Source organism: Clavibacter rahimiani (assembly GCF_052654495.1).
In genome coordinates this window covers 3037652-3145284 of the sequence record NZ_CP199790.1, presented here as the reverse complement: position 1 = coordinate 3145284, position 107633 = coordinate 3037652, and the positions used below count along the sequence as shown (strand labels likewise).

General features: G+C 73.6%; 120 protein-coding genes and 1 tRNA gene (2 of these 121 running past the window's edge). 62 read left to right on the top strand and 59 right to left on the bottom strand.

Annotated elements, in window-relative coordinates:
- The 13 genes from ACT7CP_RS15085 to ACT7CP_RS15025 all read left to right on the top strand — a co-directional run.
- Positions 1-200, top strand: partial view of a pyridoxal phosphate-dependent aminotransferase gene (locus ACT7CP_RS15085; RefSeq protein ID WP_413961803.1) — the end only. It extends 916 nt beyond the left edge of the window; the window shows 200 of its 1116 coding nt (coding positions 917-1116); the start codon falls outside the window, past its left edge; the stop codon is at positions 198-200.
- Between the two features lie 9 nt (positions 201-209).
- Positions 210-1322: a thiamine pyrophosphate-dependent dehydrogenase E1 component subunit alpha gene (locus ACT7CP_RS15080; protein WP_445442825.1), complete on the top strand. Its 1113-nt coding sequence runs from the start codon at positions 210-212 to the stop codon at positions 1320-1322.
- A gap of 83 nt (positions 1323-1405) precedes the next feature.
- On the top strand, positions 1406-2371 hold the full coding sequence (locus ACT7CP_RS15075; protein WP_413962582.1) for an alpha-ketoacid dehydrogenase subunit beta: 966 nt from the start codon (positions 1406-1408) through the stop codon (positions 2369-2371).
- Positions 2372-2414: 43 nt separating this feature from the next.
- Positions 2415-3824 (top strand): dihydrolipoamide acetyltransferase family protein, encoded by a 1410-nt coding sequence (locus tag ACT7CP_RS15070; RefSeq protein ID WP_445442824.1) that lies wholly within the window; start codon positions 2415-2417, stop codon positions 3822-3824.
- A 75-nt stretch (positions 3825-3899) separates the two neighbouring features.
- Positions 3900-4847 carry a metal ABC transporter substrate-binding protein gene (locus tag ACT7CP_RS15065; protein WP_445442823.1) on the top strand — a complete coding sequence of 316 codons (948 nt, stop codon included), beginning with the start codon at positions 3900-3902 and terminating at the stop codon, positions 4845-4847.
- Entirely contained in the window at positions 4844-5731 is an 888-nt protein-coding gene (locus ACT7CP_RS15060; protein ID WP_445442822.1) for a metal ABC transporter ATP-binding protein, read from the top strand. The genes ACT7CP_RS15065 and ACT7CP_RS15060 overlap by 4 nt, the downstream gene beginning before the upstream one ends.
- A complete protein-coding gene (locus tag ACT7CP_RS15055) occupies positions 5728-6654 on the top strand; it encodes a metal ABC transporter permease (RefSeq protein WP_445442821.1) in 927 nt (308 codons plus the stop codon). The genes ACT7CP_RS15060 and ACT7CP_RS15055 overlap by 4 nt, the downstream gene beginning before the upstream one ends.
- Positions 6651-7097 carry a Fur family transcriptional regulator gene (locus tag ACT7CP_RS15050; RefSeq protein ID WP_445442820.1) on the top strand — a complete coding sequence of 149 codons (447 nt, stop codon included), beginning with the start codon at positions 6651-6653 and terminating at the stop codon, positions 7095-7097. Before ACT7CP_RS15055 ends, ACT7CP_RS15050 begins: the two co-directional genes overlap by 4 nt.
- Positions 7098-7271: 174 nt before the next feature.
- Entirely contained in the window at positions 7272-7508 is a 237-nt protein-coding gene (gene rpmB, locus ACT7CP_RS15045; RefSeq protein ID WP_012039624.1) for a 50S ribosomal protein L28, read from the top strand.
- Positions 7508-7675: a 50S ribosomal protein L33 gene (gene rpmG, locus ACT7CP_RS15040; RefSeq protein WP_011187086.1), complete on the top strand. Its 168-nt coding sequence runs from the start codon at positions 7508-7510 to the stop codon at positions 7673-7675. The genes rpmB and rpmG overlap by 1 nt, the downstream gene beginning before the upstream one ends.
- A 2-nt stretch (positions 7676-7677) precedes the next feature.
- Positions 7678-7983, top strand: a complete 306-nt coding sequence (rpsN, locus tag ACT7CP_RS15035; protein ID WP_015491493.1) for a 30S ribosomal protein S14 — start codon at positions 7678-7680, stop codon at positions 7981-7983.
- A gap of 131 nt (positions 7984-8114) precedes the next feature.
- Entirely contained in the window at positions 8115-8402 is a 288-nt protein-coding gene (locus ACT7CP_RS15030) for an HU family DNA-binding protein (RefSeq protein ID WP_012039622.1), read from the top strand.
- Between the two features lie 133 nt (positions 8403-8535).
- On the top strand, positions 8536-10515 hold the full coding sequence (locus ACT7CP_RS15025) for a bifunctional copper resistance protein CopD/cytochrome c oxidase assembly protein (RefSeq protein ID WP_445442819.1): 1980 nt from the start codon (positions 8536-8538) through the stop codon (positions 10513-10515).
- A 9-nt stretch (positions 10516-10524) separates the two neighbouring features.
- Here ACT7CP_RS15025 and ACT7CP_RS15020 read toward each other — a convergent pair whose 3' ends face one another.
- A complete protein-coding gene (locus ACT7CP_RS15020) occupies positions 10525-11193 on the bottom strand; it encodes a DUF998 domain-containing protein (RefSeq protein ID WP_445442818.1) in 669 nt (222 codons plus the stop codon).
- Complete coding sequence (locus ACT7CP_RS15015) at positions 11178-11780, bottom strand: hypothetical protein (protein WP_445442817.1); 603 nt, start codon at positions 11778-11780, stop codon at positions 11178-11180. The genes ACT7CP_RS15020 and ACT7CP_RS15015 overlap by 16 nt, the downstream gene beginning before the upstream one ends.
- A gap of 173 nt (positions 11781-11953) precedes the next feature.
- Here ACT7CP_RS15015 and ACT7CP_RS15010 point away from each other — a divergent pair, with 173 nt between their 5' ends.
- Positions 11954-12637 (top strand): hypothetical protein, encoded by a 684-nt coding sequence (locus ACT7CP_RS15010; protein WP_445442816.1) that lies wholly within the window; start codon positions 11954-11956, stop codon positions 12635-12637.
- Positions 12630-12920: a transcriptional regulator gene (locus ACT7CP_RS15005; protein WP_445442815.1), complete on the top strand. Its 291-nt coding sequence runs from the start codon at positions 12630-12632 to the stop codon at positions 12918-12920. The genes ACT7CP_RS15010 and ACT7CP_RS15005 overlap by 8 nt, the downstream gene beginning before the upstream one ends.
- 63 nt (positions 12921-12983) lie before the next feature.
- On the opposite strand, the gene ACT7CP_RS15000 is transcribed toward ACT7CP_RS15005, so the two are convergent.
- Entirely contained in the window at positions 12984-14003 is a 1020-nt protein-coding gene (locus ACT7CP_RS15000) for an iron-siderophore ABC transporter substrate-binding protein (RefSeq protein ID WP_445442814.1), read from the bottom strand.
- Between the two features lie 93 nt (positions 14004-14096).
- Between ACT7CP_RS15000 and ACT7CP_RS14995 the strand changes: the two genes are divergently transcribed.
- Genes ACT7CP_RS14995 through ACT7CP_RS14985 form a run of 3 tightly spaced genes read left to right on the top strand, consistent with a single transcriptional unit; the run spans position 14097 to position 17105 of the window.
- Positions 14097-15155: a FecCD family ABC transporter permease gene (locus tag ACT7CP_RS14995; RefSeq protein ID WP_413961790.1), complete on the top strand. Its 1059-nt coding sequence runs from the start codon at positions 14097-14099 to the stop codon at positions 15153-15155.
- Positions 15152-16225: a FecCD family ABC transporter permease gene (locus ACT7CP_RS14990; protein ID WP_413961789.1), complete on the top strand. Its 1074-nt coding sequence runs from the start codon at positions 15152-15154 to the stop codon at positions 16223-16225. The genes ACT7CP_RS14995 and ACT7CP_RS14990 overlap by 4 nt, the downstream gene beginning before the upstream one ends.
- Before the next feature lie 19 nt (positions 16226-16244).
- The gene (locus ACT7CP_RS14985; protein WP_445443999.1) at positions 16245-17105 is read left to right on the top strand and encodes an ABC transporter ATP-binding protein; all 861 of its coding nucleotides are present in this window, start codon (positions 16245-16247) and stop codon (positions 17103-17105) included.
- A gap of 7 nt (positions 17106-17112) precedes the next feature.
- Here ACT7CP_RS14985 and ACT7CP_RS14980 read toward each other — a convergent pair whose 3' ends face one another.
- On the bottom strand, positions 17113-17535 hold the full coding sequence (locus tag ACT7CP_RS14980; RefSeq protein ID WP_413961788.1) for a VOC family protein: 423 nt from the start codon (positions 17533-17535) through the stop codon (positions 17113-17115).
- A gap of 115 nt (positions 17536-17650) precedes the next feature.
- Positions 17651-18670: a hypothetical protein gene (locus ACT7CP_RS14975; protein ID WP_445442813.1), complete on the bottom strand. Its 1020-nt coding sequence runs from the start codon at positions 18668-18670 to the stop codon at positions 17651-17653.
- A gap of 134 nt (positions 18671-18804) precedes the next feature.
- On the opposite strand from ACT7CP_RS14975, the gene ACT7CP_RS14970 reads away from it, so the two are divergent.
- A complete protein-coding gene (locus ACT7CP_RS14970) occupies positions 18805-20106 on the top strand; it encodes an ATP-dependent DNA helicase (RefSeq protein ID WP_307505527.1) in 1302 nt (433 codons plus the stop codon).
- An 87-nt stretch (positions 20107-20193) separates the two neighbouring features.
- Here ACT7CP_RS14970 and ACT7CP_RS14965 read toward each other — a convergent pair whose 3' ends face one another.
- The 3 genes from ACT7CP_RS14965 to ACT7CP_RS14955 all read right to left on the bottom strand — a co-directional run bounded on the left by ACT7CP_RS14965 (position 20194) and on the right by ACT7CP_RS14955 (position 22162).
- A complete protein-coding gene (locus ACT7CP_RS14965; RefSeq protein ID WP_445442812.1) occupies positions 20194-20868 on the bottom strand; it encodes a hypothetical protein in 675 nt (224 codons plus the stop codon).
- Between the two features lie 123 nt (positions 20869-20991).
- The gene (locus tag ACT7CP_RS14960; RefSeq protein ID WP_307505533.1) at positions 20992-21411 is read right to left on the bottom strand and encodes a DUF4383 domain-containing protein; all 420 of its coding nucleotides are present in this window, start codon (positions 21409-21411) and stop codon (positions 20992-20994) included.
- A 100-nt stretch (positions 21412-21511) separates the two neighbouring features.
- Complete coding sequence (locus tag ACT7CP_RS14955) at positions 21512-22162, bottom strand: dienelactone hydrolase family protein (protein WP_445442811.1); 651 nt, start codon at positions 22160-22162, stop codon at positions 21512-21514.
- Between the two features lie 55 nt (positions 22163-22217).
- Between ACT7CP_RS14955 and ACT7CP_RS14950 the strand changes: the two genes are divergently transcribed.
- Complete coding sequence (locus tag ACT7CP_RS14950) at positions 22218-22997, top strand: DUF305 domain-containing protein (RefSeq protein ID WP_445442810.1); 780 nt, start codon at positions 22218-22220, stop codon at positions 22995-22997.
- Positions 22998-23092: 95 nt separating this feature from the next.
- On the opposite strand, the gene ACT7CP_RS14945 is transcribed toward ACT7CP_RS14950, so the two are convergent.
- Both ACT7CP_RS14945 and deoC read right to left on the bottom strand, forming a co-directional pair.
- Positions 23093-24388 carry a M18 family aminopeptidase gene (locus ACT7CP_RS14945; protein ID WP_445442809.1) on the bottom strand — a complete coding sequence of 432 codons (1296 nt, stop codon included), beginning with the start codon at positions 24386-24388 and terminating at the stop codon, positions 23093-23095.
- The gene (gene deoC / locus ACT7CP_RS14940) at positions 24388-25110 is read right to left on the bottom strand and encodes a deoxyribose-phosphate aldolase (protein ID WP_413961782.1); all 723 of its coding nucleotides are present in this window, start codon (positions 25108-25110) and stop codon (positions 24388-24390) included. The genes ACT7CP_RS14945 and deoC overlap by 1 nt, the downstream gene beginning before the upstream one ends.
- A 109-nt stretch (positions 25111-25219) precedes the next feature.
- On the opposite strand from deoC, the gene ACT7CP_RS14935 reads away from it, so the two are divergent.
- On the top strand, positions 25220-25435 hold the full coding sequence (locus tag ACT7CP_RS14935) for a hypothetical protein (protein WP_445442808.1): 216 nt from the start codon (positions 25220-25222) through the stop codon (positions 25433-25435).
- Positions 25436-25465: 30 nt separating this feature from the next.
- Here the strand turns inward: ACT7CP_RS14935 and ACT7CP_RS14930 are convergent, their stop codons facing one another.
- The 5 genes from ACT7CP_RS14930 to ACT7CP_RS14910 form a co-directional block, all read right to left on the bottom strand.
- On the bottom strand, positions 25466-25669 hold the full coding sequence (locus ACT7CP_RS14930; protein ID WP_413961780.1) for a hypothetical protein: 204 nt from the start codon (positions 25667-25669) through the stop codon (positions 25466-25468).
- Between the two features lie 96 nt (positions 25670-25765).
- Positions 25766-26659, bottom strand: a complete 894-nt coding sequence (locus tag ACT7CP_RS14925; protein ID WP_445442807.1) for an NAD(P)H-hydrate dehydratase — start codon at positions 26657-26659, stop codon at positions 25766-25768.
- Positions 26643-27380: a histidine phosphatase family protein gene (locus tag ACT7CP_RS14920; RefSeq protein WP_445442806.1), complete on the bottom strand. Its 738-nt coding sequence runs from the start codon at positions 27378-27380 to the stop codon at positions 26643-26645. The genes ACT7CP_RS14925 and ACT7CP_RS14920 overlap by 17 nt, the downstream gene beginning before the upstream one ends.
- Entirely contained in the window at positions 27377-28156 is a 780-nt protein-coding gene (locus tag ACT7CP_RS14915; protein WP_445442805.1) for an MBL fold metallo-hydrolase, read from the bottom strand. The genes ACT7CP_RS14920 and ACT7CP_RS14915 overlap by 4 nt, the downstream gene beginning before the upstream one ends.
- A gap of 90 nt (positions 28157-28246) precedes the next feature.
- The gene (locus ACT7CP_RS14910) at positions 28247-29131 is read right to left on the bottom strand and encodes a manganese catalase (RefSeq protein WP_445442804.1); all 885 of its coding nucleotides are present in this window, start codon (positions 29129-29131) and stop codon (positions 28247-28249) included.
- Positions 29132-29475: 344 nt separating this feature from the next.
- Here ACT7CP_RS14910 and ACT7CP_RS14905 point away from each other — a divergent pair, with 344 nt between their 5' ends.
- The 3 genes from ACT7CP_RS14905 (at position 29476) to ACT7CP_RS14895 (ending at position 31831) form a co-directional block, all read left to right on the top strand.
- Entirely contained in the window at positions 29476-29799 is a 324-nt protein-coding gene (locus ACT7CP_RS14905) for a DUF7882 family protein (RefSeq protein WP_012039605.1), read from the top strand.
- Positions 29800-29954: 155 nt separating this feature from the next.
- Positions 29955-30281: a hypothetical protein gene (locus tag ACT7CP_RS14900; protein WP_445442803.1), complete on the top strand. Its 327-nt coding sequence runs from the start codon at positions 29955-29957 to the stop codon at positions 30279-30281.
- A gap of 374 nt (positions 30282-30655) precedes the next feature.
- The gene (locus tag ACT7CP_RS14895) at positions 30656-31831 is read left to right on the top strand and encodes a zinc-dependent alcohol dehydrogenase (protein ID WP_445442802.1); all 1176 of its coding nucleotides are present in this window, start codon (positions 30656-30658) and stop codon (positions 31829-31831) included.
- Positions 31832-31947: 116 nt separating this feature from the next.
- Here ACT7CP_RS14895 and ACT7CP_RS14890 read toward each other — a convergent pair whose 3' ends face one another.
- Positions 31948-33336, bottom strand: a complete 1389-nt coding sequence (locus ACT7CP_RS14890; protein ID WP_445442801.1) for an FRG domain-containing protein — start codon at positions 33334-33336, stop codon at positions 31948-31950.
- Between the two features lie 65 nt (positions 33337-33401).
- Entirely contained in the window at positions 33402-34412 is a 1011-nt protein-coding gene (locus ACT7CP_RS14885) for a Gfo/Idh/MocA family protein (RefSeq protein WP_445442800.1), read from the bottom strand.
- 152 nt (positions 34413-34564) lie between these two features.
- Here ACT7CP_RS14885 and ACT7CP_RS14880 point away from each other — a divergent pair, with 152 nt between their 5' ends.
- From ACT7CP_RS14880 to ACT7CP_RS14865, 4 genes are all read left to right on the top strand, one after another.
- Positions 34565-35884: an ABC transporter substrate-binding protein gene (locus tag ACT7CP_RS14880; protein ID WP_445442799.1), complete on the top strand. Its 1320-nt coding sequence runs from the start codon at positions 34565-34567 to the stop codon at positions 35882-35884.
- Between the two features lie 90 nt (positions 35885-35974).
- Complete coding sequence (locus ACT7CP_RS14875; protein ID WP_445442798.1) at positions 35975-37108, top strand: carbohydrate ABC transporter permease; 1134 nt, start codon at positions 35975-35977, stop codon at positions 37106-37108.
- Complete coding sequence (locus ACT7CP_RS14870; protein ID WP_445442797.1) at positions 37105-38016, top strand: carbohydrate ABC transporter permease; 912 nt, start codon at positions 37105-37107, stop codon at positions 38014-38016. Before ACT7CP_RS14875 ends, ACT7CP_RS14870 begins: the two co-directional genes overlap by 4 nt.
- A gap of 87 nt (positions 38017-38103) precedes the next feature.
- Positions 38104-39081 carry a LacI family DNA-binding transcriptional regulator gene (locus tag ACT7CP_RS14865; protein WP_445443998.1) on the top strand — a complete coding sequence of 326 codons (978 nt, stop codon included), beginning with the start codon at positions 38104-38106 and terminating at the stop codon, positions 39079-39081.
- Positions 39082-39124: 43 nt separating this feature from the next.
- Here the strand turns inward: ACT7CP_RS14865 and ACT7CP_RS14860 are convergent, their stop codons facing one another.
- Positions 39125-39886: an SDR family oxidoreductase gene (locus ACT7CP_RS14860; protein ID WP_445442796.1), complete on the bottom strand. Its 762-nt coding sequence runs from the start codon at positions 39884-39886 to the stop codon at positions 39125-39127.
- Positions 39887-40092: 206 nt separating this feature from the next.
- Here ACT7CP_RS14860 and ACT7CP_RS14855 point away from each other — a divergent pair, with 206 nt between their 5' ends.
- On the top strand, positions 40093-41217 hold the full coding sequence (locus ACT7CP_RS14855; RefSeq protein WP_445442795.1) for a hypothetical protein: 1125 nt from the start codon (positions 40093-40095) through the stop codon (positions 41215-41217).
- A 33-nt stretch (positions 41218-41250) separates the two neighbouring features.
- The gene (locus tag ACT7CP_RS14850; RefSeq protein ID WP_445442794.1) at positions 41251-42084 is read left to right on the top strand and encodes a DNA-formamidopyrimidine glycosylase family protein; all 834 of its coding nucleotides are present in this window, start codon (positions 41251-41253) and stop codon (positions 42082-42084) included.
- Here the strand turns inward: ACT7CP_RS14850 and ACT7CP_RS14845 are convergent.
- The gene (locus ACT7CP_RS14845) at positions 42045-42980 is read right to left on the bottom strand and encodes a restriction endonuclease (protein ID WP_445442793.1); all 936 of its coding nucleotides are present in this window, start codon (positions 42978-42980) and stop codon (positions 42045-42047) included. The genes ACT7CP_RS14850 and ACT7CP_RS14845 overlap by 40 nt on opposite strands.
- 117 nt (positions 42981-43097) lie before the next feature.
- Here ACT7CP_RS14845 and ACT7CP_RS14840 point away from each other — a divergent pair, with 117 nt between their 5' ends.
- Positions 43098-43301, top strand: coding sequence for a DUF7336 domain-containing protein (locus ACT7CP_RS14840; RefSeq protein WP_413961765.1), 204 nt, complete (start codon positions 43098-43100; stop codon positions 43299-43301).
- A gap of 86 nt (positions 43302-43387) precedes the next feature.
- On the opposite strand, the gene ACT7CP_RS14835 is transcribed toward ACT7CP_RS14840, so the two are convergent.
- Together ACT7CP_RS14835 and ACT7CP_RS14830 are read right to left on the bottom strand one after the other, a co-directional pair.
- Entirely contained in the window at positions 43388-44788 is a 1401-nt protein-coding gene (locus ACT7CP_RS14835; protein ID WP_445442792.1) for a GntP family permease, read from the bottom strand.
- A gap of 78 nt (positions 44789-44866) precedes the next feature.
- Positions 44867-45421 (bottom strand): gluconokinase, encoded by a 555-nt coding sequence (locus ACT7CP_RS14830; protein WP_445442791.1) that lies wholly within the window; start codon positions 45419-45421, stop codon positions 44867-44869.
- Positions 45422-45579: 158 nt separating this feature from the next.
- On the opposite strand from ACT7CP_RS14830, the gene ACT7CP_RS14825 reads away from it, so the two are divergent.
- The 3 genes from ACT7CP_RS14825 (at position 45580) to ACT7CP_RS14815 (ending at position 48874) form a co-directional block, all read left to right on the top strand.
- Positions 45580-46323: a FadR/GntR family transcriptional regulator gene (locus ACT7CP_RS14825; RefSeq protein WP_445442790.1), complete on the top strand. Its 744-nt coding sequence runs from the start codon at positions 45580-45582 to the stop codon at positions 46321-46323.
- Between the two features lie 134 nt (positions 46324-46457).
- Positions 46458-46934 (top strand): NYN domain-containing protein, encoded by a 477-nt coding sequence (locus tag ACT7CP_RS14820; protein WP_445442789.1) that lies wholly within the window; start codon positions 46458-46460, stop codon positions 46932-46934.
- The gene (locus tag ACT7CP_RS14815; RefSeq protein ID WP_445442788.1) at positions 46931-48874 is read left to right on the top strand and encodes an N-6 DNA methylase; all 1944 of its coding nucleotides are present in this window, start codon (positions 46931-46933) and stop codon (positions 48872-48874) included. The genes ACT7CP_RS14820 and ACT7CP_RS14815 overlap by 4 nt, the downstream gene beginning before the upstream one ends.
- A 255-nt stretch (positions 48875-49129) precedes the next feature.
- Here the strand turns inward: ACT7CP_RS14815 and ACT7CP_RS14810 are convergent.
- Positions 49130-49203, bottom strand: a tRNA-Gly gene (locus ACT7CP_RS14810).
- A gap of 81 nt (positions 49204-49284) precedes the next feature.
- Here ACT7CP_RS14810 and dcd point away from each other — a divergent pair.
- Positions 49285-49890, top strand: a complete 606-nt coding sequence (gene dcd / locus ACT7CP_RS14805) for a dCTP deaminase (protein ID WP_445442787.1) — start codon at positions 49285-49287, stop codon at positions 49888-49890.
- An 18-nt stretch (positions 49891-49908) separates the two neighbouring features.
- On the opposite strand, the gene ACT7CP_RS14800 is transcribed toward dcd, so the two are convergent.
- Together ACT7CP_RS14800 and ACT7CP_RS14795 are read right to left on the bottom strand one after the other, a co-directional pair.
- The gene (locus tag ACT7CP_RS14800; RefSeq protein WP_445442786.1) at positions 49909-50391 is read right to left on the bottom strand and encodes an SRPBCC domain-containing protein; all 483 of its coding nucleotides are present in this window, start codon (positions 50389-50391) and stop codon (positions 49909-49911) included.
- A gap of 40 nt (positions 50392-50431) precedes the next feature.
- Positions 50432-50926: an Lrp/AsnC family transcriptional regulator gene (locus ACT7CP_RS14795; RefSeq protein ID WP_445442785.1), complete on the bottom strand. Its 495-nt coding sequence runs from the start codon at positions 50924-50926 to the stop codon at positions 50432-50434.
- Positions 50927-51090: 164 nt separating this feature from the next.
- Here ACT7CP_RS14795 and ald point away from each other — a divergent pair, with 164 nt between their 5' ends.
- Together ald and ACT7CP_RS14785 are read left to right on the top strand one after the other, a co-directional pair.
- Positions 51091-52209, top strand: a complete 1119-nt coding sequence (ald, locus tag ACT7CP_RS14790; RefSeq protein ID WP_445442784.1) for an alanine dehydrogenase — start codon at positions 51091-51093, stop codon at positions 52207-52209.
- Between the two features lie 99 nt (positions 52210-52308).
- The gene (locus ACT7CP_RS14785) at positions 52309-53001 is read left to right on the top strand and encodes an MmpS family transport accessory protein (RefSeq protein WP_445442783.1); all 693 of its coding nucleotides are present in this window, start codon (positions 52309-52311) and stop codon (positions 52999-53001) included.
- Between the two features lie 3 nt (positions 53002-53004).
- Here ACT7CP_RS14785 and ACT7CP_RS14780 read toward each other — a convergent pair whose 3' ends face one another.
- A complete protein-coding gene (locus tag ACT7CP_RS14780) occupies positions 53005-53640 on the bottom strand; it encodes an isochorismatase family protein (protein ID WP_445442782.1) in 636 nt (211 codons plus the stop codon).
- A gap of 113 nt (positions 53641-53753) precedes the next feature.
- Here ACT7CP_RS14780 and ACT7CP_RS14775 point away from each other — a divergent pair, with 113 nt between their 5' ends.
- Entirely contained in the window at positions 53754-54722 is a 969-nt protein-coding gene (locus tag ACT7CP_RS14775; protein ID WP_445442781.1) for a GlxA family transcriptional regulator, read from the top strand.
- Between the two features lie 12 nt (positions 54723-54734).
- Here ACT7CP_RS14775 and ACT7CP_RS14770 read toward each other — a convergent pair whose 3' ends face one another.
- On the bottom strand, positions 54735-55097 hold the full coding sequence (locus tag ACT7CP_RS14770) for a winged helix-turn-helix transcriptional regulator (protein WP_445442780.1): 363 nt from the start codon (positions 55095-55097) through the stop codon (positions 54735-54737).
- 65 nt (positions 55098-55162) lie between these two features.
- Here ACT7CP_RS14770 and ACT7CP_RS14765 point away from each other — a divergent pair, with 65 nt between their 5' ends.
- Positions 55163-56011 (top strand): NmrA family NAD(P)-binding protein, encoded by an 849-nt coding sequence (locus tag ACT7CP_RS14765; protein ID WP_445442779.1) that lies wholly within the window; start codon positions 55163-55165, stop codon positions 56009-56011.
- 278 nt (positions 56012-56289) lie between these two features.
- On the opposite strand, the gene ACT7CP_RS14760 is transcribed toward ACT7CP_RS14765, so the two are convergent.
- Positions 56290-56781, bottom strand: coding sequence for a DIP1984 family protein (locus ACT7CP_RS14760; RefSeq protein WP_445442778.1), 492 nt, complete (start codon positions 56779-56781; stop codon positions 56290-56292).
- 39 nt (positions 56782-56820) lie between these two features.
- Here ACT7CP_RS14760 and ACT7CP_RS14755 point away from each other — a divergent pair, with 39 nt between their 5' ends.
- Positions 56821-57471 (top strand): TetR family transcriptional regulator, encoded by a 651-nt coding sequence (locus ACT7CP_RS14755; RefSeq protein ID WP_445442777.1) that lies wholly within the window; start codon positions 56821-56823, stop codon positions 57469-57471.
- On the opposite strand, the gene ACT7CP_RS14750 is transcribed toward ACT7CP_RS14755, so the two are convergent.
- Entirely contained in the window at positions 57468-58220 is a 753-nt protein-coding gene (locus ACT7CP_RS14750) for an SDR family NAD(P)-dependent oxidoreductase (RefSeq protein WP_445442776.1), read from the bottom strand. The genes ACT7CP_RS14755 and ACT7CP_RS14750 overlap by 4 nt on opposite strands.
- An 86-nt stretch (positions 58221-58306) precedes the next feature.
- On the bottom strand, positions 58307-60409 hold the full coding sequence (locus tag ACT7CP_RS14745) for an MMPL family transporter (RefSeq protein ID WP_445442775.1): 2103 nt from the start codon (positions 60407-60409) through the stop codon (positions 58307-58309).
- A 77-nt stretch (positions 60410-60486) separates the two neighbouring features.
- Here ACT7CP_RS14745 and ACT7CP_RS14740 point away from each other — a divergent pair, with 77 nt between their 5' ends.
- Together ACT7CP_RS14740 and ACT7CP_RS14735 are read left to right on the top strand one after the other, a co-directional pair.
- A complete protein-coding gene (locus ACT7CP_RS14740) occupies positions 60487-61068 on the top strand; it encodes a MarR family transcriptional regulator (RefSeq protein ID WP_445442774.1) in 582 nt (193 codons plus the stop codon).
- A 127-nt stretch (positions 61069-61195) separates the two neighbouring features.
- Positions 61196-62074, top strand: coding sequence for a patatin-like phospholipase family protein (locus ACT7CP_RS14735; RefSeq protein ID WP_445442773.1), 879 nt, complete (start codon positions 61196-61198; stop codon positions 62072-62074).
- A 70-nt stretch (positions 62075-62144) separates the two neighbouring features.
- Here ACT7CP_RS14735 and idi read toward each other — a convergent pair whose 3' ends face one another.
- On the bottom strand, positions 62145-62711 hold the full coding sequence (idi, locus tag ACT7CP_RS14730; RefSeq protein ID WP_413961745.1) for an isopentenyl-diphosphate Delta-isomerase: 567 nt from the start codon (positions 62709-62711) through the stop codon (positions 62145-62147).
- Positions 62712-62755: 44 nt separating this feature from the next.
- On the opposite strand from idi, the gene ACT7CP_RS14725 reads away from it, so the two are divergent.
- Genes ACT7CP_RS14725 through ACT7CP_RS14705 form a run of 5 tightly spaced genes read left to right on the top strand, consistent with a single transcriptional unit; the run spans position 62756 to position 68051 of the window.
- Complete coding sequence (locus ACT7CP_RS14725; protein WP_445442772.1) at positions 62756-63826, top strand: polyprenyl synthetase family protein; 1071 nt, start codon at positions 62756-62758, stop codon at positions 63824-63826.
- The gene (gene crtI, locus ACT7CP_RS14720) at positions 63823-66453 is read left to right on the top strand and encodes a phytoene desaturase family protein (protein ID WP_445442771.1); all 2631 of its coding nucleotides are present in this window, start codon (positions 63823-63825) and stop codon (positions 66451-66453) included. The genes ACT7CP_RS14725 and crtI overlap by 4 nt, the downstream gene beginning before the upstream one ends.
- Complete coding sequence (locus tag ACT7CP_RS14715) at positions 66453-66797, top strand: lycopene cyclase domain-containing protein (protein ID WP_413961742.1); 345 nt, start codon at positions 66453-66455, stop codon at positions 66795-66797. The genes crtI and ACT7CP_RS14715 overlap by 1 nt, the downstream gene beginning before the upstream one ends.
- Positions 66794-67162, top strand: a complete 369-nt coding sequence (locus ACT7CP_RS14710; protein WP_413961741.1) for a lycopene cyclase domain-containing protein — start codon at positions 66794-66796, stop codon at positions 67160-67162. Before ACT7CP_RS14715 ends, ACT7CP_RS14710 begins: the two co-directional genes overlap by 4 nt.
- Positions 67155-68051, top strand: a complete 897-nt coding sequence (locus ACT7CP_RS14705) for a prenyltransferase (RefSeq protein WP_445442770.1) — start codon at positions 67155-67157, stop codon at positions 68049-68051. The genes ACT7CP_RS14710 and ACT7CP_RS14705 overlap by 8 nt, the downstream gene beginning before the upstream one ends.
- A gap of 24 nt (positions 68052-68075) precedes the next feature.
- Here the strand turns inward: ACT7CP_RS14705 and ACT7CP_RS14700 are convergent, their stop codons facing one another.
- Positions 68076-68525: a hypothetical protein gene (locus ACT7CP_RS14700; protein ID WP_445442769.1), complete on the bottom strand. Its 450-nt coding sequence runs from the start codon at positions 68523-68525 to the stop codon at positions 68076-68078.
- Here ACT7CP_RS14700 and ACT7CP_RS14695 point away from each other — a divergent pair.
- A complete protein-coding gene (locus ACT7CP_RS14695) occupies positions 68524-69255 on the top strand; it encodes an SGNH/GDSL hydrolase family protein (protein ID WP_445442768.1) in 732 nt (243 codons plus the stop codon). The genes ACT7CP_RS14700 and ACT7CP_RS14695 overlap by 2 nt on opposite strands.
- A gap of 21 nt (positions 69256-69276) precedes the next feature.
- Here ACT7CP_RS14695 and ACT7CP_RS14690 read toward each other — a convergent pair whose 3' ends face one another.
- Entirely contained in the window at positions 69277-70314 is a 1038-nt protein-coding gene (locus ACT7CP_RS14690) for a LysR substrate-binding domain-containing protein (protein WP_445442767.1), read from the bottom strand.
- 102 nt (positions 70315-70416) lie between these two features.
- Here ACT7CP_RS14690 and ACT7CP_RS14685 point away from each other — a divergent pair, with 102 nt between their 5' ends.
- Complete coding sequence (locus ACT7CP_RS14685) at positions 70417-70848, top strand: DUF5997 family protein (protein WP_307505669.1); 432 nt, start codon at positions 70417-70419, stop codon at positions 70846-70848.
- A 108-nt stretch (positions 70849-70956) separates the two neighbouring features.
- Positions 70957-72420: a DUF2079 domain-containing protein gene (locus ACT7CP_RS14680; protein WP_445442766.1), complete on the top strand. Its 1464-nt coding sequence runs from the start codon at positions 70957-70959 to the stop codon at positions 72418-72420.
- A gap of 155 nt (positions 72421-72575) precedes the next feature.
- On the opposite strand, the gene ACT7CP_RS14675 is transcribed toward ACT7CP_RS14680, so the two are convergent.
- A complete protein-coding gene (locus ACT7CP_RS14675; protein WP_445443997.1) occupies positions 72576-74003 on the bottom strand; it encodes a CitMHS family transporter in 1428 nt (475 codons plus the stop codon).
- 159 nt (positions 74004-74162) lie between these two features.
- Between ACT7CP_RS14675 and ACT7CP_RS14670 the strand changes: the two genes are divergently transcribed.
- From ACT7CP_RS14670 to ACT7CP_RS14660, 3 genes are read left to right on the top strand one after another with little or no spacing between them, the layout of a single operon-like run.
- Entirely contained in the window at positions 74163-76019 is a 1857-nt protein-coding gene (locus ACT7CP_RS14670; RefSeq protein ID WP_445442765.1) for a sensor histidine kinase, read from the top strand.
- Positions 76016-76678 carry a response regulator transcription factor gene (locus tag ACT7CP_RS14665; RefSeq protein WP_445442764.1) on the top strand — a complete coding sequence of 221 codons (663 nt, stop codon included), beginning with the start codon at positions 76016-76018 and terminating at the stop codon, positions 76676-76678. Before ACT7CP_RS14670 ends, ACT7CP_RS14665 begins: the two co-directional genes overlap by 4 nt.
- Before the next feature lie 41 nt (positions 76679-76719).
- On the top strand, positions 76720-77187 hold the full coding sequence (locus ACT7CP_RS14660; RefSeq protein ID WP_445442763.1) for a YybH family protein: 468 nt from the start codon (positions 76720-76722) through the stop codon (positions 77185-77187).
- Positions 77188-77281: 94 nt separating this feature from the next.
- Here ACT7CP_RS14660 and ectB read toward each other — a convergent pair whose 3' ends face one another.
- On the bottom strand, positions 77282-78592 hold the full coding sequence (ectB, locus tag ACT7CP_RS14655) for a diaminobutyrate--2-oxoglutarate transaminase (RefSeq protein WP_445442762.1): 1311 nt from the start codon (positions 78590-78592) through the stop codon (positions 77282-77284).
- A 172-nt stretch (positions 78593-78764) separates the two neighbouring features.
- Here ectB and ACT7CP_RS14650 point away from each other — a divergent pair, with 172 nt between their 5' ends.
- On the top strand, positions 78765-79661 hold the full coding sequence (locus ACT7CP_RS14650; protein WP_445442761.1) for an alpha/beta fold hydrolase: 897 nt from the start codon (positions 78765-78767) through the stop codon (positions 79659-79661).
- On the opposite strand, the gene ACT7CP_RS14645 is transcribed toward ACT7CP_RS14650, so the two are convergent.
- The 7 genes from ACT7CP_RS14645 to ACT7CP_RS14615 form a co-directional block, all read right to left on the bottom strand.
- Entirely contained in the window at positions 79658-80329 is a 672-nt protein-coding gene (locus ACT7CP_RS14645) for a HEAT repeat domain-containing protein (RefSeq protein ID WP_445442760.1), read from the bottom strand. The two genes, ACT7CP_RS14650 and ACT7CP_RS14645, sit on opposite strands and share 4 nt — an antisense overlap.
- A 62-nt stretch (positions 80330-80391) precedes the next feature.
- The gene (locus tag ACT7CP_RS14640; RefSeq protein WP_445442759.1) at positions 80392-81501 is read right to left on the bottom strand and encodes a VIT1/CCC1 transporter family protein; all 1110 of its coding nucleotides are present in this window, start codon (positions 81499-81501) and stop codon (positions 80392-80394) included.
- Between the two features lie 244 nt (positions 81502-81745).
- Positions 81746-82603 carry a M56 family metallopeptidase gene (locus ACT7CP_RS14635; RefSeq protein WP_445442758.1) on the bottom strand — a complete coding sequence of 286 codons (858 nt, stop codon included), beginning with the start codon at positions 82601-82603 and terminating at the stop codon, positions 81746-81748.
- A gap of 84 nt (positions 82604-82687) precedes the next feature.
- Positions 82688-83149 (bottom strand): MarR family winged helix-turn-helix transcriptional regulator, encoded by a 462-nt coding sequence (locus tag ACT7CP_RS14630; protein ID WP_307505700.1) that lies wholly within the window; start codon positions 83147-83149, stop codon positions 82688-82690.
- Positions 83150-83262: 113 nt separating this feature from the next.
- Positions 83263-83982, bottom strand: coding sequence for an HAD family hydrolase (locus tag ACT7CP_RS14625; protein WP_445442757.1), 720 nt, complete (start codon positions 83980-83982; stop codon positions 83263-83265).
- Between the two features lie 58 nt (positions 83983-84040).
- Positions 84041-84736: an endonuclease NucS gene (gene nucS / locus ACT7CP_RS14620; RefSeq protein ID WP_307505706.1), complete on the bottom strand. Its 696-nt coding sequence runs from the start codon at positions 84734-84736 to the stop codon at positions 84041-84043.
- 9 nt (positions 84737-84745) lie between these two features.
- A complete protein-coding gene (locus ACT7CP_RS14615; RefSeq protein ID WP_445443996.1) occupies positions 84746-85693 on the bottom strand; it encodes a DMT family transporter in 948 nt (315 codons plus the stop codon).
- Positions 85694-85866: 173 nt separating this feature from the next.
- Here ACT7CP_RS14615 and ACT7CP_RS14610 point away from each other — a divergent pair, with 173 nt between their 5' ends.
- Positions 85867-86385 (top strand): GNAT family N-acetyltransferase, encoded by a 519-nt coding sequence (locus ACT7CP_RS14610; protein WP_445442756.1) that lies wholly within the window; start codon positions 85867-85869, stop codon positions 86383-86385.
- Here ACT7CP_RS14610 and ACT7CP_RS14605 read toward each other — a convergent pair.
- Positions 86382-86954 carry a GNAT family N-acetyltransferase gene (locus tag ACT7CP_RS14605; RefSeq protein WP_445442755.1) on the bottom strand — a complete coding sequence of 191 codons (573 nt, stop codon included), beginning with the start codon at positions 86952-86954 and terminating at the stop codon, positions 86382-86384. The two genes, ACT7CP_RS14610 and ACT7CP_RS14605, sit on opposite strands and share 4 nt — an antisense overlap.
- A gap of 65 nt (positions 86955-87019) precedes the next feature.
- A complete protein-coding gene (locus tag ACT7CP_RS14600; RefSeq protein WP_445442754.1) occupies positions 87020-87583 on the bottom strand; it encodes a hypothetical protein in 564 nt (187 codons plus the stop codon).
- A gap of 71 nt (positions 87584-87654) precedes the next feature.
- Here ACT7CP_RS14600 and ACT7CP_RS14595 point away from each other — a divergent pair, with 71 nt between their 5' ends.
- The 3 genes from ACT7CP_RS14595 to ACT7CP_RS14585 all read left to right on the top strand — a co-directional run bounded on the left by ACT7CP_RS14595 (position 87655) and on the right by ACT7CP_RS14585 (position 90064).
- Entirely contained in the window at positions 87655-88170 is a 516-nt protein-coding gene (locus ACT7CP_RS14595) for an ASCH domain-containing protein (protein ID WP_445442753.1), read from the top strand.
- Positions 88167-89129, top strand: coding sequence for a methyltransferase family protein (locus ACT7CP_RS14590; protein ID WP_445442752.1), 963 nt, complete (start codon positions 88167-88169; stop codon positions 89127-89129). The genes ACT7CP_RS14595 and ACT7CP_RS14590 overlap by 4 nt, the downstream gene beginning before the upstream one ends.
- A gap of 74 nt (positions 89130-89203) precedes the next feature.
- A complete protein-coding gene (locus ACT7CP_RS14585) occupies positions 89204-90064 on the top strand; it encodes an aldo/keto reductase (RefSeq protein WP_445442751.1) in 861 nt (286 codons plus the stop codon).
- A gap of 19 nt (positions 90065-90083) precedes the next feature.
- Here ACT7CP_RS14585 and ACT7CP_RS14580 read toward each other — a convergent pair whose 3' ends face one another.
- On the bottom strand, positions 90084-91418 hold the full coding sequence (locus tag ACT7CP_RS14580; RefSeq protein ID WP_445443995.1) for an MATE family efflux transporter: 1335 nt from the start codon (positions 91416-91418) through the stop codon (positions 90084-90086).
- 107 nt (positions 91419-91525) lie between these two features.
- A complete protein-coding gene (locus ACT7CP_RS14575; RefSeq protein WP_445442750.1) occupies positions 91526-93361 on the bottom strand; it encodes a MinD/ParA family ATP-binding protein in 1836 nt (611 codons plus the stop codon).
- A 169-nt stretch (positions 93362-93530) separates the two neighbouring features.
- On the opposite strand from ACT7CP_RS14575, the gene ACT7CP_RS14570 reads away from it, so the two are divergent.
- Positions 93531-94025 carry a MarR family winged helix-turn-helix transcriptional regulator gene (locus ACT7CP_RS14570; protein ID WP_413961715.1) on the top strand — a complete coding sequence of 165 codons (495 nt, stop codon included), beginning with the start codon at positions 93531-93533 and terminating at the stop codon, positions 94023-94025.
- Between the two features lie 57 nt (positions 94026-94082).
- Here ACT7CP_RS14570 and ACT7CP_RS14565 read toward each other — a convergent pair whose 3' ends face one another.
- The 7 genes from ACT7CP_RS14565 to ACT7CP_RS14535 form a co-directional block, all read right to left on the bottom strand.
- Positions 94083-94838 carry a ZIP family metal transporter gene (locus tag ACT7CP_RS14565; protein ID WP_445442749.1) on the bottom strand — a complete coding sequence of 252 codons (756 nt, stop codon included), beginning with the start codon at positions 94836-94838 and terminating at the stop codon, positions 94083-94085.
- An 84-nt stretch (positions 94839-94922) separates the two neighbouring features.
- Positions 94923-95528: a hypothetical protein gene (locus tag ACT7CP_RS14560; RefSeq protein ID WP_445442748.1), complete on the bottom strand. Its 606-nt coding sequence runs from the start codon at positions 95526-95528 to the stop codon at positions 94923-94925.
- Positions 95529-95566: 38 nt separating this feature from the next.
- Positions 95567-95944 carry a biopolymer transporter Tol gene (locus tag ACT7CP_RS14555; protein WP_445442747.1) on the bottom strand — a complete coding sequence of 126 codons (378 nt, stop codon included), beginning with the start codon at positions 95942-95944 and terminating at the stop codon, positions 95567-95569.
- A 120-nt stretch (positions 95945-96064) separates the two neighbouring features.
- The gene (locus tag ACT7CP_RS14550) at positions 96065-98140 is read right to left on the bottom strand and encodes a PhoX family protein (protein ID WP_445442746.1); all 2076 of its coding nucleotides are present in this window, start codon (positions 98138-98140) and stop codon (positions 96065-96067) included.
- A 186-nt stretch (positions 98141-98326) separates the two neighbouring features.
- Positions 98327-98689: a DUF202 domain-containing protein gene (locus ACT7CP_RS14545; RefSeq protein ID WP_445442745.1), complete on the bottom strand. Its 363-nt coding sequence runs from the start codon at positions 98687-98689 to the stop codon at positions 98327-98329.
- Positions 98686-99054, bottom strand: a complete 369-nt coding sequence (locus ACT7CP_RS14540; RefSeq protein ID WP_445442744.1) for a YidH family protein — start codon at positions 99052-99054, stop codon at positions 98686-98688. The genes ACT7CP_RS14545 and ACT7CP_RS14540 overlap by 4 nt, the downstream gene beginning before the upstream one ends.
- Positions 99051-100028 (bottom strand): DMT family transporter, encoded by a 978-nt coding sequence (locus tag ACT7CP_RS14535; protein ID WP_445442743.1) that lies wholly within the window; start codon positions 100026-100028, stop codon positions 99051-99053. The genes ACT7CP_RS14540 and ACT7CP_RS14535 overlap by 4 nt, the downstream gene beginning before the upstream one ends.
- An 89-nt stretch (positions 100029-100117) precedes the next feature.
- Between ACT7CP_RS14535 and ACT7CP_RS14530 the strand changes: the two genes are divergently transcribed.
- Entirely contained in the window at positions 100118-101041 is a 924-nt protein-coding gene (locus tag ACT7CP_RS14530; protein ID WP_445442742.1) for a LysR family transcriptional regulator, read from the top strand.
- A gap of 7 nt (positions 101042-101048) precedes the next feature.
- Here the strand turns inward: ACT7CP_RS14530 and ACT7CP_RS14525 are convergent, their stop codons facing one another.
- The 3 genes from ACT7CP_RS14525 to ACT7CP_RS14515 form a co-directional block, all read right to left on the bottom strand.
- Positions 101049-101915 (bottom strand): aldo/keto reductase family oxidoreductase, encoded by an 867-nt coding sequence (locus ACT7CP_RS14525; protein ID WP_445442741.1) that lies wholly within the window; start codon positions 101913-101915, stop codon positions 101049-101051.
- Between the two features lie 126 nt (positions 101916-102041).
- Positions 102042-102272, bottom strand: coding sequence for an Atu4866 domain-containing protein (locus tag ACT7CP_RS14520; RefSeq protein ID WP_191147623.1), 231 nt, complete (start codon positions 102270-102272; stop codon positions 102042-102044).
- Positions 102269-103006: an SDR family oxidoreductase gene (locus ACT7CP_RS14515; protein ID WP_445442740.1), complete on the bottom strand. Its 738-nt coding sequence runs from the start codon at positions 103004-103006 to the stop codon at positions 102269-102271. The genes ACT7CP_RS14520 and ACT7CP_RS14515 overlap by 4 nt, the downstream gene beginning before the upstream one ends.
- A gap of 101 nt (positions 103007-103107) precedes the next feature.
- Here ACT7CP_RS14515 and ACT7CP_RS14510 point away from each other — a divergent pair, with 101 nt between their 5' ends.
- Positions 103108-103938 (top strand): helix-turn-helix transcriptional regulator, encoded by an 831-nt coding sequence (locus ACT7CP_RS14510; protein WP_445442739.1) that lies wholly within the window; start codon positions 103108-103110, stop codon positions 103936-103938.
- A gap of 24 nt (positions 103939-103962) precedes the next feature.
- Here ACT7CP_RS14510 and ACT7CP_RS14505 read toward each other — a convergent pair whose 3' ends face one another.
- Together ACT7CP_RS14505 and ACT7CP_RS14500 are read right to left on the bottom strand one after the other, a co-directional pair.
- The gene (locus tag ACT7CP_RS14505) at positions 103963-105258 is read right to left on the bottom strand and encodes an MFS transporter (protein ID WP_445442738.1); all 1296 of its coding nucleotides are present in this window, start codon (positions 105256-105258) and stop codon (positions 103963-103965) included.
- A 49-nt stretch (positions 105259-105307) separates the two neighbouring features.
- Positions 105308-105739 carry a winged helix-turn-helix transcriptional regulator gene (locus tag ACT7CP_RS14500; protein WP_445443994.1) on the bottom strand — a complete coding sequence of 144 codons (432 nt, stop codon included), beginning with the start codon at positions 105737-105739 and terminating at the stop codon, positions 105308-105310.
- 113 nt (positions 105740-105852) lie between these two features.
- Between ACT7CP_RS14500 and ACT7CP_RS14495 the strand changes: the two genes are divergently transcribed.
- On the top strand, positions 105853-106716 hold the full coding sequence (locus ACT7CP_RS14495; protein WP_445442737.1) for an NAD(P)H-binding protein: 864 nt from the start codon (positions 105853-105855) through the stop codon (positions 106714-106716).
- A gap of 93 nt (positions 106717-106809) precedes the next feature.
- Here the strand turns inward: ACT7CP_RS14495 and ACT7CP_RS14490 are convergent, their stop codons facing one another.
- Together ACT7CP_RS14490 and mmuM are read right to left on the bottom strand one after the other, a co-directional pair.
- Complete coding sequence (locus ACT7CP_RS14490; RefSeq protein ID WP_445442736.1) at positions 106810-107331, bottom strand: hypothetical protein; 522 nt, start codon at positions 107329-107331, stop codon at positions 106810-106812.
- A gap of 242 nt (positions 107332-107573) precedes the next feature.
- Positions 107574-107633, bottom strand: partial view of a homocysteine S-methyltransferase gene (mmuM, locus tag ACT7CP_RS14485; RefSeq protein ID WP_445442735.1) — the final stretch only. It continues 843 nt past the right edge of the window; the window shows 60 of its 903 coding nt (coding positions 844-903); its start codon lies beyond the right edge, outside the window — the gene reads right to left on this strand; its stop codon occupies positions 107574-107576.

Genomic DNA, 107633 nt, shown 5'->3' with positions numbered 1-107633 from the left:
GCAACTTCGTCTGGCTGGCCACGGGTGCCGAGACGGCCGAGGTCGAGGCGCAGCTGGCCGCCGCGGGTCTCGTGGTCCGCGCGTTCGGATCCGAGGGGATCCGCGTCACCGTCGGCGAGCCCGCCTCTGTCCGGAAGCTACTGAACGCGTCGGCGGAGATTGTCCGGGGGCTGCCGGAGGGCCACCCGGCACGCCGGTAGGTTGGGACGATGCCGGAAAGCGATGTGACGGTCCAGCTCCTGACCCCCGCGGGCGAGCTCGCACCGAGCGACTCCGCCGAGGAGTTCCTCCCGTACTTCGAGCGACTCACGGAGGACGACCACAGCGGCTTCCTCCGCGACATGCGCCTCACGCGGGCGTTCGACCTCGAGGCCACGAACCTCCAGCGCCAGGGCCACCTCGGCCTCTGGGCGCCGAGCACCGGCCAGGAGGCGGCGCAGGTCGGATCCGGCCGGGCCACGCGAGCCCAGGACCACGTGTTCCCCGCGTACCGCGAGCACGGCGTCGCGCTGATCCGCGGCATCGACCCCGTCGACATCGTGCGCCTCATGCGCGGCGTCACCCACGGCGGCTGGGACCCCGCGGTCGGCAACTTCCACCTCTACACGCTGGTCATCGGCTCGCAGGCGCTGCACGCCACGGGCTACGCGATGGGCGTCGCCTTCGACGGCGACGTGGCGACGGGCGACCCCGACCGCGACACGGCCGTCATCGCCTACTACGGCGACGGCGCCACCAGCCAGGGCGACGTCAGCGAGGCGTTCGTCTTCGCCGCGAGCTTCCAGACCCCGCAGGTCTTCTTCCTCCAGAACAACCACTGGGCGATCTCGGTCCCCGTCTCCACGCAGTCGCGGACGCCCCTCTACCTCCGCTCCCGCGGCTTCGGCGTGCCCAGCACGCAGGTCGACGGCAACGACGTCTTCGCGAGCTACGCCGTGACGGCCAAGCACCTCGACGACGCGCGGAACGGCCGCGGCCCCTCCTTCATCGAGGCGCTCACGTACCGCGTCGGCGCGCACACCTCGAGCGACGACCCGACGAAGTACCGCACCGACGACGAGCTGCAGGGCTGGGTCGCCAAGGACCCGATCGCCCGCCTCGAGGCGTACCTGCGGGCCCAGGGCGCGCCGCAGTCCCTGTTCGACGGCATCGACGAGGAGGCGCGGGACCTCGCGTCCGACGTCCGCCGCCGCACCATCGAGCTCACCGGCCCGCCGCTGTCGGGCATCTTCGACCACGTCTACTCGGATCCGCACAGCGTCACCGCGGAGCAGCGCGAGTGGCTCGAGCGCTACGAGGCCTCGCTGGGAGGGACCCGATGACCGACACCATCGACCGCGCCGAGGCCGCCCGGCCCGGCGCCGGGACCGGCGCCGCGGACGGCGCCCCCGCGGGCATCGAGAGCATGCCCATGGCGAAGGCCCTCAACGCGGGCCTGCGCCGCGCGCTCGAGGAGGACGACAAGGTCCTGCTCATGGGCGAGGACATCGGCCCGCTCGGCGGCGTCTTCCGCATCACCGAGCACCTGCAGCGCGACTTCGGCGACCGCCGCGTCATCGACACCCCGCTCGCCGAGTCCGGCATCGTCGGCACCGCCATCGGCCTGGCCATGCGCGGCTACCGGCCCGTGTGCGAGATCCAGTTCGACGGCTTCATCTACCCGGCGTTCGACCAGATCACGAGCCAGCTCGCCAAGATCACGAACCGGCACGAGGGCGCCCTCCGCATGCCCGTCGTGATCCGCGTGCCCTACGGCGGCCACATCGGCGCCATCGAGCACCACCAGGAGAGCCCCGAGGCGTACTTCGCGCACACCCCCGGCCTCCGGGTGGTCAGCCCGAGCACCCCGCACGACGCCTACTGGATGATCCAGGAGGCCATCCGGTCGGACGACCCGGTCATGTTCTTCGAGCCCAAGGCCCGCTACCGGCCGAAGGGCGAGGTCGACTTCTCCGCGCCCGGCATCGGCCTGCACGAGAGCCGCGTCGTCCGCTCCGGCACCGACGTCACGCTCGTCGGCCACGGCGCCATGGTCGCGATGCTGCTGCAGGCCGCCGAGCTCGCGGCCGAGGAGGGCACGAGCGTCGAGGTCGTGGACCTGCGCTCGCTCTCGCCCGTCGACTACGGGCCGATCCTCGAGTCCGTCCAGCGCACCGGCCGCCTCGTCGTCGCGCAGGAGGCGCCGGGACACGTGTCCGTCGGCTCCGAGATCGCGGCCACCGTCACCGAGCGCGCGTTCTACTCGCTCGAGGCGCCGGTGATCCGCGTCTCCGGCTTCGACGCCCCGTTCCCGCCCGCGAAGCTCGAGACGCTGTACCTCCCGGATGCCGACCGCATCCTCGAGGCCGTCGACCGCTCGCTCGCCTACTAGACGCCGCCCGCCGCCCGCGCGGCACTAAGAAGAGGACCGCACGATGGCTGATTCCGAGTTCACCCTGCCCGACGTGGGCGAGGGCCTCATCGACGCCGAGATCGTCTCGTGGCGCGTGCAGCCGGGCGACCAGGTGGCGCTCAACCAGGTGATCGTCGAGATCGAGACGGCGAAGTCGCTCGTCGAGCTGCCGAGCCCGTTCGCGGGCACGGTCTCCGGGCTGCTCGTGCAGGAGGGCCAGACCGTCGAGGTGGGCACTCCGATCATCGCGATCGCGCAGGGGACCCCGGGCCTGTCCGGCCCGGCCGAGACGCCCGCGCAGATGGCGCTGCCGAACGAGACGGTGATCGAGGACGACACGGCCATCGAGAGCCGCGAGCCCGTCGCGCCGCCCGCGCCCGCCGCCGAGGAGACCTCGGGCGCCGTGCTCGTGGGCTACGGCACGGTCGGCAAGGTCGCGAGCCGTCGGCGCCGCGCCGAGCAGGGCGATGCGGCCCCCGCCGCCGCGCGACCCGCGACCCGCCCCGGCGCGTCGGCCGGCGCCCCCGCCGCACGGGCCCCGCGCCCCGCGTCGGTGCCCGCCGCGTCGGCCTCGCCGATCATCGCGAAGCCCCCCATCCGCAAGCTCGCGAAGGACCTCGAGGTCGACCTCGCCGAGGTGGAGGCCACGGGCCTCGTCGGCGAGATCACGCGCGAGGACGTCATCCGCACCGCCCAGCAGGCGAGCGTGTTCAAGAACATCGAGACGCCCGAGTGGCCGGACGCGCGCGAGGACCGGATCCCCGTCAAGGGCGTCCGCAAGGTGATCGCCGCCGCCATGGTGCAGAGCGCGTTCCAGGCGCCGCACGTCAGCCTCTTCGTGGACGTCGACGCGACCCGCACGATGGAATTCGTCAAGCGCCTCAAGTCCTCCACCGACTTCGCGGGCGTCAAGGTCTCGCCGCTGCTCATCATGGCGAAGGCGATGATCTGGGCCGTGCGCCGGAACCCCACGGTCAACTCCTCGTGGACCGACCAGGAGATCATCGTCCGCCACTACGTGAACCTGGGGGTCGCCGCCGCGACGCCGCGCGGCCTCGTGGTGCCGAACGTCAAGGAGGCGCAGGCCATGTCGCTCCTCGAGCTCGCCCGCGCGCTGGAGCAGCTCACGCTCACGGCCCGCGACGGGAGGACGAGCCCGGCCGACATGAGCCAGGGCACGATCACGATCACGAACATCGGCGTCTTCGGCATGGACACGGGCACGCCGATCCTCAACCCGGGCGAGGTCGCCATCGTCGCCCTCGGCACCATCAAGCAGAAGCCCTGGGTCGTCGACGGCGAGGTCCGCCCGCGCTTCGTCACGACCATCGGCGCGAGCTTCGACCACCGCGTGGTCGACGGCGACGTGGCGAGCCGCTTCCTGGCGGACGTGGCGAGCATCATCGAGGAGCCGGCGCTGCTGCTGGAGTGACGCGGGCCGGCGACTCATCCCCAGCCGTGCCCTATTGGTACTGACAACCGTTCTCAGTACCGTATCGTCGGATCCATGAACCGTCGCCCCCTCACCGCCCTGCTCGCCGTCTCGCTCCTCGCCGTCCCCCTCGCGGGCTGCGCCTCCGGATCCGCCGCCCCGTCCGACGGCGCATCGGCATCCGCCGACGGCACGGTCGAGGTCGTCGCCTCGACCGACGTCTACGGCGACATCGCGAAGCAGATCGGCGGCGACGACGTGAAGGTGACGTCGATCATCGACAGCCCGGACAAGGACCCGCACGAGTACCAGGCCACCTCGCGCGACCAGCTGGCGCTCTCCACCGCCGACGTCGTGATCCAGAACGGCGGCGGCTACGACGACTTCATCGACACGATGGTGAAGGCCCTGCCGGACGCGGGGAGCCACGTCCTCCTCAACGCCTCGGACATCTCGGGCTACGACCAGGAGCCCGCCGAGGGCGAGTTCAACGAGCACATGTGGTACGACGTGCCCACGATGAAGAAGCTGGCCGCGGAGATCGCGCAGGCGCTCGCGAAGGCCGACTCCGCGGGCTCCTCGACCTTCGAGGCCAACGAGGAGGCGTTCACCGCGAAGCTCGACGGCATCGCGTCCGCCGAGGTCGACGCCAAGGCGGCCGGCACCGGCAAGGGCGTCGCCATCACCGAGCCCGTGCCGCTGTACCTCACGGACGCGATGGGCCTCGAGAACCGCACGCCGGACGAGTTCAGCGAGGCCATCGAGGAGGGCACCGACGTGCCCGCCGACGTGCTCGCCGAGACCCTCGCCCTGTTCTCAGAGAAGCAGGTCGCCGCGCTCGTCTACAACGCGCAGACCACGGGCACCACGACCGACCAGGTCGTCGACGCCGCGAAGGCCGCCGGCATCCCGGTGGTCCCCGTCACCGAGACGCTCCCCGCCGACCTGCCCGCGGGCAGCGGGTACGTTGAGTGGATGACCGAGAACGTCGACGCCGTGGCCTCCGCGATCCGGGGATCGTGACCGGCGCACCCGTCCTGAGCCTCCGGGACGCGACGCTCTCGTTCGGCGCGCGCACCCTCTGGAGCGGACTCGACCTCGACGTGGCGCCCGGCGAGTTCGTCGCGGTCCTCGGCCCGAACGGATCCGGCAAGACCAGCTTCCTGAAGTCCGTCCTCGGCGCCCAGCGCCTCACGTCGGGGGACATGCGCTTCCTCGGCGAGCCGGTGCGCCGCGGTGCGCGGCGCATCGGCTACATCCCGCAGCAGAAGCTGATCACCGCGTCCACGCCCGTGCGCGCCCGCGACCTCGTCGGCTTCGGCGTCACCGGCCACCGCTGGGGGCTGCCCGTCGGCCGCCGGGCGGAGCGAGCGCGGGTCGACGAGCTGCTCGACGCGGTCGGCGCGACGGCCTACGCCGACGCGCCCGTCGCGACCCTCTCCGGCGGCGAGCAGCAGCGGTTGCGGGTGGCCCAGGCCCTCGCGTCGGATCCGCGGCTCCTCCTCTGCGACGAGCCCCTGCTCAGCCTCGACCTCGGCCACCAGCGCGTGGTCAGCGAGCTCATCGACCGCCACCGCCGCGAGACCGACGCCGCCGTGGTCTTCGTGACCCACGACGTCAACCCGGTGCTCGACATGGTCGACCGCGTCCTCTACCTCGTGGGCGGGCGGTTCCGCATCGGCACGCCCGACGAGGTGCTCGACTCCGAGGTCCTCAGCTCGCTCTACGGCACGCCCGTCGACGTGGTGCGCGTCCGCGGCCGCGTGGTCGTCGTGGGCGCCACCGACGACCCGCACGGCCACCACTCGCACGACGACGAGGACCACGACGCGCACGGCGACCACGGGCCGCACGGCGTGCACGCGGTCGCCCCGCGCGCCGGCTCCACCGACGGGAGGGCCGCGTGATCCACCTGCTCGCGGACGCGGGCGACGTCTGGTCGCGCCTGTTCGACTTCTCCGACTACGGCGCGCTCGTCGCGCTGCTGCGGAACAGCATCATCGCGGGCGCCGTGCTCGGCATCGTGGGCGGCCTCATCGGCGTGTTCGTGATGACGCGCGACCTCGCCTTCGCGGTCCACGGCGTGAGCGAGCTCTCGTTCGCGGGTGCGGCGGCGGCCCTGCTGCTCGGCGTGAACGTCGTCGGCGGATCCCTCGTCGGGTCGCTCATCGCGGCCATCGCCATCGGCGTGCTCGGCACCCGGGCGAAGGACCGCAACTCGATCATCGCCGTGATCATGCCGTTCGGCCTGGGCCTCGGGATCCTCTTCCTCGCCCTGTACGACGGGCGCGCCAGCAACAAGTTCGGCCTGCTCACGGGGCAGATCGTGTCGGTCGACAACCCGCAGCTCGGCTACCTCGTCGCCATCGGGGCCGTGGTCATCCTCGGCCTCGCCCTCGTCTGGCGGCCGCTCATGTTCGCGAGCGTCGACCCCGACGTGGCGGCCGCGCGCGGCGTCCCCGTGCGCCTGCTCTCGATCGTGTTCATGGTCCTGCTCGGGCTCGGCACGGCGGTCTCCATCCAGATCGTCGGCGCGCTGCTGGTGCTCTCGATCCTCGTGACCCCGGCCGCGGCGGCCATGCGCGTCTCGTCGACGCCGCGGGTGGTCGTCTCCCTCAGCGTGCTGTTCGCGCTGGCGAGCATCGTCGGCGGGATCATGCTCGCGCTCGGCAGCAGCATCCCCATCAGCCCGTACGTCACCACCATCTCGTTCACCATCTACCTGGTGTGCCGCGGCATCGACGCCCTCCGGGCGCGCAGCGGCACGTCGGGCGGGACGCGTACCCTGTCGGGGCGGGGAGGATCGCCCGCCGGGAGGGCACGGGCATGAAGCGGAACACGTGGCAGCGGGAGGCCGTCCGGCAGGCGCTGGACGCATCGGCCGACTTCGTGAGCGCGCAGCGGCTGCACGCGCGGCTGCACGACGCCGGATCCCCCATCGGCCTGGCCACGGTCTACCGCGCGCTCGGCGACCTCGCGGCGGAGGGTGACGCCGACTCGCTCCAGTCGCCCGACGGCGAAGCGCTCTACCGCACCTGCGACACGGGCGGCCACCACCACCACCTCATCTGCCGCGTCTGCGGCAAGACGGTGGAGATCGCGGCCGACGAGGTCGAGTCGTGGGCGCACGACGTCGCCGCGCGCAACGGCTTCACGGCGCCGACCCACGTGGTCGACGTCTTCGGCCTCTGCGCCGAGTGCACGCGCCGGGCGGCCGACGCGGCGTCCGAGAGCGCATCCGCGAGCCCGTCCGGGTCGCCCGCATCCGCATGATCCCGGGCCTCCGGCTTGCGCCCGGGCGTGTCGTCGCGTAGCCTCGATCCCTGGCCGAGCGGCTCATCCGCTCGCATGTGCGCCCGACCCCCTCTCTCGAGATCCGGGGACGGGCGTGCCGACAAGAAATCTTGGGTAGGGCGGTCTCGCCCTACGGTACCTACGGAGGAAACCATGGCAGCAACCTGCCAGGTGACCGGCGCCGTCCCCGGCTTCGGACACAACATCTCGCACTCGCACCGGCGCACCAAGCGCCGCTTCGACCCGAACGTGCAGAAGAAGACGTACTACGTCCCCTCGCTGCGTCGCAACGTCAAGCTCACGCTCTCCGCGAAGGGCATCAAGGTCATCGACGCCCGCGGCATCGAGTCCGTCGTCAAGGACATCCTCGCTCGTGGGGTGAAGATCTAATGGCCAAGCAGCAGGACGTCCGTCCGATCATCAAGCTCCGCTCGACGGCCGGCACCGGGTACACGTACGTGACCCGCAAGAACCGCCGCAACAACCCCGACCGCCTCGTGCTGAAGAAGTACGACCCGGTCGTCCGCAAGCACGTCGACTTCCGCGAGGAGCGCTAACCATGGCCAAGAAGAGCAAGATCGCCCGCAACGAGCAGCGCAAGGTCATCGTCGAGCGGTACGCCGCGAAGCGCCTCGAGCTGAAGAAGGCCCTCGTGGACCCGAACGGCACCGACGAGAGCCGCGAGGCGGCCCGCGCCGGCATCCAGCGCCTCCCGCGCGACGCCTCGCCCGTCCGCGTCCGCCAGCGCGACGGCATCGACGGTCGCCCCCGCGGCAACCTGTCGAAGTTCGGCATCTCCCGCGTCCGCTTCCGGGACATGGCCCACCGCGGCGAGCTTCCGGGCATCACGAAGTCGAGCTGGTAGGTTCCAAGCGGCCGTACGGCCGTACGGACCGCTGATGGCCCCGTCGGGCCGCGCGGTCAGCTGACGTAGACAGAACCCATCCACCACACGGCCGCTCGAGAAGAACGGCACCAGGTCCGAGGAGGACACCCATGGCTGACAAGTCACTCAACCGCACCGAGCTCGTTGCCGCCGTCGCCGCGGAGTCGGGACAGAGCCAGGCCGCCGTCAACGGCGTCCTCGACGCTCTCTTCTCGACCGTCGCGACCAACGTCGCCGACGGCGTCAAGGTCACGATCCCGGGCTGGGTCGCGTTCGAGCAGACGGCTCGCGCCGCGCGCACGGGCCGCAACCCGCAGACGGGCGAGCCCCTCGAGATCAAGGCGTCCAAGGGCGTCAAGGTCTCCGCCGGCAGCAAGCTCAAGGCCGCCGTCAAGTAGTCCTCCTCACCTCACGCCCAGCGGGGGCGCCGACTCCGGTCGGCGCCCCCGCTGTCGCGTTCCCGGGCTCCGTCTCCTGCGCGCCGGGGCGGCCAGCCGCCCGTCAGCAGGCGCGAGTTACGCTGGATCCCTCATGCCCAGACTCCTCCGCGTCGCGGGGCCCGCCGCCCTCCTCATCGTCGCGTTCCTCTCCCTGCTGGCCGCGCTCGCCATCGGCGGAGGCGCCGCCCCGCAGCTCCTCGAGGACGCCGGCCCGGTGGTCCGCTACGGGCTGCCCGCCGCGAAGATGATGGTGAACATCACGGCGGCCACGGCCATCGGCGCGCTGCTGCTCGCGGCCTTCGCGCTGTCCCGGAAGCGCGCCGAGTACGGGCGGGCGCTCGACATCGCCGCCGGCGGGGCCGCCCTCTGGACGGTCGCCTCGGCGATCACCGCCTTCTTCACCTTCCTCAGCGTCTCGGGCACGCCCTTCTCCTTCAGCTCCGAGTTCGGCACGAGCCTCGGGCTGGTGCTCACGCAGATCTCCGTGGGCCAGGCGTGGCTCGCGACCACGCTCATCGCGGCGACCGTCACCGTGCTGTGCTTCGCGGTGCGGAACCACACGGCCATCGCCTTCGTCCTCGTCCTCGCCGTCGGCGGGCTCGTCCCCATGGCCCAGCAGGGGCACGCGGGCGGCACGGAGGGTCACGACGCCGCCGTCAACGCGCTCGGACTGCACCTCGTCTTCGCGGCCGTGTGGCTGGGCGGCCTCCTCACCATGGTGCTGCTGCGCTCGAAGCTCGACGGCGACCGGCTCGTGCCCGTCCTCCGCCGGTACTCCGCGGTGGCGCTCGTGTGCTTCGTGGTCGTCGCGGCGTCCGGGTACGTGAGCGCGGAGATCCGCGTCGGCTCGCTCGACCGCCTGCTCACCCCGTACGGCCTGCTCGTGCTCGTGAAGGTCGCCGCGTTGCTCGCGCTCGGGCTCTTCGGCGCCGCGTACCGCCGCGTGCTCATCGGGCGGCTCGAGGAGCGCGGCTCGACGGCGCGCGGCCCGTTCTGGTGGCTCGTCACCGCGGAGCTCGCGTTCATGGGCGTGGCCTCCGGCGTGGCCGCCGCCCTCGCGCGCACCGCGCCGCCCGTGAGCCAGGTCGTGGCCACGCAGCTGCCGGATCCGAGTCCCGCGCAGATCCTCACGGGCGAGCCGCTGCCGCCCGAGCTGTCGCCCATCCGGTACCTCACGGAGTGGCGCTTCGACCTGCTGTGGATCCTGCTGTGCGCGTTCGGCATCTTCTTCTACCTGGCCGGCGTGCACCGCCTCCGGAAGCGCGGCGACGCCTGGCCGGTGCACCGGTCGATCCTCTGGGTCGCCGGCATGGTGGGGCTCTTCTACATCACCAACGGCGGCGTGAACGTCTACCAGAAGTACCTCTTCAGCTCGCACATGCTGGCGCACATGGTGCTCGCGATGGTCATCCCGCTGCTGCTCGTGCCGGGTGCGCCCGTGACGCTCGCGATGCGCGCCATCCGCAAGCGCCAGGACGGCAGCCGCGGCGGCCGCGAGTGGATCCTCATGGCCGTGCACTCCAGGTTCGCCGGCTTCGTGGGCCACCCGATCGTCGCGGCCGTGCTCTTCGCCGGATCGCTCGTGGTCTTCTACTACTCGCCGCTGTTCAGCTGGGCCACGACCGACCACATCGGGCACCAGTGGATGATCGTGCACTTCCTCATCGTCGGGTACCTCTTCACGCAGAACCTCATCGGCGTCGACCCGATGCCCGTGCGCCTCGGCTACCCGATGCGCCTGCTGCTCCTGCTCGCGACCATGGCGTTCCACGCGTTCTTCGGGCTGTCGCTCATGACCGGCACGGGCCTCCTGCTCGCGGACTGGTTCGGGGCCATGGGCAGGCCGTGGGGCGAGTCGGCGCTGGCGGACCAGCAGGCCGGCGGCGGCATCGCGTGGAGCATCGGGGAGATCCCGACGGTGGTGCTCGCGATCGTCACGGCCATCATGTGGAGCAAGAGCGACAAGCGGGACTCCATCCGGTACGACCGGAAGGCCGATCGCGACGGCGACGCCGAGCTCGAGGCGTACAACCGCAACCTCGAGGCGCTGCAGGCGGCCGAGCGGCGCTGATCCGCGGGGTCAGTCCGCGCGGATCGCGGACCGGGCACGGCGGGCGGCCGCGAGCACGGTCACGCCGGTCGTCAGCTCCCAGGCCGTGACCGTGTAGACGGATCCGCGCTCCCAGATCCCGTCGATCGTCGAGCCACCGAGGGTCTGCAGCAGGGCGAGCGCGAGGAGGCCGACGACGCCGAGGGCGACGCTCGCGACGCGGAACGCGCGCGGTGCGCCGAGTCGCCGGGAGCCGAGGCCCGCGACGATCGAGGCGACGTTGCCCGAGATGATCGCGAGGCCGGCGCCGACGACGTGCAACCCGCCGATCCCGTTCGCGTCGCTCGCAGCGCTGCCGTGGATGAGGCCGACCACGATGATCCCGACCGCGTGCAGGGCCGCGAGGGCGAGGAAGGCGCGGCGCGGGCCGGCGCGGAGGGCGCGCATGGCGATCGCGGCGGCGACGAGGTAGAGGACGCCCTGCAGGACGAAGCCCGCGTTCATCACGGCGGAGAGCGGCGAGTCGATCGAGCGGCCCTGGAACTCGGCGACCTCGGGCACGCCGAGATCGCTGATGTAGTTGGCGGAGTAGCTGTAACCGGGGAAGGCGGACGCGGCGATCGCCTCGGTGCCGACGTAGACGACGGCAGCGACGATCCAGGCGATGCCGGCGGCCGCGGGGATCAGCGGGCGCGCCACGTGATCTCCGCCTCGGCGACCGTGGGGAAGATGCAGCCGGGCGGGGTCGGCGGTCGCGACGCGCCGGAGCCCCAGGTGGCGGCGTCCATCATCATCGCGTGCGGGAACTCGGCCGGGTTCCCCATCCGGTCGCCGTGGCGGTCGACGTGCGCGACGTGCGCGCCCTGCCCGTCCGGGACGAGGTCGGGCTGCCAGGAGCTCATGTGGAAGACGTCGGGCAGGCAGCCGGGCTTCGGCTGGAACTCGTCGAGCAGCACCAGGCGGATGCCGCCGGTGATCTGCTCGAGCCCGGTGAGGCGGATGTCGGTGCCGCCCGGCCCGAGGTCCGTGAAGGTGAGGCGACCGCCCTCGGGGCCCGCGGACGCGATGGGGACGACCTCGCCGACGCCGATCTCCACGGGATCGGACGCGGGGAGGAGGCGCGGAGCGGACCCCGCCGGACCGTCGGTGTCCACGGGCGTCGGACGGGCTGCGGGCGCGGACGTGGGCGCGCCCTCCGGCTCCGGCGCGGTGCAGCCGCCCAGCGCGAGCAGGACGGCGGCGGCGATCCCGGCGGCGGGGAGCACGGGTCGCGATGGGGTGCGCATGGGGCTCCTCGTCGGTCGGTGCGTCGGGGGTGCCACGACGTCCTCCGATCATCGCGGAGGCCGGGGCCGCGCGCGTCATCCGGAAGCCGCCATTGACACGGCAAAGCACTTTGCGCTACAAAGTAGCGAGGGCGGGAGCCCGGCGGGCGAGGGTCGTCCGCGGAGAGGCCGGGATGGACACCACGATGCACACCGACGAGGTCGACGACGACGGGCCCGCGCCCGACCCGCGCGCCATGCACGCGCTCATGGAGGACCAGCGGCGGGTCGCGGTGGACGCGCAGACCTCGTTCGTCTGGATCATGGAGATCAGCTGGGGCGTCGCGTGGATCCTCGGCTACACGGCCCTCTGGCTCATCGACGGCTCGGACGCGGTGAGGCTCCCACTGCCGGTGGCCGTCGGGATCTTCGCGGGCCTCATCCTCGCGGCCAGCGTCGTGAGCATCGTCCTCGGCGTCCGCGGTTCCACGGGCCTGGCGACGACGGGCGAGGCGCGCTGGCAGGGGCGCGTGTACGGGATCAGCTGGTCGGTGGCCATGACGTCGGTCTACGTGCTCGGGATGGGGCTGTCGTTCAACGGCGCCCCGAGCGAGATGCTGTCGATCTTCTACCCGTCGGGCTTCTCGTTCGTCGCCGGGCTGATGCTGCTGTCGACCGCGGCGCTCTTCCACTCGCGGTCGTCGCTGCTGCTCGGCTCGATCCTCGTCGTCGCCGCGCTCGCGGCGCCCTTCGCCGGCTATCCCGGCAACTACCTCGTGATGGCCGTCGTCGGCGGCGGCGCCTACCTCGTGACGGGCGTGGCCGTCGCCCTGATGGGCGCCCGCGCCCGCCGCTCGCTGCGAGCCCGCCTTGGCTGACCTCGACCCCGTGATCCACGCGCAGGCCCGCTTGCGGATCGTGGCCGCGCTCGCGACGCTGGAGACCGGGGAGTCGATCTCCTTCCCCCGGCTGCAGGACATCCTCGACATGACGGCCGGCAACCTGTCGACGCACCTGCGGAAGCTCGAGGATCCCGGCTACGTCGAGGTGCGGAAGACGCACGAGGGGCGGCAGCCCGTGACCTACCTCGCGCTCACGACGGTGGGACGGCGGGCGTTCGAGGACTACCGCCGGGCGCTCACGGCGATGCTCGACACGTGACCGCCGGGACGACGAGGCCCGCCGCGCGATGCGAGCGGCGGGCCTCGGTCGATCGGAGCCGGATCAGGACGTGGCGGTCTCCAGCAGCGGCACGAGCTGGTCGAGCGCGTAGCCGGTGGAGAGCGTGGTGCCGATCGAGTAGGCCGACGACAGGTCGCCGTCGATGACGACCGCGTGGCCGGCCGCGACCGCGGGGACCGCCTGCCACAGCGGGTCGTCGGTGATGACGGCCTTGTCGATGAAGATCGGGAACGCCACGATCAGGTCGGCGTCGAGCAGGTCGAGCTGCTCGGAGGAGATGTCGGCCGTGAAGCCGGTCGCGCTCTTCGGGAGGCCCGCGATGGTCGGGCTCTGCTCGAAGCCGAGCTCCTCGAGGAACGCGACGCGCTCGCTGCCCTCGATGTAGGCGCCCCAGCCCTCGCTGGTCTTGGTGGCCGCCGTGACGGTCTTGCCCTTCCAGTCGGGGTGCGCGGACTCGACCTCGTCGAAGCGCGCGTCGACCGCGGCGAGGAGGGCGTCGCCCTGGTCCTCGCGGCCGAGGGCCTCGGCGATCATGTCGACCTGGTCGTCCATGTCGGTGAGGTAGCTGTCGGCGCCCTCGGGGATCCCGACGGTGGGCGCGATCTGCGACAGGCGGTCGTAGCGGGCCTGGTCGCCCGAGCCCTTGGTGTCGAGGATGAGGTCGGGCTCGAGCGCCGCGATCGTCTCGAAGGACGGCTCGAGCGTCTCGATGAGCTCCGGCGACTCCGTGTAGAGGCCCTGCGCCCAGGGGCCCACGCCGTCGGCGTCGGCGCCGAAGGCGAGCCAGTCGGACGCGCCCACGGGCTGCACGCCGAGCGCGAGCGCGGTCTCCGCGTCGCCCCAGCCGAGGGCGACGACGCGCTTCGGCTCGCTCGGGACGGTGACCTCGCCGAACTTCGTGTCGACGGTCGCGGGGAAGGCGCCGTCGGCGGACCCGGACCCGGAGCCGGATCCGGGGGCGGGGGAGTCGGCGTCGGCGTCGCCGGAGGCGGAGCATCCGGTCAGGGCGAGCGTCGCGACGGTGAGCGCGACGAGCGCGGAGCCGGTGGTGGGGAACCTCATGGTGCGGGGCCTCTCGGGGTCATGTGACGGGCCGGTGCGGATCCCATCAGGCAAGGGCAGCCTAACCTAAGCGCACGGTAGGCTGGCGGGGCCATGTCGCTCCGGGTCCTCGCGCGCGCCTCCGCCACCGACGCCCCCGCGGGCCGGGCGCGGAGCGGCCTCTCGCGCTCGGCGGGCCTCCTGCTCGCGCTCGGCGCCCTCGTCCTCGCGTGCCTCGCGAGCATCGCCATCGGCTCCCGCGACATCCCGCTCGGCGCCGTCGTCGACGCGCTCGCCGGCCGGCCGCGCGATGCCGCCGAGCTCGTCGTGATCCTCGACCTCCGCGTCCCGCGCACCCTCGTCGGCCTCGCCGCGGGCCTCGCGCTGGGCGTCGCCGGCGCGCTGATCCAGGCCGTCACGCGGAACCCGCTGGCCGACCCCGGGATCCTCGGCGTCACCGCCGGATCGGCCTTCGCGGTCGCCATCGCGACGGGCGTCCTCGGTGTGACCGCCGTGAGCGGTTACCTCTGGTTCTCCTTCGCCGGGGCGTTCCTGGCCGCCGTCGTGGTCTACGTCGTGGGATCCGCGGGGCGCGGCGGCGGGGACCCGGTGCGCCTCACGCTGGCCGGCGTCGCCCTCGGCGCGGTGCTCGCCGGCATCACCTCGGGCCTCCTGCTCGCCGACCCGCAGGGCTTCAGCGCGATGCGCGCCTGGGAGTCGGGCTCTCTGCAGGACCGCGGCTGGGACGCGCTGCTGCCGGTCGCACCGTTCCTCGGCGCGGGCGTGCTCCTCGCCGCGCTCATCGCCCGGAGCCTCGACGCGGTCGCGCTCGGCGACGACCTCGCGCGGTCCCTCGGGGCGAACGTCGTGGTGGTCCGGACGGTCGCGGTCGTCGCCGTGACCCTGCTCGCGGGCGGGGCGACGGCCATGGCCGGCCCGATCGCGTTCGTGGGCCTGATGATCCCGCACATCGCCCGCTGGATCGTCGGGCCCGACCAGCGCTGGATCCTCGCGTACACGATCGTGCTCGCGCCCGTGCTGCTGCTCGCCGCCGACGTCGTGGGCCGGATCGTGCTGCGTCCTGCCGAGCTGCCCGCCGGCATCGTGACGGCGGTGCTCGGGGCGCCCGTGCTGATCCTGCTCGTGCGCCGACAGAGGGCGTCGGGGCTGTGAGCGCGCCCGCCCGCGCAGGCCGCCGTCCCGCGACAGCGCCCGTGAGGATCCCCGGCACCGTGCGCCTCCCCGTCATCGGCACGCGGCTGCGGCGCCGCGAGGTGCTCGTGGGCGCGGCGCTCGCCGTCGCCATCACGGCCCTCGCGCTCGTGGCGCTCGGCACGGGCGACTACCCGCTCACGGTGCCCGAGGTGATCCGCGCGATCGCCCTGCCCGACGGCTCGTTCGCCACCACGATCGTCACGGAGTGGCGCCTCCCGCGCGTGCTCGCGGCCATCGCGTTCGGCGCGGCGCTCGGGGTCGCGGGCGCCGTCTTCCAGTCCCTCACGCGCAACCCGCTCGGGTCGCCCGACGTCATCGGCTTCTCGACCGGCTCCTACACGGGTGCCCTCCTCGTCACCACGGTGGCGGGCGCGTCCTTCCTCCCCACCGCGGTCGGCGCGCTCGCGGGCGGCCTCGGCACCGCGCTCGTCGTGTACCTGCTCGCGTACCGCGGCGGCGTGCAGGGGTTCCGGCTGATCATCACGGGCATCGCGGTCACGGCCGTCCTGCACGGGGTGAACACGTTCCTGCTGCTGCGGGCCGGCACGGAGGTGGCGATGGCGGCGTCGATCTGGGGCGCCGGATCCCTCGCCCTCGTCGGCTGGGACCAGGCCCTCCCCGCGTTCGTCGCGCTCCTCGTGCTCGCGCCCGCGATCCTGCTGCTCTCGGCGCCGCTCCGCCAGCTCGAGCTCGGCGACGACGCGGCCCGCGCCCACGGCGTGCGGGCCGAGCCGACGCGGCTGGCGCTGCTGATCCTCGGGGTCGCCCTCACCGCCGTCGTGACGGCCGCCGCCGGGCCGATCGCGTTCGTCGCGCTCGCGGCCCCGCAGATCGCCCGCCGCCTCACCCGCAGCGCCGGCCTGCCGCTCGTGCCGGCCGCGCTCACGGGCGGCCTGCTGCTCCTCGCCGCCGACTCCGTCGCCCAGCACGCGCTGCCGGGGACGGTGCCCGTGGGGATCGTCACGGTCGTGGTGGGCGGCGTCTACCTGATCGCGCTGCTGATCCGCGAGGCGGGCCGCCGTGCCTGACGCCGCCGCCCCCGACCCGATGGGAGGTCCCCCCGTGGACGACACCGCATCCGCCGCGCCCGCGGTGCCCGCCCCGCCCGCCACGAGCGGCCCGCCCGCCCGGCTCCGCGCCGAGGGCGTCACGCTCTCCTACGACCGCCGGGTGATCTCCGAGGGCCTCGACGTCGCCGTGCCCGACCGCTCGTTCACCGTCATCGTCGGCCCGAACGCGTGCGGCAAGTCGACCCTGCTCCGCGCGCTGTCGCGCCTCCTCGCGCCGACCGCGGGCGGCGTGCTCCTCGACGACCGGCCCCTCGCGTCCTACCGGGCGAAGGAGGCCGCGCGCATCGTGGGCCTCCTCCCGCAGAGCGCCATCGCGCCCGAGGGGATCACGGTGGCCGACCTCGTGGCGCGCGGCCGGTTCCCGCACCAGAACCTCATCCGCCAGTGGACGTCGACCGACGAGGACGCCGTGCAGGAGGCGATGGCCGCGACGGGCGTCGCCGACCTCGCCGCCCGCCACGTCGACGAGCTCTCCGGCGGCCAGCGCCAGCGGGTGTGGGTCGCGATGGCGCTCGCCCAGCAGACGCCCGTGCTGCTGCTCGACGAGCCGACGACGTTCCTCGACATCGCGCACCAGATCGAGCTGCTCGACCTCCTGGCCGACCTGCACCGGGACGGCAGCACCATCGTCGCCGTGCTGCACGACCTGAACCACGCGGCCCGCTACGCCGACCACCTCATCGTGATGAAGGAGGGCCGCGTGGTCGCCTCGGGCGCCCCGGGCGCCATCGTCACCGCGGAGCTCGTCGAGGAGGTCTTCGGCCTCCCGTGCCTCGTGATCGACGACCCCGTCTCGCACACGCCGCTCATCGTGCCGCGCGGCGGCCGCTGGGCCTGAGCGCGGGTCAGGCGTCGGCGGGCGCCGGGCTGATCGCGACCATCCAGTCGATGCCGTAGCGGTCCGTGCACATGCCGAAGCGGTCGCCCCAGGGCGCCACGTCGAGCGGCAGCACGACCGTCCCGTCGGCCGTCAGCGCGTCCCACCAGCTCCGCAGCACGGCCTCGTCGTCGCCCGACAGGGAGAGGGTGACGGCGGATCCGCTCGGCACGCCCATGGACGCCGGGGTGTCCGACGCCATGAGCGTGAAGCCCGCGGACGACGTGAGCTGCCCGTGCATGACCTTGTCGGCCTCGGCGGGATCCTGGCTCATCCCGCCCTCGCCGAAGGTCGTCGTCTCGACCTCGCCGCCGAAGACGTCCTGGTAGAAGCGGAGGGCCTCGGCGGCCTGGTCGCGGAAGGACAGGTACGGGTTCATGGTGGCGGACATGCGGGCGCTCCTCGGGTGACGGATCCCCGCGGTCGCAGCGACCCTCTTGCGTCCCGATCCTGGCCCGGTCCCCGCCGCTCCGCACCCTGACACCGGGTGAGGGTGCCGGGAGCGGCTAGAGGCCCTGGATCCGCACGCCCGCCGTGTCGCCGACGCTCACGCGCCAGCTCACGCTGAACGGCACGTCCTCGTCGAGCTCCGTGACGCTCCCGTCGTAGAGGGAGCGGACGGGGACGCGGATGTGCGCCGTGCCCACGGTGGACGGCACCACCCAGTCGAGGTCGGCCGGGTCGTCGCTCGCCGGCGTCAGCGAGATCCGCGGCATCGCGGTCATGCTCCACGTGGGCGGCGCGGTGATCCGGTCGCGGATCGTCTTCCCGAACGGGCAGCCCGACGGGTACAGCACCGACTGCGTCGTGCACGCGGTGAGGTACGCCTCGACCTCCGACTGCACCGACGCGACGAGCTCGTCCGTGGGCACCGCGTCCACGCGCGCGGGCACGACGCTCCCCGGCTCCGTGACCTGGACCTCGACGTCCTCCGCCTGCAGGTGCTCGGACGCGTGGTCGAGCGCGAGCGCCGAGGGCGCGAGCACGAGGTACGTGGATCCAGCGCCCTCGGCGGCCGCGCCCCCGGGCGTCGCCTGGACCGCCAGCCCGTTCGCGGTGAAGGCGGACGCGTGCCGCAGCTCGAGGTCGACCGCCGCGACGGGGCTCGTCGCGAACTCCCACCGCGCGAACAGGCCGAGCGCGGCCGGCCGCTCGCGCACGCGGAAGGCGGTGGATCCGGGCCCCGACGGCAGCGTGTACGCGTACGTGACCGTGCGCTCGCCGCCGCCCGCGGGCTCGTCGGAGACCAGCTCCACGTCCGCGAGGCCGGGCAGGGCTCGGGCGTCGAGGAGCGCGCGGCTGCCCGCGTCCGGCAGCACGACGCCGGGCGTCGCGAGCGCGTCGCGGCTGTCCTCGCGGGCGAGCGCGTCGAGGTAGGAGCGCACGAAGCCGTGGGCGCTGAAGGTGCCCTGGTTGAGCGACGCGACGGTGCCGAGGAACGCCCCGAGGAGGAGCGCCGCGAGCAGGGACCACACGACGACCGCCCGACGCAGCTCGCCGCGCACGTCGACGGCGGGGCTCGGCATGCGGATCATCCTACGGGCGGGGCATCGGGGCCCTCGCGGGCCGGACGCCGGGGTAGATTCGAGTGCGCATCCGCGCGGTGCCCCGCGCCGCCGATCCGCGCATCCTCCCGTCCCCGACCCGCCAGGAGCCCCGCGTGAGCACGGTCCCCCTCTCCCCGGAGCAGGCCGCCGTCTTCCAGGCCATCGAGGGCACGCGCGACCACATCTTCGTCACCGGCCGCGCCGGCACCGGCAAGTCGACCCTCCTCACTCACCTGTCGTGGAACACCGAGAAGCAGATCGTCATCTGCGCGCCCACGGGCGTCGCCGCGCTGAACGTCGGCGGCCAGACCATCCACTCGCTGTTCAAGCTGCCCATCGGGGTCATCGCGGACGAGGAGATCGAGCAGACGGGCGAGCTGCGGAAGCTCCTCAACACCATCGACACGCTCGTGATCGACGAGGTGTCCATGGTCAACGCCGACCTCGTGGACGCCATCGACCGCAGCCTGCGCCAGGCCCGCCACAAGAAGGACGTGCCGTTCGGCGGCGTGCAGGTCGTGCTGTTCGGGGATCCGTACCAGCTGGCCCCCGTCCCCGGCGACGGCGACGAGCGCGCCTACTTCGCCGACCGCTACCGCTCCATGTGGTTCTTCGACGCCAAGGTGTGGGAGGAGGCGCAGCTGCGGATCTACGAGCTCACCGAGATCCACCGGCAGCACGAGGAGGCGTTCAAGGAGATGCTGAACGCCGTGCGCCACGGGCGGGTCACGGCCGAGATCGCGGGCGTCCTCAACGCCGCGGGCGCGCGCCCGGCGCCCACCGACGGCGCCATCACGCTGGCCACGCGCAACGACACCGTCAACCGGATCAACGCGGAGGCCCTGAAGCGCCTGCCCGGTCGCTCGCTCACCGCCACCGCCGACGTCACGGGCGACTTCGGCGGCCGCACCTACCCGGCCGACGAGAAGCTCGACCTCAAGATCGGCGCGCAGGTCATGTTCCTCCGCAACGACGTCGACCAGCGCTGGGTGAACGGATCCGTCGGCGTCGTCACCCGCATCGACACGAACGTGTACGTGGAGCTCGACGGCGTCGTGCACGAGGTCGAGCCGGTCACGTGGGAGAAGCACAAGTACTCGTACTCGCCCACGACGAAGCAGCTGCGGCGCGACGTCGTGGCGGACTTCACGCAGTTCCCGCTGCGGCTGGCGTGGGCGGTCACCATCCACAAGTCGCAGGGCAAGACCTACGAGCGGGCCATCGTCGACCTCGGCGCGCGCGTGTTCAGCCCGGGTCAGACGTACGTGGCGCTCAGCCGGATCACCGACATCGGCGGCTTGTACCTCACCCGGCCGCTGCGTCCGGGCGACATCATCGTCGACGAGAACGTGCGGCGCTTCATGAGCGAGGCGACGCGGATCCGCGTGACGCCGGCGGTCGCGCCCGCGGGCTGACCTGTCGGTCGTCGCTGCGGGCTTACCCGGAGGTCGTCACCGCGCGGCGCTAGAGGGCGGCCCGGCTCGGGCCCGAGGGCGCCCGGATCAGTGCCCGGAGTGCTCGCCCTGGATGCCGTCGAGGTCGACGGAGCTGTGCTGGCCGTGCGGCACGGCGAACTCGCCGGCGCGTGTGAGGGAGAGGGCGGGGGTGACGAGGCCGGCGACGACGAACGCGCCGACGAGCACGCCCGCGAGGTAGCGGCCGCCCGTGGCCTCCGGCTCGGGGGCGGCGGGGCGGGCGACGGCCACGACGGCGGGAGCGGCGGCGGTCGCGGCGGCCGGACGCGCGGCGCCGGATCCGAGGAGCGCGGCCTCGGCCGGGAGGTCGGCCTCGACGGCGGTGCACACGGCCTCAGCCTCGACCTCGGCGCGGGAGCGGAGGTGACGGCCGACGACCGCGGCGACCGCGAGGTCGAGCAGGGTCGCGGCGAGCATGGGGATCGCGGGCAGGTCGCTCGTGATCCCGGGGGCGGACATGACGACCGCGGCGGTGACGAGGAGCGCCCAGCCGGCGACCGGGACGAGCGCGCCCACGACGGCCCACGCGGGGACGGGGAGGCGGTCGGAGCGGAGGACCGCGACGGCCCACGCGCCCTCGGCGAGGCCGATGACGAGGAGGGCCACCATGGCCGCGGGCGGGGATCCCGCGCCGACGGCCAGGTGGATGAGCGCGGCGCCCAGGGCGGCGAGGGCCAGCCAGTGGCGGATGAGCAGTGACACGTGCTGGTCCCTTCGTCGTCCCGGGCGCCGCGGTGGTGCGGTGCTGCGTGCTGGTGGTGCTGACGTGCGGTGATGCGGAGACGCGCCCGGTGCAGCGGCGCGACGGGTGGTGCCGGGTGTCGCCTAGGCGGCGCGGGTGGCGCGGTTGCGCACGCCCTTCTCGGCGCCTAGGCCCACGATCAGCAGCACGACGGCGGAGCCGAGGTGCAGGAAGTGGTCCGCGGTGTTGAGCGCGAGGATGTTGAAGTCGGTGTTCACGAGGAAGAAGCCGACGATGCCGAGCGCGAGGTACGCGAACCCGACGACCGAGTTCACGGCCTTGGCCGCGGCGACGCTCGAGAGGCCGCCGATGAGGAGCGCGGCGCCGATGAGCAGGTGGGCCACGTTGTGGAACGGGTTCACCATGAAGATGCCGAGCAGCAGGCCGCCGTCGGAGGAGAAGAATCCCCCGCTCTGCGGCGGGAACAGGAAGCCGAGAAGGCCGACGAGGACATAGACGGCGCCGAAGACGGTGCCGAGCAGGCGGTTCGGGGACGAGCTCATGGTGGTGCCTCCACAGGTAGGGAAGAGCCGGGGAGTTCCCAGGCTCCTTACATTCGTACCGCTTACGGGTGCGGTTTGGTGCGGATCGGGTGATGGATGGTCACGCGTTTCCCAGGTGCTCGGCGAGGAAGGCCTCCGTGCGCCGGTAGGCGAGGGCCGCGGCGTCGGGATCCAGCCGGTCGCGGAGGCTCGCGTTGGGGAACACGGGGAGCGTGCCGGGGTAGGTGTGGGCGGTCACCGGGGTGCCGTGCTCGCGCAGCCGGCCGATGAAGGCCTCGGGGCGCTGGTCGTCGATCCACTCGTCGTGCTCGGCGAGGTGGAGGAGCACCGCGCACGGGATGACGCCGTGCTCCTGCGGGCCGAGGCTCGCGCAGTAGGCGACCACGGCGTCCGCGCCGCCGTCCTGCGCCTCGAGGAGCGCGAGCCAGCCGCCGGGCGCGAAGCCCACGAGGCCCACGCGCTCGGATCCGCGTGCGCGGGCCGAGTCGATGCCGTCGCGGATCGTGCCGAGGGCGAATCCGACGTCGAGCTGCGCGGCGAGGCCCGCCGCGAGGCCGTCGTCGAGGGTGGCGCGGCCGTCGTAGAGGTCCGGGACGAGCACGTGGAAGCCGGCGCGCGCGAGGGCGAGCGCGTACTGGTCGAGCCAGGGGAGGCGGCCGTGGTCGTCGTGCACGACGACGACCACGGGGTGGCCGGGCTCGCCGAACTCGAGGGTCACGCCGGGATGCGGCAGGTCGACGATCTCGGGCATGGGGAGAACCTATCGTCGGGCTGTCACGTGCCGCGCCGTGGAGGAGGATCGAGGCATGGGATACCGCTACCGGCTCGCCGCCGCCACGACCGCCATCGTCCTCGCCGCCGGGCTCGCCGGGTGCTCGACGCCGCCCCGCACGCCCGAGGACGCCGCCCGCGCGAGCGCCGACGCGGCCGCGCCCGCGGAGACGGAGTCCCAGGGCTGGAACCGCGCCGACCTGTCCTTCGCCGAGGAGATGGGCGACCAGGCGGCCGGATCCGTGGAGCTGGCCGAGGCCGCCCTCCAGGTGCAGGACCTGCCGCAGGAGGCGGAGGAGCTCGCCGTGCAGATCCGCGACGAGCAGGGACCGCAGGCGCGCGCGCTCGCGGAGCTCGCCGAGGGGTGGGCCGCCGAGGAGGGCGGATCCGGCGCGAACGGCACCGAGGACCGCGAGGAGGCGGGCGGCGTCAGCGCCGGCAGCGGCGAGGAGGGCGGCAGCGGGGCCGCCGGTGAGGGCGGCACCGGCGCCGCGTCGGGCGCCGACAGCGGCACCGGCAGCGACGACGGGACCGGGGTCGAGGGCGGATCCGGATCCCGCGCCGATACCGAGGAGATGAGCGACGCCGCCTTCGACTCCGAGCTGGCCGCACTGCGCGCCGCCACGGGCGCGGACGCCGCCCGGCTCTTCCTGCAGGGCATGATCGCGAGGCACCAGGCTGCGATCGAGATGGCCGACGGGGAGTCCCAGCTCGGCACGTCCACCGAGGCGATCGAGCTCGCCGAAGCCATGTCGTCATCGCAGGGCACGCAGCTCACCGGGATGCGCGCGCTGCTGGCGTCGTACGGGGGCTGATCCCGAGCGTGACGGAGGGCCCGGCGCGGATCGCGTCGGGCCCTCCGTCGTGCGGGGACCGCGGTGGGTCGGGGTCGGTCCGGCCCGCCGGGCGGTCAGCCGGCCGGGCGGAGGAACGCGGCGGCCGCGGCGGCGAGGTGCCCCGGGTCGTCGGCGCCGCACAGCTCGCGCGCCGAGTGCATCGAGAGCAGCGGGATGCCGACGTCGACCGTGCGGATCCCGAGGCGCGTGGCCGTGATGGGCCCGATGGTCGAGCCGCACGGCACCACGTTGCTGGAGACGAACTCCTGGTACGGGACGCCGGCGCGCTCGCAGGCCAGCGCCCACTCGCGCGCGCCGAGGCCGTCGGTGGCGTAGCGCTGGTTCGCGTTGATCTTGAGGAGCGGCCCGCCGTTCGGCACCGGCCGGTTGGCCGGGTCGTGGCGGTCCCCGTAGTTCGGGTGGACGGCGTGGCCGGCGTCCGCGGAGAGGCACCAGGACGCGGCGAACGCGCGGCGGCGCTCCTCCGACGAGGCGCCGAGGCCGGCGGAGACGCGGCCGAGGACGTCCTCGAGGATCGGACCGGCGGCGCCCGAGGCGGTCGCGGATCCGACCTCCTCGTGGTCGAAGGCGGCGAGCACCGCGACGGGCGCGTCGGGGTGGTCCTCGACCGCCTCCGCCAGCTCGAGCAGGGCGGCGAGGCCCGCGTGCACGGAGCTCAGGTTGTCCATGCGGCCGGCGGCGAACAGCTCGCCGTCGAGGCCGAGGGATCCGGGGGCCTGCGTGTCGGCGACGCCCACGTCGTAGCCGAGCACGTCGTCGGCCGTCACGCCCGCGAGGCCGGCCAGGTGCCCGAGCACGTCGGCGTCCGCGGGGGAGCCGACGCCGAGGACCGGCGACATGTGCCGCTGCGGATCCAGCCGGAGGCCCTCCGTGTTCACCCCGCGGTCGAGGTGCACGGCGAGCTGCGGGAAGCGCAGCAGCGGACCCGTGCGGACGAGGTGGCGGCGGCCGTCGCGCGTGACGAGGCGGCCGGCGAGCTCGAGGTCGCGGTCGAGCCAGGAGTTGAGGAGCGGGCCTCCGTAGACCTCCACGCCGGCCTGCACCCAGCCGTCGGATCCGATGGTGGGCTTCGGCTTGAGCTTGAAGCCCGGGGAGTCGGTGTGGCCGCCGAGCACGCGGAAGGGCGTGGTGGCGTGGGCGCCGGCGGGCTGGATCCACGCGAGGAGCGCGCCGTCGCGCACGATGAGGCGGCGGCCCGGGCCGGTGGGCCAGGCGTCGCGCTCGTCGAGCCGGGTGAAGCCGGCGGCCTCGAGCCGGCGCGCGCCCTCCTCGGCGGCGTGGAACGAGGAGGGGGAGGCCTGGATGAAGCGGCCGAGGTCCGCGAGGTGCGCGCGACGGTCCGCCGGCATCAGTAGCCGCTCGATCCGAGCGCGCCGTTCTCCGGCGTCTGCACGGGGCCCGCGAGCACGACGGCGCTGCCCGAGACGCCGAGGCGGGTGGCGCCGGCCTCGATCATCTGCACCGCGGTCTCGTACGTGCGGATGCCGCCGGACGCCTTGACGCCGGCCCGGCCGTCCACGGTGCGGCTCATCAGCTCGACCGCGTGGACGGTGGCGCCGCCCGTGGGGTGGAAGCCCGTGGAGGTCTTCACGAAGTCGGCGCCGGCGGCGACGGCGGCGCGGCAGACGGCGACGATCTGGTCGTCGTCGAGGGCGGCGGACTCGATGATCACCTTGAGCACGCCCGGCGCCGGCACGGCCTCGCGCACGGCGCGGATGTCAGCCTCGACGTCGTCGAAGCGGCCCTCGCGGGCGGCGCCCACGTCGATGACCATGTCGACCTCGTCGGCGCCCTGGCGCATGGAGAGCGCGGCCTCGGCGGCCTTGACCTCGCTCTGGTGCTTCCCGCTGGGGAAGCCGCAGACGACGGCGACCTTCAGGTCGGCGCCCGCGGGCAGCTCGAGCGGCAGCATCGACGGGGAGACGCACACCGAGTAGGTGCCGAGCTCCACGGCCTCCGCGACGAGCGCGGCGACCTCGTCGCGCGTGGCCTCGGGCTTCAGGAGCGTGTGGTCGATGATGCGGGCGATCGCGGCGGTGTCGGTCGCGGGCGTGGACGGGCTGGTGCTCATGCGGGATTCCTCACGTCGTGCGGGACCTCGATCCTACGGCGGGGGCGCGGATCGGCCCGGCCGGACGGGGGGCAGCCGCCGGGATCGCGTGGGTAGCGTTCGGCGTGTGATGTCCGACGGCACGACCACCGCGCTCCTGCACGTGGCCCTCGCGGCCCTGGCCGTGGGGCTCGTGCTCCAGGTGATCGGCGCGGTGAAGGGACTGCGCGCCCACGGCGCCGGGAAGGTCGGGCTCTTCCACCCGACCATCCGGCCGTGGACGCTGGCGTCGCTCGGCGCGATCTCGGTCAGCGTGCTCTGCTGCCTGCCCATCGTCTGGAGCTGACGGCGCGGGTCGCGGGGCGACCTCCGCGGATCAGGAGTAGTCGGCGCCCGGGATGCCGACGGGACGGTAGACGTAGCCGTCGGCGTCGGGGTCGATCTCCCAGACCAGCTCCTCCTCGCTCAGCGAGGTGGCGCGCGTGAAGCTCTTCACGGGCTGGCCGTTGAGGAACTCGACCTCGGTCTCCTCCGTGCCGTCGGGGCCGACCAGCTGTGCGGTGTACGTGGAATCAGTCATGCTCCGACCCTACGACCGTCGGGGCGCGGCGACCGGGCCCGGCCGGGATCCCCAGCGGATGCCCGAGCGCGACCGCCTGGGGAGGGGGCGCCTGGCCTACGCCTCGAGCTCCACGAGCACGCGCGGCAGCTCCAGGAGCAGCTCGCTCGCGAGGTAGCCGAGCGGGCCGACCTGCACGGCCAGGCGGTCGCCCGCGGCCGCGTGGGCGTGCGTCGCCCAGACCGCGGCCTGGGCGGGATCCGCGCCCCGGGCGCAGAGGCCGGCCACCGCACCGCCGAGGACGTCCCCGGATCCGGACGTGCCGAGACCGCTGCCGCCCGCGCCGATGGTCCACGCCCGGCCGTCGGGCGCGGCCACCACGCCGCCCATCGACACCACCGCCGCGTACCCGCGGGCGATCTCCCGGGCGTCGGCCACGGCGTCGTCGCCCGCCTCGCGCCCGAGCAGCCTCTCCGCCTCCGAGGAGTTCGGGGTGAGCACGAGCCGCCCGGCCAGGTGCCCGGCGGACTCCCGGCACGCCGGCAGCACGCCGAGCGCGAAGGCGTCGAGGACCACGACGGCGTCGTCGGGCACCAGCGTCGCGAGCAGGCGCACCATGCGCTCGGCCTCGTCCGCGTCGTCGAGCCCGGGGCCGACGAGGACGGCGTCGGCGGAGGCGATGTCGTCCCCGGCCGCGCGGATCCCCGCCCCGCGCACGTGCCCGCCGTCCGTCTCCTCGAGCGGCACGACGCCGCTCTCCGGCACGGCGACGGCGACCTGCGTGGCGACGGACGCGCCGACCGCGAGCGTCAGCCGGCCGGCCCCGACCCGCAGCGCCGCGAGCCCGGAGATCATGGCCGCGCCGGGGGAGCGGAGGGCCCCGCCGACGACCACGACCTGGCCGCGACCGTACTTGGACCCCGTCGCCGCGGGCAGCGCCCAGTCGCGGAGCGCCGCCGGCGTCACGACCTCGGGGGGCGCGTCGGCCGGGTTCTCAGCGGCCTCGGTCATCGGGTTCTCCTCCGTGCTCGGTGACGGGCGCGCCCTGCCCGTCGAGGTGATCCGTGGCCGAGAAGGTCCGGAGGGTCCACGGGCCGCGCGGGGCGGACCGCTCGAGGATCGTGACGGACGCGTTCGCCACGGTGTGCTGCGTCTGGAAGGCCAGCAGCTCCGCCTCGGTGAGCCCGAGGCCGACGTAGAGGAAGAGCATCACGACGGCGTCGTGGGTGACGATCAGGGCGCGGCCGTCGGCGGATCCGACCTCGGGGTCCTGCAGGAAGGAGCGGATGCGCAGCGCGACGTCCGCCCACGACTCCCCGCCCGGGGGCCGGTACGAGAGCTTCCCGAGCCAGCGGCGTCGGTCGTCCTCGTCGGGGTGGCGCGCGGCGACGCCGCGGGAGGTGAGGAGGTCGAGGATCCCGAGCTCGCGGTCGCGCAGGCGCTCGTCCGCCCGGATCTCCGCGGCGATGCCCGCCTCGGCCAGGGCGACCGCCGCCGTGCTCCGCGCCCGCAGGTAGTGCGACGACCACACGGCCGTCGGCACGTCCGACCGGCTCGCGAACCAGCGGCCGAGCGCGCGCGCCTGGGTCTTCCCGGTGTCGGACAGCGGCACGTCCGGATCCCGGTGGTCGACGTGGATGACCTCCGCGCCCTCGCGGTCGGCCCGGCTCGCGGCCACGTTCGCCGTGCTCTCGCCGTGCCGCACGAGCCAGAGCTCGGTGAGGCCGGTCACGAGGCGCCGGCCGAGCGCGCGGCGGACACGGCCGCGCGGATCCCGTTCCGCCAGGGCGCGCCGTGCCCCGGCAGGACGATGCGCGCGTCCGTCTCCTCGAGCGCGGCCAGCGAGCGGAGCGCCCGGCCGCTGTCGGCGGTGGCGGCGCCCGCGACGATGCGGCAGCCGGTCCGTCCCGTGTAGGGGTCGAGCGTCACGAGCGCGTCGCCGGTGATGAGCGCGTCGCGGTCGGGGAGGTGGAGCGCGACGTGGCCGTCGGTGTGGCCGGGGGTGGGGATCGCGACGGGCCGGCCGGGCACGTCGAGCGGACCGGCGACGATGTCGGTCACGGCCTCGACGCCCTCGACGCGCAGCGCGCCGGCGGCCGCCATCGCGGCGACCACGGGGATCGCCTTCCCGTAGCGGAGCGGGTAGACGAAGGGCGTGCGCTCGCGGCGGTACGAGTAGGGGTGGCGGGCGATCGGCGCGTCGTCCGGGTGCACGTGCACCGGGACGCCGAGCTCGCGGGCGGCGCGCGCGGCGGATCCGACGTGGTCGAAGTGCCCGTGCGTGAGCACCACGGCGCGCACGTCGTCCGGCGTGCGGCCGATGGCCCGGAGCGCGCGGAGCAGGTGCGGCCACGTGTCGGGGAACGCCGTGTCGACGAGGGTGACGCCGTCGTCGCCCTCGATCAGGTACAGGTTCACGTAGGCGTGCGCGAGCAGGTGGACGCCCGGGGCCACGTCGCGCGTGAGCACGGGGGAGGCGGGGTGGGGTGGGGTGCCGGTGCGGATCATGCGGTCCTCTCGCTCGGGGGCCCGGGTCCGTGCGGACGCGGGTCGGCGGCCGGCCCCGTGAGGGCCGGCCGCCGGGTCATGCGACGGGGATCACTCGGGGGTGACGGCGTCCTTCACGGCGCCGGCCGCCTTCTTCAGGATGCCCGGCTCCTTGGGCGGGATGGTGCCGTGGAGCAGCGGGTTGCCGACGGGGGGCGGCGGCATCGGCACGGTGGTGGTGGGGCCGTCGTGGTACGTGAACGTGCCCTTGCCGTCCGGCGTCGGGCCCGACGCCCAGGACCCCTCGGCGGCCGCGGGGCCGTTCGAGAAGTTGAGGTACTGGTACGAGACCTCGCGGTCCTCCAGCTCGATCGGGAAGTCGCTCGGGACCGGCAGGTCCTCCGTGCCCTCCGCGCGGAGCTCGGCGATGGCCGCGGTCCACTGGTTCTGATGCATGGTGTCGCGCGCGAGGAGGAAGGAGAGGAGGTCCTTCACGCCGTGGTCGTCGGTCATGTGGTACAGCCGGGCCACCTGGAGGCGCCCCTGCATCTCGGCGTTGGCGTTGGCGGTGAAGTCGGCCAGCAGGTTGCCGCTGCAGGTGACGTAGGAGCCCTGCCACGGGTTGCCGTTGCTGTCGACGGGGCGCGCGCCGGCGCCCGCGACGATGGCGTGCTGGATGTCCATGCCGCCGATGACCGCCGCGAGGGTCGGGTCCTTCATCGCGTCCTCGGTCGCCTCGACGGGCGCGGTCTCGAGCAGCTTCGCGATCATGATGGCGAGCATCTCGACGTGGCCGAACTCCTCGGCGCCGATGCCGTAGAGCATGTCGCGGTACTTGCCCGGGAGCTTCGAGTTCCAGGACTGGAAGCCGTACTGCATGGCCACGGAGATCTCGCCGTACTGGCCGCCGAGCACCTCCTGGAGGTGGCGGGCGTAGATGGGGTCGGGCTTGTCGGGGGATGCGTTGTGCTGCAGCTCCTGCTTGTGGAAGAACATCCAGTACCTCTCATCGTCGACGCGGTCCGGAGCGACCGCGGCTCTCCGTCGAGCGTTCGCCGTGGCCCCGAGGACCGCCTACCCCCTTGACAGACGGCCGCGGATCGTCCCGGGCGCGTCGACGGCGGCCCGTCCGTGGCCGTCTTGACCGCCTGTCGAGGCCCCGCGTCGCGTCCTCCCCCGCCGCATCCACTACCACATGCGGATCCGCCTTCCGGACGACGCGCTCCCGGGCGGCAACGCTGGCATAGTGGGTGGGCACGGCCGAAGCTCAGCGCCGCTCTCTGGCCCCCTCTCCGTCGGCGCGGGGCCCGAGAGCTCACGAGGGGGACACGGGATCGATCATGGGCACGTTCAAGTACGACTCGACGCTGACGGCGGAGTTCGACGACCGTCTGCTGGCGCACCTCCAACTCGTCATCGGCGCCAAGCTCCGGCGCGGGGAGAACTTCTACTTCTCCTGGCGCGACGACGTGGAGGTCGGCGACGGGCGCACCACCATCTGGATGCACAACTCGCTGCCGCTGGTGTTCAAGTACCACGGCAGCCGCGTGCCGCCCATCAACCGCAAGTGGGTGGACGCCCTCATGACCACGGCGAACAGCCCCGGCGGCCTCCTCATCATGCGCGAGCCCCCCGAGGACGAGCCCCGCGACGACGCGCGCTGACGCACCTCCGCGGAGCGCCGAACAGGTCCCCCATCGGGGGCTAGACCCACCAGCCTTACGCTGTCAACCCCCGGCAGGGCATTGGAGCGCAGCGGTCGCTGCTGTCATCGTGGTCCCGGGTCACGCGGGGTGCGGCGCCCGGGGAGAAGGACGCGATGCAGGACACCGACGCCGACGGCATGGGCGATCTGGTCCAGTCATCCGCGAGCGAGGAGCTCCCCGCGTGCGAGCGGGCCCACGTCCGCAGCGCCACCGAGCAGGCGCGGTTCGTGGCCGGCTACTTCGGCTGGTCGATCACCGGCGACGCGATCCGCGGCCACGAGGACGCGGTCGCCCTATACATCGAGGACCTCGCCGCCGCCCTCGGCGAGCTCGGCTGGATCTCCCCCGGGGCCATCCACTGGGACCGCCTGCCCTTCGGCGAGGACGAGGCCGCCGAGGCCCTCCGCGTCGTGCAGCGCGCCCACGGCTGGGACGTCTGACCGCTTCGCCGTGCATCCGCCGGGAGCGGCGTCAACCCCCTGGGCATTTCCCCACCCGTGGACGACACTCTGAGCACGAGGCCGTGGCGGGCTCGGGCGCTTGAGGGTTGTCGAGAGTCCTCCTATGCAGTCAGGACCGCCGGTGAAGGCCCCCAGATCCGCCCCGCGCGGTCGTGTCGTGGACGACCGACGATCGGGGCGGATCGTCTGCGCGGGCCCCGTGCCTCCGTCGCCGCCGGCCGCGCTCGCCGCGCCCGGGAGTCGCCGCTGGCTGGACGGCGCCTGTCCTCCGCTTGGCGGACAGCGCCGGAGGGCGTTGTCTGGATGAGCGCCAGCCCCACGAGGGCGCGGCGCCCCCGAGACGAAGGAGCAGCATGAAGGCACTCACCTGGCAGGGCATCCACGACGTGGAGGTCAAGGACGTCGAGGACCCCCGCATCGAGCACGACACCGACGCCGTGATCCGCATCACGTCCACCGCGATCTGCGGATCCGACCTCCACCTCTACGAGGTCTTCGGCCCGTTCCTCGACAAGGACGACGTGCTCGGCCACGAGAACATGGGTGTCGTCGAGGAGGTCGGCAGCGCCGTCACGAAGCTCAAGGTCGGCGACCGCGTCGTCGTCCCGTTCGTCATCGCCTGCCACGACTGCTTCATGTGCGACCGCGGCCTGTTCACCCAGTGCGAGACCACGCAGGTGCGCTCGATGGGCAGCGGTGCCGCGCTCTACGGCTTCAGCCAGCTGTACGGATCCATCCCCGGCGGCCAGGCCGAGCGCCTCCGCATGCCGCTGGCCGACGCCAACGCTATCGTCGTCGACGGCGAGCTGCCGGACGAGCGCTACCTCTTCCTCAGCGACATCCTGCCCACCGCGTGGCAGGGCGTGCAGTACGCGAACGTGCCCGAGGGCGGCACGCTCGGCGTCATGGGCCTCGGCCCGGTCGGCCAGTTCGCGGCCCGCATCGGCAAGCACCTGGGCTACCGCGTCATCGCGGTCGACCCCGTGCCCGAGCGTCGCGAGATGGCGAAGCGCCACGGCATCGAGACCCTCGACCTCACCGACGACGTGGCCGACCGGCTCCGCGCGCTCACCGACGGCCGCGGACCCGACGCCATGGTCGAGGCCGTCGGCATGGAGGCGCACGGCAGCCCCGCCGCCTCGTTCGCGCAGAAGGCTGCCGGCCTTCTGCCCGACGCCATCGCCCAGAAGGTCATGGACACCGCGAGCGTCGACCGCCTGGCCGCGCTGCACACGGCGTTCGACGCGGTCCGCCGCGGCGGCACCGTCTCCATCAGCGGTGTCTACGGCGGCGAGGCCGACCCGATGCCGATGAAGTCGCTCTTCGACAAGCAGATCGCGATCCGCATGGGCCAGTGCAACGTGCAGCACTGGATCCAGGACCTGCTGCCCCTCGTCGAGGACCCGGCCGACCCGCTCGGCGTCATGGACCTCGTCACGCACACCGTGCCCCTCAGCGAGGCCGCGCACATGTACGAGATCTTCCAGAAGAAGGAGGACGGCTGCATCAAGGTGGTGCTCAAGCCGTAGCCTCCCGGCTCGCCTGATGACGGCCGCGTCCCCTCGGGGGCGCGGCCGTCGTCGTCTGGACGGATAGGTGCCTTTCGATTTTAGTATCACGATCAAATTGGAAGGCGTTTTTTAAGCTAGGCAAGGGGCGGGAGTTTCATGCCGGAAACATATTGCGCCAGGGCAGTCATGTCTGGATATAGAGACGCCCGCGAATAGCCGAAAGTTGACTCTAGGTGCCTGCGAATTTTTGGCTTTGCGCGAGCAGTGATGCGGAATGGGAACGTTGGCGCCATGTTCTGCTTGTTGTAGCGTGGCTTTTGCTGAGGCGGAACAGTTCTCATGAGTATCGAACCAGCCGCCAGAAGATCGGCGCGTTTGAAGTACTTACTACGGCCTCCCCGGACGTGGAAATACGGAGCGGTTTTCGACGAAGTGATGGGTATGCCATCCAGTAGGAACGCTGCGTTTTGGGCCGCAATCCTAGGGTCGTAAGCGGGCGGCACCCAGAGCCTTCTTCGAGACCCGGTCCCCCAGTCAATTCCCTGACGCTCCTTAGACGTTTGAAATGTGTGCCAAAATGGCTGTCGTCCGCCCCACACAAGATCTAAGTCAATACGAGATGATGGCGAACTGGGCATGCCCTCCTTGGACAGGGGTGCCGTGGCGAAGGCCACGAGCCGACCGTCCCGATTGTCATGGATTTCGTGTTCTTCTGTGGCAAACCAGGCGGCAATATACGGATTAAACGTCACGTCAAGAAGGCGAGTCAGGCCGCCCGCATGTTGAATGCGAGCAAACGTCTCTAGAGCGGAAGTGCCGTCGAAACGCCATTGTGACCGCGCGGCATCAAGTATGAGTTCCTCTGCTGCAACCATCTGATCTTCAGAAGGAAAGGGCTGATCTCCTTCTGGTGAGTCCTCCGGCGCGAGGACACCGTTTTGATTTCGTAGCGCTCGAAACAGAGAGCTGTGAATACCCCACTCCACGCTTTGCTGACCTCGCCAAACTAGCTGCAAACTGGGGCTATTGGTAACCACATTCGCGATAAAACGATTCAGATCCGTCACGGAATCGATTATTCCTTCGTATCCCGTGAAGAAGTCCGATACCTTTTTCATATACGGGGAATAAGGACTCTGCGGCGGCTCTGGCTCAGAAAATAGTGCGGGGTTGGACAGGGGCACCAGGGTCGGCCAAGAATCGGCTAGCGCCGCAGCGAGCATCGATCCCTGTGACTCAAATACCTTTGCCATAAAGGCGCCAACGTCCAGCTTGGTCTGGGCGGACATTTGCTTCATTAGGTCACCCACCGGTGCTCCAGCATGCAAGTCAGCTACACGGGCACCCAGAGCCTTTATTTGCTCGACACTCGACACCGTCGATGCATCAGCGGGCAGTGCGATATCTCGAATCGGCGCTTTTGTCGGCGGAGTGACGGGCTCAGGCTTGCTAGGCGGATGCGGATGCGGAGAGTCAGGGTCCACGTCGGCGGTGTCATCGGCGGGCGTAGTTTGGTCCTTCATGCGATTTTGACCATTTCTGAATCCTCAAGTTCATAGCAGAACACGAGCGGTTCGGGATCGACGATCTAGCGGGCGCCGATCCGCGTGAGGATCCCGTCCATCAGCTCGGCGAGGGCGATCGACTCCGCGTGCGGCATCTCGGCGCACTCGACGGCGCCGGCGCGGATCGCGTCGCGGGCGGCGCGGAACATGGGCACGTAGCCGCGGCCCTCGATCGCGTGCTCCCGGCGCTCGGGATCCCCGTCGGCGGGCACGATCGCGAGGCCGGGGGAGGCGAGGAACAGCGGATCCACCTCGATGCGGCCGGCCGTGCCGCTGACGGTCGCGCCGAGGGGCAGCGCGGCGACGAGCGAGCAGGCGAGCGTCGCGTGGCGCCCGTCCGGCCAGCCCAGCAGGATCGCGACCTCGGTGTCGACGCCGCCCTCGATGACCGTGCCGACCGCGGCGACCGAGGAGGGCGGGCCGAACAGGCCGTGCGCGAACGCGAGCGGGTAGACCCCCATGTCGAGCAGCGTGCCGCCGCCGACCTCCGGGTCCCAGAGGCGCCCCTTCCCCTCCTCGGTCACGAAGCCGAAGGCGACGGAGATGGCCCGCGGATCCCCGATGCGGCCCTCCGCGATCGCCTCCCGCACCGCGAGGTACCCGGGCGAGAACGCCATCCACAGCGCCTCGAGGAACAGCAGTCCCTCGGCGCGGGCGATCTCGACGAGCGCGCGGGTGTCGGCGGCCGTGGTGGTGGCGGGCTTCTCGCAGACGACGTGCTTGCCGGCCCGGAGCGCGGCCTCGGCTTGCGCGCGGTGGAGCGTGTGCGGGGTGGCGACGTAGACGGCGTCCACCTCGGGGTCGGCGAGGAGCGCCTCGAGGCTGTCGTGGATCCGCGGGATGCCGCACGCCGACGCCAGCTCCTCGGAGCTCGACCGGGAGCGCGAGTGGACGGCGACGACGTCGACGCCGGGGACCCGCTGCAGGTCGGGGACGACCGAGGTCGCGATGCCCGCGGCCCCGATCACGCCGAAGCGGAGGGGGGCGGCGTCCGGGTCCTCGTGGGCGGCGGCGGGCGGCGTCATCGTCGACATGCGGCGAGCCTACGTCGTGAGAGCGCTTCCACGGAAGTGCGGCGCAGGGTTGACACGACCGAAAAGCGCCGCATATGGTCTGCCGGACGGCGTGAGAGCGCTCTTACAGCGGGAGCACCGACGCTCGACCAGGCACAAGGGAGTGACCTTCGATGAACACAGCACGAACGCGCACGGCGGCCGGCATCGCCGGAGCCGCGGTGATCGCCCTCCTCGCGACCGGATGCAGCGGCGGCTCCTCCGGCTCCGGATCCGAGGGCGAGGACATCACGCTCACCGTCACCACGTTCAACGCCATGGGGTTCGACGACCTCTACGCCGAGTACGAGAAGACGCACCCGGGCATCACCATCAAGGCCACCAACATCGACACGGGCGGCAACGCCCTCATCGACTGGCAGACCAAGCAGGCGTCCGGGGCGGGGCTCCCCGACGTGCAGGCGGTCGAGGAGGGCTGGCTGAGCAAGGTCATGCAGGTCTCCGACTCCTTCACCGACCTCCGCGACCACGGCATCGAGGACGTGAAGGACCGCTGGGTGCCCTGGAAGTACCAGCAGGCGACGGATCCCGAGGGCCGCGTCATCGGCTACGGCACCGACATCGGGCCGGAGGGCCTCTGCTACAACGCGAAGCTGTTCGGCGAGGCGGGGCTCCCCACCGAGCGCACCGAGGTCGCCGCGCTGTTCGGCGGCGAGGACGCCACCTGGGACCAGTACTTCGAGGTCGGGAAGCAATACCACGAGAAGACCGGCAAGGCCTTCTACGACCAGTCCGGCTTCATCTGGAACGCCATGGTCAACCAGCAGCCCGAGGGCTACTACACGAAGGACGGGAAGCTCAACGTCGAGGGCAACGCCGACCTCGAGGCCCTCTGGGGCAAGGTCGCCGACGGCGCCGAGGCCGGCCTCTCCGACGCGCAGACCGCGTGGGACTGGGGCGGCGGCAAGGCGTTCACCGACGGGTCCTTCGCGACGTTCGTCTGCCCCGCGTGGATGCTCGGCGTCGTCAAGGGCCAGACCGAGTCCGCGGGCGGCGACGCCTCGACCGGCTGGGACTTCGCGGACGTCTTCCCCGGCGGTGCGGCGAACTGGGGCGGGTCGTTCCTGACCGTGCCCACCACGTCGAAGCACCCGGCCGAGGCCGCCGAGCTCGCGGCCTGGCTCACCGAGCCGGCGCAGCAGTCCTCCGCCTTCCAGGCGGCCGGGCCCTTCCCGAGCACCGTCGAGGCGCAGACCTCCGAGGGCGTGACCGGGACGAGCGAGCTGACCGCGTTCTTCAACGAGGCCCCGCTCGGCACGATGCTCGCCGCGCGCGCTGAGGGCGTCGAGGCCCAGTTCAAGGGACCCGACGACTCGGTGATCCAGGAGCAGGTCTTCGGCCCGTCCATCCAGGCGCTCGACGCCGGCAAGGCCGACGGGAAGAAGTCCTGGGCCGACGCCATCACCCTGCTCGGCCAGCTGGTCGAGGAGTAGGAGCCGGGCGGCCCGCGAGGGCCGTCCACCCGGGAGGTGCGGGCGCACGGGTGCCCGCACCTCCTCCCCTGACGCGCGAGAGAAGGATCGATGACGACCACGCTGCGCCCCCCGGCGCCACCCCGAGCCCCGGCGGCCGACCGCTCCCGGCGCGCCGACCCGCCGACCTGGCGCCAGCGGCTGTCCACCTGGGACTTCCGGTACTCGCCCTACCTCTACGTGGCGCCGTTCTTCATCCTGTTCGGGCTCGTCGGGCTGTTCCCGCTGGCGTACACGTTCGTCGTGTCGCTCAACGACTGGAACCTGCTCACGGGGGCAGGGGAGTGGATCGGGTTCCAGAACTACACCGACGAGCTCGCCGATCCGCTGTTCTGGAACTCGCTCGTCAACACCTTCAGCATCTTCCTGCTGTCGACGATCCCGCAGCTCATCGTGGCGGCGGCCATCGCGGCGGTCCTCGATCAGAACCTCCGGGCCAAGACCTTCTGGCGGATGAGCGTGATCCTGCCGTACATCGTCACGCCGGTCGCGGTCGCGATCATCTTCAGCAGCGTGTTCGGCGAGAAGTACGGGCTCGTCAACAACATGCTCACCGAGATCGGGCTCGACCCGATCATGTGGAAGACGGAGACGCTGCCGTCCCACCTCGCCATCGCGACGATGGTGAACTGGCGCTGGACCGGGTACAACGCGCTCATCCTGCTCGCAGCCATGCAGGCCGTGCCGCGCGACGTGCACGAGTCCGCATCCCTCGACGGGGCGGGGGCGGTGCGCCGGTTCTTCTCCATCACGGTGCCGAGCATCCGGCCCACGCTCATCTTCGTGATCATCACGGCCACCATCGGCGGCCTGCAGATCTTCACCGAGCCGAAGCTGTTCAACGCCGCGAGCTCGACGCCCGGCGGACCGCAGCGGCAGTACCAGACGACCGTGCTGTACCTGTGGGACCTCGCGTTCAACCGGCAGGACTTCGGCAAGGCGAGCGCGGTGGCGTGGATCCTGTTCCTCCTCATCGTCCTCATCGGCCTGTTCAACTTCTGGCTCTCGCGGCGCATCGCCGGCGCGGAGGCCCGGGGATCCGAGCGCCGCACACGCCGGGCGCTCGCCCGGTTCCGCGCGCAGCCGGCGGCGCCGTCGCCGGGCGCGACCGCCGCGCCGTCCGCACCCCCGACCGTCCTTCCCGAGGAGCGGGCCGCCGCCCGCCATGAGGAGTCCGCATCATGAACGCCACCGCCACGCGGCCCCGCGCCGTCGCCGAGCCGCCCGCGTCCGATGGGGGCCGCGCGCCCCGGCGTCGTCCGAGCGGAGGCACCGGGCTCGACCGCCGCCCCGGCTTCCTCGCCTACGGCCTGATCCTCGCCGTCTTCCTCGGCGGCGCGTACCCGCTGTGGTGGTCGGTGGTGATGGGGTCGAGCGACAAGTCGGCCCTCACCGACACCTGGCCGTCGCTGCTCCCGGGCGGCCGGTTCTGGATCAACGTCGGGGAGGTCGTCGACACGGTCCCGTTCTGGCTGGCGCTCATGAACAGCGTCATCGTGTCGGTCGTCATCAGCGTCTCCGTCATCACGTTCTCGACGCTCGCCGGGTACGCGTTCGCGAAGCTCCGGTTCCGGGGCCGCGAGGGCCTCATGGTGTTCGTCATCGCGACGCTCGCGGTGCCCACGCAGCTCGGCATCATCCCGCTGTTCATGCTCATGAAGCAGTTCGGCTGGACCGGGACGCTCGGCGCCGTCATCGTGCCGACGCTCGTGACCGCGTTCGGCGTGTTCTTCATGCGCCAGTACCTGGTCGACGTGATCCCGACCGAGCTCATCGAGGCGGCGCGCATGGACGGTGCCTCCATGATCAGCACGTTCTGGCACGTGGGCGTCCCGGCGGCGCGGCCGGCCATGGCGATCCTCGGCCTGTTCACCTTCATGACGGCGTGGACCGACTACCTGTGGCCGCTGCTCGTGGTGCCGCAGAACCCGACGCTGCAGGTGGCGCTCAGCCAGCTGCAGTCCGCGCGGTACGTCGACTACTCGATCGTGCTGGCCGGCGCCGTGCTCGCGACGCTGCCGCTGCTGGTCCTGTTCGTGCTCGCGGGGCGGCAGCTGATATCCGGGATCATGGCCGGGGCGGTGAAGGGGTAGGGGCCCGGCCCTACACTCGACCCAGCCGGATCGCAGACTGGAGGGCCCGTGGCCATCAACGCCGAGCAGGGCTCGCCCACCCTCGAGATGGTCGGGAAGCTCGCGGGCGTCAGCCGGGCCACCGTCTCGCGGGTGGTGAACGGATCCGACCGCGTCGCCCCCGAGGTCGTCACCGCCGTCAACGCGGCGATCGCCCAGCTCAACTACGTGCCCAACCGCGCGGCCCGCTCGCTCGCTGGGCGCCGCACCAACGCGCTGGCGCTCGTGATGCCGGAGCAGACCGCCCGGGTGTTCGCGGATCCGTTCTTCGCGTCGCTCATCCAGGGCGCGATGACGTACCTCGCGACCACCGAGTACACGCTCACGCTCCTCATCTCCTCGCCCGCGCAGGCGGAGAAGACCCGGCGGTTCCTGCTCGGCGGCAACGTCGACGGGGTGCTCGTGGTCTCGCACCACTCGGGCGACGCGACCTTCAGCGGCCTGCGCGACCGGTTGCCCGTCGTGTTCGCCGGGCGGCCGCTCCGGCAGGACGACCGCGAGGCGCCCACGGTCGACGTCGACAACGTGGGCGCGGCGCGGGCGGCGACCGAGCACCTCATCCAGCGCGGGCGCACCCGGATCGCCGCGGTGGCGGGCCGGCAGGACATGCCCGCGGGCATCGACCGGCTGCGCGGCTTCCGCGAGGCGATGACCGCGGCGGGTCTGGATCCCACGCTCGTCGCGGTGGGCGACTTCTCGCCTGCGTCCGGCGCCGACGCGATGCGCACGCTGCTCGCGCGCGGCGAGCCCATCGACGGCGTCTTCGCGGCGAGCGACCAGATGGCCGCGGGCGTCTACGCGGAGCTCCGCGAGCACGGCCTGCGCGTGCCCCAGGACGTCGCCGTGGTGGGCTTCGACGACGACTACTTCGCGAAGTCGGCCGTGCCGCCGCTCACCACCGTGCGCCAGCCCAACCAGGAGTTCGGCCGTCGGATGGCGGAGGTGCTGGTGCGGCTCGTGGGCGGTGAGGCCGTGGATCCGCTCACGCTCATGCCGACGACGCTGGTGGTGCGGCAGAGCACGTAGCGGCGGGCGGGCTGCCGCGGGCACGGGCTGCCGCGCGGACGCGCTACCGCCCGGCGGGGACGCGTCCGCTGAGGAGCGCGAGCATCTCGTCGTGGCGGCAGTCGCGCTCGGCGAAGCGCAGGCCGTGGACGTCCTGCACGAGGATCTCCTCGTCCTCCGGGCGGGCCTGGAGGATCCCCATCACCTCGTCGAGGAAGTCCTCGAGCGGCATCGCGTCGCCGGCGTCCTGCTGGCCGGGCATGAGCGCGGTCTGCACCTTGGGCGGCACCAGCTCGATGACCTCGACCGGGGATCCGGCGAGCTGCTCGCGGAGGCTCTGCGTGTACGAGTGCACCGCCGCCTTCGTGGCGTTGTAGGTGGGCGTGAGGGGGAGCGGGACGAACGCGAGGCCCGAGGAGACGGTCATCAACGTGGCCTCGTCGCTCGCGAGGAGGCCCGGCAGGAACGCGTCGATCGTGCGGATGGTGCCGAGCAGGTTGGTGGTGATGATCGCCTCGGCCGTGGCCTGATGGGCGGGGTCCCGGAGGTCCTCGGGCTGCATGATGCCGGCGGTCGTGATCACGACGTCGAGGTCGGGGTGGCTCGCGGCGAGCTCGTCGCGTGCGGCGGTGATGGAGGCGGGGTCGGCGACGTGGAGCACCACGGACGCCATGCCCTCGTGCGCGGTGGTGATCTCGTCGAGCAGCTCGCGGCGGCGGCCCGCGACGACGACGCGGTTGCCGGCGGCGTGGAACCGCTCCGCGAGCCCGCGGCCGATGCCCGAGGTGCTGCCGGTGATGAGGACGGTGCGGCCGGTGATCTTCATGGGTGTGCTCCTTCGCGGCGGGGGCGCGGCTGGGGGATCGGGTGCGGGATCAGGTGCGTGCGTCGAGTGTGGCCCGACCGGGCTGCGAGTGGGCGGGACGCGCGGTCGGATGCGGAGGATGCAGCGGGAGTCCACGTGGGGAGGGGGCTCGAAGAGGGGGTGCGCGAGGGGCCGGCGGGGGTGGGGGCGGCCGATACGGTCGGGGGATGAGCGCAGACGACACGGACCGAGGACCTCGCGAGCCCGGATCGGCGGAGGCCGGCGGCATCGGCGGGCGCATCGGCCTCCTGGCGCTGTTCGTCCTGCTGTTCGTCGGCATGGGCACGCTCTACGGCGTCGGCCTGTACCAGGCAGCCGTCTTCCGCGCCAGGGACGCGCTCGCGGTCCTGCCGATGGTGATCGCCGGGCTCGTCGTCCTCGGCTTCGCTCCGGCGCTCGGCCTGCTGGAGCTGCGGGCCGCGACCGACCGCGTCCGACCCGACGGGCGGCGCGCCCGGCCGGTGCGCCTCTACGTCTGGCTGGGGATCACGGCGCTCGCCGCGCTCGTGCACGCGATCGCCTCCCTCCTCGCGGGCGTCCCGATCCTCATGGTGCTGGGCTTCGTGGCAGCGACCGTCGGCTCGGCGACGACCAGCTGGATCCTCGTGCTCCGCTCGCAGGCCGCGGCGGCGATCCGGCGACGTGCGCTCCGTGACGACGACGCACCGACCGTCTCCATGGACCTCGACTGGACTGAGGGCACGGCACGACGGAAGTGGCGGCTCATCGGGCTGGTCTTCGTGGTCACGCTCGTGCTCACGGTCGGCGGCAGCCTCCTGCTCGGCCTGTTCGAGCCGCAGGAGCCGGCCGAGGTCATCGCGCTCGTGCTGCAGTTCTCCCTGCTCGCGCCGGCCTTCACCTGCCTCTTCGTGTCCATCGGCGCCCAGCTGTCCGGGCCCACCGTCACCACCGGCCTCTCCCCGGAGGACCGGAAGACGGTCGTCCGTCGCGCGGCGGGCAAGGGCGAGGAGCTCGCGCCGGAGCTCGAATGGCGCGCCGCCCGTCTCGCCGTCTACAGCCGGACGCTCCAGCCCTTCCAGCTGGCGCAGTCGGGGATGCTCATCGTGGCGGTCACCGTGCCCTCCTTCCTGCGCGGCGACTTCGACGGCTGGCTGCTGATCCTGTGGGTCGTGCTGCTCGCTGTCTTCCTCGTGATGCTGCCGATCGGAGTCGTCCAGTACCGGCGCGTGGCGCGGTACGCGGATGCGGTCGGCCCGCTCGCGCGGGCGCACGTGGCACCGTCGGCGACCGGCGCGGCCACGTCCCCGGCGAAGGCCGAGCCGCCGCGCTGACCCCCTGTCGGCGGCCCCCGCTACCGTCGACGCATGCCCGAGGGTGACTCTGTCTTCGTCCTCGCCGCGCGGCTGCGCGCGCAGGTCGGCGGCGCCCTCATCGCCGACGGGGAGCTCAGGTCCGGCGCGCGGGCGGGTGCCCGGCTCGGCGGGCGGCGGATCACCGGGTTCGACACGCACGGCAAGCACCTGCTCATGCGGCTCGACGACGCCACCACCCTCCACACGCACCTGCGGATGCAGGGATCGTGGACGCTCACGGCGGCGGGGAAGCGCGTGCCCGAGCGGATCCAGCACCAGGTGCGCGTGCGCCTCCGCCTCGACGACGGCCGCACCCTCTGGGGCATCGACCTGCCGGTGGTCGAGCTGATCCCCACCCGCGACGAGCGCGCGGCCATCGGCCACCTCGGGCCCGACCCGCTGCGCGACGACTGGGATCCGGCGCTCGCCGTGTCCCGCCTCGCCGCCCGCCCCGGCGACACGATCCGCGCGGCCCTCCTCGACCAGCGCCCGATGGCGGGCCTCGGCAACCTGTGGGTCAACGAGGTCGGCTTCCTCCGCGGCGTGCACCCGGCCATGCGAGTGGCCGACGTCGACCTGCCGCCCCTCGTCGACCTGGCCGCCCGCTCCCTCCGCCGCTCGGCGACGGTGCCGGCGGCGTACCAGATCACGACGGGCGATCCCCGGCGCGGCCGCACGCACTGGGTGGTCGGCCGCGCGGGCCGGCCGTGCCTGCGCTGCGGGACCACGGTGATCGGCCGCGACGATCCGGGGAGCACGAGCGAGCGCGCGCGGCGGGCGTGGTGGTGCCCGCGGTGCCAGCCGGATCAGTCGAAGAAGTCCGAGTCGATCTCGACAGTGGAGTAGGTCCGAGTGACCTGCACCCCGACGCGGTACTTGATCATCAGGCTGACGAGCCTCTGGCCGTCGATCAAGATGACCCTCGACTGGAGGCCAGCTGCATAGGAGACGGCATGCGTCGTGAAGGCGCTGGTCGTCAGAAACACACCGCGCGTCGCGCCGAAGCCGGCCAGCGCGCCGACGAATGCCTGGATGGTCTCGCGTCCGATGTTGTTCCCCGCCGCGTACCGCTTCGCCTGCACGTAGATGCGGTCGAGTCCCAAAGCGTCCTGGTCGATCACCCCGTCCATGCCCTCATCCCCAGAGCCGCCGATGCGCGTACCGCGTTGCTCAGCACCTCCATAACCCATCGCCAGCAGGAGGTCGACGACGGCTTGCTCGAAGAAGTCGGGGTGGCTTCCGCGAAGACGATCCAGCAGCTCTTCGCCGACCTCTCGCTCGATCCGGCTGATCCCGTCCTCGATCTGTTCGAGCGGATCGAGGATGTCCACGGCTTCCTCGACTTCGGGCTGGAGGGTGGGCGCGTTCCTCGCGCGCTCGTTCTTCGGCCAGTACGGCGCGAACACGATCTTCGCGAGTGCGTAGTCGAACCCGGTGGGATTATCGCGCAGGCACTTCCGCCCGCCGTCCGTGATGGCGTAGTGACCTCTGCTGGGGCGGGTGACCCATCCGGCTTTCGCGAGATGGCTCAACGCCCACCCCATCCGCTGCTCGAAGCGAAAGCCGCCGGAGTTCAAGGTCTCAGACCGCGCGGAGGGGTCGACACCGGCGGCCTTCGCCGTCGCGTCTGCGAGGTCCTTGCGGTGAAGCGTCTCGCCGGATTCCAGCACCTGCAGCACGGGGACCACCAGCTTCGGCCAAATAGGAACCAGGGAAGGAGCGGCGTCATCGGGAGAGGTCACGGGATCCACCCTGCCGTACTCGCTCCGACGCGACGAGCTGGGGATCGGGCTCAGCGCGCGAAACGAGCGGCCGACGACGGGCCGCACCGTTGGCCTCCACAGCCCTACGGTGGCCGCATGGCTTCTGAGGTGTGGATCGTCCAGCACGACGAGAGTCCCGACAACACGATCCTCGGTGTCTTCGCGACGTCCGAGGAAGCCCACGCGTTCGCGGAGGAGGTGACGGACCGCTTCCCGAACGGCGCGATCACGGCGCGCTTCCCCATGGGGTACCGCTACGACGTCGGCACGGGCCACGTCGAGTTCGGCCCGGAGGGCTGAGCCGGCGCACCCGATCACCGCCGGGAAGGGACGGAGGCCCGCCCCGCGGAATGCGGGACGGGCCTCGGATCATCGACGCAAGGTCGCTACGCCAACGACGCCACCCCGAACACCGCCGCCGCGATCGCGAAGCCCATGAGGCCGATGGTGGTCTCCATCACGGTCCAGGTCTTGAGGGTCGTCTTCACGTCCATCTCGAAGAAGCGGCCGACGAGCCAGAAGCCGGAGTCGTTCACGTGGCTCGCGACCACGGATCCGCCGGCCACCGCCACGACGAGCGCCGCGACCTGGAAGGCGTTGTAGTCGCCCGCGAGGATCGCCGGGGAGATGAGGCCCGCGGCCGTGGTGAGCGCGACGGTCGCCGAGCCCTGCGCGATGCGGAGGATCGCGGCGATGAGGAAGCCCGCCAGGATGATCGGGATGCCGAGGTCACCGAGCACGTCGGCGAGGGCATCGCCGATGCCGCTGGTGCGGAGGACGCCGCCGAACATGCCGCCGGCGCCGGTGATCAGGATCACCGAGCAGACCGGGCCGAGCGCCGACTCGAGGGTCTTCTCGAGGGCCGTCTTGTCGATCCCGCGGCGGCGGCCGAGCACGAACGCGGCGAACAGCAGCGAGATGAGGAGCGCGACGGGCGTCTCGCCGAGGGTGCGGAGCACCTGGTACCAGGCCTGGTCGCTGGTGCCCTCGGGAAGGATCCCGCCGGTCGACGCCGCGTTGAGGCCTGTGTTCATGAAGATCAGGAGGAGCGGCAGCAGCAGCACGGCGACGACGGTGCCGAACCTCGGCGGGTTCGACTCGGCGTGCTCGTCGGCCTCGCCCAGGAGCGAGGGGATCGGGAGCACGAACTTCTTGCCGACCCACAGCCCGTAGAGGTACGCGGTGACGTACCAGGTGGGGATCGCGGCGACGAGACCCACGATGATCACGATGCCGACGTTCGCGCCGAAGAACTCGCTCGCCGCGACCGGGCCGGGGTGCGGCGGCACGAAGATGTGCATCACCGAGAAGGCGCCCGCGGCGGGGAGGCCGTAGCGGAGCACGCCGCCACCGAGGCGACGGGCCACCGAGAACACGATGGGCAGCATCACGACGAGGCCGGCGTCGAAGAAGATCGGGAAGCCGAAGATCAGCGACGCGACGCCCAGCGCGAAGGGCGCGCGCTTCTCGCCGAACAGGCGGATCAGGGTGTCGGCCAGCGTCTTCGCGCCGCCGCTGGTCTCCACCAGGCGGCCGAGCATGGCGCCGAGTCCCACCAGGAGCGCGACGGCGCCGAGGGTGGATCCGAAGCTGCCGACGAGCACGGTCACGATCTGCGAGGTCGGGATGCCGGTGGCGAACGCGGTGATGAGGCTCACCAAGATCAGGGCCACGAACGCGTGGACGCGCAGCGTGATGATCAGGAACAGCAGGACGGCGATGGCGCCGGCGGCGATCAGGAGGAGCGGACCCGCGGTGAGGGTCTGCGTCCAGTCTTCGATGGTCATGTTCTCTCCATTGACGAACGGTGCGGTGCGGATGCAGGGGGCGCCGCGGTCGAGCCGCGGCGGTGCGGGCGGGTGGCGCTAGCGGGCGTCGGCGGTGCCGGCGCCGGTGCGGTCGGCGTCGGTCTCGAGGCCGAGCTCGCGCGTGATGCGGGCCGTGACCTCGTCGGGCGTGCCGACGTTCTCGATCGCGAGGCCGGGCTCGTCGTCCTGGAGCGGCTCGAGCGTGCTGATCTGCGTGGGCAGCAGCGACGCCGGCATGAAGTGGCCGCTGCGGCTCTTCATGCGCTCGCGGATGAGGTCGGGGTCGCCGGAGAGGTGCACGAAGGACACGTCGCCGTCGGCCCCGCGGAGCAGGTCCCGGTAGGAGCGCTTGAGGGCGGAGCAGGTGACGACGGTGCTGCGGCCGGCGCCGGCCTCGCCGGTCATCCAGTCGCGCATGGCCTCGAGCCACGGCCAGCGGTCGTCGTCGGTGAGCGGCGTGCCGGCGGTCATCTTCTCGATGTTGGCGGCGGGGTGGAACTCGTCCGCCTCGGCGAAGGTCCAGCCGAGCACCTCGGTGAGGTGGGTGGCGATCGTGGTCTTGCCGGATCCGGAGATCCCCATCACCACGATGTGGCGCGGACGTGCGGCCATGTTGACTCCCTTGTCGGTCGATGCGCGCGGCGGACAGCCCTCGCGCCGAGAAAGGTAACACCTATATGACACCGGAGGGAAGGGCGCAGCTCGGGCGGCATCGGTCGACCTATGCTCGTCGAGACGGTCGGACGGCCGGCGCTCACCCGGAGAGGACCATGACGACGCGGTCAGCTCCCACCCCGGCACCGACGCCCGCCCCCGCCGCGACGGCCGGGCCCGCCGCGGAGGTCCTGCCCACGCGGATCATCGACGCGATCGGCCGCGACATCGTCGACGGCGCGCTCGCCGAGGGCAGCCGCCTCACGATCGACGACCTCCAGCAGCGCTTCGGCGTCTCCCGCACGGTGGTGCGCGACTGCGTGCGGGTGCTCGAGGCGATGGCGCTCATCGTGCCGAAGCGCCGCGTGGGCCTCGTGGTGCAGGGCCCGGACCGCTGGAACGTCTACGACCCCCGCATCATCCGCTGGCGGCTCACCGGCCCCGGCCGGGCTGACCAGTTCCGCTCACTGACGCAGCTGCGCCGGGCCGTGGAGCCGGTCGCCGCGGCGCTCGCCGCCGAGAACGCGACCCCCGCTCAGCGCGCGCGCATCGCCGACCTCGCGGTGGATCTCCGCCGGCTCGGCGAGGACGGCGAGCTGGTCGACTTCCTCGCGGCCGACATCGAGTTCCACCACCTGATCCTCGAGGCCAGCGGCAACGACATGTTCTGCGCGCTCCGCGAGGTGATCACGGAGGTGCTCAGCGGGCGGACGCATCAGGGTCTGATGCCGCGGACCCCGCGTCCGCATGCGCTCGACACCCACGAGCAGGCGGCCTTCGCGATCCGCGACGGCGACGCGGCGACGGCGGAGGCGTGCATGGCGTCGCTGCTGGCGGAGGTCAGCAGCGCGATCAACTAGGACACGAGGATGTGAACGTGATCGACGCTACAGGTACTGTGAATCGGATTCACTTGCACTCGCAGCGAATCTCCTCTATGGTGGCCACATGGCCCCAGCTGGGGATCTGATTCACATACAGATTGGCATCTAGAATGTACACACTTGACCCGACGAGCGCCCGTCGCCTCGTCCTGATCGACATCGAGAACATCGTGGGAGGTGGAGTTAGAGTGGCAGAGCAAGTTCGTGTCGCACAGGCGGCACTGACAGCAGTGATCGGCCGGCGGGCCGATGATCACGTCGTACTTGCATGCGGGCGTTTCAGCGTCGACGTCGCCGGGTTCGAGTGGCAGGGCCCTCGTCGAATTGTCTTCCGTTCGGGGCCGGACGGCGCTGATCTCGAGCTTCTCGAGGTTCTCGAGACCGAGCGCGTCGGTGAACGTTTCAACCGGATCGTCCTCGTCTCGGGTGACGGCATCTTCAGTGATGTAGTCGCAAACCTCGGAGCGGCTGGCGTAGACGTGACCGTCGTGTCCCGTCCGGAGGCTTGTTCGCGGGTGCTCCGGATGGCTGCCGCTCGCACTCTCGATCTTCTCTACGACGCTGACTACTTCCTGGAGGCCGCATGACTGTTCCGAATGCCGAGGGGCTCCTCGGGCCTAGCGACATTGCTGACCTTGCCGGCGTCTCCCGCGCGGCCGTCAGCAACTGGCGGAAGCGAATACCCGACTTCCCTGAGCCCTCCGGTGGTACAGCGAACAGGCCGCTGTTCGCCACATCCGACATCGAGGCGTGGCTAGCCACCCATCCTGAGAAAAACAAGTCCGCGACTGGCGCTCGGGCTGAGAGCAAGGCATGGGATACCGGCCTTTGGGGTGCAGCGAACCTATTCCGTGGGCGTGCGTCAATGGAGACCACGGGCGAGATATTCGTGCAGACCGCAGTAGACGTGACCGATGGATCGCCCTCGCCTAGCTGGCCGCGTGTGGAGCCGGCCGCGCTCGATGAGCTTCGTGCGGTAATTGCCGGCATCCCGCGAGACCACCTCGCCGATGCGATCGACGGCGTGTTAGAGCGAACTTCGAGGGCGCAGGGCAAGTCGGCTGGCGAGGTGGGATTCGTCGGGTCGCGAACCAGTACCCTGCTCGCATCACTTGCAGCAAGTCTCAATGGTGGTGCCCTCTATGATCCCGCGTGCGGCATGGGGGTAGCACTGCTCCAGGCAATCGAAATGGGAGCACGCCCCGATCGGGTTATCGGCGACGACATCAATGCAGAGGCAACACGCATAGCCGCAGGACGCGCAAAACTGCGCGGCGTGAACCTCAAGGTCAACAATGTGAACGTTTTTCTCGAGGACGCCGACCCTGACCTGCGCGCGGACATCATCATCGCTGAACCTCCGTTCGGGCTACGTGTCGATCCCAATGCGACAATGCTCGATCCACGCCTACGGTTCGGCTTCCCGCCCCGATCTAGCAGCGACTCGTTCTGGCTTCAGCATGTGGTGGCGCACCTCGCTCCCGGCGGCGTTGGATACGTCGTGAGTACACGCGGAGTACTTTTCCGCCGAGGCGCGGAGGCTGAGATTCGGAGAAATCTCCTTCTCGGTGGCTGGGTCCGGGCTGTGGTTGCGCTACCTGGAAAAATGTTGCCGCACACCTCAATCCCGCTCGCACTATGGGTTCTGGGGGATGGCGGGATCACGCCAGGTCAAGACGTGCTGTTGATCGACGCGTCGAATGTGGATAAGCCCGAATCGCATGTGTCCGGTTGGTTGGCCAACGAACGTAACATCTCTTCCGTCCCGCACCGACGTGTATCCGTTGCTGAGCTCCTAGCTGGAGAGGCTGACCTCAACCCTTCCAAATGGGTCGCCCTTGAGGGCGTCGATGACGTCGAGCTTGCCACGGAGTTCGAGCGGGCCCGTGCGGAGCTAATTCGTGCATCAGCGGCACTTCCCGCGATCGCGAAGCGAATCTCGGCACCTGAGATGCCGGCCACGCCTCAGCTGATGACTGTAGCCAAGCTAATCGAGGCTGGCGCCGTAGAGGTTGCTTCCGCACGTCCGGCGCGAGAGGTAGAGGTGCCCGAGCTTGCTCGACGAAAGGTTGACGCGAGCGCTCTCCGCCAGCGAATATTCGCCGATGTCAGCGACTTTCCCTCTGTTGGCGATCCGACTTTGCTCACGGAACCAGGTGACGTCCTCTTAGTAGCGATGCACGACATCCAGGCAGCGGTCGACGAGACCGGCGGCCACATCCCCGTGGGGAGCGTTTATCGGCTACGTGTTCGTGATCGAGTCATGTTGGACCCGTATTATCTCGCGGAGGCCCTAGCCGGCAGCTGGAACCTGCGACTTGCTGCTGGGGTTATTCCGCGTATCCCGATACGCGACCTTGAAGTCCCACTGCTCCCTTTCGAGGATCAGCGTAAGGTCTACTCCGCGGTTGTCCAGGCACGTCAGGCGAAAGCCTTGGCGCAGCACGCGTCGGAGGCGGCAGATAGACTGGCCAGCACTATACTTTCCGCCGCGCGACATGGAGTTACCCTGACAAGCACAAGTTAGGATAAGGGCCCGAAGAGATGAGCGTCGATGCCGAGAATGACCTAGGGGTTGCTCTCGAAGGCAGCGCCACTGACTTGAGATTCGATCAACTTTACGTTTCAGGCCTCGAGTCCTCATGTGAAGCCGCGAAGCCGCCTCTTTAATCTCATCTGGACTCGTTCACCGCTGGCCGGAGTGGTAATCCATGCTCGGAGCGGCACTCACTAAGAAAATTAGTCTGAGCGAAATGGCTGCCGCTTTAGGCCGACGCGAAGCTGGAGCGAGTGACGGGAATCGAACCCGCGCTATCAGCTTGGGAAGCTGAAGTTCTACCATTGAACTACACTCGCGCGACCGGCCACCAGCCGGGTCGAGACCACAGCCTAGCAAGACTCCGGCCGGGCGCCACCCAGCGCCGGTAGGCTCCTGCCGTGCTCCTCTCCGACCGTGACATCACCGCCGAGCTCGACGCCGGACGAGTGGCCCTCGACCCCTACGACCCCGGGATGCTGCAGCCCGCGAGCCTCGACGTGCGGATCGACCGGTTCTTCCGGCTGTTCGACAACCACAAGTACCCCTACATCGACCCCGCCGAGGACCAGCCCGAGCTGACCCGCCTCATCGAGTCGAAGCCGGGGGAGCCGTTCATCCTGCACCCGGGCGAGTTCGTCCTCGGATCCACGTTCGAGATGGTCACGCTGCCCGACGACGTCGCCGCGCGCCTGGAGGGCAAGAGCTCGCTCGGCCGCCTCGGCCTGCTCACTCACTCCACCGCCGGCTTCATCGACCCCGGGTTCTCCGGCCACGTCACCCTGGAGCTGTCGAACGTCGCGACCCTGCCCATCAAGCTCTGGCCCGGGATGAAGATCGGCCAGCTCTGCTTCTTCCGTCTGTCGTCGCCCGCCGAGAAGCCCTACGGCTCCGGCGAGTACGCCTCCCGCTACCAGGGCCAGCGCGGCCCGACCGCCTCCCGCTCGTACCTCAACTTCGTGCACACGGACGTGACGGTCACCGATGCGGGGCAGCCGGGGGAGTGAGCGGACGCGACTAGTTACCTAGTCGCCGTCGCGGCGGGCGAAGCCGCGATCCAGCGTCTCGTGCAGCGACCAGAACTGCGACGCGGGCAGCGGCACGCCGTCCGTCACCGCCTCCAGGTAGGTGAGGTGCGTGATCCAGCCGACGCGATAGGAGCCCACCAGCTCGTCGAGGCCGGTGTGGGCGAGGTCGAGAAGCGTGCCGTCGTCGGATGCACGCAAGGTGAACGCCACTTCGGATGCGGGCTCGTCCGGGAACTCCCACGTCATCGCTAGTCGACGCGGCGCATCCGCTTCGAGCACGGTGCTCCGGGAGCGGTAGCTCTCGCCGTGGTCGACGACCAGTGATCCACCCGGCCGGATGTCGCACTCGACCGCGTCCCCCAGCCACTGCGTGATCGACGCCGGTCCGGTCAGCGCCGCCCAGGCCGCCATGGGGGAGTGGGCGAACGACCACGAGATCCCGACGGCGTCCGCGTGAGGGGAGACGGCGACGAGCGGCATTCGCTCAGTGTCGCGGGATCAGCGAGCAGCGTCTAGCGCGCTAGACACCCGGATCCCCCACCGCCGGCCCCGAGTAGTGGTGGTCGAAGACCACGCTCGTGCGGGTCGACGCGACGGCCGGGTGCGCCGAGAGGTGGTCCAGGACGAAGTCGCGGAGGTGGTCGCTGTCGCGGACGGCGATGTGGACGATGAAGTCCTCGGATCCGCCGAGGAAGAAGAGCTGCACCACGTCGGCGAGCTCGCGCATCTCGTCGGCGAAGCGGGCCATCTCGTGGCGGGCGCCCGCGCGGATCGCGATGCTGATGAGCGCCTGCAGGCCCACGCCCACCGCATCCGCGTCGATGGTGGCGGTGAAGCCGGTGATCACGCCGCGCTCGACGAGGCCGCGCACCCGGGTCACGCACGTCGACGGCGCGATGCCCGCCTGTTCGGCGAGGCGGCTGTTCGGGGTGCGCGCGTCGACTCGGAGGAGCGCGACGAGCTTCCGGTCGATCTCGTCCAGCGGCTCGCGCGCCCGCAGTTCCTTCGTCGGCATCGGTCGTCCGTCCTCTCGGGGCGAAGGATCGCGCAGGAGGAGCGGCCTTCGGCGAAGATCCTACGGAACTCACGCGCTCGGGGCGCACGATGGCCATATTGGGACTCGCCCTCCCGCATCGCTGCCGCCGGTCGCACCCCGCGGGGAGACGAGACGGAGCGCGCATGAAGGTCGGGATCCCCACCGAGATCAAGAACAACGAGAACCGGGTCGCCGCCACGCCCGCCGGCGTCCACGAGCTCGTGCGCCGCGGCCACGAGGTGCTCGTGCAGGAGGGCGCGGGGCTCGGATCCAGCATCACCGACGCCGACTACGTCGAGGCGGGCGCGACCATCGTCGCCACGGCCGACGAAGTATGGGGCCAGGCGGATCTGCTGCTCAAGGTCAAGGAGCCCATCGCCGAGGAGTACCCGCGCATGCGCGCCGGGCAGACCCTCTTCACCTACCTGCACCTCGCGGCGTCGCGGCCCTGCACGGACGCGCTCGTCGCCTCCGGCACCACGGCCATCGCCTACGAGACGGTGCAGCTCCCCAACCGGCAGCTCCCGCTCCTCCAGCCGATGAGCGAGGTCGCCGGGCGGCTCTCCACCCAGGTCGGCGCGTACCACCTGATGCGCGCGGCCGGCGGGCGCGGGATCCTCCTCGGCGGCGTGCCCGGCACCCCGAAGGCGCGCGTCGTCGTGATCGGCGGCGGCGTCGCGGGCGAGCACGCGGCCGCGAACGCGCTCGGCATGGGCGCCGACGTGACGGTCATCGACCTCTCCATCCCGCGGCTCCGCGAGCTCGAGGTGCGCTTCGGCGGGCAGGTGCAGACGCGCGTCTCGTCCGCCTACGAGATCGCGGCGCAGCTGAAGGACGCCGACCTCGTCATCGGATCCGTGCTGATCCCCGGCGCACAGGCCCCGAAGCTCGTCACCGACGAGATGGTCGCCACCATGAAGAAGGGGTCCGTGCTCGTCGACATCGCCATCGACCAGGGCGGCTGCTTCGAGGGATCCCGCCCCACGACCCACGACGACCCGACCTTCGCGGTGCACGACAGCGTCTACTACTGCGTCGCGAACATGCCCGGCGCGGTGCCCGAGACCTCGACGCGCGCGCTCACGAACGCGACGCTGCCGTACGTGATCGCCCTCGCGGAGAAGGGGTGGAAGCGGGCCCTCGCGGAGGATCCGGCGCTCGCCCTCGGGCTCAACGTGCACGACGGTCGCGTGACCGAGCCGCACGTGGCGGCGGCGCTGGGGCTGCCGCTCACGCCGGTCGCGGAGGTGCTCGCAGGCTGAGGTGGGCGGCCCTGCGCGGTGCCGGCGTCGGCGTCAGTCGTCGCGGGATCGTGACCCCCTGACACGCGTCCGCGCCCGGATCCCTGGCAGGGTCGAGGCATGACCTTCCGCTACGCGCCCGAACCCGAACCGACCGGACCCCGCGAGCGGAAGACCACGAACCCGGTCGGCCTGGCGGCGCTCATCGTGGGGATCGTCGCGCTCGTCGGGTCGGTCATCCCGCTCGTGAACTACGGGTCGGGCTTCGTGGCCTTCGTCGGGATCGTGCTCGGGATCATCGGCCTGGTCCTCGCGGACCGCCCCAAGGGCACGGCGCTCGGCGGGCTCGTCGTGAGCGTGGTGGCGCTGGTGCTCTCGGTGCTGCTGGCCATCGCCTACACGGTGGGGATCGCGACCCTCATCGGCACCGCGGTGGAGGACTCGCAGACGACCTCGGGCGCCGAGTCGCAGGACGACGCGATCGTCGCGGGCGACGTCACCGTCACGTACGAGCTGAGCGGCACGCTGCCCGCGGTCGACGCGGCGTACACGAGCCTCGTGGACGACGCGCTCATCACCGAGGAGGTCACCGGGCAGCCGCTGCCCTTCTCCGCCGAGGCCGTGCTCCCGTCCGGGACCGAGTACGAGGACGAGCGGCTCATCCTCGTGGGCATGGGCGGTGCCGAGGAGGGCGACCTGACCTGCCGGATCCTCGTGGACGGCGACGTGCTCGTCGAGCGAACGGCGTCCGGCGCCGGAGCGCGCGCCGCGTGCGTGGTGACGGCCGCCGAGGTCCGCTCGGCCGCCGGCTAGGCCCTAGCCCGCGGAGCGCGCCGCGCCCGCGACGGCCGAGCTGCCCAGGTCGTCCTTCGGGAGGGCCGCACCCGCGCCGAGCGCCGCGATCCACGCGTCCGTGGTCGCGACCGCGGCGAAGTTCGAGTGCAGGAGCGTCATGAGGGTGCCGTGCACGGTGGCCGCGTCGACGGATCCCGCGGCGTTCTCGAGGGCGATCGCGCCGGTCGCGTCGGACAGCACCTCGGCCGCGACGTCGAGGCCCTCGGCCTCCACCGCCGACGCGATGATGCAGTTGTTGGTCATGTAGCCGACCAGGGTGATCGTGTCGAGGCCCTCCGCGCGCAGCCAGTCGGCGAGGTCGGTGCCCGCGAAGACGGACCCCTTCGACTTCACGAGGCCCTTCCACGCGTCCGTGCGGCGCGACTCGATCTCCGGGTGCAGGCGGTACGCGTCGCTCGTCGGGTCGAAGACGGGCGCGCCCTCGCCGGCGGTGTGCTGCACGACGACGACGGGGATCCCGGCCGCGGTGGCGGCGTCGATCGCGCGACCGATGGTGCGCACCGAGTCGTCGCGGTCGGGGTGGCGGACCTCGAGGGGACCGCCGAAGTACTCCTGCTGGATGTCGACGAGGACGAGGGCGCGGCGGGGTGCAGTCATGGGGATCTCCTGGATCGGGTCGCGGGCGGGCGCCGGGTGCGGCGCCGTCCCTCGATCATCGCCGCGATCCTCGGCAGGCACCCGTGGCCCGCAGGCACTCCTACGATGGATCCGTGCCACATGCAGGAGACCGGGTCCGGATCGCCGTCTACGCGTTCGACGGCGTCACGATGTTCCACCTGGCCGTCCCGCAGATGGTCTTCGACGAGGTGCGGCGGCAGGGGCTCGGCGACTGGGAGACGGTGCTGTTCTCGGACCGGGCGGGCTCGATCGTCACCGCGGAGGGCCACCGGCTCGGCGGGGTGCAGGGGCTGCGCGCGGCGGACGAGGCGGACGTCGTGGTCATCCCGTCGTGGGTCGACGACGGCCGGGACCCGCGGCCGGCCTTCCGCCGCGCGGTCGTCGCCGCCCACGCGCGCGGTGCCGCGGTCGCCGGCCTCTGCCTCGGCGCGATCGCCGTCGCCGACCTCGGGCTCCTCGCCGGCCGCGGCGCCGCCACGCACTGGAACGCCGTGGAGAGCCTGTCGGCGCGGCACCCGGGGATCGTCGTCGACGGATCCGCCCTCTACCTCGACCACGGCGACGTGCTCACCTCCGCGGGCACCGCCTCCGGCCTCGACGCGTGCCTGCACATGGTGCGCACGCGGCTCGGCGCGGCGGCCGCCAACCGGGTCGCCCGCAGCCTCGTGGTCGCGCCGCACCGGGAGGGCGGGCAGGCGCAGTACATCGAGCGGCCGGTCGCGGCGGACGAGGCGGGGGATCCGGTCGCCGTCGCCACCGCGTGGGCCCTCGCGCACCTCGGGGAGGACCTCGGCGTCGACCGGCTCGCCGAGGTCGCGCACATGAGCCGGCGGTCGTTCCTCCGCGCGTTCCGGCGCTCGACCGGATCCACACCCGCGGCCTGGGTGCGCTCCCGCCGGCTCGACGAGGCCCGACGGCTGCTCGAGACGACCGACCTGCCCGTCGAGCGGATCTCCGCCGACTGCGGCTTCGGCACCCCCGTCACGCTGCGGCAGGCGTTCGCGGCCGCGTTCGGGGTCACGCCGTCGAGCTACCGGCGGCGGTTCGACGCGCGGGCGTGAGGCGCGGCCGGATCAGGCGCGCGCGATCTCGACGTCAGCGGTCGCGTCCTGCGTCGCCCGCGGCACCGTCAGCGCCCAGGCGTTCATCGCCTCGAGCACGGGCCGCAGGTCGCGCCCGAGGTCGGTGAGCTCGTAAACGACCCGCGGCGGGATCTCCGCGTAGGCCGTGCGCGTGACGAGCCCGTGCTCCTCGAAGCGCCGCAGCCGGTCGGAGAGGGTGTGCGCGCTGATGCCGGGAAGCCGCGACCGCAGCTCGGTGAAGCGGAGGGGCCCGACGAGCAGCTCGCGGACCACGAGGGTCGCCCACGGTCCGTCGATGAGGCCGAGGAACCGCGCGACGCCGCATTCGGGCCACGCATCCGGTGAGAACGCCATGAGATCGATCGTACGCGCGTTGGTGCAGTTGACGTAACCGGTGCATCGCATGCATCAATGGGCGCATGACCTTCCTCATCCACGGCGCCACCGGCGCCCAGGGCGCTCCCGTGCTGGCCGCCCTCCTCCCGTCCGCCCCCGACACCCGCGCCGCCGTGCGCGATGCCGCCGCCTACTCCGGGCCGGGCACGGCCGTCTCGGTCGACCTCTCCTCCGCCGACTCCCTGGCCGCGGCCTACGCGGGCGTCGACGGCGTCTTCGTGCACCTCCCCATCGGATCCCCCGCGCAGCAGGCGGCCCAGGCGGCCGCCGTGGTCGAGGCGGTCCGCCGCGCCCGTCCGGGCCGCGTGGTGCTCTCCACGAGCGGGGCCCGCGTCGACGTGCCCGGGGACGACGACAGCCCCTTCACCGTCATCGCCCGCGGGATCCGCGAGGCCGGCGTCTCGCTCGCCGTCGTCGAGCCCCGCCTGTACCTCGAGAACCTGCTCCTGCCGATCGTCGTGGGACCGGTGCGGGAGGAGGGCGTGCTGCGCTACCCGCTGCGCGACGGCTACGCGGTCTCCTGGATCTCGCACCTCGACGTCGCCGACGTGGTCGTCCGCCTCCTCGAGGACACCACCGTCACGGGCGTCGTCGGCGTCGGCGCGCTCCCGGCCCTCACCGGCGCGGACCTCGCGGCGGGCTTCGCGGAGCACCTCGGGCGCGACGTGCGCTACGAGCCGCTGACGCCGGACGCGTTCGGCGAGCGGATCATCCCGCTGTTCGGCGAGGCGGGCGCGCGGCCGGTCATCGAGGCGTACCGCTGGCGCGCCACGCAGGAGTCGGAGGCCGTCGAGGAGGCCACGAGCGCGCAGACCCGGCTCGGGCTGAGGCCGCGCTCGGTGCGCGAGTGGCTCCGCGACATCGGTGCCTGACGGCGTCGCGGCGTGACGGCATGACGGCATGACGGCCTGAGCGGCGGGCCCGGCGCATGCGCGCCGGGCCCGCCCGTGGGGCGAGGTCCCCGATCCCTCCCTCGTCGTCCGACCGGCACGTGGTGGTGAGCTGTACCCGTGCACCGTTCCCGGTGCGAGGTGCGGGGCTGACTCGTGCTCGGCTCTCGCCGGGTGCGCTGCCCTCCGCGCCACAGGTGGATCAGGATGCCCGCTGATCCGCCGGGGTGTGCCCGCTCCGGACGACTACCGACTCGCCCCTAGTCCTCCGTCGCCGCGACCTCCCCGATCAGCTCGACCTCCCAGTCCGCGCGCTGGATCCGCGCGTCGAGCTCGCGCAGCTGCCGGGCCGCGTCGTCGGCGCGGTCGCGCACCTCGCGGATGGGGAGCGCCGCGATCTGCCGCAGCTCGCTCCGCATCTGCCGCTGCGCGTACACGCCCGACCGGCCCGCGGCGGCGTCGGCCGCGTCGGTGAGGATCCCGTGCCGCAGCCGCAGCGCGTCCCGCCGGGCGAGCGCCGCCGTGAGGGGCGTGCCGTCCTCGAGCGTGGCGGCCGTGTTGGTCAGGTTGATCCGCGCCACGAGCGCCGCCAGCCGGTCGACCGCCTCGTCCGCCTCCGCGAGCAGCGCGGCCGCGTCCTCCGCGGGATCCTCGCCCTCCTGGTACCGGGCGCTCGCCTGGATCCGGCTCCGCAGCTGCTCGATGCGCCGCTGCAGGTCGGACCGGTCCATCAGCGCCTCGGCGAGTCTCATGCGTCCACCGTGCCACACGCGGCCGATACGATTCCGGGCATGTCCCCGACCGCGCCGCCCGAGCGCGCACCGGGGCGTCCCGTCGCCATCGACGCCGGCGAGCTCGCCCGCGTCGCGATCGCCCTGTTCGCCGAGCGCGGCTACGACGCCGTGAGCATGGCCGACGTCGCCGAGGCCGCGGGCGTCGGGCGCCGCAGCCTCTTCCGCTACTTCCCCTCGAAGGCCGACCTCGTGTGGGGCGGCGCCGAGGCGGTCGTCGAGGTGCTCGACCGGCTGCTGGCCGAGGGCACGGGCGGCCGGCCGCTCGGCGCGGCCTACGCGGACGCGTTCGTGCGGGCCCTCCAGGCGTCGGGGATCGACCTCGGCATGACGCGGGTCCGCCTCCGCATCATCGACTCGCATCCCGAGCTCCGCGGGCTCGCCTCGCCGCGGCTGGGCGCCGGGTCGCACGTGCTCGCCGGCTTCGTCGCGTCCGGGCGGCCCGAGCTGCGCGGCACGGTCGAGGCGGCCGTGCTCGCCGACGCGCTCGGCGCGGCCACGTACGCGGCGCTCCGCTGGTGGGCGACGAGCTCGGACGACGTGAGCCCGGAGGAGTCCGTCCGGCGCGCGGTCGGCGCGCTGGCGCTTGCGGGCGGATCCGCGGGCACGGCGGATGGCGCCGAGCCCGCCCGCCCGCCCGCCGCGGGCTAGATCGCCGACCAGCCGCCGTCCGACGGCAGGATCACGCCGTTGACGTTCCGGCTCTCGTCGCTCGCGAGCCACGTGATCGCGTTGGCGAGCTCCTCGGCCTCGACGGGCGTCGGGATCATCGTCTGCATCAGCGGCCCGAGCACCTGGCCCGCGAGCGCCGAGCGCATGGGCGCCTCGATCGCGGTCTTCGTGGGACCGGGGGCGACGGCGTTGACGCGGATGCCCTGCTTCCCGTAGATCACGGCCGTGTTCTTCGTGATGCCCGCGACCGCGTGCTTCGACGCCGTGTACGCGACGCCGGCGGCGGATCCGCGGAGCGCGGCCTCGGAGGCGACGTTCACGATGGCGCCGGATCCCGCCGCCTGCATGAGCGGGAGCACCGCCCGCGTGAGGCGCAGCACCGCGGTCACGTTGACCGCGAAGACGAGGTCCCACGTGCGGTCGTCGACCTCGCCGGCGGGCAGGAAGCCGTCCATGATCCCGGCGACGTTGGCGAGCGCGTCCACCCGGCCGTCGGCGGCGGCGACCACCGCGGCGACGCCCTCCTCGGTCGTGATGTCGCCGACGACGGGCACGAGGTCGAGGTCGGGGTGCTCGGCCACGAGGGCCTCGAGCCGGTCGGCGACGACGTCGGCCGCGACGACGCGCGCGCCGTCCCGGGCGAAGCGGAGCGCGGTGGCGCGGCCGATGCCGCTGCCCGCTCCGGTGACGATGGCGGTGCGGCCGGCGAAGCGCGGGTCGTGGGTCATGGGGGTCCTCCTCGATCGGGTCCGGCATGCGCCGGTGCGGCGATTATGGCACGCGGTGCCATAAGTGGCCAGGGAGGTCGCCGGCCCTACCGCGCGGCCGGCGCCGTCTCCTGCTCCGCCGCGGATGCGCCCTCGTGCCGCCCCGGCCGGTGCGACGGCCACCAGAACCGGTCGCCGAGCAGGAAGACGAGCGCCGGCACGAGGAGCGTCCGCACCACGAGCGTGTCGAGCAGCACGCCGATGCAGACGATGACGCCGATCTGCGTGAGCGCCACCACGGGCAGCACCCCGAGCACCGCGAAGACCGCCGCGAGCAGGATGCCCGCGCTCGTGATCACGCCGCCCGTGGACGCCAGCGCCCGCACCATGCCCTCGCGCGTGCCGTGCAGGCGCCGCTCCTCGCGGGCCCGGGTCACGAGGAAGATGTTGTAGTCGACCCCCAGCGCCACCAGGAAGAGGAACGCGAAGAGCACGACGTTCGCGTCGAAGGCGGGGAACCCGAGCACCTGCTGGAACAGCACGTTGGCCGCGCCCAGGCTCGCGAAGAAGGTCGCCAGCACGCTCGCGATGAGGAGCACGGGCGCCACGAGCGAGCGCAGCAGCAGGCCGAGGATGACGAAGACGATGGCCAGGATGATCGGGATGATGAGCCCCTGGTCGCGCTCGGAGGACGCGGCGGTGTCGGCCGCCATGGCGTCGCTGCCGCCGACGAGCGCCGCGGACTCGGCGCCGGGGGCGGCCGCGTAGGCGTCGCGGAGGTCCTGCACCGCGGTGAACGCGGCCGCGCTCTCGGGCTCCGCGTCGAGCTGCACGTCGATCCGCGTGAGGCCTTCCGCGGACTCGCCCGCCCGGGCGCCCTGGACGCCGGGCACGGACGCGGCGGTGGCGACGGCGTCCGCGGCGACCGCGTCCGGCGCGAGCACCACGGTCTGGGCGGTGAGGCCGGCGGAGAAGGAGGCGTCGACGACCTGCTGCGCCCGCACCGACTCGGGCTCGCCGAGCAGCTGGTCGGTCTGCGAGAGGCCGACGCGCGCGCCGACGAGGCCGAGCGCGAGCACCCCGACGCCGGCGAGGGCGACGACGGCCACGACCGCGGGCCGGCGCTGCACCCGGAGGCCGAGCCCCCGCCACGCGCTCGGCTTCCCGCCGTGGTCGGCGTCGGTGCCGGCGCGCGGCACGAACGGCCAGAACAGGCCCCGCCCGCACACCACGAGGGCGGCCGGCAGCACGAGGAGAGCGGCGGCGATCGCGATCACCACGCCGATCGCGCACGCGAACCCGAGCGCCCGGTTGCCGGAGAGCTCCGCGGCCAGCAGCGTGATGAGGCTGAGCGCGACCGTTCCGCCGCTCGCCGCGATGGCGGGGCCCGCGCTCGTGACGGCCGTGAGCATCGCCCGGTGCCGGTCCTCCTGGCGCGTCAGCTCCTCGCGGTAGCGGGCCACGAGCAGGAGGGCGTAGTTCGTGCCGGCGCCGAAGACCAGCACCGAGAGGATCCCGCCGATGGAGGCGTCGATCGTGATCCCGAGCGGCTCCGCGAGGGCCGTCACGACCACGCGCGCCAGGCCGTCGGCGACGCCCACGACGACCAGCGGCACGATCCAGAGCACGGGGCTGCGGTAGGTCACGATGAGCAGCACGGCGACCACGAGCACCGTGACGAGCAGGAGCCGGAAGTCGGCCCCCGCGAACGCGTTCGAGATGTCCGCCTGGAAGCCGACGGGTCCGGTGAGCTGCGCGGTGAGGCCGTCGGGGAGGCCCTCCGCGGCGGTCGCCCGGAGCCCCTCGGCGGTGGCGGCCAGGTCGTCCGTGGCCTCCGACGCGTCGAGCGGCACGGCGACGAGCGCCGCCCGTCCGTCCTCGCTGACCTGCGGCACCACGGCCTGCGGGGCGATCGAGTCGGCGGCCAGGGCCTCGGCGCGCTCGGCGACGGCGGCCCGGTCTGCGTCGGTGAGCGCGGCGCCGTCGCGGCTGAAGACGAGGATCCCCACGGTCGTGTCCGCGCTCGGGAACCGCTCGAGGAGCTCGCTCACCTGCCGCGCCTGGCTGGACTCGGGCAGGCCGGACGGCGGGAAGGCGTCGGCCTCGCCCTTCGGCAGGAACGCGAACAGGGCGGCCACGGCGGCGGCGGCCAGCACGAGCGCGATCCAGGCGGTGCGGCGGGCGCTGACGAAGCGGGCGATCGATCTCACGGGTCCTCCAGGTGTGCGGTGATCGTCAGCGTACTGACTGTCAAGCACCTTAGCTACCACAGCCGTACGATGGACGCATGCCCCGCACCCGTCCCGCCGCCGGAGCGGAGGAGCCCGACGCCCTCCCGGCCCCCGGCGTCGGCGTGCCCGCGGAGGCGGGAGACGCGGGCGAGATCGGTCGCGTCCTCCGCGACGTGCTGGGCCTCGCGGCCGGGTTCGAGCGCCGCCTCCGCACCGTCCTCGAGGTCAACCCCACCGACCTGAAGGCCATGGAGCACCTCATCCAGGCGGGATCGCTGTCGCCCACCGAGCTCGCGGGCCGGCTCGGGATCTCGACCGCGGCCGCGACCCTGGTCGTCGACCGGCTCGTCGAGGTCGGCCACGCCGACCGTCGTCCGCACCCGCACGACCGCCGTCGCGTGGTCGTCGTGCCGCGGCCGGCCTCCGTCGGGAGGGCGATGGACGAGCTGATGCCCATGATCGGCGGCGTCGCCCGGGCCGCCGACGCGCTGACCGAGCGCGAGCGCGCCACCGTGCTGCGCTTCCTCGGCGAGGTGCGCGAGGTCTACCGCGAGGCCGCCGCGGGACCGCAGGGCGCGACGGGCGGGACCGCGGATCCGCTCCCCGCGCCCGCGTCGACGCCCGCCGCGCCGCGCTGATCCCGGCCGCGTCCACCCCGCGTCCACCGCTCCCTCGGCCGCCGTCCATCGGGCTCGGGGATGATGGACCCGGATCCACCACGTCGACCACCACCCCCGCGCGCACGCGCACACCACGAGGAGAACCATGACCGGGACCGATCGAGACACGACCACGGCGACGCGCGGGCTGGTGCTGGGCGGCGGCGGCGTCGCCGGCATCGCCTGGGAGACGGGCCTCCTCTCGGGGCTCATCGCGGCGGGGATCGACCTGGGCGCGGCCGACGCGGTCGTCGGCACCTCGGCCGGATCCGTCGTCGCGATCAACCTGCGCGCGGGCGCCATCGACGCCGCCTACGACGAGCACTTCGTCGACGTGGCCGGCATGGCCGAGCCCATGGGCAGCCGCGACCTGTCCCGCACGGTCGAGGTCATCGGCCAGGGCGTCGCGAGCACCGAGGGCGAGATCCCGACCCGGCAGCGGATCGGCGAGCTCGCGCTCGAGGAGTACGACCCCGAGGTGGACGACGCGGCGAGCGTCGAGCGCATCGGCCAGCTGCTGCCGATCCGCGACTGGCCCGAGGCCGACCTCCGCATCACCGCGGTCGACGCCGGCACCGGCCGCTTCACCGTCTTCGACCGGGACTCCGGCGCCGACCTCGTGCGCGCGTCCGCCGCGAGCTGCGCCGTGCCCGGCGTCTTCCCGCCCGTCACCATCGACGGCCGCCCCTACATGGACGGCGGCATGCGCTCCGGCACCAACGCCGACGTCGTCGCCGACCACGAGCGGATCCTCGTCGTCGCGTGCGGCCCCGAGGCCCCCACGTCCGGCATGGGCCCGACCCTCTCCACCGTCGTGCAGCAGCTGCGCGGCCGGGCCGAGGTGCTCGTGATCCAGGCCGACGAGGCCAGCACGCGCGCGTTCGGCGAGAACTCGCTCCTGCTCGCGACCCGCCAAGCGTCCGCCGAGGCCGGCCGCGCGCAGGCCGAGCGCGTCGCCGACGAGGTCCGCGCCTTCTGGGGCTGATCCCCGCACCCGCACGCCGAGGGGCCCGGCCGCGCGATGCGGCCGGGCCCCTCGGCGTCGGTGGTGCGGATCAGGCCGCGGGGACCGCGTCCGCGAGCCCGACGTGCGCCGCGTGCTCGGGGTAGAGCAGCGGCAGCTGCAGCGTGAGCCACGGGCTGAAGGCCCACGGCGTGAGGGCGACGGCGGACGTGAGCTGCTCGGGATCCACCCACTGGTACTCGCCCACCTCCTCGGGCCGGGGGTCGACCGGTGTCGCCGCGACCGCGCGGAACACCGGGCAGATCTCGTTCTCGACGACGCCCGCGGCGTCGGTGGCGCGGTACCGGAAGTCCGGCAGCACGAGCTCGACGGACGCGAGCGTCAGCCCCAGCTCCTGCTCCGCGCGGCGGTGGACGGCCTCGAGCATGTCCTCGTCGGGCGCGGGGTGGCCGCAGAACGAGTTCGTCCAGACGCCCGGCCACGTGAGCTTGCCGATGGCGCGGCGCGTGACGAGGATCCGCCCCTCCGCGTCGAACACGTGGCACGAGAACGCCAGGTGCAGCGCCGTGTCGCGGGTGTGGACGGTCGCCTTGGGCGCCGTCCCGATGGCCGTGCCGTCGTCGTCGAGGAGGACGACGAGCTCGGTGTGATGTGACATGCGCTCCCTGCTTTCCGTTACCCCCTCGATGTTAGGTTTCATCCGTGGACGCCACCAACCTCGCTGCCGTCTCCACATCGAGGCAGGCCCACGTGAACGGCGTCCTGGACGCGTTCTTCGCCCGGTCCCTCGTGCGGGCCGAGGTCATGGGCGACGAGTACGTGAAGCTCTGGCGCACGCTCGAGTCGAACACGGCCGGCGGGAAGCGCTTCCGCCCGCGCATGGTCATGGCCGCGTACGACGGCCTCGGCGGCGAGGACGTGCAGGCTGCGGCCCACGTCGGCGCCGCGTTCGAGCTGCTGCACACCGCGCTCATCGTCCACGACGACGTCATCGACCGCGACTTCACCCGGCGCGGCGGCCCCAACGTCTCCGGCGCCTACCGCGACATCGCGACCACCCAGGGCCTCCCGCAGCCGCTCGCCGAGCACCGCGGCATGTCGGCCGCCGTCATCGCGGGCGACCTCGCGCTCGTGAACGCGTACCGCCTCATCGACGCGAGCGGCGTGCGCGACCTCACCCGCTCGCACCTCCTCGAGATCCTCGACGACGCCGTGTTCGCGTCGGCCGCGGGCGAGCTCATCGACGTCGAGTTCTCGCTCACCGCCGAGGTGCCGAGCGTGGAGGAGATCCTCCGCATGGAGCGCCTCAAGACCGCCGTCTACTCGTTCGAGGCGCCGCTGCAGGCGGGTGCCGTGCTCGCGGGCGCCGGCCCCGCGGTCGTCACGGCGCTCGGCGACTTCGGCCGCGACATCGGCATCGCGTACCAGGTGGTCGACGACGTGCTCGGCGTGTTCGGCGACGAGCTGGAGACCGGCAAGACCAACCTCGGCGACCTCCGGGAGGGCAAGCGCACCGTGCTCATCGCGCACGCCGTCCGCTCGTCGGAGTGGCACGAGATCAGCTCGCTCGTCGGCAAGGACGACCTCTCCCGCGGCGAGGCGGCGCTCGTCCGCTCGGTGCTCGAGAGCTCCGGCGCCCGCGCCTACGCCGAGGGGGTGGCGCGCGACCTCGCGGTCGCGGCCGTCGCGCGCCTCGACGACCCGGCCGTCCCGGAGGCGCTCCGTCGCGAGCTCGCGCCCGTCGCGGAGTCCGTGCTCGGGCGCATCCGATGACCGCTCGCCGTCCCGGCCGACGCCGTCCCGCCCCCGAGGCGCCCACCGGCCTCGAGAAGTACGACCGCGTGGCGCAGGAGACGGCCTCCGTCGTGATCCGCCGCTACTCCACCTCCTTCGGGCTCGCGTCCCGGCTCCTCGGGCCGGACGTCCGCCAGCACATCGAGAACGTGTACGCGCTCGTGCGCGTGGCCGACGAGATCGTCGACGGCGCCGCGGCCGGGGCGGGCGTGGATCCCGCGCACGTCGAGGGCCTGCTCGACGCGCTCGAGCAGGAGACCGAGGACGCGATGCTGCGCGGCTACAGCGCGAACCTCGTCGTGCACGCCTTCGCCATCACCGCCCGCCGCGCCGGCTTCGGCGCCGAGCTCACCGCGCCGTTCTTCGCCTCCATGCGCATGGACCTGCGGCGGATGGAGCACAGCCCGGAGTCCTTCACCGAGTACGTGTACGGATCCGCCGAGGTCGTCGGCCTCATGTGCCTGCGCGCGTTCCTGGTGGGCCACGCGACGACGCGGGCCGAGCGGATCCGGTTCGAGGAGGGCGCCAAGCGCCTCGGCGCCGCGTTCCAGAAGGTCAACTTCCTCCGCGACCTCGCCGCCGACCACGACGCGCTCGGCCGCAGCTACTTCCCCGGCGTCGACGTCGCCTCGTTCTCGGAGGCCGACAAGGAGCGCATCCTCGACGACATCGACGCCGACCTCCGCATGTCCGGCGCCGTGATCCCCGACCTCCCCGCCTCCAGCCGCCGCGCCGTCGCGCTCGCGCAGGGCCTGTTCGCGGAGCTCGCCGTGCGGCTCCGGGAGACCCCCGCGGCCGAGCTGGCGCGCACGCGCGTGCGGGTGCCGGATCCCGTGAAGGTCCGCATCGCGCTCGCCGCGGCCACCGGCGCCGAGCCCTCCGGCGTCGACGGCCGCCTCGTGCGCCGCTCCCGCGGACCCCGTGCCGACGGCGCCCGCCCGACCCCCGCCTCCCGTCCCGCCCCGTCCGAGCCCGCCCCGTCCGACCCCGAGCAGCAGGAGAGCGCCATGACCGCACCCACCGCCATCGTGATCGGCGGCGGGATCGCCGGCCTCGCCTCCGCCGCGCTCCTCGCCCGCGACGGGTACCGCGTCACCCTCGTCGAGGGCCGCGACCAGGTCGGCGGCCGCGCCGGCTCCTGGGAGAAGGACGGCTTCCGCTTCGACCTCGGCCCCAGCTGGTACCTCATGCCCGAGGTGTTCGACCACTTCTTCAAGCTCCTGGGATCCAGCGCCGCGGAGCAGCTCGACCTCGTGCGCCTGCCCGGCTACCGCGTGCTCTTCGAGGGCGATCCCGAGCCCATCGACATCCGCGACTCCCGCGAGGCGAACCTCGACCTCTTCGAGAGCGTCGAGCCCGGATCCCGCCCCGCGATGACCCGCTACCTCGACTCCGCGAAGGACGTCTACGAGATGGCGAAGAAGCGCTTCCTCTACACGACCTTCGCGGACTACCGGCCGCTCGCGAAGCGCGACGTCCTCACCCGCACGGGCACGCTCGCGAAGCTGCTGCTCACGCCGCTCGAGACCCACGTGGCGCGCGCCGTCACGGACCACCGGCTCCGCCAGATCCTCGGCTACCCGGCCGTGTTCCTCGGCTCCTCGCCCAAGCTCGCGCCGAGCATGTACCACCTGATGAGCCACCTCGACCTCGAGGACGGCGTGCTCTACCCGCAGGGCGGCCTCATCACCGTCATCGACGCGATCGAGCGGGTGGCGCGCGCCGGGGGCGTGGAGATCCGCACGGGCGCGCCCGTGTCGCGCATCCTCACGGAGCCGACGAAGGCCGGCCGCGCGGTGGCGCGCGGCGTGCAGATCACGACCGACGCGGGCACCGAGACGCTCGAGGCCGACGTGGTCGTCTCCACCGCCGACCTGCACCACACCGAGACCGAGCTCATCCCCGAGGCGTTCCGCACGTACCCGCAGTCGTACTGGGACAAGGCCACCGCCGGCCCCGGCGCCGTGCTCGTGTACCTCGGCGTCCGCGGCGAGCTGCCCGAGCTGCACCACCACACGCTGCTGTTCACGGAGGACTGGGACCGCAACTTCTCGCAGATCTTCCCGCCGAAGGGCGGCGCCACCTCGGTGCCGGATCCCGCGAGCATCTACGTCTGTCGGCCCAGCGCCACCGACGGCTCGGTCGCGCCCGACGGCCACGAGAACGTGTTCATCCTCGTGCCCATCCCGGCCGACCCGACCATCGGCCGCGGTGGCATCGACGGCGCCGGCGACGCGCGCGTGGAGGAGATCGCCGACCGCGCGATCCAGCAGATCTCCGACTGGGCCGGCATCCCCGACCTCGCCGAGCGCGTCGTCGTCCGCCGCACCTCGGGCCCCGGCGACTTCCAGGCCGACCTGCACTCCTGGAAGGGCACCATCCTCGGGCCCGCGCACACGCTCGCGCAGTCGGCCATGTTCCGCGCCGGCAACACGAGCAAGCGGGTCGACGGGCTGCACTACGCCGGCGGATCCACCATCCCCGGCATCGGCCTGCCCATGTGCCTCATCAGCGCCGAGATCCTCGTGAAGCGCCTCCGCGGCGACGTGTCGACCGGACCCGGCGCCGAGCCCCTCGTGCGCACGGTCGGCCGCCCGGTGGTCTGATGGGGCTCGTCTACCTGGCGCTGCTCCTCATCACCATCGGCTGCATGATGCTCCTCGACCGGCGCTGGCGACTCTTCTTCTGGCGCGACCGCACCGCCGCGGCGCTCACCACCCTCATCGGCGTCGCGTTCTTCCTCGCGTGGGACGTCGCCGGCATCTCGCAGGGCATCTTCTTCCGCGGGGAGACCGCGTTCATGACGGGGATCCTCGTGGGCCCGGAGCTGCCGATCGAGGAGGTCTTCTTCCTCACGCTGCTCTGCTACCTCACGATGAACCTCGTCAACGGGTTCAGCCGCCTCGCCGACCACCACGTCGCCCGGGCGAGGGAGCGCGCCAACCGATGAGCTACCTCGTGCTCGACCTGCTGTTCCTGCTACCCGTCGCGGTCGTCGGGTTCCTCTTCCGCCGCCTGCTGCTGCGCGAGGCGGCCGCCGTGCCGTACGGATCCAGCCGCTTCGACTACCCCGAGTACTACTGGTACCGGCGCATGCCCGTCGCGATCCTGCTCGTGATGACGCTGATCTTCGACAACATCATGATCCAGGTGGGCCTCGTCGGCTACGACCCCGACAAGCTCGTCGGCCTGATCCTCGGCGTCGCCCCCATCGAGGACTTCGCCTACGCGATCGCCGCCCTCGTGCTGCTGCCGGCGGTCTGGTACCTGCTGCGCCGCCGCCGCAGCGTGTCCGGCATCGAAGCGCATGAGTGACGTGCGGACGCGAGCGGGCGTCGGCGAGGTGCTGCGCACGATCGTGCTCTCGTCGCGCCCGCTCTCCTGGGTGAACACGGCGTTCCCGTTCGCGGCCGCGTACCTCACGGTCACGCGCGAGCTCGACCTCACGGCCGTGCTCGGCACCCTCTACTTCCTCATCCCGTACAACCTCGCGATGTACGGCATCAACGACGTCTTCGACTACGAGTCCGACATGCGGAACCCGCGGAAGGGCGGGGTGGAGGGCGCGGTGCTCGCGCGCGCCATGCACCGGCCCGTGCTCGTCGCGGTGCTCGTCACCAACGTGCCGTTCCTCGCCTACCTCGTCGTCGTGGGTTCGGCCGCCAGCACCGCGGTGCTCGCCGTGAGCGTCTTCGCCGTGGTCGCGTACTCGCTCAAGGGCCTCCGCTTCAAGGAGCGCCCGATCCTCGACTCGCTCACCTCGAGCACGCACTTCACCTCGCCAGCGGTCTACGGCATCGTGCTCGCGGGCGGCGCCTTCACGCCCGCGCTGTGGGCGATCCTCGCGGCCTTCTTCCTGTGGGGCGTCGCGTCGCACGCGTTCGGCGCCGTGCAGGACATCGGGGCCGACCGGGACGGTGGCATCTCGTCCATCGCGACCGTGCTCGGCGGGGCCGCCACCGTGCGGATCGCCGTGCTCGCGTACGCCGCGGCCGGCCTCGCGATGCTGTCCACCGGGCTGCCGGGGATCATCGCGGCCGTGCTCGTGATCCCGTACATCCTCAGCACCGCGCCCTTCTGGTCGATCCGGGACGAGGAGGCGGAGGCCGCCAACCGGGGCTGGCGCCGGTTCCTCGGCCTCAACTTCCTGTCCGGCTTCGTGGTGACCCTGCTGCTGATCGTGTTCTGGCGCACGACCGCCTGACCGCGCCGCCCGCGCCGCCCGCGCTCAGTAGTGCGTCGGCATCATCCCGGTCGCGAGCTCGCGCCGGCGCCGGGCGTGCTCGCCCGCGAACGACAGGAGCTCCATGTCGTGCTCCCGCATCCAGGCGATCGCGGCCTCCAGCGTGACCGCGGTCGAGACCCAGACGCGCCGGCCGGAGTCGTCGACCGCATCGGCGTACACCTCGAAGACGGGCGCGGATCCGGCGGCGCGCGCGGTGGGCACGACGTAGCCGAGCACGGGCTGCGACGCGACCTGGACGCGCCAGGCGCCCTGGTGGTATCGGGCGTGCGGGTGGTGGTCGAGGGGCGCGGGCTCGCGGGTCATCTGCTGCTCCAGGGGAGGGGACGGGGGCGTGAGCGCCCGGCCGCGCTCGTGGACGACGATAGGCTCGGCGTCCGACACGGGGGCGTCGGCGATGATGGACGCGACGCCCTCCCGAACCCAGGAGCCCATGTCCACGCCGATCCGCCTCCTCCACCAGGCCGTCCGCCCCTTCGTGGCGGCCAGCCTGCGCGGAGCCATCCCCACGCCGCTGACGGCCGCGGTGCCCACGGACGCACCCGTCGGCGTCGTCGCGGGGCCGGACCCGGACCGGATCCTCGTGCTCGGCGGCATCGGCGGATCCGGCGTGGGCCTCCGCACGCACGCCGAGGGCGTCGCCGCGCAGACGGCCCGGGCGCTGGCGGAGATCACCGGGCGCGGCGTCGCGTGGCGCACCGTGCCGCTCGCCGACCAGCACCTCATCGCCACGCAGGAGGCCGTGCGGCAGATCACCGAGCTGCACCGCTACGACGTCGTGCTCGTGATGCCCGGGGTCGCCGACGCGCTGGAGCTCGCGCGCATCACGCCGTGGGTCCACCGGCTCGAGGACCTGCTCGACCACCTCGTGGAGCAGACCGCCGACAACTCGATGGTGCTCGTCTCCGACGTGCCGCAGGTGTCGCAGTACGTGGAGGCGGGCGCGTTCGTGCGCGGCATGTTCCGGGACCACGCGGCCTACCTGTCCGAGCGGAAGGCCGAGGTCTGCGCGCGGTTCCCGCAGGCCACGTCCATCAAGCTGCCCGACGCCGGGCCGATCGACTTCGTGGACGGCGAGTTCCGCTACTCCTCCATGTACCGCCGCTGGGGCGAGCACGCGGCCCGGGTCGTCGCCGACCTGCAGGCGGACCGCGGCCACGCCTGACCGGATCCGCCCGGTCGGGTCCTAGCGCCCGCGCCGGCCGCCGCGGGGCGGGGGAGTGCGCTTGCCGCCCGCGCCGCCCTTCGGGGTCGGCTTCGCCCCGCCGGCGCCGCCCTTCCCGGCCGCGCCCGGCTTGCCCGCCGCCTTCCGCGCGGTCTTCTGCGCGGCGGTGGGCTTCCGGCGGTCGCGCTCGTCGTCGTCGCGCGACGAGCGAGAGCTCTGCGCCGTGCGCCCGCGGACGATGCCCACGAGCTCCTCGATGTCGGGGGAGGCGTCGCCCTCGCGCCAGGCCACGGCGATCCGCGTCTCGGGGAGGTCGTGCACCGGCACGGCCACGAGGTCCTTGCGCGCGTGCAGGCGGCCGAGCGCGTGCGGCACGACCACGACGCCGACGCCCGCGGCGACCAGCTCGACGGCGCCGGTGACGTCCTCGGGCATGGGCACCGGATCCGCGCCCGCCGTGCGTCCCGCCCAGCCCGGCACCTGGTCGGCCGGCTGCAGCAGCAGGTCCTCCGCGAGGTCGGCGAGGGCGATGGCGTCGGCGGTGGCGTGCGCGTGGTCCTTGGGCAGGATCACGACCTGCACCTCGCCGTACAGCGGCACGACCGTGAGGCCCCGGCCGTCGACGGGGAGGCGGAGGAAGGCGACGTCGACGGATCCGTCGACGAGGGCCGGCGCGGCGTCCGGCTCCGCGAGGGGCGTGATCCGCAGGGGCACGCCCTCGACGCGCTCGTCCCAGGCGCGGGTCCACTTCGCCACGGTGACGCCCGGAACGATCGCGACCACGAGGCCCCGCGGCGGGGCGGCGGCCTCGGCGGCGAGGCGCGCGTCCTCCGCGGCGATCGCGGCGCGGGCGTCCGCGAGGCGCGCCTCGCCGTCCGGGCTGAGGCGCGTGGGGCCGTCGTCGCGCACGAACAGCTCGACGCCCCACAGGGCCTCGAGGTCGAGGATCGAGCGGCTCACGGCGATGCGCGAGACGTTGAGGGCCTTCGCGGCGCGGGCGAAGTGCAGCTCGTCGGCCACGGCGGCGAAGTGCCGGAGGGCGGTCGGGTCGGCGTCCACGGAAGTCCCCTCGGTGGCCCGCTCGTGGGCGGCGCGGTGAGCGGCGGCGGGTCGATCCAGGCTAGTGCAGGCCGCTCCGGGCCCCGACGGTACCCTGGGCACATGACGAGCGACGGATCCAGCCAGACGATGAAGGCCGCGACCGCGGCGAAGAAGCTGGGCGTGCACCTGCCGGCGACCCCGGTGGAGTTCCAGGAGTCGACCCCGTCGCGCGCCGAGCTCGCCGAGATGACGGAGAACCCGCCCGAGTGGCTGGCCACGCTGCTGCGCGACGGCCCGCACCCGCGCCAGGTGATCGCCGGCAAGCTCGGCGTCTCCATCGCCGGCCTCGCCCGCGGCGGCGTGACGGAGGCGCTCACCACCGCCCAGATCAAGGAGCTGCTCCAGGCCCCGCCGCAGTGGCTGGTGCAGGAGCGCGCGACGCAGGCCGAGGTGCGCGAGGAGCAGATCCGCGTGAAGAACCGCGACGCCGGACGCGCCGCCCTGGCCGCCGAGCGCGAGCGCCAGGAGGGCACGGGCGGCTCGCGCCGCTGACGCCTCACCCGGCTCCCGACCGGACCCGCACGCGTCCCCGCGACGCGGAGCGGACGGTCCGGGGACCGCGCCGCCGGGATCCGCGGGCCGCATGAGACCCTTTCCTCCGTGACCAGTCCGAACGACACGGCCCGACGCCGCCACGCCGCCGAGGCCGCCGCGCCGGATCCCGCGACCGTCCTCCCCGCGCCGATCACCGGATCCCGCGTGCCCGGCACGCTCGGCTCCGTGGTCGTCGCGGCGCTGGTCACCGCGGTCTACGTGCTCTACTCGGCGCTCGAGTGGCGCCGTTTCACCGTGAAGTCGTGGGACCTCGGCATCTTCACGCAGCTCGCCGACGACTACGCGCACCTGCGGGCGCCCATCGTCTCCATCAAGGGCGACGGCTTCAACCTGATGGGCGACCACTTCCACCCCATCCTCGTGCTGCTCGGGCCCGTCCACGCCGTCTGGCCGCACGCGTTCGCGCTGCTCGTGGTGCAGGCCGTCCTCATCGGGATCTCGGTGGTCGGCGTCGGCCGCCTGGCCGGCCGCGTCGTGGGCCGGTGGGGCGCGATCACGGTGGCCGCCGCGTACGGGCTGAGCTGGGGGATCCAGGGCGCCGTCGCGTTCCAGTTCCACGAGATCGCGTTCGCGCTGCCGCTGCTGGCCTTCGCGCTCGACGCGGTCATCGCCCGCCGCGCCCTCGCGGCCGCCCTCTGGGCCGCGCCGCTCGTCTTCGTGAAGGAGGACCTCGGGCTCACGGTCGCGGTGCTCGGCGCGATCCTCGCGGTCACCCTCCACCGCCGCGTCGGCATCGCGCTCGCCGCCTGGGGCGTGGTGTGGTTCGCGCTGGCGACCGCGGTGATCCTCCCGGCCTTCAACCGCGAGGCCCGCTGGGACTACGCGTCCAAGCTCGACGCGGGCGGCGCGCTCGCGGATCCGCTCGGCACGATCGCCGGCCTCCTCCTCGCGCCGAAGCTCGAGACGGTCGCGTTCCTCCTCCTCGCGGGCGCGTTCATCGCCGTGCGCTCGCCGCTCCTCCTGCTCGTGCTGCCGACGCTCGCCTGGCGCTTCCTGTCGCCGACGGAGTCGTACTGGGCGCCCGGCTACCACTACGACGCGGTGCTCATGCCGATCGTGTTCGCCGCCGCGATCGACGGCGTCGCCCGGGCCCGCGCGGGACGGCAGAGCTGGCTGCGCACGGCGTCGCGCGCGACCGTGCCCGTCATCGCCGTGGCCGCGATCGCCCTGGCCGTGCGCTCGCCGATGGCCGAGCTCGCGGGCCCGACCATCTGGCAGCCGGCGCCGCGCGCGGCCGAGGCCCAGGCGGCGCTCGACCAGGTGCCCGCCGGCGCGAGCGTCCTCAGCGACATCGGCCTCATGTCGTACCTCGTCGACGACCACGAGGTGTTCTGGCTCGGCAACCCGGGCAACCCGGCGCCGGAGTACGTCGTCATCGACACGCTCGGCGGCGGCCTCGGGCCGGGCGCCCTCAACGCCGACCAGTACGGCGAGGCGACGCAGGCGGGCACGACCTACGAGATCGTCTACGCCGAGGCCGGGTACCAGGTGGCGCGCCGGGTCTCGTAGGGCCGGTCGCGGTCCCGCCGACGGACCCGTCCCCGCCGACGGACCCGTCCCCGCCGACGGACCCGTCCCCGCCGACGCGTCCCGCGCACGCGAGGAGGCCGGGCGCTCCCCCGAGCCGCCCGGCCTCCTCATGCGCTCCCGCGGAGCGCTCCCGACTAGATCGGGATGGCCGCCGTGAGCACGCCCACCGCGAGCATCACGAGCGACACCAGGACGGCGCGCCACAGCACCTTGCGGTGGTGGTCGCCGAGGTTCACGTCGGCCAGGGACACGAGCAGCAGGATCGCCGGCACGAGCGGGCTCTGCAGGTGCACGGGCTGCCCGGTGATGGACGCGCGGGCCATCTCGACGGGGTCGATGCCGTAGTTGGCCGCGCTCTCCGCGAGCACCGGGAGCATGCCGTAGTAGAAGGCGTCGTTGCTCATGAAGAAGGTCATCGGGATGCTGAGCACGCCCGTGATGACCGCGAGGCCGGGGCCGAGGGCGTCCGGGATGATGGTGACCAGCCAGGCCGACATCGCCGAGACCATGCCGGTGCCGTTGAGCACGCCGATGAGGACGCCCGCCGCGAGCACCATCGAGACCACGCCGACCACGCTGGGGGCGTGGGCCGCGATGCGCTCGCCCTGGTCCTTGAGGACGCGGAAGTTGACGATGAGGGCGATGGCCGCGCCGACCATGAAGACGTAGGCGAGGGGCAGCTGGTCCATGATCAGCAGCACGAGCACCGCGAGCGTCAGGCCGAGGTTGAACCAGATGAGGCGCGGGCGGAGGGTCTCGCGGTCGGGGTCGAGCATGGTCGAGCCGACGGTGGAGACCGCGGCCGTCTCGGCGCGGACGAGCGAGGGGGCCAGCGTGATGAGGCCGCCGCGCGGGGTCGCAGGAGCGCCGCGACCGGCGCGCCACCAGCCCGAGCCGCCCGTGGAGCCGCCGGAGCCGGAGCCGGAGCTGCCGGCGGCGTCGATGCCGCCCTCGGCCCGCGCCTCGCCGAGCGCGGCCAGGCGGTTGCGCTCGCGGACGCCCATGGTCCACGCGAAGATGAAGACGAGGGCGAGGCCCACGAGGAGCGACGGGATCATCGGCACGAAGATGTCGGTCGGCGAGACCTTGAGGGCCGCCGCCGCGCGGACGGTCGGGCCGCCCCACGGGACGATGTTGAGCGTGCCGTTCGCGAGGCCCGCGGTGCAGGTGAGCACGACCGGGCTCATCCCGAGCTTGCGGTAGATGGGCAGCATGGCCGCCGTGGTGACGATGAAGGTCGTGGATCCGTCGCCGTCGAGGGAGACCGCCGCCGCGAGGATCGCCGTGCCGAGCACGATCTTGGCCGGGTCGCCGCCCGCGACGCGGAGGATGAGGCGCACCAGCGGGTCGAACAGGCCGACGTCGATCATGATGCCGAAGTAGATGATGGCGAACATCAGCAGGGCGGCCGTGGGGGCCAGGTCGCCGAGCGCCTCGACGACCATGTCGCCGATGCCGAGGCCGGCGCCCGCGAAGAGGCCGAAGATCGTCGGCACGAGGATGAGGGCGACCATGGGCGTGAGCCGCTTGGTCATGATGAGGGCCATGAAGGTGAGGACCATGGCGAAGCCCAGGAATACCAGCACGCGTGACTCCTTCGTCGGTGGGCGGGACGCCCGGCTGAAAGTCACACGCTAGGCAGGGATCGCGGCGTCGTCGCGCTTGTGCCGCTTCATCGCGATAGTGCAGGCAAACGGCGTTCTGCGCATTATGCTCACGAGGTGGATCGGGCGACGGGGCGACGACGGGCGGGGCTCGACTTCGCGCGGCGCATGCTCGTCCTCCAGCTGCTCGTCGTGCTCGTGGTGGTGGGGATCGCGACGGTCGCGTACGGCCTGCTGAGCTCCTCCGAGAACCGGGACGAGGCGCAGGCGACGGCGCTCGCGATCGCCCGGACGGTGGCCGAGGATCCCGCGCTCCGGGCCGCCGTGACGGCCGAGACCGAGGTCCCCGGCGTCGCCGCGGCGGCCGACCTCGCCGACGGGCCGGTGCAGCGCACGTCCGAGGCGGTGCGGGAGCGGACCGGCGCGCTCTTCGTGGTGGTGACCGACGACCGCGGGCTGCGGCTCGCGCACCCCGATCCGGCGGAGCTCGGGCAGCGCGTGAGCACGGATCCGACGGTCGCGCTCGCGGGGCGCGAGGAGGTGACCTGGGCCACCGGCACGCTCGGGGAGTCCGCGCGGGCGAAGGTGCCGGTGCGGGCGCTCGACGCGGAGGCCGGCGGGGGAGCGGGCGGCGCACCCGCGGGCGACGGATCCGGCCGGGTCGTCGGCGAGGTCAGCGTCGGCTTCGCGGCGGCCACCGTGCGCGACTCCATCGGCGTCGACGTCGCGGCCATCGCGGTCGTCGCCCTGCTCGCGCTCGGGGTCGGCGCCGTCGCCAGCGGGATCCTCTCCCGGCGGCTCGCGCGCCTCACCCTCGGCCTCCAGCCGTCCGAGCTCGCGGGGCTCGTGCAGGACCAGGCGGCCGTCCTCTCCGGCGTCGGCGAGGGCGTCCTCGGCGTCGGCACCGACGGCCGGGTCACCGTGTGCAACCCGCGCGCCGCCGAGCTGCTCGGCCTCGTGGATCCGGTGGGCCGTGCGCTCGACGAGCTCGGGGTCGCCGCGGCCGTGCGCGACGCCGCCGCCCGGACCGCCGCCGACGGCCGGCCGGCGTCCCTCCGCGCGGTGGTGGACGACCGGCTCCTCTTCGTCGACGTCGCCCGCGTCGAGCGTGACGGCCGCGACCTCGGCACGGTCGTCGTGGTGCGCGACGAGACCGACCTCGAGTCGATGAGCCGCCGCCTCACGGCCGTCACCGCGATGTCCACCGCCCTCCGCGTGCAGCGGCACGAGTTCGCGAACCGGCTGCACGTGGTGCGCGGGCTGGTCGCCACCGGCCGCGTCGACGAGGCGGGCAGCTACCTCGCGGGCGTGCTCGAGCAGGGTCCCGTCGCCTTCCCGATGCGGGACGCCGAGCTCGTCGACGAGCCGTACCTGCACGCGTTCCTCGGGGCCAAGGCGCTCGAGGCGGAGGAGCGCGGGGTGGCGCTCCGGGTGGGGCCGGGCACGCTCGTGCGGGGGATCCTCGTGCGGCCCGAGGAGGTCACCACCGTGCTCGGCAACCTGGTCGACAACGCGGTGCACGCGGCCGTCCGCGGATCCCGCGCCGACCGCTGGGTGGAGGTCGAGGCGCTCGACGACGGGCCCGACCTGCACCTCGCCGTCTCCGACTCGGGCGACGGGCTCGGCGCGGCGGATCCGGCGGGCGTCTTCCGGCGGCGGCCCGACGACGTGGACCGGGCGGCCCGGGCGCTCGCGGCGGGCGGGTCCGCGGCGACCGCGCCCGACGGCCGCGGCGGCGCGGATCCGGCGCACGGGCTGGGGTTCGGCCTGCCCCTCGCGCGCGACATCGCCCGCCGCGACGGCGGGGACGTGTGGGTCGCGGATCCGGGCGGCCCGCCGCCCGTCGCGGACGCCGGCGCCGTCTTCTGCGCCCGGCTCGCGGGGGTGGTCGAGCCGCCCGACGCGGATCCGCCCGGCGACCCCGACCCCGACCCCGCCCCCGACCACCCCGACCCGGATGGAGCACCCGCGTGACCGACGACCTCACCGTCCTCGTCGTCGACGACGACTTCCGCATCGCGCGCCTGCACGAGGGCCTCGTCGCGTCCGCGCCCGGCTTCCGCTCCCTCGGCACCGCGGGCAGCGTGCGGGCGGCGCTCGCCGTGCTCGACGTCGAGCGCCCCGACCTCGTGCTCCTCGACGCGTACCTGCCCGACGGCAGCGGCCTCGACCTCGTGCGGCGGATCGAGCCCGACGTGATCCTCGTCACGGCCGCCGACGACGCCGCCACCGTCCGCCGCGCCCTCCGCGGCGGCGCGGTCTCCTACCTCGTGAAGCCGTTCGCGCCCGAGCTGCTGCTGGCCCGGCTGGCCGCCTACGCGGCCTACCGCGCCGGCCTCGACACCGAACGGCCGCTCGACCAGGCGGCCGTCGACCGGGCGATGCAGTCCCTCCGCCCCGGCCGCACCGCCGCGAACGCGCGGCCCGCGACCGAGCAGGCCGTGCTGGACGCGCTGGCGGCGGCCGGCGACGAGCTCTCCGCCCCCGACATCGCCGAGCGCGTCGGCGTCTCGCGCGCCACCGCGCAGCGCTACCTCGGCGCGCTCGCCCGCGAGCGCGTGGTCGACGTGCAGCTCAAGTACGGATCCACCGGCCGCCCGGAGCACCGCTACCGGATCCTGCGGCCGCGCTAGGCGCACGACGACCGGCCGTCCCGCTGTCGTACGCTCGCCCGATGGCCCCACCTCTCCCTCCGCCCGGCTGGCACCGACCCCCGGACGCGACGGGACCGGCCGTCAGCAGGGCGGCGGTGCGCGCGTGGCTCGACGCCTACGTCGCCGCCTGGCGCTCGTACGACCCGGCGGAGATCGCCGACCTGTGGTCGGAGGACGCCGTGTGGCACTACCCGTTCGAGGTCCGGGCGACGGGCCGCGCGGCGATCGTCGCGGAGTGGATGAGCGAGCGCGACGCCTTCGTCGGGGAGCGGTTCGAGGCGAGCTACCACCCGGTGGTCGTCGAGGGGGACACGGCCGTGGCCCACGGGCGCACGGTCTTCCTGGCCGACGACGGCGACGAGGTCGCGACCGCCTACGACAACGTGTGGCTCCTCCGCTTCGACGCCGACGGCCGGTGCACGGAGTTCCACGAGTGGTACGCCGGTCGACCGGAGGACGAGCCGGACCGGGCGGTCCCGCGACGCTGACCGGCTCGCCGCCCCTCCTCCGGCCCCGGTGGACGCACGGCGGCCCGGCCACCGCGCGTGCGGTGCCGGGCCGTGGTCGAGCAGGAGGGTCGGATCAGCTCCCGACGGCCACCGGCAGCGGCACCTCGTCGGCGGCGAGCTCCTCGCTCGTGGAGCCGAGGACCTCGCGGACGGACGCGCGGATGATGGCGAGCCCCTCCTCGACCTGCTCGTCGGTGATGGTGAGCGCGGGCAGCACCTTCATGACCGTGCCGCCGGCGCCGCTCGTCTCCATGAGCATGCCGCGCTCGAACGCCGCCCGGCAGACCGCGCCGGCGAGGTCGCCCGAGGGGAACTCGATGCCGCGCGCGAGGCCGCGGCCGCGCACCTTGAGCTGCATCTCCGGGGCGACGGAGGCCGCGATCTCGGTGAAGACCTCGTGGATCCGCTCGCCCTTGCGCAGCGTGGACGCCTCGAGCTCGCCGTCGGTCCAGTACTGCCGCAGCGCCTCGGCGCCCGTGAGGAACGCGGGCGCGATGCCGCGGAACGTGCCGTTGTGCTCGCCCGGCTTCCACTGGTCGAGCTCGGGCTTCAGCAGCGTGAGGGCCATGGGCAGGCCGTAGCCGCCGATGGACTTGGAGAGCGTGACGATGTCGGGGACGATGCCGGCCTCCTCGAAGCTGAAGAACCCGCCGGTGCGGCCGCAGCCCATCTGCACGTCGTCGACGATGAGCACGATGCCGTGGCGCGTGCAGAGCTCCCGCAGCGCCCGCAGCCACTCCGGGCTCGCGACGTTGATGCCGCCCTCGCCCTGCACGGTCTCGACGATGACGCCGGCGGGCGTGTCGAATCCCGAGCCCGAGTCGTCGAGGAGCTTCGCGAAGTACGCGAGGCTGTCGGTCTCGCCGCCGAGGTAGCCGTCGAACGGCACCGCGACCGCGTGGTGCAGCGGGTGGCCGGCGCCGCCGCGCTTGAGCGCGTTGCCGGTGACCGCGAGCGCGCCCTCGGTCATGCCGTGGAACGAGTTGGTGAAGTGCACGATGGTGGTGCGGCCGGTGACCTTGCGCGCGAGCTTCAGCGCGGCCTCGACCGCGTTCGCGCCGCCCGGGCCGGGGAACATGATGCGGTAGTCGAGCCCGCGCGGCTGGAGGATGACGTCCTGGAACGTCTGCAGGAAGTCGCGACGGGCCTCCGTGAACATGTCGAGGGAGTGCGTGACGCCGTCGCGGAGGATGTAGTCGACCAGCTTCTGCTTGAGAGCCGGGTTGTTGTGCCCGTAGTTGAGGGCGCCCGCGCCGGCGAAGAAGTCGAGGTAGCGGTCGCCGTCGGCGGTGAACATCTCGCTGCCCACGGCGCGGTCGAACACGACCGGCCAGCCGCGGCTGTAGCTCCGGACCTCGGACTCCATCTGCTCGAAGATCGTCATGCCGTCTCGCTCCTTGATGCTCAGCGGCGACCTCGGTGGATCGCCTCACGTCGGGCGGGCTCGTGGCTCCGGGCGACGGGGAAAGCGCTGCGATGCGCAGCCCCTCCATCGTCGCACCTCCTCCCGACATCGCGGGAATCCCCCGGGCAGGGGATCTCGATAGGGTCGCGGCATGGCCGCACCGGGGGACGTCGATCCGCTCCGCGCGCCGGGCACCGCGATGCTCGACGTCGGCGACCGCCGGGTGCGGCACCGCGTGACCGGCACCGGGGATCCGGTCCTCCTCCTGCACGGCATCGGCCGCAGCCTCGAGGACTGGGACGAGCAGCACGCGCGCCTGTCCGCGCACCACGAGCTGCACAGCCTGGACCTGCCGGGCTTCGGCTGGTCGGATCCCGTCGCCGGCCCGACCACGCTCGAGTCCCTCGCCGACGCGCTGCCCGCCTACCTCGACGCGGCGGGGGTGCGCGGGCCGGTCGCGGTGGTGGGCAACTCCCTCGGCGGCGCGGTCGCGATGACCCTCGCGACTCGGCACCCGGACCGCGTGCGCGCCCTCGTGCTCGCCGACAGCGCGGGCTTCGGCCGGCAGGTGACGGTGGGGCTCCGCATGCTCGCCTTCGATCCGCTCGCCACGCTGCTCATGCGCCCGACGCCCGGCAACTCCCGGCGCTCGACCCGCACGATCTTCCACGACCCGGCGCTCACCACCGTCGAGCGGGTGCGGCACGCGCAGGAGCTCTCGGCCCGGCCATCGCACGCGGCCACGATGCTCGACGTCGCCCGCGACCTCGGCACGGTCCGCGGGGTCAGCTCGCGCTGGCGCCGGCCGCTCGTGGAGGGCGTGCGGGAGTGGGGCCTGCCGGTGCTCGCGGTCTGGGGCGCCCGCGACCGGATCCTCCCGCCGTCGCAGCTCGCGGCCGTCGCGCGGGAGCTCCCCGACGCGCGCACGCGGCTCATCCCCGACTGCGGGCACATGCCGCAGATCGAGCGGCCTGACCTCTTCGCGGAGCTGGTCGAGGACTTCCTGGCGTCGCTGCCGGAGGATCCCGGCGAGCGGCTCGGGCGCTAGGAGCGGTCGTCGTCCGGGGCGTCGGCCGCGATGTCGCCGTCCTCGTCCGTGTCGTCCTCGTCCTCGTCGACGTCCACCGTGACGGCGCCCGCCTGGGCCGCGGCCTGCGCGTGCCGTCCGGCGGGGGAGAGGACCTGCTCGTGGCGGGCCGCGAGGGCCTCGAGGCCGTCGTGGGCGGCGACGCGGACGGAGGTGTCGGGGTCGGTCAGCGCGCGGCGGATGACCTCCTCGTCGGCGGGGGAGCCGACGGCGCCGAGCGCGCGCAGGGCGGCGCCGCGGACGCGGGCGTTCTCGTCGGTGACGAGCACCGTGAGGGCGCGGACGAGCGGCAGCTGCCGGGTCGCGACGACCTTGGCGCAGGCCTCGCGGACGCGCCAGGCGCGGTTGGTGAGGTTCTTCTCGACGACCTTCGCGGCCTCCGGCGTCCAGGCGTAGAGCAGCGCGCGGGCGCCCCAGGCCTCGGGCCAGTAGAGGGGAGGCGCGCCGTTGAGGATCCCGCGGGCGTGGCGCCCGCCGACCAGCAGCAGGAAGTCGTCGCCCTCGTAGAGGCCGTCCAGCAGGCCCATCGCCCGCAGGGCGACCTCCCGCTCGCTCGTGCGCGCCACCGCGTCGCTCATGCGCGTCGCGAGGGAGTCCTCGCGACGGCGGGGGTCATCTCCGTCAGCCATGGGCTCCACCGTATCGGCTGCGGCGGGCGCCTCCCACCGCCCGGGAGCGGCGGGAGGCGGGATCAGGAGATGTCGGCGTTGAAGAGGAGCCCCAGCAGGTAGGTGGCCCCGGCCGCGCCGAACCCGATGAGGAGCTGGCGGGCTGCGCGACGCAGCGGCGGGCCGCCGCTGAGGAGGCCGGTGACCGCGCCCGTGATGGACAGCGCGACGGCGACGAGCACGCACGCGACGGCGAGGGCGAGGATCCCCTGCAGGCCGAAGAGGTACGGCAGCACGGGGATCACGGCGCCCGACGCGAAGAAGCAGAAGCTCGACAGGGCCGCGCCCCAGGCGGTGCCGACGCTCTCGTGCTCGTCGTCGGAGGCGGCGACGCCCGCGATGGTGACGGGGATCGGCCGGGTCTCGGCGGCGAGGTCGTGCAGCACCTCGTCGGCGTGGGCGAGCGCCTCCTCCTCGGTCATGCCGCGGGCGCGGTAGACGAGGGCGAGCTCGTTCGCGTCGACGTCGAGGTGGGGGAGGGCGTCGCGCGTGCCGGGGCCGGGGGCCGACGCCTCGAGCAGCTCGCGCTGCGACCGCACGGAGACGAACTCGCCCGCGCCCATGGAGAGCGCGCCGGCGAGGAGTCCCGCGAGGCCCGTGGCGAGGATCACCCCGTTCGGGACCCCCGTGGCCGTGATGCCGAGCACGAGCGCGAGGTTGCTCACGAGCCCGTCGTTGGCACCGAACACGGCCGCGCGGAAGGTGCCGGACAGGCGCAGCCGGCCGCGCGTGGCGAGGCCGCGCACGACCTCCTCGTGCACGCGCTCGTCGGCGGCCATGGCGTCGGTCGCGTCGGCGTCGTCCGCGTACGGCGAGCGGCTCTCCGCGCGCTGGGCGAGCGCGAGCACGAAGACGGAGCCGAAGCGGCGGGCGAGGACGCCGAGGATCCGCGTGCGGACGTCGCCGCGCACCGGCTTGCCGACGCGGTCGCCGAGGAGCTCGATCCAGTGGTCGGCGTGGCGGCCCTCGGCCTCGGCGAGGGCGAGCAGGATCGCGCGCTCCTCACCCGTGCGACGGCCGGCGAGGTCGCGGTAGACGGCGGCCTCGGCGCGCTCGTCGGCGAGGTACTGCCGCCAGCGGCGCACTTGGGCGGGCGTCGGATCGGGCGTGCGGGCAGGGGGCATGGCGGTCATGGGTCCTCCGGTCGGGCGACGGCCGGGAGCACGGGGGCTCCGGCCGACGCGACGGCGCATTCGCGCCTGTCGTTCGTCTGGCCGAAGGTCTCGTCCGCCCGCCGTGCTCGTGCTCCGGGGCGGGTGATGCACCGGGCCCGGGGGCCAGCATGTCGACGCATCGCCGTCCGGTCCGAGGACCGGGGGGACTACTCCCCTTCGCCGTCGACCCTATCGCACGGCCCCACGCGGGCCGGTGGGGCGGTCAGGCCGGCGGCAGCAGCACGATGACCACGGGCAGCACCGGCAGCGCGCACGCGACCGCGCACAGCAGCCGCAGCGCGATCCGGTGCCCGCCGCGGGGGTGGCGCAGGCGGTCGGCGCGGAGGGCGGAGAGGCCGCCGTCGGGATCCAGCTTGCGGAGCGCCGAGGCGACCGTCGACGCCCCGGCGACGCGCGCCGCGTGGTCGTCGGCGATGAACTCGATGGCGATGGTGGTGGAGAGCGCGAGGCGCTGGCTCGCGGGCAGCGCCGGGAGGATCGCGCGAGAGACCTGCGCGAGCCGCACCGCGAGCGCGTGCCGCTGCTCCAGGTGGGCGGTCTCGTGCTCGAGGACGGCGGCGAGCTCGTCGTCGTCGAGGCGCGCGCGGGCCTCGGTGGTGAGGAGGATCACGCCGGTCGCGGGGGAGAGCGCGGCGAGCGGCACGTCGGACTCGACGAGGCGCGCGTCCCGCCCGGCGACCCGGTACGGCCGCGACGCGAGCAGCAGCGTGGCGACCTCGCCCGCGCGCCGCCGGGCCTCCCGGACGACGCGGCCGCCCTCCTCCACGATGCGGAACAGCAGCACCCCGAGCACGCCCGCCGCCACGTACGCGAGCGGCACGGCGGCGACCGCGGCCTGCTCGGGAGCCGCCCCGGCCTGCAGCGCCATGCCCTGGTGGATGAGGAGCCCGAGCCCGGATCCCAGGCTGAGCACCGCGGTGACGAGGAACCCGTGCCACGCCGCGAGCATCGCGACGGGCCGCTGGGCGACGAGCGGCAGGCGACCGAGGAGGAGCGGCGCGAGCAGCGTGACCGTGACGTAGCACTCCAGGAGGAGCACCGCGCGGACCGTGTCGCTCACTGGTCGCGCTCCGATCGGGTGGTGCGGACGCCGGCGCGCAGGGCGCGGCCGACGGGGGTGGTGCGGGTGGTGCCGGGACGACCGTCAGATGGTCTCGGGCAGGGCCTTCGCGTTGTCGATGACCTGGCTCAGCACGCCCTTCAGCGCCTCGAGCTGCTCCTCCGTCATGGAGAGGCGGTCGCGGATCCGCTGCGGGATGTCCACGGCCTTCTCGCGCAGCTCGCGCCCCTGGTCGGTGAGGCCGATCTCGAGGACGCGCTCGTCGGTGGCGCGACGCACCCGCCACACGTGGCCCATGGCCTCGAGCCGCTTGAGGAGCGGGGAGAGCGTGGCGCTGTCGAGCTGGAGCTCGTGGCTGAGGTCCTTGACCGAGCGGGGCCCTCGCGCCCAGAGCGCGAGGAGCACGAGGTACTGGGGGTGGGTGAGCCCCAGCGGGTCGAGGATGGGTCGGTAGAGGGCGGTCACGCTGCGGGCGGCGACGACGAGCGAGTAGCTGACCTGCCTGTCGAGCGCGAGCGGGTCCTGCAGGTCCTGCGGTGTTGACATGGTTCCTCCGCGGGTCATTCTGTCACTCCGTGTTGCTAACCCCGGGGCTATCGGGGGTCCGCAGCCGGATCTGTGGAAAGGCTCCTGCTTGTGAGGGATTCGGAGTCGGGGGCTCAGGCGGCGGGTCGCGCGGCCTCGGGGACGAGGATCGCCCCGAGCTCGGCGGCCGTCTCGACGACCGCGATGGTGCCCGCCGCCTCGGCCGGGCTGCCGTAGCCCCAGCCGACCATGACCGTCGGGATGCCGTGGGCCGCCGCGCCGAGGACGTCGTGCTCGCGGTCGCCGACCATCACCACGTTGCCGAGGTCGACGCCCGCCTCGCGGAGCCGGCGGAGCGCCTCCTCGATGACGTCGGCCTTCGCGGAGCGCACCTCGTCCTCGCTGGCGCCGCAGATCTCCGTGAAGAGGTCGGTGAGGCCGTAGTGGTCGAGCACGCGGCGGGCCTGCGACTCGGGCTTGCTCGTGGCGAGGGAGAGGGGGATGCCGGCCGCGCGGATCGCGCGGAGCACCTCGGGCACGCCCGCGTAGACCGAGCTGTCGAAGACGCCGCCGCCCGCGTATCCCGCGCGGTAGTGGGCGAGCGCGCGCTGCTGGGCCGCGTCGTCCATGCCCGCGAGGTCGCGGAAGGAGTCGAGGATCGGCGGCCCCACGTACTCGAGCAGCTGGGCCGGGGCGGGGACGGGCAGGCCCATGAAGACGAGGGTCTTCGCGAGCTGCGCGGTGATCCCGGGGGCCGAGTCGGTGATGGTGCCGTCGAGGTCGAAGAGGACGCAGCTCCAGGGCGCGGAGCCCGCGGCGGCGACGGTGGGGGTGGACGTGTCGGGTGCGGTCACGGTGACACCCTACGAGCCTCGCCGGGGCGCCGGCCGGGAGCCGCCCGGGCGACGCGGGTCAGAACAGGCGGGAGTGGCCGTCGTCGAGGCCGCGCATCGCGTCGTAGTCGAGGAGGAGGCAGCGGATCCCGCGGTCCTCGGCGAGCGTGCGGGCCTGCGGCTTGATCTCCTGCGCGGCGTACACCCCCGTGACGGGCGCGAGGTGCGGATCCCGGTTCATCAGCTCGAGGTAGCGGGTGAGCTGCTCGACGCCGTCGATGTCGCCGCGGCGCTTCAGCTCGACCGCGACCGAGCGGCCGGCGGCGTCGCGCGCGAGGATGTCGACCGGCCCGATGGCCGTCATGTACTCGCGGCGCACGAGCTCGTGGCCGTCGCCCAGCAGGTGGATCTGCTCGGCCAGCAGCTTCTGCAGGTGGGCCTCCACGCCGTCCTTCACGAGGCCCGGGTCGATGCCGAGGTCGTGGGCGGAGTCGTGGAGCACCTCGTGGATCGAGACGACGAGCATGTCGGCCGTCTTCGGCTGCACCACGCGCCAGATCTCGCGGACGCCCGCGAGCGCCTGCTCGTCGTCGGGTTCGACCTCGACGATGGTGCAGGGCGGGCTCATCCAGTTGAGCGGCTTGTAGGAGCCGCCGTCCGAGTGGACGAGGAGGCTCCCGTCGGCCTTGACCATGAGGAGGCGGGTGGCGAGGGGGAGATGCGCGCTGAGGCGGCCGGCGTAGTCGACGGAGCAGCGGGCGATGACGAGACGCACCCGGCGAGCCTAGCCGGGCGTCGGAGGGGTGCGCGCCGCGGCGGCCGGGGCGGCGGCGCCGGCTGCGGTGGCCGCGCTCCGGCGGGCGGCGCGGCGGCGGCCCTGGGAGAGGAGCACGCCGAGGAGCACGAGGGCGGCGCCGGCGGGCTCGTTCCAATGCAGGGTCTCGCCGAGCACGAGGATCCCGAGCGCGACCCCGACGACGGGCGTGATGTAGGTGACCGTCGAGGTGGCGGTGGGGCCCCAGGCGAGCAGCACGTTCATGTTCCAGAGGTACGCGAGGCCCGTGCCGACCACGCCGAGCACCACGAGGCTGAGCACGACGGGGAGGTCGAGCTGCACGGGGCCGGTGGCGAGGAACGGGGTGGCGAGGATCATCGCGGCGGCGCCCATGCCGATCTGCATGAAGGCCGTGACGACGCCCGGGATGCCGCGGTGGGTGAGGAACCGGCGCAGGTAGCTGAACGTGATGCCGTAGCAGACGGCCGCGCCGAGGCACGCGAGCTGGCCCGCGAGCTCGAGGAGCGGCTGGCCGGACGCGGCGGCCTCCGCGGACGGGGCGAGGCGCCACGGTCCGATGATCACGACGACGCCGGCGATCCCGACGGCGATCCCCGCGAGCTGACGGCGGCCCAGCTTCTCGACGCGGAAGGCGAGCGTGGCGAGGAGGGCGGTCATGATCGGCGTGGTCGCGTTGTAGATGCTCGCGACGCCCGAGGTGACGTGCTGCTCGGCCCAGGCGAACAGCGAGTACGGGATGGCGGATCCCACAACGCCGACGACCGCGAAGTGCAGCCACACGACGCGCTCCTTCGGGAGCGGCAGGCGGCGGGCCGCGACGATGAGGCCGAGCGCGATCGCGCCGAGCACGAGCCGGGTCCACGACACCTGGCCGAAGGACACGCCCTCGAGCGCGACCTTCATGAAGAGGAAGCTCGCGCCCCAGACGGTGCCCATCGCGGCGAACTGCACGGCGATGCGGCGGCCGCCGGGAGCCGCGAGCGCGGCGACGGGGGAGGCGGGAGCGGCGGCGGGGGAGGCGGGAGCGGCGGCGGAGGCGGAGGGCGTCGGGGCGCCGCGGGGTGTCACGTCGCCACTGTATCGGCGTGGATGCGTGGGAGCATCGGGCGATGACGACGTCGCCCGCCACCGTGCTCGTGACGGGGCGGTTCGCGCTCGAGCCGCTGGTGGTCGGGCACGCGCGGGAGATGGTCGGGGTGCTCGCGGATCCGGCGCTGTACCGCTACACCGGGGGCGAGCCGCCGACGCCGGACGTGCTGCGGGAGCGGTTAGCGCGGCAGGCGGCGGGGCGCTCGCCGGACGGATCCGCGCGCTGGCTCGTCTGGGTCCTCCGGGAGCTGGCGTCGGGTCGGGCCGCGGGGTTCGTGCAGGCGACCGTGACCGTCGAGGGCGGGGGGCGCGTGGCCGAGGTCGCGTGGCTCGTGGGGACGGCGGCGCAGGGCGCGGGCGCGGCGGCCGAGTGCGCGGCGGCGGTGGTCGCGTGGCTGGGGGCGGACGGCGTGGGGATCGTGCGGGCGCACATCCGCCCGGATCATGCGGCGTCGCGGGCCGTCGCGTCGCGGCTCGGGCTCGCGCCGACGGACGTGCGGGTCGACGGCGAGGTCCGCTGGGAGCGGCGGGACGGCTAGGCGCCGGCGGCCGGGGTCTCGGCCGAGGCCTCGCGCAGGTCGCGCGTCATCCAGACGAGGTCGCCGTGCTCGGGATCCGCGGTGATCCTGCCGCTGTCCGCGAAGCCGGCCTTCGTGAGCACCCGGGCGGACGCGGAGTTCCACCGGCGGACGGTGGACCACAGCCGGGTGCGGCCCGTCGCGCGGGCGGCGTCGACGACGGCGCACGCCGCCTCGGTCGCGATCCCCGCGCCGTGCGCCGACCGCAGCAGCTCGAACGCCAGCTCGGGCTCCTCCAGGCAGGCGCTGCCGACGACCAGGCCGCAGTAGCCGATGACACCGGCCGCGTCCCGCCGCTCGATCGCGAGCAGCCCGATCCCCGTGCGCAGCGACTCCTCCCGCTGCACGGTCAGGCGGTCCCGGACCTCCTCGCGCGTGGGGCGCCCCTCGTCGTCGATGCGGCGGTGCGCCGGGAGGCGAGGATCGCGCTCGGCCCACAGGCGGTGCACGACGTCGACGTCCGACGGGCCGAGCGGCCGCAGCCGCAGGCGGGCGGTCTCGAGGAGCTCGGGGAGCGGCGACGCGGTCATGCGGTCACGCTACGTCGGGCGCCGCCCGGGGCGGCTGAGCGCACCGCGACCGGATGCCGAGCGGATCAGTGGACGGCCAGCTCCACCACCAGCACCGCCACGCCGAGCGCCGCGACGCCCGCGAGCACCAGGAGCTTGACGCCGATCCCCACGCGCAGGCGGCGGACCGCGAGGAGCGTCACGAGCACGAGCGTCGCCACGAGCACGATCGCGATGATCCGCAGGGCCGCGGTGAGGTCGAGGACCCCGAGGGCGGAGAGGCCGAGGATCGCCAGCGGCGCGGGCAGTACGCCGAGCGAGCTCGCGCACACGTAGAGGATGTGGCCGACGTCGCGGCGGTCGGGCACCTCGCCGTCGCGCACCATCTGCGCGATGAACTCGGCGACCGACACCGCGAGCAGCGTGCCGACGACCGTGAGGAGGAGCGTGGCGGCAGCCGCGCCGACGGTCGCGTGCTCGGTGTCGCGCGCGGTCGCGATGGTCACCGCGAGCGCGGTGAACGTGACGTAGATCCGCTCCTTCAGGGCCTCGGACCGCTGCTCGGCGTCGGGGCGGCGGCGGTCGGGGTCCGCGTCGCCCGTCCGGTCACGGCGGGAGCGGCGGGCGGGCGGGCGATGGCGGTCGGTCACGGGATCAGGCTAGGTGCGCCGGACGTCCGCCGCGCCCGGCCGTCGCCCGTCCGCGTGGGAGCATCGGAGCCATGAGCGACCCGACCGCGCCCGTCTCCCCGCCCGACCTCGACGCGGCCGCGCGCATGTGGGCCGCGTACGCCGAGGCGCACCCGCAGGCCGTCGCCGCGGGGCCCGAGCACACGGTCGAGCACTTCGGCGACCACGCCCGGCTGGCCGACGAGCTGCTCGGGATCGTGCTGTCCGGCCGGAAGCGCGCCACCGCCGAGCTGGTCGCCGACTTCCTGGCGCGCGGCGACGAGGTGCCGCGGATCGGCTCGCACTGGATCGCCTGCGACAGCACCGGGGCGCCGCGCATCGTGATCCGCAGCACCGAGCTCCGCGTCGGCCCCTTCACGAGCGCCGACGCCGCCTTCGCGCACGACGAGGGCGAGGACGACCTCTCCCTCGAGAGCTGGCGCACGCAGCACCGCGTCTACTGGGAGCGCGTGAGCGCGGCCCGCGGGGCCGTGTGGTCGGAGGACGAGGAGATCGTCTTCGAGCGCTTCTCCGTCGTCTGGCCGCCGGAGCAAGCGGACCCGCGGTGACGCGCACGGGGCGCGCACCGACCGCGCGCACGTGGGCCCGCCTCTGGTTCGCGGCGCAGGCGCTCGGCGGTGCCGCGTGGTGGGTGGCCGTGCCGACCATCCCGGCGGTGCGCGTCGCGACGCTCGGCTCGCTGGATCCGCTGCCCGTCGCCCTCCTCGACGTCCCGCTGTTCGTGGTGGGGTCGGCGCTCGCCGCGGCCGGGATCCGGTGGGCCGCCGTGGTCGCCGCCGGGTGGACGCTCGTGGTCGCCGTCGCGCTCGCCGGGTACGCGACCGTGACGACCGAGGCGGGGATCGGCGTGGTGGTCATGGCGGCGGCCGCGCTCGGATCCCTCGTGGCCTGCGCCCTGCTGCTCCTCGGCCGCCTCCCGACGCGGTGGGCGCTCATCGGCCCGTTCGCCGCGCGCCCGGCCGACGCGGACGCCGCCACCTCGCGGCACGTCCTCGCGACGGCCCTCCAGATCGTCGTGTTCTGGGGCTTCTTCCTCGTCGTCGTGCCGCTCGCGATCCGCTGGCTCGAGCTGCGCTGGCGGGTCGCGATGCCGCTGCCCGCGGGGGTGCCGGCCGCCGTGGTGCCGTCCGTGGGGATCGCGGTGCTGGTGCTCGCGAGCGCGCTCGGGATCTGGTCGGCGGCCGCCATGTCGACGCGCGGCGGCGGCACCCCGCTCCCGGCCGCGACCGCGACGCGGCTCGTCATCGCCGGCCCGTACCGCTTCGTCCGGAACCCGATGGCGCTCGCGGGCGTGACGCAGGCGGCCGCGGTCGGGCTGATCCTCGGATCCTGGCTCGTCGTCGCCTACGCCGTCATCGGCTCGTCGCTGTGGAACCACATCGTGCGGCCGGGCGAGGAGGCCGACCTCGAGGCCCGCTTCGGCGACGCCTTCCGCCGCTACCGCGATGCCGTGCGCTGCTGGGTGCCGCGGTTCCCGGGCGTGGAGGCGACGCCGCGCGGGCGCTGACCCGCGCCGCTGCGCACGGGTGCGCTCCGCCTTGGCCGCCATCGCCCAGGCCGCTCGCACGGCATCGGCGCAGGATGGACGGGATGGCTGACACCGAGATCCCCACGACCACCTTCCCCGACGGCCGCACCGCCGTCGCCCTCGCGCAGGGCACCTGGAACATGGGCGACGACCGCGCCGCCCGGTCCACCGAGCTCGACGCCCTGCGCGCCGGGATCGACGCGGGCCTCACCGCGATCGACACCGCCGAGATGTACGGCAGCGGGCGATCCGAGGAGCTCGTCGGCGAGGCGATCGCCGGCCGCCGCGACGAGGTCCTCCTCATCAGCAAGGTGCTGCCGTCGAACGCGTCCCGCCGCGGCACGGGCGAGGCGGCCCGCCGCAGCCTCGCGCGCCTCGGCACCGACCGGCTGGACCTCTACCTGCTGCACTGGCGCGGATCCCACCCCCTCGCCGACACGGTCGCCGCGATGCAGGAGCTCGTGGAGGAGGGGCTGATCCGCGCGTGGGGCGTCAGCAACCTCGACGGCGACGACCTCGAGGAGCTCGCCGCGATCCCCGGCGGCGACGCCGCGCAGACCGACCAGGTGCTGTACAACCTCGCCCAGCGCGGGCCCGAGCACGACGTGATCCCCTGGGCCCGCGACCGGCGCATGCCCGTCATGGCCTACTCGCCGCTCGACCAGGGTCGGCTCGCGACGGATCCGACGCTCGCCGCCCTCGCCGCGCCCCTCGGCGTGAGCGCCGGCCAGCTCGCGCTCGCGTGGGTCGTGCGTCAGGCGCCGCACGTCTTCGCGACCGCCAAGGCCGCGACGCCCGCGCACGTGGCGGAGAACCGCGCCGCGCTCGACCTGGTGATCCCGGAGGAGACGCTCACCGCGCTCGACCGCGCGTTCCCGGGGCCGTCGGGGGCGGGTCCGCTCGCGATGTACTGACGCGCGCGCACCGCGGGCGTCAGGCCCGCGCGATCCCCGTCACGATCCACCGGTCGCCGCGCGCCCGGAGGCCGAGCGTGAGCGCGCGGGCGCCGATGTAGACGAGGCCGAAGGCCGCCCACAGCGCGAGGAGGGCGGGGGTGCCGGCGACGCGGCCGGTCCCGGTGAGCCACGCCACGAGGATCAGCGCGGGCGCGTAGACCGCGAGGTTCACGACCCCCGCGAGCGCGAGGTACCGGGCGTCCCCTGCGCCGATGAGCACGCCGTCGAGCACGAACACGTACCCGGCGACGGGGAGGCCGACGGCGAGCACGAGGGTCACGGCGGTGAGCATGCGGTGGATCCCCGCATCGCCCGTGAAGACCGGGCCGAGCAGCGGTGAGAGGGCGGCGAGCCCGAGGCCGAGGATCGCGCCGAGGCCGACGCCCCACTGCACGAGGCGGCGGGCGACCGCGCGCACCCGCGGCACGTCGTCCGCGCCGAGGCCGTGGCCGACGAGGGCCTGGCCCGCGATGGCGAGCGCGTCGAGCACGAACGCGATCGTCGAGAAGAGCGTGAGCGCGATCTGCAGGGTCGCGAGCCCGGTGACCCCGAGCCCCGCGCCCACCGCGACCGTCGCGAGGATCGCCGCCCGGAGCGACGCCGTGCGGAGCAGCAGCCAGCCGCCGGACGCCGCCGAGCGCGCGACCCCGCGGAGGCCGGGGCGCAGGGTCGCGCCGGTCGCCCGGGCGGCCCGCACGGCGATCGCGACGAACACCGCGGCCATGCCCCACTGCGCGACGACGGTGCCCCATGCGGATCCGGCGATGCCGAGCCCGAGCCCGTAGATGAGGAGCGCGTTGAGGGCCGCGTTCGCCGCGAACCCGCACACCGCGACGACGAGCGGGGTGCGCGTGTCCTGGAGGCCGCGGAGGAGGCCGGTCGCGGCGATCACGAGGAGCATCGCGGGCATGCCGGCGAGCGAGATGCCGAGGTAGGTGCGGGCGGCGTCGATCACCTGGGCGGTCGCCGCCGGATCCGCGTCGGCCCCGCCGGTGTCCGCGAGGGCGCGCACGAGCGGATCCGCGACCGCGAGGCCCACGACCAGCACCACCGCGCCGAGCGCGAGCGCCAGCCACAGGCCGTCGATGCCCGCCCGGATCGCGCCCGGCCGGTCACCGGCGCCGAGCCGCCGCGCGACCGTGGGCGTGGTCGCGTAGGCGAGGAAGACGAGGAGGCCGACGATCGTCTGCAGGATCACGCTCGCGATGCCGAGGCCCGCGAGCGGCGCGCTGCCGAGGTGGCCGACGAGCGCGGTGTCGGTGAGGAGGAACAGCGGCTCGGCCACGAGCGCGCCGAGCGCCGGGACGGCCAGCGCGAGGATCTCGCGGTCGAGCGGGCGCCGGACCCGCGGGCGCCGGACGGACCCGGGCCCGCGCCCGCTCCCGGGCTGCCCGGCGCCCGGGTCGCGGGACGCGCCCGTCAGCGGACCGCGTGCGCGAGGCGCTGCACGACGCCGGCAGCCGCGGACGTGAAGGCGCGCAGGGCCTCGGGGCCGAGCGAGCCGAGCGAGATCGGTCCGCGCTCCGCGATGTGCGCGTCGTACGGCACCGTGAAGATCTGCGCGGGGCGGGCGTCGTCGAGGATCCGGTCGATGCGCGCGACGACCGCGGGGTCCTCCGGGCGTCCGTCGTGCAGGCGGATGATGACGGCGTTGTCGGCCAGCATCGCCGCGTGGCCGCCGAGCTCGCGCAGGAAGTCGAGCAGCGCGACCGCCTCGAGCACGGCGTCGCCCGCGTTGAGGACGGGGACGACGAGCACGTCGGTGACCTCGATGGCGCCGCGGAAGGCGGACGACGACGGCTGGTTGCCGGAGTCCATCACGCGCACCGCGTAGTACTCGTCGATGAGGCGGGCGACGCCCACGACGTCCTCGCCCGTGAGCTCACGGCGCGGCCCGACGGACGCGACGACCGAGGCGAAGCTCGTCTGGGGCGCGGTGTAGCCGGCGAGCTGGCCGGCGCTGTGGATCTCGTCGCGGTCGCGCACGAGCTCGCCGAGCCCGCGCTGGGGCTGGCCCTCGGCGCGGTAGCCGAGCGCGCCCGGGTCGTCGGTGACCTCGACCACGGCGACGGATCCGCCGCGGATGGAGCCGAGCACGCCGCCGAGGATGAGGCTCGTGGGCGTCTTGCCCACGCCGCCCTTGCGGTTGGCGACCAGCACGCTGACCGCGCGCGACCAGGTGGCCTGGCGGATGACGCGCTCGTCGCCCTCGCGACGCGCGACCTCGGCATTCGCGGCAGCCTCCTCGGGCCCGGGGCCGATCTTGAAGACGCCGCCCGTGACGGAGTTGACGAAGCCGCGGAAGCCGGTGCGCGCGACGACCGGGCCGCGCGGCGGGCGCTGGCCGCTCTGCTCGGGGAAGAGGGTGAGGGCGCTCGTGGCGGCGTCGGCGCGCGGGGTGCGCATGACGTAGCGGTGCGGATCCGCGTCGGGGAACGCCGTGAGGTCGGTGCCGGGGCGGCGGGCGTCGGCGGGCTCGTCGGCGTCGTCGGGGGCGGCGGGGAGGGAGGCGACCGGGGTGGGCTGCGGCTGCGGCTCGGCGGCGGATGCGGATGCGGCGGCCGGCTCGGGGAGGGCCGGCTCGGGCGCGGCGGCGACCGCGGCGGGTGCCGGCTCGGCGGACGTCGCGGCGGCCGACTCCGCGCTCGGGCGCAGCGGCATGCGGAAGGGGTGCGCGTTCACGACGTGCGGGGCGGGCACGGTCCACGCGGATCCGGCCTCGGGAGCGACGACCGCGTCGAACGGGGAGGGGGCGGCGGAGGCGTCGTCCGCGGGAGCGCCCGCGTCGGCGCCCTCGGGGAGCTCCTCGGCCGCGTCGTCCGCGTCCTCCGCGGCGTCCGTCTCGGCCTCGCGCTCGTCCTCGACGAACAGCTCGTCGAACGCGTGCGTGCCGACGATCTCGACCTCGTCCGTGTCCTCCGTCTCGGTCTCCGCGTCCTCGGAGGCGGAGGCGGGGGCGGAGGGCGCCAGGTCGTCGATGCCGTCGGACTCGTCGTCGTCGGCGGGCGCGGAGTCCTCGCCGGGGGCGACGTCGGGGGATCCCGGCCGGACCCGGTCGGGACCGAAGAGGCCGCCCTCGGAGGTGCGAGGGACGGCGGGGAACGGATCCACCCAGCGGTGCGCGTCACCCGACGCGTCGCCCGAGCGGTCCTGCTCCATCTCCTGCTGGCGGCGGCGCAGCTCCCTGCGGCTGAGGAGGGGAGGCTCCGACGCCCCACCCTCGCGGTGGCCGGTGTCGTGCGTGTCGTCGGTCATGTGGCTCGCCTTCGTCATCCCCGCCTGCGCGGACGAGGCTACCAGGGGGCGGTGCCGCGGCCGGATCGCCGGGATCGCCGCCACCCCGCGCCCCACCGGCCGACCTCGCGTCCCCGCGCGCTCCTCTCCCGTGCCGGATGCACGGATGACCGTCGGTTAGGGTCGGCACGTGATCCCGGCTCCCTCCTCCGACCGCCCCGCGGACGCGCCCGACGACCGCGAGGCCGCCGTCTCGTCGGTGGCGACCGAGCTCGGCGCCCTGCTCATGTCGATCCGCTCGCTGCGCATCGAGGAGGCGGCCGTCTTCCACCCCGACCTCCAGCCGGGCGCGTTCGCGGTCGCCCGCTGGATCCGCACGGCCGGGCCCGTGTCCGCCGGCGCCGTCGCGACGGGCCTCCTCATGGACAAGAGCTCGGTCAGCCGGCACCTCCGCGTCCTGCGCGAGGCCGGCTTCGTGCAGGACGAGCCGGATCCCGAGGACCGCCGCTCCACCATCCTCAGCCTCACGCCGCTCGCCGAGGAGCGCCTCGAGCAGGTGCGCGCGGGCACGCGGGAGCGCCTGCAGAACCGGCTGTCCGGGTGGGACACCCCCGAGGTCGAGCAGCTCGCGGGCCTGCTGCACCGCTTCAACGTCTCGCCGCGCGACCGTCCCGCCGACGCCTGATCCCGGCGCCGCTCCGGCGGTCGGGGACGCGGTCGCGGTCGCCGCCGTCGCGGGCGATCACCCCGCCTGGTGCACCGCGTAGCTCGCCACGAACCCGAGCACCGTCACGAGGCCGGTGAGCGCCTGCGCCTTGCGGAACGCCTCCGGGATCATGGTGTCGCAGATCATCGCGAGGATGGCCCCGGCCGCGAACGCCATCACGACCGACTGCCCGCTCTCCGGCAGGCCGCCGAGCAGCGCGTACCCGCCGAGCGACGAGAGGGCGCAGATGACGGCGATGGAGGTCCAGAGCCCGAAGACGTAGCGCGCGCCGCGGCCGGACTCCTTGAGGTCGGCCGTGCTCGACATGCCCTCGGGGAAGTTCGAGATGACGACCGCCACGAGCACGCCCACGCTGAGCGCACCGCCGCCCGTGAGGCTGAGGCCCTGCACGGCCGTCTCGGGCACGCCGTCGAGCAGGGCGCCGAGCGCGATCCCCACCCCGGTGCCGCCCGAGGCGCCCGCCGCACCCGGCCCGCCCTTCCGCCGGTGCTGCTTCCGCCGGAACCCGCCGTGCTCGAGGATCTGGTCGAGCACCACGTAGACGACCGCGCCCGCGACGAACCCGGCGATGGTGGGCACGACGCCGCCGCTCGTGGCCGCCTCGTCGACCAGGTCGAACGACAGCGCGGAGATGAGCACGCCGGCGCCGAACGCCATCACGAGCGCGACGACCTCGCGCGGCACCTTCACGAACCAGGCGACGAGGGATCCGATGACGAGCGAGAGACCCGAGAGCAGACCGGCGAGCCCGGCCAGGAGGAGAGGCGACATGCCTCCGAGGATGCTCCTGGTGGGGTCCGCCCGTCCGGCCGCGACCCGCTCGGGCGTGGCGGGAGCCGATCAGCGGACGGCCGGTCAGCGGACGGCCGACACCCCCGCGTCGCGGAGCGCCAGGTCGGCGAGCTGGCGCACCACGCGGGGGTCGCCCGCGCGCCAGGCGGCGACCGGATCCGGGTGCGCCTTCAGCAGGGCCGCCGGCTTCCGCGACGAGAGGGCGCGGAGCGCGAGCAGCTCGGTGCCGCCGGGTGTCGCGGCGAGCGAGCGGGCCGCCGCCGCGCGCCGCACGAACGAGACGCGGCGGAGCAGCCAGTGGCGCACGATGAACGCGATCGGCACGAGGGCCACGAGGATCCCGACCACGAGCGCGATCGTGCCGACGAGCGCCTGCTGGTCGCGCCCCGCCTCGATGAGGCCGGTGCCGATCCCGCTCGCGTCCTCGAACGGCCCGCGCGCGGCGTCGCCCACGAGCGGGACGCGGCCGAGCGCGTCGGCCGCGTCGGTCATGGATCCGCGCAACTGCGCCCCCGAGGTCTCCATGCTGCGGCCGAGGTCGGCGAGCGGGCGGATGAGGGCGGCCACGGCGATCCCCACGAGCACCGAGACGACGATGCCCGCGAGCGCCGCGGTGTCGGCCGCGATCTGCCGGGCGCGGACGAGGGGGAGCGCGGAGTAGAGCTGCATGCGTCCAGCCTGCCCTGCGGGCGGACGGGGCGCGCGCGTCAGGTCGCCGGGTCGTCCAGCGCGTCGAGATCCCGCAGCGCCTCGCGGGCCCGCTCGAGGCGCGCGTCCTCGGGCTCGTCCCACCAGCGGGGTCCGCGCTCGCCGAGGCCGTGCTTGGCGAGGCCCACGCGCGTGCGGGCGGCGGCCACCGCGTCCTCGTCGCCCCGGCGCTTCGCGGCGCCCACGCCCGACCGGCCGCGGCCGAGGTGCGACTTCAGGGCCGCCACGAGGTCGGTCGGCAGCGACGGATCCGTGCGCGGCCACCGCCGCCCGCCCACGACCAGCCAGCGCTCGTCGTCGGTCGAGCCGTCGCCGGAGCCGTTCCCGGGGCCGTCGCCGGGGCCCGCGTCATCGGGATCCGCGGGCTGCTCGCTCATCCCCCGACGCTAGCCCCCGCGGCGCGGACCGCACCGCCCCCGGACGCGCGAGGGCCGGGGCGCACGCACGCCCCGGCCCTCGGATCCCGCCGCCGTCAGCGAGCGGATCGTGTCAGCGGATCAGCCCCGCCACACCTGGATGACCGACGGACGCGGTCCGCGCCACGCGCCCTTGGGGGGCGTGACGCCGGCCGGCACGTAGTCCGGGAAGAACGAGTGCTGCTCGGCGAACGAGCCGTCCTCGCCCGGGTGCTGCACCGCGACGAAGACCATGCCCTCCTTGTCGTGGATGACCGGGCCGCAGGTCTCGGCCTCGGTCGGCACGGAGAGGAACTGCTGCACGTGGCCGCGCTCGGCGCCCTCCAGCGGGACCTTGAACAGGGCGTCGTTCAGGCCGATGGTGCTCGGGGCGCCGTCGGTCGAGATCCAGAGGTTGCCCTCGGAGTCGAACGCGACGTTGTCCGGGCAGCTGATGGGCGAGACCTTGTCCTTCGGGAAGCCCGCGAAGTAGGTGGACTCGTTCTTCGCCGGGTCGCCCGCGACGAGGAGGAGGTTCCACGAGAAGGTCGTCGAGCGGAGGTCGCCGCCGTCCTCGGTGATCTCGACGATGTGGCCGTCGCGGTTGGTCGTCCGCGGGTTCATCTCCGTGGCGCCCTCCTTGCCGACCTTGCCGCGGTCGGTGTTGTTGGTGCACGCGACGTAGATCTTGCCGGTGATGGGGCTGGGCTCCACGTCCTCGCAGCGGTCCATCTTGGTCGCGCCCACGGCGTCGGCCACGAGGCGGGTGCGGATGAGCGCGTCCTCGATGGTGAAGCCGGGGACGGGGCAGACGCCGTCGACCGCGATCGGGATCCACTGGCCGATGCCGTCGAACTGGCCGTCCGAGGGGAGCTGGCCGGTGCCCGTGATCTCCGCGACGGGCGAGTCGCCCGTGAAGCGCGCCACGTAGAGCGAGCCGCGCGTGAGGAGCTGCTTGTTCTTGCGGCGGTCCTGGCGCGAGGTGCCCGTGACCATCGTGTCGTGCGAGACGAACTTGTAGAGGTAGTCGAAGCGCTCGTCGTCGCCCATGTACGCGGCGACGTGGCCGCTCGTGCCGGCGATGACGTTCGCGCCCTCGTGCTTGAAGCGGCCGAGCGCGGTGTGCTTGACGGGCGCCTCGCCGGGCTCGAACGGGTCGACCTCGACGATGTAGCCGAAGCGGTTCGGCTCGTTCTCGTAGCCGGCGTTGCGGGCGTCGAAGCGGGGGTCGATCGACTCCCAGCCGCGGCTCGTGGCCTTGTCGCCGAGGCCGTAGCGCTTGTCGGCGGCGGAGGTGCCGGCGGTGCGGAAGTAGCCGTTGAAGTTCTCCTCGCCGGAGAGCACGGTGCCCCACGGGGTGGTGCCGCCGGCGCAGTTGCCGAGGGTGCCGAGGATCGTCGTGCCCTTGGGGTCGTCCTTCGTGCGGAGCGCGGCGGATCCGGCGACGGGGCCGGTCACGGTGAAGGGCGTGTCCGCGGTGATGCGGCGGTTGCGGTGGTGGCCGATCGTGTAGGTCCACGGCTGGCCGACCGTCTTGCGGCGGAGCGCGACGACGGACATGCCGTGCGAGGCCTTGCCGATGCGGCGCTGCTCGTCGCGCTCGGCGTCGTCGACCGCGGGCGGGAACATGATGTTCTCGTTCGTGTACTCGTGGTTGGCGACGAGGAGCGCCTCCTTGTTCCGCGAGTTGATCGGGATGATGTCGAGGTAGTCGTTGTTGTAGCCGAACTGGCGCGCCGCGAGCTTGGCCGTCTGGTTGTCGGCGTCGAAGTCGTCGGCGTAGCTGAAGATCGGGTCGCCCCAGCGGATGATCGGCGCCCAGCGGTACCCGGTGGGCACGTTGAACTGGTCGACGGAGGCGTCGACGGGCGTGATCGCCGTGAAGGGGAGGTTGGACGCGGCCTGCGCGGCGGCGGCCTCGGCTCCCGGGGCGGCGGCGTTCTGCGCCACGAGGATCGCGAGGGCACCGGCACCGGCGCCGCCGAGCAGCGTGCGGCGCGAGAGGGCGCGGCCCGCGATGTCGCGGAAGTAGGAGTTGTCGGTGATGTTGGGGACGGGCTTCGTGCAGGCGTCGTCGCACTTGAGGTGGCAGGTGACGGTGCTGCGCTTGCCGCGTGCGTGGGGATCGCGCGACAGGACCGGCAGGAGCCGGTGGTGGGTCTCACGGATGAGGGTCATGTGGGGTCTCCATCGATCTCGGGCGTCTCCTCCGGGCACGGCGGACGCATCACATTCGAAAGGTATTCGTGCCCCCGTCCCCGCCCCCGACTCCCGGGTGGACGGCGGGTGAACCCCGGATGGCCGGATCGTGCGGGTCCGCGCGCGGGCGCGGCGGAGCCCGTCGCGTCGCTCTGCCCGGGGACCTCAGCGGGCGACCGCGACGACCAGCGCCGCCACCCCCGCGCACGCCGTGAGCGTGGCGACGAGCGCGGGGAGGCCGCCGCCGGGGAGGGCGCGGCGGTCGCCGGATCCCGAGGTGAGGATCCGGTGCACCCGCCGGTAGCGCCCGTGCGCGGCCGCGAGCACGGCGAGCGCGGCGACGACCCCGGCCGCCGCGACGACGAGGCCGGCCGACCCGAGGAGCTGCGGGAGGACGCGGAGCCCGAGCAGGGATCCGACCACGAGCGCCAGCGCGGTGCGCCGCCAGGCGAGGGCCGTGCGCTCGGGCTGGAGGCCCGGGTCGAAGGGACGGCTCCCGGGTCGCGCGTCCGGGCCGGAGGCGCTCACGCCGTCAGCACGCCCAGCAGCACGAGCACCCCGGCGGCGACGACCGCGATCCCGAGCGGCAGCGACAGCGCCGCGGACGGCAGCGGCCGGTCCCGGCGGAGGGCCCGCTCGGTGCGCATCCAGCCGATCCACGCCTGCGCGGGCGCGAGGATCCCGGTCGCGATGAGCACGATCGACGCCGCGAGCCGGAACCCCGGCTGCAGGCCGAGCCCCAGCGCCTCGAGCGCGACGCCGCCGGCGAGGAGGGCGAGCGACGTGCGGATCCAGGCGAGGAACGTGCGCTCGTTGGCGAGCGTGAACCGCACGTCGGGCTCGGCGCCCTCGCGGTAGACGCTCCGGGGGAAGCGGCGGTCGGGCGCGGTCATGCGGCGGGATCGCGCAGGCGGGGCGCCGCGGCGGGCAGGGGCATGCGCCCATTCTCGCGGGATCCGGCGAGCGCCGCGTCGACGGACGCGCGGTGCCGCCGCTCGATCGCCTGGCCCGCGTAGCTCGCGGCGACGATGAGCGCGGCGCCCCACGCGCCCGCCGGCCCGATCGCTTCGCCCGCCACGAGCACGCCGACGAGCAGCGCCCACACCGGCTCGGTGCCCATGAGGATGCTCGCCCGCGACGCCGAGGTCCGCCGCACCGCCCAGAGCTGCACGACGAACGCGAACAGCGAGCAGAGGAGGCCCAGGAAGAGCACGTCGGCCCAGCCGGACGGATCCAGCCGCACGGCCGCGGCGGGCAGGTCCGGCCCGGCGAGCACGGTGAAGGCGACGGCGCAGACCGCCATCTGCACGAGCACCACCCCGAGCGATCCCTCCCGCCGCCCCCGCGTGAGGCGGGCGCTCGCCGTGACGTGGATCGCCCGGACCGCCGCGGCGGCGATCACGAGGCCGTCGCCCGGGGTCGGGGCCCGCAGGCCGCCGTCGGAGACGAGGAGGGCGACGCCCGCGACGGCGGCCACGGCGGCGACGAAGTACCGCCGCGGGAGCCAGGAGCGGGAGGCGGCGCCCTCGAGCACGGGCGTCATCACGAGCGCCAGGCTGATGAGGAGCCCCGCGTTCGTCGCGGAGGTGAGGTGCACGCCCCACGTCTCCAGCCCGATGACCGCGGCCTGCGACACCCCGAGGCCCGCGGCGATGAGGAGGCCGCGACCGCGCGGGAGCCGCTCGCGTCGGGCGAGGCAGAGGAGGCCGGTCGCGACCGCGGCGACGAGGAAGCGCAGCGCGACGGCCGCCGGCACGCCCGTCTCGGCCGCGAGGTCCTTCGCGGCCAGGAAGCTCGCGCCCCACACGGCGGCGACCCCGACGAGCAGCAGGTCGACGACGGGCTCGGCACGCGCGCGGGAGGTCATGGGGCCACTGTCCCCGCTTCGACTCGGAAGAGCGAGCGACATCGTCTTCATCGATGCGTTAGCCGGCGCTGATGCGTTAGACAGGGGTCATGGATCCCGCCCGCCTCCGCCTCCTCCGCGAGCTCGGCGACCGCGGCAGCGTCGCCGCGGTGGCGACGGCGATGGGCGTCAGCGCCTCCGCCGTGTCGCAGCAGCTCGCGGCGCTCCAGGCGGGCGTCCCGGTGCCGCTCACCGTCAAGCGCGGGCGGCGGCTCGTGCTCACGGAGGCGGGTGCGGCGCTCGCGGTGGCCTCGGTCCGCGTCGACGAGGCGCTCGCCGGCGCCCGGGACGCCGTCGGCTCGTTCCTCGACCACGAGGACCGCGACGTCCGCGTCTCCGCGTTCCACAGCGCGGGGCTCGCCCTGTTCGGGCGCCTCCTGGCCGAGGTGGGCGATCGCGCGCGGCTCGCCCTCGCCGACGCGGACGTGGCGCAGGACGCCTTCCCCGGGCTCACCGCGGATCACGACCTCGTCGTCGCGCACCGCCTGCCGCACGACCCGCCGTGGCCGACCGCGCGCCTCGTCGTCACCCCGCTCCTCGTCGAGCCGCTCGACATCGCCCTGCACGCCGCGCACCCGCTCGCGGCGTCGGCCGGCATCACGCCGGAGCAGCTGCGCGACGAGCGGTGGATCTCGGTGCAGCCGGGCTTCCCCCTCGCCGGCGTGCTCGCCCACCTCGGGGCGCTGAGTGGAGCCGTGCCGCACGTGGTCCACCGGATCAACGAGCTCTCCGTCGCCGCGCAGGTCGTGCGGACGGGCGCGGCCATCGCCGTCATGCCGCGGACGACGGCCGCCCCGCTCGCCGTCGACGGCATGGTGCTGCGTCCGGTCTCCGGCGTCGCGCTGGTCCGCCACGTCGACGTCCTGGCCCGGCCGGATGCCCTCGCGCGCGCCTCCGTGCGCACCGTGCTGGCCGCCCTCCGGCGGGTGGCGGATGCCGCGGCGGCCGAGGCCGGTCGCGACCCGGCTCGCTGACGGCCGCTCAGCCGCCGATGCCCTCGAGCTCCGCGAGCGCCTCCTCGGGCAGCCGGATCCGCGCACCCGCGACGTTCTCGCGCAGGTGCGCGACGGACGAGGTGCCCGCGATCACGAGCACGTTCGGCGACCGCTGCAGGAGCCAGGCGAGCGCGACGGGCAGCGGCGCGGATCCGAGGTCGGCGGCCACGCGCGACAGCGTCTCCGACTGCAGCGGCGAGAACCCGCCGAGCGGGAAGTAGGGCACGTACGCGATGCCGGCCGCGGCCAGCTCGTCGATGAGGGCGTCGTCGTCGCGGCGCGCGAGGTTGTAGTGGTTCTGCACGGTGACGATCGGCGCGATCGCGCGGGCCTCGGCCACCTGCTCGGCGGTCACGTTGCTCACGCCGAGGTGGCGGATCAGCCCCTCGCGCTGCAGCTCGGCCAGCGCGGTGAACGGCTCCTCGATGGATCCGTCGGTCGGGCTGTCGAAGGCGCCGACGCGGAGGTTCACCACGTCGAGCACGTCGAGCGTCAGGTGCGTGAGGTTGTCGTAGACGGCCTGGCGGAGCTCGGCCGGGGAGAGCGCCTGCGGCCAGCGGCCCTTCGCGTCGCGGAGGCTCCCGACCTTCGTCACGATGTGCAGGTGCTCCGGGTACGGGAACAGCGCCTCCTCGATGACCGCGTTCGTGTGCCCGGGCCCGTAGAAGTCGGCCGTGTCGATGTGCGTGATCCCGAGCGCGACGGCCTCGCGGAGCACGGCGCGGGCGGCGTCCGGATCCGCGGGCGGGCCGAACACGCGCGGCCCCGCGAGCTGCATGGCGCCGTAGCCGAAGCGCGTGACGGTGAGGTCGTCGGCGAGGGGGAAGAGCCCTCCGGGCAGGTCGGTGGACATGGCGATCCTCTCGGGTGGGCGGTCCGCCCACTCTCCCGCGGCGGGATGCGCGGGCGGCCGCACTCGCAGGAGCCCGTGAGCGGATCCGCTCGGATGCGGACCCGCCCGAGTGGATCGTCCGTCGCCTCACCGCCGCCGCATCACCATGCCCGCGTGGTGCAGCACCCCGTCGACGAAGACGCCGTCGGCGCTGAAGCCGGTGTCGTCGCGGTACGCGATGCGATCCCCGTCGACCTCGTAGGCGCCGGTGTACGCGGCCTCGCGGGTGCCGCGCGCCTCCACGTAGCGGCCGTCGGCGCGCAGCTCCTGGCGGACGCGGCCGTCCGCGGTGCACCAGAGGCCCAGGTGCGCGGTCATCGCTGCACCGCCGGGCGCACGGTGATCTCGTTGACGTCGACCTCCGCGGGCTGCCCGACCGCGAAGGCGACGGCCGCCGCGATGCTCGACGCGGGGATCGCGCCGGCCCGGTACGCGACCATCGCCTCGCGGGCGTGCGGGTCCGTGATCGAGTCGGCGAGCTCGCTCTCGGTCACGCCCGGGCTGACGGTCGTGACGCGGATCCCGGCAGGCGACTCGATCCGCAGTCCCTCCGTGATCGCGCGGGCCGCGTGCTTCGTGCCCGAGTACACGGCGCTCGTCGCCGGCACCTCGCGGGCGGCGATGGACGCGATCGTCACGAGGTGGCCGGTTCCCTGCCGCGTGAAGTGCGGGAGGGCCGCGGCGATGCCGTGCAGCAGCCCCATGACGTTGACGTCGACCATGCGGCGCCACTCGGGGAGGAGTCCGGCGTCGAGGCGGGAGAGCGGCATGACGCCCGCATTGGCGACGAGCACGTCGAGGCGCCCGTGCTCGGCGACGACGGCGTCGACCACGGCGCGGTGCGCGTCCGCGTCGACCACGTCGAGCTGGACGGCCTGCGCGGATCCGCCGGCCGCGGTCAGCCGGGCGACGAGCGCGTCGAGGCGGTCCCGGCGGCGGGCGGCGAGGACGACGTGGTGGCCGTCGGCAGCGAGGCGCTCGGCGGTGGCGGCGCCGATCCCGCTGCTCGCTCCGGTGATGAGGGTGATGGTGGGGGTGTCGTGTGGGGTCATGTCCTCCACCCTCGATCCCGCGCCGCGCCCGCCGAGGGCCGCGGCGTGCCCGGGTGCGGTGCACCCACCCATCCGCGCGGCGGTCGACCTAGGGTCGGGGCATGACCCACGACCTCGGCGACTACCTGCGCGCCCGCCGCGCGGCCACCCGGCCCGAGGACGCGGGCTTCCCCTCGGGCGGCCGCCGCCGCGTCGCGGGCCTCCGCCGCGAGGAGGTCGCCGTCGCCGCGGGCATGAGCGCCGACTACTACATGCGCCTCGAGCAGGGCCGCGAGACGAACCCGTCGCCGCAGGTGCTCGACGCGCTCGGGCGGGTCCTCGGGCTCGACGACGACGGGCGCCTCCACCTCTTCCGGCTGGCCGGGCTCGCCCCCGCGCCTGCCTCTTCGAGCGCCTCGTCCGAGCGCGCGGATCCGGAACTGCTGGCGCTCCTCGACTCCTGGCCGGAGCACCCGGCGCTCGTGCTCGGCCGCGCCTACGACGTGCTCGCCGCCAACACGCTCGGCCGCGCCCTGTTCGCGAGCGCCGCGCACCGCGGCAACCTCGCTCGGATGCTGTTCCTCGACCCCGCCGCCCGCACCCTCTGGGCGGACTGGCCCGCGGCGGCCGCGGCGACCGTCGCGGGGCTGCGCCTCGCCGAGGGCCAGGCGCCGGACGACGCCCGGCTCCGGGCCGTCGTGCGGGAGCTGACGGCGGCGAGCCCCGAGTTCGCGGACCTCCGGGCGACGGGGGACGCGCGGAGCAAGCGGCCGGTGCGGAAGGGGTTCCTGCACCCGGAGGTCGGCCCGCTCGACCTCCGCGCCCACGCCTTCGACGTGCGCGCCGCGCCGGGGCAGGAGCTCGTCGTCTACCGCGCCGAGGCGGGGTCGCCGAGCGCCGAGGCGCTCGCCCTGCTCGGGTCGCTCGCGGCCACGCGCGCCGCCTCCCGCTGAGGGCGGCGGATCGCGCCCGCGCGCCTAGGAGGAGGCGGCGCCCGGCGCCGCCTGCGCCGCCGGGTGCGCCCGCCGGGTCGCCAGCACGCGCGAGAACACGAGCACGAGGAGGCCGGCGGCCGGGATGAAGATCAGGCCGAAGCGGAGCGACGACGCGTCCGCGATGGCGCCGACGACGGGCGGCGAGATCAGGAACCCGACGCGCAGCAGCCAGCCGACGATCGTGAGGCCCGTGCCGGGCTTGAATGCGGGCAGCTCGTCCGCCGCCTGCATGGCCGCCGGGATGAGGGTCGCGACGCCGAAGCCCGCGACGCCGAAGCCCACGATCGTGCCGACGATGCTCGGGAACGCGAGCGCCCCGCCCATGCCGACGAGCACGAGCACGCCGCCGAGGCGGGCGATGGCGCGCTGGCCGAAGCGGTCGACCATGCGGTCGCCGAGCATCCGGCCGATGAACTGCATGCCCTGCAGCGAGATGAAGCCGAGGCCCGCGACGAACGCGTTCGCACCGAGGTCGCCCGAGAGGTAGATGGCCGACCAGGAGCTGCCGGCGTCCTCGACGATCGCGCCGCCGGACGCGATGATCACGAGCGCCAGCAGCACGCCGTACTTCGCCACGAGGCCGAGCGCGCGGGGGCCGGCGGCGCGCACGACGCCGTCCTCGGGATCCGCGATGGGCTCGTGTGCGTGGGCCGCGCCGCCCTCGCCCGGCTCCGGCTCCGGGCCCTTCAGGAGCCACGCGAGCGCGAGCACGGCGAAGGCGCTGAACAGCACCGCGGAGATCGTCAGGTGCACCAGGAGCGGCAGCCGGATCTGCGCGGCGGCCGCGCCCATGATCCCGCCCGACACCGCCCCGATCGACCAGACCGCGTGGAACGAGTTGATGATCGACCGCCCGTACAGCCGCTGCACCCGCAGCGCGTGCGAGTTCTGCGCGACGTCGGTGATCGAGTCCATGGCGCCCGCCAGGAACAGGGCGCCCGCGAGCACGGCCCAGCCGGGCGCGAGGCCGGCCAGCAGGATCCCGAGGGACGCCACGACCGTCGCGGCGACCGCCACGCGCGCCGAGCGGTACCGCCGGATGAGCACGCCCGCCGCCAGCCCGGCGATGAGCGCGCCGAGCGGCGACGCGGCCACCGCGGCGCCGAACTCGACGTTCGCGAGCCCCAGCTCCGCCTTGATCGCGGGGTAGCGCGGCAGCAGGTTCGCGAAGATCGCGCCGTTGGTGAAGAAGAGGACGCCCACGGCGACGCGCGCGCGGCGGATGTCACGGGGCGGGGCGGACGTGCGCGACAGCGTCGGCGCGGACGGGGAGGGCATGCGGCGGATCTTCCTCCGGCCGGACGAGGCGTCGGCGCGGGTCTCCAGCCTAGGGACGGACCGGGGCCCCCGACGACCGCTCCCCGGCGGCGGCGTCGGGTGCCGCGTCGGCGGGTGCCGCGCCCTCGGCGCGCTCGGCCATGTCCGCGACGAGGTCCATGAGCGGGATCAGCCGCGCGGACGCCTCGTGCCCGAGCTCGGTGAGCCGGTAGTCGACGCGCGGCGGGATGGTGCCCTGCGCCTCGCGGATCACGAAGCCGTCCTCCGCGAGCGTCCGCAGCGTCGAGGCGAGCATCTTCTCGCTGATGCCCTCGATCTCCCGGCGCAGCTCGCCCCACCGGTGCGATCCCTCGCCGAGCGCGAGCAGGACGAGCACTCCCCACTTGCTCGTGACGTGGTCGAGCAGCGTGCGCGACGGGCAGTTGGCGGGGTAGCGGCCCTCGGTCACGCCGGGCCGGTCGCGGGTGACCCGGAAGCTCATGTCGCGCATGGGACCAACTTACCTGAAAGTGGGTACCTCCCTGTGGGAAGCTCTTCGGCGTCACCCCGGTTGTCCCGGGCGAACCGCTCGTCCCCCGACTCGAAAGGCATCCCATGACCATCGTCGTCACCGCCGCCACCGGCCGCCTCGGATCGCGCATCGTCGCGTCCCTCCTCGCCCGCGGCTACGCCGCCTCCGACATCCTCGCGACCGCGCGCCGCCCCGAGGCCCTCGGCGAGCTCGCCGCGCAGGGCGTCCGCACCGCCCGCCTCGACTACTCCGACGCCGAGAGCGTGACCGCGGCGATCCAGCCCGGTGACACCCTCGTGCTCGTCTCCGGCAGCGAGGTCGGCCAGCGCGTGCCGCAGCACACCACCGCCATCGAGGCCGCGACGGCCGCGGGCGTCGGCCGGATCCTCTACACGAGCGTCCTCCGCGCCTCCACCACCGAGCTCTTCATCGCGGGCGAGCACAAGGCCACCGAGGAGGTCCTCGCGGCCTCCGGCGTCCCCGTCACCCTCCTCCGCAACGGCTGGTACACGGAGAACTACGCCGCCACGGTCGACGCCGTGACGCAGTCCGGCGCGCTCCTCACGAGCGCGGGCGACGGCGTCGTCGCGAGCGCCACCATCGCGGACTTCGCCGAGGGCATCGCGGTCGCGGCCATGGACGACGCGCTCGCCGGGCAGACGCTCGAGCTCGCGGGCGACGAGCGCTGGACGCAGGACGACCTCGCCCAGGCGATCTCGGGAATCATCGGCCAGCCCGTCCCCGTCTCCCGGGTCGACTCCGCCGAGCACGCGCGGATCCTCGGCGACGCCGGCCTCGACGAGGGCACGATCGGCTTCGTCGTGGGCCTCGACGCCGCCACGGCCGCCGGCCAGCTCGACGACGAGACGGGCGACCTCTCCCGCCTCCTCGGCCGCCCCACCACCTCGCTCGCCGAGGGCCTCCGCCGGGCGGTCCCCGGCGCCTAGCCGGCGATCGGATCCGCACCCGAGGCGGATCCGCGCATGACGACGCCCGCCCCTCCAGGGGCGGGCGTCGTCGTCGGCAGTGCGGATCGCGGATCAGCCGACGGCGTAGTCGACCCAGGTCGCGCCCTGCACGGTCCCGTGCACGGTCTGTGCCGGGCCCATCTGCCCGGAGCTCTGGCAGGTGGCCGTGGTGCCCTGCCAGGAGATGTCCTCGAAGCCGTAGGTCGCGGTGAGCGTGCCGCCCGCGGGGACCTCGACGGGGCCGAGCGTCGATCCCGCCGACCACGACGCGGACTCGGTCGCGGTGGCGCTGACCTGCGCGGAGATGGCGCCCATCAGCGCGCTGATCGACGCGCCGGCGGAGACCTCGGACCCGCGCGTGACGTCGGCGGAGACCGTGGCCGAGAGCGGGCCGCCCGTCGTGGCGGTCGAGGTCTGCGAGCCGGCGACGACGCGGTCGCTGGCCGTCCTCGTGAGGCTGGTGGTGGTCGTCCCCGGCTCGCATTCGGTGGGGACGGCGTTGGCGGCGCTCGGGATGGCGAGGCCGACGGCCACGAGAGCGGCGGCGGCGCCGATCGAGCCGAGGGTGCGGGCGGAGCTGCGGGTGATGGTCATGCGGATCGTCCTCCTGTCGGGGCTCCCCAGCGGAGCCCGGTCATCGGTGCGATGTGCTGCGACCATCCCGTCGCGCCCGCCTGGGCGCCCGGTGGGAAGCCTCCGCATCCTCTGGGAACCGGGACGGGGCGGATCCCCGTCGATGCCCGCCGCCGTGCGCAGGACGCACCGTGCGGCGGATGCGCGGTTGGGGCGCTGCTGCTTGCGCCGTCGCGCATCGGGCGACAGGATGCCCGCCGCGGTCAGCCCAGGGCGTCCCGCATGCGCCGGATCTCGTCGGGACCCACGCGGCAGCAGCCGCC

Coding starts and splice junctions, on each gene's coding strand:
- ACT7CP_RS15080 (WP_445442825.1), top strand. CDS start 210: ATGCCGGAAAGCGATGTGACGGTCCAGCTCCTGACCCCCGCGGGCGAG.
- ACT7CP_RS15075 (WP_413962582.1), top strand. CDS start 1,406: ATGCCCATGGCGAAGGCCCTCAACGCGGGCCTGCGCCGCGCGCTCGAG.
- ACT7CP_RS15070 (WP_445442824.1), top strand. CDS start 2,415: ATGGCTGATTCCGAGTTCACCCTGCCCGACGTGGGCGAGGGCCTCATC.
- ACT7CP_RS15065 (WP_445442823.1), top strand. CDS start 3,900: ATGAACCGTCGCCCCCTCACCGCCCTGCTCGCCGTCTCGCTCCTCGCC.
- ACT7CP_RS15050 (WP_445442820.1), top strand. CDS start 6,651: ATGAAGCGGAACACGTGGCAGCGGGAGGCCGTCCGGCAGGCGCTGGAC.
- rpmB (WP_012039624.1), top strand. CDS start 7,272: ATGGCAGCAACCTGCCAGGTGACCGGCGCCGTCCCCGGCTTCGGACAC.
- rpmG (WP_011187086.1), top strand. CDS start 7,508: ATGGCCAAGCAGCAGGACGTCCGTCCGATCATCAAGCTCCGCTCGACG.
- rpsN (WP_015491493.1), top strand. CDS start 7,678: ATGGCCAAGAAGAGCAAGATCGCCCGCAACGAGCAGCGCAAGGTCATC.
- ACT7CP_RS15030 (WP_012039622.1), top strand. CDS start 8,115: ATGGCTGACAAGTCACTCAACCGCACCGAGCTCGTTGCCGCCGTCGCC.
- ACT7CP_RS15025 (WP_445442819.1), top strand. CDS start 8,536: ATGCCCAGACTCCTCCGCGTCGCGGGGCCCGCCGCCCTCCTCATCGTC.
- ACT7CP_RS15015 (WP_445442817.1), bottom strand. CDS start 11,780: ATGCGCACCCCATCGCGACCCGTGCTCCCCGCCGCCGGGATCGCCGCC.
- ACT7CP_RS15010 (WP_445442816.1), top strand. CDS start 11,954: ATGGACACCACGATGCACACCGACGAGGTCGACGACGACGGGCCCGCG.
- ACT7CP_RS15000 (WP_445442814.1), bottom strand. CDS start 14,003: ATGAGGTTCCCCACCACCGGCTCCGCGCTCGTCGCGCTCACCGTCGCG.
- ACT7CP_RS14995 (WP_413961790.1), top strand. CDS start 14,097: ATGTCGCTCCGGGTCCTCGCGCGCGCCTCCGCCACCGACGCCCCCGCG.
- ACT7CP_RS14985 (WP_445443999.1), top strand. CDS start 16,245: ATGGGAGGTCCCCCCGTGGACGACACCGCATCCGCCGCGCCCGCGGTG.
- ACT7CP_RS14980 (WP_413961788.1), bottom strand. CDS start 17,535: ATGTCCGCCACCATGAACCCGTACCTGTCCTTCCGCGACCAGGCCGCC.
- ACT7CP_RS14975 (WP_445442813.1), bottom strand. CDS start 18,670: ATGCCGAGCCCCGCCGTCGACGTGCGCGGCGAGCTGCGTCGGGCGGTC.
- ACT7CP_RS14960 (WP_307505533.1), bottom strand. CDS start 21,411: ATGAGCTCGTCCCCGAACCGCCTGCTCGGCACCGTCTTCGGCGCCGTC.
- ACT7CP_RS14955 (WP_445442811.1), bottom strand. CDS start 22,162: ATGCCCGAGATCGTCGACCTGCCGCATCCCGGCGTGACCCTCGAGTTC.
- ACT7CP_RS14950 (WP_445442810.1), top strand. CDS start 22,218: ATGGGATACCGCTACCGGCTCGCCGCCGCCACGACCGCCATCGTCCTC.
- ACT7CP_RS14945 (WP_445442809.1), bottom strand. CDS start 24,388: ATGCCGGCGGACCGTCGCGCGCACCTCGCGGACCTCGGCCGCTTCATC.
- deoC (WP_413961782.1), bottom strand. CDS start 25,110: ATGAGCACCAGCCCGTCCACGCCCGCGACCGACACCGCCGCGATCGCC.
- ACT7CP_RS14935 (WP_445442808.1), top strand. CDS start 25,220: ATGTCCGACGGCACGACCACCGCGCTCCTGCACGTGGCCCTCGCGGCC.
- ACT7CP_RS14930 (WP_413961780.1), bottom strand. CDS start 25,669: ATGACTGATTCCACGTACACCGCACAGCTGGTCGGCCCCGACGGCACG.
- ACT7CP_RS14925 (WP_445442807.1), bottom strand. CDS start 26,659: ATGACCGAGGCCGCTGAGAACCCGGCCGACGCGCCCCCCGAGGTCGTG.
- ACT7CP_RS14915 (WP_445442805.1), bottom strand. CDS start 28,156: ATGATCCGCACCGGCACCCCACCCCACCCCGCCTCCCCCGTGCTCACG.
- ACT7CP_RS14910 (WP_445442804.1), bottom strand. CDS start 29,131: ATGTTCTTCCACAAGCAGGAGCTGCAGCACAACGCATCCCCCGACAAG.
- ACT7CP_RS14905 (WP_012039605.1), top strand. CDS start 29,476: ATGGGCACGTTCAAGTACGACTCGACGCTGACGGCGGAGTTCGACGAC.
- ACT7CP_RS14900 (WP_445442803.1), top strand. CDS start 29,955: ATGCAGGACACCGACGCCGACGGCATGGGCGATCTGGTCCAGTCATCC.
- ACT7CP_RS14895 (WP_445442802.1), top strand. CDS start 30,656: ATGAAGGCACTCACCTGGCAGGGCATCCACGACGTGGAGGTCAAGGAC.
- ACT7CP_RS14890 (WP_445442801.1), bottom strand. CDS start 33,336: ATGAAGGACCAAACTACGCCCGCCGATGACACCGCCGACGTGGACCCT.
- ACT7CP_RS14885 (WP_445442800.1), bottom strand. CDS start 34,412: ATGTCGACGATGACGCCGCCCGCCGCCGCCCACGAGGACCCGGACGCC.
- ACT7CP_RS14880 (WP_445442799.1), top strand. CDS start 34,565: ATGAACACAGCACGAACGCGCACGGCGGCCGGCATCGCCGGAGCCGCG.
- ACT7CP_RS14875 (WP_445442798.1), top strand. CDS start 35,975: ATGACGACCACGCTGCGCCCCCCGGCGCCACCCCGAGCCCCGGCGGCC.
- ACT7CP_RS14870 (WP_445442797.1), top strand. CDS start 37,105: ATGAACGCCACCGCCACGCGGCCCCGCGCCGTCGCCGAGCCGCCCGCG.
- ACT7CP_RS14865 (WP_445443998.1), top strand. CDS start 38,104: ATGGTCGGGAAGCTCGCGGGCGTCAGCCGGGCCACCGTCTCGCGGGTG.
- ACT7CP_RS14860 (WP_445442796.1), bottom strand. CDS start 39,886: ATGAAGATCACCGGCCGCACCGTCCTCATCACCGGCAGCACCTCGGGC.
- ACT7CP_RS14855 (WP_445442795.1), top strand. CDS start 40,093: ATGAGCGCAGACGACACGGACCGAGGACCTCGCGAGCCCGGATCGGCG.
- ACT7CP_RS14850 (WP_445442794.1), top strand. CDS start 41,251: ATGCCCGAGGGTGACTCTGTCTTCGTCCTCGCCGCGCGGCTGCGCGCG.
- ACT7CP_RS14840 (WP_413961765.1), top strand. CDS start 43,098: ATGGCTTCTGAGGTGTGGATCGTCCAGCACGACGAGAGTCCCGACAAC.
- ACT7CP_RS14835 (WP_445442792.1), bottom strand. CDS start 44,788: ATGACCATCGAAGACTGGACGCAGACCCTCACCGCGGGTCCGCTCCTC.
- ACT7CP_RS14830 (WP_445442791.1), bottom strand. CDS start 45,421: ATGGCCGCACGTCCGCGCCACATCGTGGTGATGGGGATCTCCGGATCC.
- ACT7CP_RS14825 (WP_445442790.1), top strand. CDS start 45,580: ATGACGACGCGGTCAGCTCCCACCCCGGCACCGACGCCCGCCCCCGCC.
- ACT7CP_RS14820 (WP_445442789.1), top strand. CDS start 46,458: ATGTACACACTTGACCCGACGAGCGCCCGTCGCCTCGTCCTGATCGAC.
- ACT7CP_RS14815 (WP_445442788.1), top strand. CDS start 46,931: ATGACTGTTCCGAATGCCGAGGGGCTCCTCGGGCCTAGCGACATTGCT.
- ACT7CP_RS14800 (WP_445442786.1), bottom strand. CDS start 50,391: ATGCCGCTCGTCGCCGTCTCCCCTCACGCGGACGCCGTCGGGATCTCG.
- ACT7CP_RS14795 (WP_445442785.1), bottom strand. CDS start 50,926: ATGCCGACGAAGGAACTGCGGGCGCGCGAGCCGCTGGACGAGATCGAC.
- ald (WP_445442784.1), top strand. CDS start 51,091: ATGAAGGTCGGGATCCCCACCGAGATCAAGAACAACGAGAACCGGGTC.
- ACT7CP_RS14785 (WP_445442783.1), top strand. CDS start 52,309: ATGACCTTCCGCTACGCGCCCGAACCCGAACCGACCGGACCCCGCGAG.
- ACT7CP_RS14780 (WP_445442782.1), bottom strand. CDS start 53,640: ATGACTGCACCCCGCCGCGCCCTCGTCCTCGTCGACATCCAGCAGGAG.
- ACT7CP_RS14770 (WP_445442780.1), bottom strand. CDS start 55,097: ATGGCGTTCTCACCGGATGCGTGGCCCGAATGCGGCGTCGCGCGGTTC.
- ACT7CP_RS14765 (WP_445442779.1), top strand. CDS start 55,163: ATGACCTTCCTCATCCACGGCGCCACCGGCGCCCAGGGCGCTCCCGTG.
- ACT7CP_RS14760 (WP_445442778.1), bottom strand. CDS start 56,781: ATGAGACTCGCCGAGGCGCTGATGGACCGGTCCGACCTGCAGCGGCGC.
- ACT7CP_RS14755 (WP_445442777.1), top strand. CDS start 56,821: ATGTCCCCGACCGCGCCGCCCGAGCGCGCACCGGGGCGTCCCGTCGCC.
- ACT7CP_RS14750 (WP_445442776.1), bottom strand. CDS start 58,220: ATGACCCACGACCCGCGCTTCGCCGGCCGCACCGCCATCGTCACCGGA.
- ACT7CP_RS14740 (WP_445442774.1), top strand. CDS start 60,487: ATGCCCCGCACCCGTCCCGCCGCCGGAGCGGAGGAGCCCGACGCCCTC.
- ACT7CP_RS14735 (WP_445442773.1), top strand. CDS start 61,196: ATGACCGGGACCGATCGAGACACGACCACGGCGACGCGCGGGCTGGTG.
- idi (WP_413961745.1), bottom strand. CDS start 62,711: ATGTCACATCACACCGAGCTCGTCGTCCTCCTCGACGACGACGGCACG.
- crtI (WP_445442771.1), top strand. CDS start 63,823: ATGACCGCTCGCCGTCCCGGCCGACGCCGTCCCGCCCCCGAGGCGCCC.
- ACT7CP_RS14715 (WP_413961742.1), top strand. CDS start 66,453: ATGGGGCTCGTCTACCTGGCGCTGCTCCTCATCACCATCGGCTGCATG.
- ACT7CP_RS14710 (WP_413961741.1), top strand. CDS start 66,794: ATGAGCTACCTCGTGCTCGACCTGCTGTTCCTGCTACCCGTCGCGGTC.
- ACT7CP_RS14705 (WP_445442770.1), top strand. CDS start 67,155: ATGAGTGACGTGCGGACGCGAGCGGGCGTCGGCGAGGTGCTGCGCACG.
- ACT7CP_RS14695 (WP_445442768.1), top strand. CDS start 68,524: ATGTCCACGCCGATCCGCCTCCTCCACCAGGCCGTCCGCCCCTTCGTG.
- ACT7CP_RS14700 (WP_445442769.1), bottom strand. CDS start 68,525: ATGGGCTCCTGGGTTCGGGAGGGCGTCGCGTCCATCATCGCCGACGCC.
- ACT7CP_RS14685 (WP_307505669.1), top strand. CDS start 70,417: ATGACGAGCGACGGATCCAGCCAGACGATGAAGGCCGCGACCGCGGCG.
- ACT7CP_RS14675 (WP_445443997.1), bottom strand. CDS start 74,003: ATGGTCCTCACCTTCATGGCCCTCATCATGACCAAGCGGCTCACGCCC.
- ACT7CP_RS14660 (WP_445442763.1), top strand. CDS start 76,720: ATGGCCCCACCTCTCCCTCCGCCCGGCTGGCACCGACCCCCGGACGCG.
- ectB (WP_445442762.1), bottom strand. CDS start 78,592: ATGACGATCTTCGAGCAGATGGAGTCCGAGGTCCGGAGCTACAGCCGC.
- ACT7CP_RS14650 (WP_445442761.1), top strand. CDS start 78,765: ATGGCCGCACCGGGGGACGTCGATCCGCTCCGCGCGCCGGGCACCGCG.
- ACT7CP_RS14645 (WP_445442760.1), bottom strand. CDS start 80,329: ATGGCTGACGGAGATGACCCCCGCCGTCGCGAGGACTCCCTCGCGACG.
- ACT7CP_RS14640 (WP_445442759.1), bottom strand. CDS start 81,501: ATGACCGCCATGCCCCCTGCCCGCACGCCCGATCCGACGCCCGCCCAA.
- ACT7CP_RS14630 (WP_307505700.1), bottom strand. CDS start 83,149: ATGTCAACACCGCAGGACCTGCAGGACCCGCTCGCGCTCGACAGGCAG.
- ACT7CP_RS14615 (WP_445443996.1), bottom strand. CDS start 85,693: ATGGGCACCGTCTGGGGCGCGAGCTTCCTCTTCATGAAGGTCGCGCTC.
- ACT7CP_RS14610 (WP_445442756.1), top strand. CDS start 85,867: ATGACGACGTCGCCCGCCACCGTGCTCGTGACGGGGCGGTTCGCGCTC.
- ACT7CP_RS14605 (WP_445442755.1), bottom strand. CDS start 86,954: ATGACCGCGTCGCCGCTCCCCGAGCTCCTCGAGACCGCCCGCCTGCGG.
- ACT7CP_RS14595 (WP_445442753.1), top strand. CDS start 87,655: ATGAGCGACCCGACCGCGCCCGTCTCCCCGCCCGACCTCGACGCGGCC.
- ACT7CP_RS14585 (WP_445442751.1), top strand. CDS start 89,204: ATGGACGGGATGGCTGACACCGAGATCCCCACGACCACCTTCCCCGAC.
- ACT7CP_RS14575 (WP_445442750.1), bottom strand. CDS start 93,361: ATGACCGACGACACGCACGACACCGGCCACCGCGAGGGTGGGGCGTCG.
- ACT7CP_RS14565 (WP_445442749.1), bottom strand. CDS start 94,838: ATGTCGCCTCTCCTCCTGGCCGGGCTCGCCGGTCTGCTCTCGGGTCTC.
- ACT7CP_RS14560 (WP_445442748.1), bottom strand. CDS start 95,528: ATGCAGCTCTACTCCGCGCTCCCCCTCGTCCGCGCCCGGCAGATCGCG.
- ACT7CP_RS14555 (WP_445442747.1), bottom strand. CDS start 95,944: ATGAGCGAGCAGCCCGCGGATCCCGATGACGCGGGCCCCGGCGACGGC.
- ACT7CP_RS14550 (WP_445442746.1), bottom strand. CDS start 98,140: ATGACCCTCATCCGTGAGACCCACCACCGGCTCCTGCCGGTCCTGTCG.
- ACT7CP_RS14540 (WP_445442744.1), bottom strand. CDS start 99,054: ATGACCGCGCCCGACCGCCGCTTCCCCCGGAGCGTCTACCGCGAGGGC.
- ACT7CP_RS14535 (WP_445442743.1), bottom strand. CDS start 100,028: ATGACCTCCCGCGCGCGTGCCGAGCCCGTCGTCGACCTGCTGCTCGTC.
- ACT7CP_RS14530 (WP_445442742.1), top strand. CDS start 100,118: ATGGATCCCGCCCGCCTCCGCCTCCTCCGCGAGCTCGGCGACCGCGGC.
- ACT7CP_RS14525 (WP_445442741.1), bottom strand. CDS start 101,915: ATGTCCACCGACCTGCCCGGAGGGCTCTTCCCCCTCGCCGACGACCTC.
- ACT7CP_RS14520 (WP_191147623.1), bottom strand. CDS start 102,272: ATGACCGCGCACCTGGGCCTCTGGTGCACCGCGGACGGCCGCGTCCGC.
- ACT7CP_RS14515 (WP_445442740.1), bottom strand. CDS start 103,006: ATGACCCCACACGACACCCCCACCATCACCCTCATCACCGGAGCGAGC.
- ACT7CP_RS14510 (WP_445442739.1), top strand. CDS start 103,108: ATGACCCACGACCTCGGCGACTACCTGCGCGCCCGCCGCGCGGCCACC.
- ACT7CP_RS14505 (WP_445442738.1), bottom strand. CDS start 105,258: ATGCCCTCCCCGTCCGCGCCGACGCTGTCGCGCACGTCCGCCCCGCCC.
- ACT7CP_RS14500 (WP_445443994.1), bottom strand. CDS start 105,739: ATGAGCTTCCGGGTCACCCGCGACCGGCCCGGCGTGACCGAGGGCCGC.
- ACT7CP_RS14495 (WP_445442737.1), top strand. CDS start 105,853: ATGACCATCGTCGTCACCGCCGCCACCGGCCGCCTCGGATCGCGCATC.
- ACT7CP_RS14490 (WP_445442736.1), bottom strand. CDS start 107,331: ATGACCATCACCCGCAGCTCCGCCCGCACCCTCGGCTCGATCGGCGCC.